This window comes from Streptomyces sp. NPDC088730 (assembly GCF_044751215.1).
In the GTDB taxonomy this organism is placed as follows: domain Bacteria; phylum Actinomycetota; class Actinomycetes; order Streptomycetales; family Streptomycetaceae; genus Streptomyces.
In genome coordinates this window covers 519,045-629,873 of record NZ_JBIVLK010000002.1, presented here as the reverse complement: position 1 = coordinate 629,873, position 110,829 = coordinate 519,045, and the positions used below count along the sequence as shown (strand labels likewise).

The 110,829-nt window shown below is 72.1% G+C and carries 106 protein-coding genes and 2 pseudogenes (2 of these 108 running past the window's edge); 50 read left to right on the top strand and 58 right to left on the bottom strand.

Features of this window, described 5'->3' with window-relative positions; all coding sequences use genetic code 11:
* Both ACIP89_RS09610 and ACIP89_RS09605 read right to left on the bottom strand, forming a co-directional pair.
* Positions 1-410: the 5' portion of a Zn-ribbon domain-containing OB-fold protein gene (locus ACIP89_RS09610; RefSeq protein WP_401928725.1), read on the bottom strand. The gene continues 7 nt to the left of window position 1, outside the view; 410 of the gene's 417 nt are visible here — the first part of the coding sequence; its start codon is at positions 408-410; its stop codon lies off the left edge, out of view.
* On the bottom strand, positions 407-859 hold the full coding sequence (locus ACIP89_RS09605; RefSeq protein WP_401923156.1) for a DoxX family protein: 453 nt from the start codon (positions 857-859) through the stop codon (positions 407-409). Before ACIP89_RS09605 ends, ACIP89_RS09610 begins: the two co-directional genes overlap by 4 nt.
* A 218-nt stretch (positions 860-1,077) precedes the next feature.
* Here ACIP89_RS09605 and ACIP89_RS09600 point away from each other — a divergent pair, with 218 nt between their 5' ends.
* The 4 genes from ACIP89_RS09600 to ACIP89_RS09585 all read left to right on the top strand — a co-directional run bounded on the left by ACIP89_RS09600 (position 1,078) and on the right by ACIP89_RS09585 (position 7,389).
* Positions 1,078-2,265: a flavin-containing monooxygenase gene (locus ACIP89_RS09600; protein WP_402114046.1), complete on the top strand. Its 1,188-nt coding sequence runs from the start codon at positions 1,078-1,080 to the stop codon at positions 2,263-2,265.
* A gap of 842 nt (positions 2,266-3,107) precedes the next feature.
* Positions 3,108-5,336, top strand: a complete 2,229-nt coding sequence (locus ACIP89_RS09595; RefSeq protein ID WP_402114045.1) for an acetate--CoA ligase family protein — start codon at positions 3,108-3,110, stop codon at positions 5,334-5,336.
* A 127-nt stretch (positions 5,337-5,463) separates the two neighbouring features.
* Positions 5,464-6,312 (top strand): enoyl-CoA hydratase/isomerase family protein, encoded by an 849-nt coding sequence (locus ACIP89_RS09590; protein ID WP_401923149.1) that lies wholly within the window; start codon positions 5,464-5,466, stop codon positions 6,310-6,312.
* A gap of 456 nt (positions 6,313-6,768) precedes the next feature.
* On the top strand, positions 6,769-7,389 hold the full coding sequence (locus tag ACIP89_RS09585) for a flavin reductase family protein (protein WP_401923147.1): 621 nt from the start codon (positions 6,769-6,771) through the stop codon (positions 7,387-7,389).
* Here ACIP89_RS09585 and ACIP89_RS09580 read toward each other — a convergent pair.
* Positions 7,379-8,710, bottom strand: coding sequence for an MFS transporter (locus tag ACIP89_RS09580; RefSeq protein WP_402114042.1), 1,332 nt, complete (start codon positions 8,708-8,710; stop codon positions 7,379-7,381). The two genes, ACIP89_RS09585 and ACIP89_RS09580, sit on opposite strands and share 11 nt — an antisense overlap.
* Before the next feature lie 177 nt (positions 8,711-8,887).
* Between ACIP89_RS09580 and ACIP89_RS09575 the strand changes: the two genes are divergently transcribed.
* Positions 8,888-9,262 (top strand): hypothetical protein, encoded by a 375-nt coding sequence (locus tag ACIP89_RS09575; RefSeq protein ID WP_402114040.1) that lies wholly within the window; start codon positions 8,888-8,890, stop codon positions 9,260-9,262.
* On the opposite strand, the gene ACIP89_RS09570 is transcribed toward ACIP89_RS09575, so the two are convergent.
* Positions 9,213-9,635: a DUF2809 domain-containing protein gene (locus tag ACIP89_RS09570; RefSeq protein ID WP_402114038.1), complete on the bottom strand. Its 423-nt coding sequence runs from the start codon at positions 9,633-9,635 to the stop codon at positions 9,213-9,215. The genes ACIP89_RS09575 and ACIP89_RS09570 overlap by 50 nt on opposite strands.
* Positions 9,632-10,882, bottom strand: coding sequence for an MFS transporter (locus ACIP89_RS09565; RefSeq protein ID WP_401923804.1), 1,251 nt, complete (start codon positions 10,880-10,882; stop codon positions 9,632-9,634). The genes ACIP89_RS09570 and ACIP89_RS09565 overlap by 4 nt, the downstream gene beginning before the upstream one ends.
* Before the next feature lie 141 nt (positions 10,883-11,023).
* Between ACIP89_RS09565 and ACIP89_RS09560 the strand changes: the two genes are divergently transcribed.
* On the top strand, positions 11,024-12,016 hold the full coding sequence (locus ACIP89_RS09560; protein ID WP_401928734.1) for a GlxA family transcriptional regulator: 993 nt from the start codon (positions 11,024-11,026) through the stop codon (positions 12,014-12,016).
* 71 nt (positions 12,017-12,087) lie between these two features.
* Here ACIP89_RS09560 and ACIP89_RS09555 read toward each other — a convergent pair whose 3' ends face one another.
* The 3 genes from ACIP89_RS09555 to ACIP89_RS09545 all read right to left on the bottom strand — a co-directional run bounded on the left by ACIP89_RS09555 (position 12,088) and on the right by ACIP89_RS09545 (position 15,532).
* Positions 12,088-13,137, bottom strand: coding sequence for a Zn-dependent alcohol dehydrogenase (locus ACIP89_RS09555; protein WP_402114035.1), 1,050 nt, complete (start codon positions 13,135-13,137; stop codon positions 12,088-12,090).
* Positions 13,134-14,327, bottom strand: coding sequence for an acyl-CoA dehydrogenase family protein (locus ACIP89_RS09550; RefSeq protein WP_402114033.1), 1,194 nt, complete (start codon positions 14,325-14,327; stop codon positions 13,134-13,136). Before ACIP89_RS09550 ends, ACIP89_RS09555 begins: the two co-directional genes overlap by 4 nt.
* Positions 14,328-14,614: 287 nt before the next feature.
* Complete coding sequence (locus ACIP89_RS09545; protein ID WP_401923129.1) at positions 14,615-15,532, bottom strand: SDR family oxidoreductase; 918 nt, start codon at positions 15,530-15,532, stop codon at positions 14,615-14,617.
* Between the two features lie 83 nt (positions 15,533-15,615).
* On the opposite strand from ACIP89_RS09545, the gene ACIP89_RS09540 reads away from it, so the two are divergent.
* On the top strand, positions 15,616-16,542 hold the full coding sequence (locus ACIP89_RS09540; RefSeq protein ID WP_402114030.1) for a cyclase family protein: 927 nt from the start codon (positions 15,616-15,618) through the stop codon (positions 16,540-16,542).
* Between the two features lie 61 nt (positions 16,543-16,603).
* On the opposite strand, the gene ACIP89_RS09535 is transcribed toward ACIP89_RS09540, so the two are convergent.
* The 4 genes from ACIP89_RS09535 to ACIP89_RS09520 form a co-directional block, all read right to left on the bottom strand.
* On the bottom strand, positions 16,604-17,203 hold the full coding sequence (locus ACIP89_RS09535; protein ID WP_402114027.1) for an ATP-binding protein: 600 nt from the start codon (positions 17,201-17,203) through the stop codon (positions 16,604-16,606).
* A 495-nt stretch (positions 17,204-17,698) separates the two neighbouring features.
* Positions 17,699-18,646 carry an acyl-CoA dehydrogenase family protein gene (locus tag ACIP89_RS09530; protein WP_402114024.1) on the bottom strand — a complete coding sequence of 316 codons (948 nt, stop codon included), beginning with the start codon at positions 18,644-18,646 and terminating at the stop codon, positions 17,699-17,701.
* Positions 18,647-18,653: 7 nt separating this feature from the next.
* The gene (locus tag ACIP89_RS09525) at positions 18,654-19,811 is read right to left on the bottom strand and encodes an acyl-CoA dehydrogenase (protein WP_402114022.1); all 1,158 of its coding nucleotides are present in this window, start codon (positions 19,809-19,811) and stop codon (positions 18,654-18,656) included.
* An 11-nt stretch (positions 19,812-19,822) separates the two neighbouring features.
* Complete coding sequence (locus tag ACIP89_RS09520) at positions 19,823-21,016, bottom strand: amidohydrolase family protein (RefSeq protein ID WP_401928746.1); 1,194 nt, start codon at positions 21,014-21,016, stop codon at positions 19,823-19,825.
* A gap of 144 nt (positions 21,017-21,160) precedes the next feature.
* Between ACIP89_RS09520 and ACIP89_RS09515 the strand changes: the two genes are divergently transcribed.
* Entirely contained in the window at positions 21,161-22,696 is a 1,536-nt protein-coding gene (locus ACIP89_RS09515; RefSeq protein ID WP_401923115.1) for a class I adenylate-forming enzyme family protein, read from the top strand.
* A 477-nt stretch (positions 22,697-23,173) separates the two neighbouring features.
* On the opposite strand, the gene ACIP89_RS09510 is transcribed toward ACIP89_RS09515, so the two are convergent.
* Together ACIP89_RS09510 and ACIP89_RS09505 are read right to left on the bottom strand one after the other, a co-directional pair.
* Entirely contained in the window at positions 23,174-23,695 is a 522-nt protein-coding gene (locus ACIP89_RS09510) for an EF-hand domain-containing protein (RefSeq protein WP_371776784.1), read from the bottom strand.
* A 93-nt stretch (positions 23,696-23,788) separates the two neighbouring features.
* Positions 23,789-24,157, bottom strand: coding sequence for an STAS domain-containing protein (locus ACIP89_RS09505; protein WP_401923802.1), 369 nt, complete (start codon positions 24,155-24,157; stop codon positions 23,789-23,791).
* Between the two features lie 387 nt (positions 24,158-24,544).
* Between ACIP89_RS09505 and ACIP89_RS09500 the strand changes: the two genes are divergently transcribed.
* Positions 24,545-25,141 (top strand): RNA polymerase sigma factor, encoded by a 597-nt coding sequence (locus ACIP89_RS09500; protein WP_401923110.1) that lies wholly within the window; start codon positions 24,545-24,547, stop codon positions 25,139-25,141.
* Entirely contained in the window at positions 25,138-26,457 is a 1,320-nt protein-coding gene (locus tag ACIP89_RS09495; RefSeq protein WP_401923107.1) for a zf-HC2 domain-containing protein, read from the top strand. Before ACIP89_RS09500 ends, ACIP89_RS09495 begins: the two co-directional genes overlap by 4 nt.
* 21 nt (positions 26,458-26,478) lie before the next feature.
* Here the strand turns inward: ACIP89_RS09495 and purU are convergent, their stop codons facing one another.
* Both purU and ACIP89_RS09485 read right to left on the bottom strand, forming a co-directional pair.
* Complete coding sequence (gene purU, locus ACIP89_RS09490) at positions 26,479-27,357, bottom strand: formyltetrahydrofolate deformylase (protein WP_401923104.1); 879 nt, start codon at positions 27,355-27,357, stop codon at positions 26,479-26,481.
* A 28-nt stretch (positions 27,358-27,385) separates the two neighbouring features.
* Positions 27,386-27,832, bottom strand: a complete 447-nt coding sequence (locus ACIP89_RS09485) for a hypothetical protein (protein ID WP_024494606.1) — start codon at positions 27,830-27,832, stop codon at positions 27,386-27,388.
* A gap of 174 nt (positions 27,833-28,006) precedes the next feature.
* Between ACIP89_RS09485 and ACIP89_RS09480 the strand changes: the two genes are divergently transcribed.
* Positions 28,007-29,287, top strand: a complete 1,281-nt coding sequence (locus ACIP89_RS09480) for an ABC transporter substrate-binding protein (RefSeq protein WP_402114020.1) — start codon at positions 28,007-28,009, stop codon at positions 29,285-29,287.
* Positions 29,288-29,350: 63 nt separating this feature from the next.
* Here ACIP89_RS09480 and ACIP89_RS09475 read toward each other — a convergent pair whose 3' ends face one another.
* Both ACIP89_RS09475 and ACIP89_RS09470 read right to left on the bottom strand, forming a co-directional pair.
* Complete coding sequence (locus ACIP89_RS09475) at positions 29,351-30,823, bottom strand: hypothetical protein (RefSeq protein ID WP_402114017.1); 1,473 nt, start codon at positions 30,821-30,823, stop codon at positions 29,351-29,353.
* A 201-nt stretch (positions 30,824-31,024) separates the two neighbouring features.
* Entirely contained in the window at positions 31,025-32,407 is a 1,383-nt protein-coding gene (locus tag ACIP89_RS09470) for a transcriptional regulator (RefSeq protein WP_401923096.1), read from the bottom strand.
* Positions 32,408-32,730: 323 nt separating this feature from the next.
* Between ACIP89_RS09470 and ACIP89_RS09465 the strand changes: the two genes are divergently transcribed.
* The 3 genes from ACIP89_RS09465 (at position 32,731) to ACIP89_RS09455 (ending at position 35,945) form a co-directional block, all read left to right on the top strand.
* Positions 32,731-33,387 carry a bifunctional DNA primase/polymerase gene (locus ACIP89_RS09465; RefSeq protein ID WP_402114584.1) on the top strand — a complete coding sequence of 219 codons (657 nt, stop codon included), beginning with the start codon at positions 32,731-32,733 and terminating at the stop codon, positions 33,385-33,387.
* Between the two features lie 63 nt (positions 33,388-33,450).
* Positions 33,451-34,299 (top strand): ABC transporter ATP-binding protein, encoded by an 849-nt coding sequence (locus tag ACIP89_RS09460; RefSeq protein ID WP_401923093.1) that lies wholly within the window; start codon positions 33,451-33,453, stop codon positions 34,297-34,299.
* Positions 34,296-35,945: a transporter gene (locus tag ACIP89_RS09455; protein WP_402114015.1), complete on the top strand. Its 1,650-nt coding sequence runs from the start codon at positions 34,296-34,298 to the stop codon at positions 35,943-35,945. Before ACIP89_RS09460 ends, ACIP89_RS09455 begins: the two co-directional genes overlap by 4 nt.
* Positions 35,946-35,970: 25 nt before the next feature.
* Here the strand turns inward: ACIP89_RS09455 and ACIP89_RS09450 are convergent, their stop codons facing one another.
* A complete protein-coding gene (locus ACIP89_RS09450; RefSeq protein ID WP_401923088.1) occupies positions 35,971-36,882 on the bottom strand; it encodes an alpha/beta fold hydrolase in 912 nt (303 codons plus the stop codon).
* 603 nt (positions 36,883-37,485) lie between these two features.
* Positions 37,486-38,178, bottom strand: coding sequence for a metal-dependent transcriptional regulator (locus ACIP89_RS09445; RefSeq protein WP_073732829.1), 693 nt, complete (start codon positions 38,176-38,178; stop codon positions 37,486-37,488).
* A gap of 207 nt (positions 38,179-38,385) precedes the next feature.
* On the opposite strand from ACIP89_RS09445, the gene ACIP89_RS09440 reads away from it, so the two are divergent.
* Positions 38,386-39,141 carry an SIS domain-containing protein gene (locus ACIP89_RS09440; RefSeq protein WP_401923086.1) on the top strand — a complete coding sequence of 252 codons (756 nt, stop codon included), beginning with the start codon at positions 38,386-38,388 and terminating at the stop codon, positions 39,139-39,141.
* Positions 39,142-39,210: 69 nt separating this feature from the next.
* Here ACIP89_RS09440 and ACIP89_RS09435 read toward each other — a convergent pair whose 3' ends face one another.
* Positions 39,211-40,623, bottom strand: a complete 1,413-nt coding sequence (locus tag ACIP89_RS09435) for a PAS domain-containing protein (protein ID WP_401923084.1) — start codon at positions 40,621-40,623, stop codon at positions 39,211-39,213.
* 359 nt (positions 40,624-40,982) lie between these two features.
* Complete coding sequence (gene pdxH, locus ACIP89_RS09430; protein WP_402114582.1) at positions 40,983-41,669, bottom strand: pyridoxamine 5'-phosphate oxidase; 687 nt, start codon at positions 41,667-41,669, stop codon at positions 40,983-40,985.
* 225 nt (positions 41,670-41,894) lie between these two features.
* Between pdxH and ACIP89_RS09425 the strand changes: the two genes are divergently transcribed.
* Together ACIP89_RS09425 and ACIP89_RS09420 are read left to right on the top strand one after the other, a co-directional pair.
* Positions 41,895-43,004: a citrate synthase 2 gene (locus ACIP89_RS09425; RefSeq protein WP_401923082.1), complete on the top strand. Its 1,110-nt coding sequence runs from the start codon at positions 41,895-41,897 to the stop codon at positions 43,002-43,004.
* A 184-nt stretch (positions 43,005-43,188) separates the two neighbouring features.
* Positions 43,189-43,860: a hypothetical protein gene (locus tag ACIP89_RS09420; RefSeq protein WP_401928760.1), complete on the top strand. Its 672-nt coding sequence runs from the start codon at positions 43,189-43,191 to the stop codon at positions 43,858-43,860.
* Positions 43,861-43,972: 112 nt separating this feature from the next.
* Here the strand turns inward: ACIP89_RS09420 and ACIP89_RS09415 are convergent, their stop codons facing one another.
* The 3 genes and pseudogenes from ACIP89_RS09415 to ACIP89_RS09405 form a co-directional block, all read right to left on the bottom strand.
* Positions 43,973-44,326 (bottom strand): beta/gamma crystallin domain-containing protein, encoded by a 354-nt coding sequence (locus tag ACIP89_RS09415; RefSeq protein ID WP_328695986.1) that lies wholly within the window; start codon positions 44,324-44,326, stop codon positions 43,973-43,975.
* A gap of 247 nt (positions 44,327-44,573) precedes the next feature.
* Positions 44,574-45,005, bottom strand: a complete 432-nt coding sequence (locus tag ACIP89_RS09410) for a VOC family protein (RefSeq protein WP_402114013.1) — start codon at positions 45,003-45,005, stop codon at positions 44,574-44,576.
* A 267-nt stretch (positions 45,006-45,272) separates the two neighbouring features.
* Positions 45,273-45,788: pseudogene (locus ACIP89_RS09405) on the bottom strand (cupin domain-containing protein); the annotation flags it as partial.
* 539 nt (positions 45,789-46,327) lie between these two features.
* On the opposite strand from ACIP89_RS09405, the gene ACIP89_RS09400 reads away from it, so the two are divergent.
* Positions 46,328-47,404 carry a lytic polysaccharide monooxygenase gene (locus ACIP89_RS09400; protein ID WP_402114010.1) on the top strand — a complete coding sequence of 359 codons (1,077 nt, stop codon included), beginning with the start codon at positions 46,328-46,330 and terminating at the stop codon, positions 47,402-47,404.
* 52 nt (positions 47,405-47,456) lie between these two features.
* Here ACIP89_RS09400 and ACIP89_RS09395 read toward each other — a convergent pair whose 3' ends face one another.
* Positions 47,457-48,368 (bottom strand): S41 family peptidase, encoded by a 912-nt coding sequence (locus ACIP89_RS09395; protein WP_402114008.1) that lies wholly within the window; start codon positions 48,366-48,368, stop codon positions 47,457-47,459.
* A gap of 57 nt (positions 48,369-48,425) precedes the next feature.
* On the opposite strand from ACIP89_RS09395, the gene ACIP89_RS09390 reads away from it, so the two are divergent.
* Complete coding sequence (locus tag ACIP89_RS09390; protein ID WP_402114006.1) at positions 48,426-49,034, top strand: ArsR/SmtB family transcription factor; 609 nt, start codon at positions 48,426-48,428, stop codon at positions 49,032-49,034.
* Between the two features lie 326 nt (positions 49,035-49,360).
* Here the strand turns inward: ACIP89_RS09390 and ACIP89_RS09385 are convergent, their stop codons facing one another.
* Complete coding sequence (locus tag ACIP89_RS09385; RefSeq protein ID WP_401923059.1) at positions 49,361-49,870, bottom strand: DinB family protein; 510 nt, start codon at positions 49,868-49,870, stop codon at positions 49,361-49,363.
* 226 nt (positions 49,871-50,096) lie between these two features.
* Here ACIP89_RS09385 and ACIP89_RS09380 point away from each other — a divergent pair, with 226 nt between their 5' ends.
* Together ACIP89_RS09380 and ACIP89_RS09375 are read left to right on the top strand one after the other, a co-directional pair.
* The gene (locus ACIP89_RS09380; RefSeq protein WP_402114003.1) at positions 50,097-50,435 is read left to right on the top strand and encodes a hypothetical protein; all 339 of its coding nucleotides are present in this window, start codon (positions 50,097-50,099) and stop codon (positions 50,433-50,435) included.
* Positions 50,436-50,507: 72 nt separating this feature from the next.
* Entirely contained in the window at positions 50,508-51,185 is a 678-nt protein-coding gene (locus ACIP89_RS09375; protein ID WP_402114001.1) for a class I SAM-dependent methyltransferase, read from the top strand.
* A gap of 449 nt (positions 51,186-51,634) precedes the next feature.
* Here ACIP89_RS09375 and ACIP89_RS09370 read toward each other — a convergent pair.
* A pseudogene (locus tag ACIP89_RS09370) lies at positions 51,635-51,988 on the bottom strand (Scr1 family TA system antitoxin-like transcriptional regulator); the annotation flags it as partial.
* Between the two features lie 466 nt (positions 51,989-52,454).
* Here ACIP89_RS09370 and ACIP89_RS09365 point away from each other — a divergent pair.
* Positions 52,455-53,483, top strand: a complete 1,029-nt coding sequence (locus ACIP89_RS09365) for a MarR family transcriptional regulator (RefSeq protein WP_402113999.1) — start codon at positions 52,455-52,457, stop codon at positions 53,481-53,483.
* A gap of 125 nt (positions 53,484-53,608) precedes the next feature.
* Here the strand turns inward: ACIP89_RS09365 and ACIP89_RS09360 are convergent, their stop codons facing one another.
* The 12 genes from ACIP89_RS09360 to ACIP89_RS09305 form a co-directional block, all read right to left on the bottom strand.
* Entirely contained in the window at positions 53,609-54,151 is a 543-nt protein-coding gene (locus ACIP89_RS09360) for a GNAT family N-acetyltransferase (RefSeq protein ID WP_401923047.1), read from the bottom strand.
* 123 nt (positions 54,152-54,274) lie between these two features.
* Positions 54,275-54,631 (bottom strand): DoxX family protein, encoded by a 357-nt coding sequence (locus ACIP89_RS09355; RefSeq protein ID WP_401923044.1) that lies wholly within the window; start codon positions 54,629-54,631, stop codon positions 54,275-54,277.
* Between the two features lie 125 nt (positions 54,632-54,756).
* A complete protein-coding gene (locus ACIP89_RS09350) occupies positions 54,757-55,350 on the bottom strand; it encodes a TetR/AcrR family transcriptional regulator (protein ID WP_401928783.1) in 594 nt (197 codons plus the stop codon).
* Entirely contained in the window at positions 55,338-56,078 is a 741-nt protein-coding gene (locus ACIP89_RS09345; RefSeq protein WP_402113996.1) for an enoyl-CoA hydratase family protein, read from the bottom strand. The genes ACIP89_RS09350 and ACIP89_RS09345 overlap by 13 nt, the downstream gene beginning before the upstream one ends.
* A gap of 107 nt (positions 56,079-56,185) precedes the next feature.
* Entirely contained in the window at positions 56,186-57,409 is a 1,224-nt protein-coding gene (locus tag ACIP89_RS09340) for a serine hydrolase domain-containing protein (protein WP_402113995.1), read from the bottom strand.
* Entirely contained in the window at positions 57,406-58,965 is a 1,560-nt protein-coding gene (locus ACIP89_RS09335; RefSeq protein ID WP_402113992.1) for an alpha/beta hydrolase, read from the bottom strand. Before ACIP89_RS09335 ends, ACIP89_RS09340 begins: the two co-directional genes overlap by 4 nt.
* A 157-nt stretch (positions 58,966-59,122) precedes the next feature.
* Positions 59,123-60,718 (bottom strand): 4-coumarate--CoA ligase family protein, encoded by a 1,596-nt coding sequence (locus tag ACIP89_RS09330; RefSeq protein WP_402113990.1) that lies wholly within the window; start codon positions 60,716-60,718, stop codon positions 59,123-59,125.
* A 161-nt stretch (positions 60,719-60,879) separates the two neighbouring features.
* Positions 60,880-62,040 carry an acyl-CoA dehydrogenase family protein gene (locus ACIP89_RS09325; protein WP_401923029.1) on the bottom strand — a complete coding sequence of 387 codons (1,161 nt, stop codon included), beginning with the start codon at positions 62,038-62,040 and terminating at the stop codon, positions 60,880-60,882.
* Complete coding sequence (locus ACIP89_RS09320; RefSeq protein ID WP_402113988.1) at positions 62,037-64,025, bottom strand: acetyl/propionyl/methylcrotonyl-CoA carboxylase subunit alpha; 1,989 nt, start codon at positions 64,023-64,025, stop codon at positions 62,037-62,039. Before ACIP89_RS09320 ends, ACIP89_RS09325 begins: the two co-directional genes overlap by 4 nt.
* Positions 64,026-64,133: 108 nt before the next feature.
* Positions 64,134-65,732 carry an acyl-CoA carboxylase subunit beta gene (locus tag ACIP89_RS09315; RefSeq protein WP_402113985.1) on the bottom strand — a complete coding sequence of 533 codons (1,599 nt, stop codon included), beginning with the start codon at positions 65,730-65,732 and terminating at the stop codon, positions 64,134-64,136.
* The gene (locus tag ACIP89_RS09310; RefSeq protein ID WP_402113982.1) at positions 65,729-67,456 is read right to left on the bottom strand and encodes an acyclic terpene utilization AtuA family protein; all 1,728 of its coding nucleotides are present in this window, start codon (positions 67,454-67,456) and stop codon (positions 65,729-65,731) included. Before ACIP89_RS09310 ends, ACIP89_RS09315 begins: the two co-directional genes overlap by 4 nt.
* Positions 67,453-68,328 (bottom strand): TIGR03084 family metal-binding protein, encoded by an 876-nt coding sequence (locus ACIP89_RS09305; protein ID WP_402113979.1) that lies wholly within the window; start codon positions 68,326-68,328, stop codon positions 67,453-67,455. Before ACIP89_RS09305 ends, ACIP89_RS09310 begins: the two co-directional genes overlap by 4 nt.
* A gap of 183 nt (positions 68,329-68,511) precedes the next feature.
* On the opposite strand from ACIP89_RS09305, the gene ACIP89_RS09300 reads away from it, so the two are divergent.
* The 3 genes from ACIP89_RS09300 (at position 68,512) to ACIP89_RS09290 (ending at position 70,969) form a co-directional block, all read left to right on the top strand.
* Positions 68,512-69,057: a hypothetical protein gene (locus ACIP89_RS09300; RefSeq protein WP_401923017.1), complete on the top strand. Its 546-nt coding sequence runs from the start codon at positions 68,512-68,514 to the stop codon at positions 69,055-69,057.
* A gap of 143 nt (positions 69,058-69,200) precedes the next feature.
* The gene (locus tag ACIP89_RS09295) at positions 69,201-70,307 is read left to right on the top strand and encodes a sensor histidine kinase (protein ID WP_401923015.1); all 1,107 of its coding nucleotides are present in this window, start codon (positions 69,201-69,203) and stop codon (positions 70,305-70,307) included.
* On the top strand, positions 70,304-70,969 hold the full coding sequence (locus ACIP89_RS09290; RefSeq protein ID WP_402113977.1) for a response regulator: 666 nt from the start codon (positions 70,304-70,306) through the stop codon (positions 70,967-70,969). The genes ACIP89_RS09295 and ACIP89_RS09290 overlap by 4 nt, the downstream gene beginning before the upstream one ends.
* A 181-nt stretch (positions 70,970-71,150) precedes the next feature.
* On the opposite strand, the gene ACIP89_RS09285 is transcribed toward ACIP89_RS09290, so the two are convergent.
* On the bottom strand, positions 71,151-71,924 hold the full coding sequence (locus tag ACIP89_RS09285; protein WP_402113975.1) for an SDR family oxidoreductase: 774 nt from the start codon (positions 71,922-71,924) through the stop codon (positions 71,151-71,153).
* Between the two features lie 128 nt (positions 71,925-72,052).
* Here ACIP89_RS09285 and ACIP89_RS09280 point away from each other — a divergent pair, with 128 nt between their 5' ends.
* Positions 72,053-72,412, top strand: a complete 360-nt coding sequence (locus tag ACIP89_RS09280; RefSeq protein ID WP_401923009.1) for a winged helix-turn-helix transcriptional regulator — start codon at positions 72,053-72,055, stop codon at positions 72,410-72,412.
* A 39-nt stretch (positions 72,413-72,451) separates the two neighbouring features.
* Here the strand turns inward: ACIP89_RS09280 and ACIP89_RS09275 are convergent, their stop codons facing one another.
* Positions 72,452-73,435: an EamA family transporter gene (locus tag ACIP89_RS09275; protein WP_401923007.1), complete on the bottom strand. Its 984-nt coding sequence runs from the start codon at positions 73,433-73,435 to the stop codon at positions 72,452-72,454.
* A 163-nt stretch (positions 73,436-73,598) separates the two neighbouring features.
* On the opposite strand from ACIP89_RS09275, the gene ACIP89_RS09270 reads away from it, so the two are divergent.
* Positions 73,599-74,579, top strand: coding sequence for a LysR family transcriptional regulator (locus ACIP89_RS09270; protein WP_401923005.1), 981 nt, complete (start codon positions 73,599-73,601; stop codon positions 74,577-74,579).
* Here ACIP89_RS09270 and ACIP89_RS09265 read toward each other — a convergent pair.
* A complete protein-coding gene (locus ACIP89_RS09265; RefSeq protein ID WP_402113972.1) occupies positions 74,559-77,462 on the bottom strand; it encodes an FAD-binding and (Fe-S)-binding domain-containing protein in 2,904 nt (967 codons plus the stop codon). The two genes, ACIP89_RS09270 and ACIP89_RS09265, sit on opposite strands and share 21 nt — an antisense overlap.
* Before the next feature lie 269 nt (positions 77,463-77,731).
* Between ACIP89_RS09265 and ACIP89_RS09260 the strand changes: the two genes are divergently transcribed.
* From ACIP89_RS09260 to ACIP89_RS09225, 8 genes are read left to right on the top strand one after another with little or no spacing between them, the layout of a single operon-like run.
* Positions 77,732-79,327, top strand: a complete 1,596-nt coding sequence (locus ACIP89_RS09260) for a sensor histidine kinase (protein ID WP_402113970.1) — start codon at positions 77,732-77,734, stop codon at positions 79,325-79,327.
* The gene (locus ACIP89_RS09255; RefSeq protein ID WP_401922998.1) at positions 79,324-79,770 is read left to right on the top strand and encodes a roadblock/LC7 domain-containing protein; all 447 of its coding nucleotides are present in this window, start codon (positions 79,324-79,326) and stop codon (positions 79,768-79,770) included. Before ACIP89_RS09260 ends, ACIP89_RS09255 begins: the two co-directional genes overlap by 4 nt.
* Positions 79,767-80,132, top strand: coding sequence for a DUF742 domain-containing protein (locus ACIP89_RS09250; RefSeq protein WP_073732868.1), 366 nt, complete (start codon positions 79,767-79,769; stop codon positions 80,130-80,132). Before ACIP89_RS09255 ends, ACIP89_RS09250 begins: the two co-directional genes overlap by 4 nt.
* Entirely contained in the window at positions 80,113-80,784 is a 672-nt protein-coding gene (locus ACIP89_RS09245; RefSeq protein ID WP_401922996.1) for a GTP-binding protein, read from the top strand. The genes ACIP89_RS09250 and ACIP89_RS09245 overlap by 20 nt, the downstream gene beginning before the upstream one ends.
* Positions 80,781-82,034 carry a cytochrome P450 gene (locus ACIP89_RS09240; protein ID WP_401922994.1) on the top strand — a complete coding sequence of 418 codons (1,254 nt, stop codon included), beginning with the start codon at positions 80,781-80,783 and terminating at the stop codon, positions 82,032-82,034. The genes ACIP89_RS09245 and ACIP89_RS09240 overlap by 4 nt, the downstream gene beginning before the upstream one ends.
* On the top strand, positions 82,031-83,281 hold the full coding sequence (locus ACIP89_RS09235) for a cytochrome P450 (protein ID WP_401922992.1): 1,251 nt from the start codon (positions 82,031-82,033) through the stop codon (positions 83,279-83,281). The genes ACIP89_RS09240 and ACIP89_RS09235 overlap by 4 nt, the downstream gene beginning before the upstream one ends.
* Positions 83,282-83,336: 55 nt before the next feature.
* Complete coding sequence (locus ACIP89_RS09230) at positions 83,337-83,693, top strand: hypothetical protein (protein ID WP_401922991.1); 357 nt, start codon at positions 83,337-83,339, stop codon at positions 83,691-83,693.
* Positions 83,690-85,516, top strand: a complete 1,827-nt coding sequence (locus ACIP89_RS09225; RefSeq protein WP_402113967.1) for a tetratricopeptide repeat protein — start codon at positions 83,690-83,692, stop codon at positions 85,514-85,516. The genes ACIP89_RS09230 and ACIP89_RS09225 overlap by 4 nt, the downstream gene beginning before the upstream one ends.
* 70 nt (positions 85,517-85,586) lie before the next feature.
* Here the strand turns inward: ACIP89_RS09225 and ACIP89_RS09220 are convergent, their stop codons facing one another.
* Positions 85,587-86,165: a TetR/AcrR family transcriptional regulator gene (locus ACIP89_RS09220; protein WP_402113964.1), complete on the bottom strand. Its 579-nt coding sequence runs from the start codon at positions 86,163-86,165 to the stop codon at positions 85,587-85,589.
* A gap of 92 nt (positions 86,166-86,257) precedes the next feature.
* On the opposite strand from ACIP89_RS09220, the gene ACIP89_RS09215 reads away from it, so the two are divergent.
* The 4 genes from ACIP89_RS09215 to ACIP89_RS09200 all read left to right on the top strand — a co-directional run bounded on the left by ACIP89_RS09215 (position 86,258) and on the right by ACIP89_RS09200 (position 89,272).
* The gene (locus tag ACIP89_RS09215) at positions 86,258-86,704 is read left to right on the top strand and encodes an anthrone oxygenase family protein (RefSeq protein WP_401922984.1); all 447 of its coding nucleotides are present in this window, start codon (positions 86,258-86,260) and stop codon (positions 86,702-86,704) included.
* A gap of 125 nt (positions 86,705-86,829) precedes the next feature.
* Positions 86,830-87,948 carry a phosphoserine transaminase gene (gene serC / locus ACIP89_RS09210; protein WP_073732875.1) on the top strand — a complete coding sequence of 373 codons (1,119 nt, stop codon included), beginning with the start codon at positions 86,830-86,832 and terminating at the stop codon, positions 87,946-87,948.
* 157 nt (positions 87,949-88,105) lie between these two features.
* Positions 88,106-88,717, top strand: coding sequence for a Uma2 family endonuclease (locus ACIP89_RS09205; protein WP_402113962.1), 612 nt, complete (start codon positions 88,106-88,108; stop codon positions 88,715-88,717).
* 48 nt (positions 88,718-88,765) lie between these two features.
* The gene (locus ACIP89_RS09200) at positions 88,766-89,272 is read left to right on the top strand and encodes a DinB family protein (RefSeq protein ID WP_401922980.1); all 507 of its coding nucleotides are present in this window, start codon (positions 88,766-88,768) and stop codon (positions 89,270-89,272) included.
* Positions 89,273-89,282: 10 nt separating this feature from the next.
* Here the strand turns inward: ACIP89_RS09200 and ACIP89_RS09195 are convergent, their stop codons facing one another.
* Positions 89,283-89,798 carry a GNAT family N-acetyltransferase gene (locus tag ACIP89_RS09195; protein WP_402113960.1) on the bottom strand — a complete coding sequence of 172 codons (516 nt, stop codon included), beginning with the start codon at positions 89,796-89,798 and terminating at the stop codon, positions 89,283-89,285.
* Between the two features lie 101 nt (positions 89,799-89,899).
* On the opposite strand from ACIP89_RS09195, the gene ACIP89_RS09190 reads away from it, so the two are divergent.
* The gene (locus ACIP89_RS09190) at positions 89,900-90,295 is read left to right on the top strand and encodes a PPOX class F420-dependent oxidoreductase (RefSeq protein ID WP_401922975.1); all 396 of its coding nucleotides are present in this window, start codon (positions 89,900-89,902) and stop codon (positions 90,293-90,295) included.
* Between the two features lie 15 nt (positions 90,296-90,310).
* Here ACIP89_RS09190 and ACIP89_RS09185 read toward each other — a convergent pair whose 3' ends face one another.
* Positions 90,311-91,303 carry a WD40 repeat domain-containing protein gene (locus ACIP89_RS09185; RefSeq protein WP_402113957.1) on the bottom strand — a complete coding sequence of 331 codons (993 nt, stop codon included), beginning with the start codon at positions 91,301-91,303 and terminating at the stop codon, positions 90,311-90,313.
* Here ACIP89_RS09185 and ACIP89_RS09180 point away from each other — a divergent pair.
* Complete coding sequence (locus ACIP89_RS09180) at positions 91,302-92,126, top strand: GDSL-type esterase/lipase family protein (protein ID WP_402113955.1); 825 nt, start codon at positions 91,302-91,304, stop codon at positions 92,124-92,126. The two genes, ACIP89_RS09185 and ACIP89_RS09180, sit on opposite strands and share 2 nt — an antisense overlap.
* 199 nt (positions 92,127-92,325) lie before the next feature.
* A complete protein-coding gene (locus ACIP89_RS09175; protein WP_401922968.1) occupies positions 92,326-93,096 on the top strand; it encodes a hypothetical protein in 771 nt (256 codons plus the stop codon).
* A 48-nt stretch (positions 93,097-93,144) separates the two neighbouring features.
* Here ACIP89_RS09175 and ACIP89_RS09170 read toward each other — a convergent pair whose 3' ends face one another.
* From ACIP89_RS09170 to ACIP89_RS09155, 4 genes are all read right to left on the bottom strand, one after another.
* Positions 93,145-93,795, bottom strand: coding sequence for a helix-turn-helix domain-containing protein (locus ACIP89_RS09170; protein WP_402113953.1), 651 nt, complete (start codon positions 93,793-93,795; stop codon positions 93,145-93,147).
* Positions 93,796-93,863: 68 nt separating this feature from the next.
* Positions 93,864-94,508, bottom strand: a complete 645-nt coding sequence (locus ACIP89_RS09165; RefSeq protein WP_402114579.1) for a TetR/AcrR family transcriptional regulator — start codon at positions 94,506-94,508, stop codon at positions 93,864-93,866.
* Positions 94,509-94,614: 106 nt separating this feature from the next.
* Positions 94,615-95,676: a hypothetical protein gene (locus ACIP89_RS09160; RefSeq protein WP_402113950.1), complete on the bottom strand. Its 1,062-nt coding sequence runs from the start codon at positions 95,674-95,676 to the stop codon at positions 94,615-94,617.
* A 110-nt stretch (positions 95,677-95,786) separates the two neighbouring features.
* The gene (locus ACIP89_RS09155; RefSeq protein WP_402114576.1) at positions 95,787-96,185 is read right to left on the bottom strand and encodes a hypothetical protein; all 399 of its coding nucleotides are present in this window, start codon (positions 96,183-96,185) and stop codon (positions 95,787-95,789) included.
* 150 nt (positions 96,186-96,335) lie between these two features.
* Here ACIP89_RS09155 and ACIP89_RS09150 point away from each other — a divergent pair, with 150 nt between their 5' ends.
* The 4 genes from ACIP89_RS09150 (at position 96,336) to ACIP89_RS09135 (ending at position 98,942) form a co-directional block, all read left to right on the top strand.
* Positions 96,336-97,112 carry a helix-turn-helix domain-containing protein gene (locus ACIP89_RS09150; protein WP_402114574.1) on the top strand — a complete coding sequence of 259 codons (777 nt, stop codon included), beginning with the start codon at positions 96,336-96,338 and terminating at the stop codon, positions 97,110-97,112.
* Positions 97,109-97,288 (top strand): DUF397 domain-containing protein, encoded by a 180-nt coding sequence (locus tag ACIP89_RS09145; protein WP_402113947.1) that lies wholly within the window; start codon positions 97,109-97,111, stop codon positions 97,286-97,288. Before ACIP89_RS09150 ends, ACIP89_RS09145 begins: the two co-directional genes overlap by 4 nt.
* A 4-nt stretch (positions 97,289-97,292) precedes the next feature.
* Positions 97,293-97,910: a hypothetical protein gene (locus ACIP89_RS09140; RefSeq protein WP_402113946.1), complete on the top strand. Its 618-nt coding sequence runs from the start codon at positions 97,293-97,295 to the stop codon at positions 97,908-97,910.
* A 75-nt stretch (positions 97,911-97,985) separates the two neighbouring features.
* Entirely contained in the window at positions 97,986-98,942 is a 957-nt protein-coding gene (locus ACIP89_RS09135; RefSeq protein WP_402113944.1) for an alpha/beta hydrolase family protein, read from the top strand.
* A 106-nt stretch (positions 98,943-99,048) separates the two neighbouring features.
* On the opposite strand, the gene ACIP89_RS09130 is transcribed toward ACIP89_RS09135, so the two are convergent.
* Together ACIP89_RS09130 and ACIP89_RS09125 are read right to left on the bottom strand one after the other, a co-directional pair.
* Positions 99,049-99,954, bottom strand: a complete 906-nt coding sequence (locus ACIP89_RS09130; protein WP_402114572.1) for an endonuclease/exonuclease/phosphatase family protein — start codon at positions 99,952-99,954, stop codon at positions 99,049-99,051.
* Between the two features lie 233 nt (positions 99,955-100,187).
* Entirely contained in the window at positions 100,188-100,838 is a 651-nt protein-coding gene (locus tag ACIP89_RS09125) for an ABATE domain-containing protein (protein WP_402113942.1), read from the bottom strand.
* A gap of 155 nt (positions 100,839-100,993) precedes the next feature.
* Here ACIP89_RS09125 and ACIP89_RS09120 point away from each other — a divergent pair, with 155 nt between their 5' ends.
* On the top strand, positions 100,994-102,064 hold the full coding sequence (locus tag ACIP89_RS09120) for an aldo/keto reductase (protein WP_402113940.1): 1,071 nt from the start codon (positions 100,994-100,996) through the stop codon (positions 102,062-102,064).
* Between the two features lie 15 nt (positions 102,065-102,079).
* On the opposite strand, the gene ACIP89_RS09115 is transcribed toward ACIP89_RS09120, so the two are convergent.
* A complete protein-coding gene (locus ACIP89_RS09115; protein WP_401928844.1) occupies positions 102,080-102,760 on the bottom strand; it encodes a TetR/AcrR family transcriptional regulator in 681 nt (226 codons plus the stop codon).
* A gap of 87 nt (positions 102,761-102,847) precedes the next feature.
* Here ACIP89_RS09115 and ACIP89_RS09110 point away from each other — a divergent pair, with 87 nt between their 5' ends.
* Positions 102,848-103,804, top strand: a complete 957-nt coding sequence (locus ACIP89_RS09110) for an aldo/keto reductase (RefSeq protein WP_401928846.1) — start codon at positions 102,848-102,850, stop codon at positions 103,802-103,804.
* Positions 103,805-103,808: 4 nt separating this feature from the next.
* Here ACIP89_RS09110 and ACIP89_RS09105 read toward each other — a convergent pair whose 3' ends face one another.
* The 3 genes from ACIP89_RS09105 to ACIP89_RS09095 form a co-directional block, all read right to left on the bottom strand.
* On the bottom strand, positions 103,809-104,699 hold the full coding sequence (locus ACIP89_RS09105; protein WP_402113937.1) for an NmrA/HSCARG family protein: 891 nt from the start codon (positions 104,697-104,699) through the stop codon (positions 103,809-103,811).
* 137 nt (positions 104,700-104,836) lie between these two features.
* Positions 104,837-105,007 (bottom strand): hypothetical protein, encoded by a 171-nt coding sequence (locus ACIP89_RS09100; RefSeq protein ID WP_402113935.1) that lies wholly within the window; start codon positions 105,005-105,007, stop codon positions 104,837-104,839.
* 222 nt (positions 105,008-105,229) lie between these two features.
* Positions 105,230-105,721 (bottom strand): hypothetical protein, encoded by a 492-nt coding sequence (locus tag ACIP89_RS09095; RefSeq protein WP_402113933.1) that lies wholly within the window; start codon positions 105,719-105,721, stop codon positions 105,230-105,232.
* A gap of 252 nt (positions 105,722-105,973) precedes the next feature.
* Here ACIP89_RS09095 and pip point away from each other — a divergent pair, with 252 nt between their 5' ends.
* Positions 105,974-106,948, top strand: coding sequence for a prolyl aminopeptidase (gene pip, locus ACIP89_RS09090; protein ID WP_402113930.1), 975 nt, complete (start codon positions 105,974-105,976; stop codon positions 106,946-106,948).
* Between the two features lie 201 nt (positions 106,949-107,149).
* Here the strand turns inward: pip and ACIP89_RS09085 are convergent, their stop codons facing one another.
* The gene (locus tag ACIP89_RS09085) at positions 107,150-108,445 is read right to left on the bottom strand and encodes a right-handed parallel beta-helix repeat-containing protein (RefSeq protein ID WP_402113927.1); all 1,296 of its coding nucleotides are present in this window, start codon (positions 108,443-108,445) and stop codon (positions 107,150-107,152) included.
* Between the two features lie 454 nt (positions 108,446-108,899).
* On the opposite strand from ACIP89_RS09085, the gene ACIP89_RS09080 reads away from it, so the two are divergent.
* On the top strand, positions 108,900-109,895 hold the full coding sequence (locus tag ACIP89_RS09080; protein WP_401922929.1) for an aldo/keto reductase: 996 nt from the start codon (positions 108,900-108,902) through the stop codon (positions 109,893-109,895).
* Between the two features lie 444 nt (positions 109,896-110,339).
* Here ACIP89_RS09080 and ACIP89_RS09075 read toward each other — a convergent pair whose 3' ends face one another.
* Positions 110,340-110,829, bottom strand: partial view of an MFS transporter gene (locus tag ACIP89_RS09075; protein WP_401922926.1) — the final stretch only. Its footprint extends 845 nt past the window's final position; only the last 490 of its 1,335 coding nucleotides appear in the window; its start codon lies beyond the right edge, outside the window; the stop codon is at positions 110,340-110,342.

Here is a 110,829-nt window from a genome sequence, read left to right as displayed (position 1 = left end):
CGGAACACCGCCACCGCCTCGCACCCCTCCTCCTGCCGGAACGTCACCCGCAGCTCCATCCCGACGGCGAGCGCGGACTCCTCGCACTCCACGATCTCCGTCATCATCCTCGGGCCCTCCGCCAGATCGACGACGGCCGCGACGTACGGCACGCGGCCGCCGAACGGCGGCAGGTCGTTGCGGTGCACGACGGACCAGGTGTAGAGCGTGGCCCGGCCACTGGCCCGCTCCCAGCCGACGTCCTCGCTCCAGCAGTGCGGGCAGAACTCGCGCGGGTAGTGGTGCGCCCGGCCGCAGTCCCGGCAGCGGCGCAGCAGCAGGTGGCCCTCGGCGGCGGCGTCCCAGTAGGGGCGGGTGGACGCGTCGGGCTCGGGCAGGTCGTAGCGGGGGGCCGGCGGGGTGGTGGTCACAGAAAGAGTCCGATCGCGTCGTCGAGGGACCAGGTCTGCCAGGACATCGCGAACAGCGCGACGAGCGAGCTGAGCGCCATCATCGCGTTCTGCCCCTGCTCAGCCCAGTCGTGGATCATCAGCACCAGGTAGAGCAGGTTGAGCAGCAGCCCCGCGATCAGCGCGACAGGGGTCAGCAGGCCGGTCACCAGGCCCAGACCCAGCGCGAGTTCCGCGTAGACGACGACGTACGCCATCGCCTTCGGGCGCGGCGCCACGATCTTCTCGAAACCGCTCCGGACCACCGGCCAGCGGTGCTTCCCCGCGACGTCCGAGGCCCAGGCGATGCCGGTGCCGCGCTCGAACCAGCCCTTCTTGTCCTTGTGCCGCCAGCTCTCCAGCCACCACAGGCCGAGGCCTATCCGGAGCACGGCGAGCCACTGGGCTCCGTCGAGCCAGATCGTCCGCATGGGGCCCTCCCGTTCACGTCATCTGACGGTACGTCAGTTCACCTGATGGCGGCGGCCCCGCGCAAGGGGTGTGCGCCGGCGGCCGGTCCACAGGCGCGCGTCTCCGGGCACGCGCGCCCGCCCCGGCCGAGGCCCGCTCGCGGACCCGTGATCAATTCGCAATCGATTCCGGTCTTGACCGAGACCCATCAACAGAGCGCGCGATTACGCTCCAAACCATGCCCGACAGCGCATCTGCCCCCGGTAGCCCCATTCCGGCCTCCGTCACCCTCACCGAGGACCGGCCCGTCTACGTCATCGGCGGCGGTCCGGGCGGTCTCGCCGTCGCGGCGGCCCTGCGCGCACAGGGCCAACGGGCGGTCGTACTGGAGAAGTCCACGGACGTCGGCGCGTCCTGGCGGGGCCACTACGACCGGCTGCACCTGCACACCACCCGGCGCTGGTCGGCCCTCCCCGGGCTGCCCATGCCCCGCCGGTTCGGCCGCTGGGTGTCCCGCGACAACATGGTGCGCTACCTGGAGAAGTACGCCGAGCACCATGAGCTGGAGGTGGTGACCGGCGTCGAGGTCTCCCGCATCGACCCGGCGCCGGACGGCACCGGTTGGCGGCTGACCGCGACCGGCGGCCGCGAGCTGACCGGGCGGGCCGTGGTCGTCGCCACCGGCTTCAACCACACCCCGCGCATCCCCGACTGGGCCGGGCGCGCCACCTTCACCGGCGAACTCGCGCACGCCGCCGACTACCGCAACCCCGCCCCCTACGCCGGCAAGGACGTCCTCGTCGTGGGCGTCGGCAACACCGGGGCCGAGATCGCCGTCGACCTGGTGGAGGGCGGGGCGGGCCGGGTGCGGCTCGCGGTGCGCACCGCACCGCACATCCTGCGCCGTTCCACGGCGGGCTGGCCCGCCCAGGGCACCGGCATCCTGGTGCGCCGGCTGCCGGTCGCGCTCGTCGACCGGGCCGGGGGGCTGCTGACCCGCGTCTCCATGCCCGATCTCGCCGAACACGGGCTGCCCCGCCCGGACACCGGCCTGTACTCGCGGGTCAAGGACGGGGCGATCCCGGTCCAGGACGTCGGGCTGATCAAGGCGGTGAAGGGCGGTCACGTGCTTCCGGTGGCGGCCGTCGAGTCGTTCGACGAGGACGCGGTGGTGCTGGCCGACGGGTCCCGGATCACCCCGGACGCCGTCATCGCCGCTACCGGCTACCTCCGCTCCCTGGAGGGGCTGGTCGGCCACCTCGGAGTGCTGGACGCCCGGGGCCGGCCGGTGGTGCACGGCGGCCGCACACCGAAGCAGGCCCCCGGGCTGTACTTCACCGGCTTCACCAACCCGATCAGCGGCATGCTCCGCGAGCTGGCCCGGGACGCGGAGAAGATCGCCAAGAAGCTCGCCCGCAGGGGCTGAGCCGGGGGTGACCCGGCGGCCCCGGGGCCGGTGACCGGGGCCCCGAGGGCGGCGCCGGAGGGTCCCGGGGCCGAAGGGGTGCCCCGGAGAGGTGGCCCCCGGCCGTGACCCCGCGACGGCCCGCGGGTCTGGGCCCGGCCCGCCCCCGGGTGCGGCTCGCCCGGGGTGCGGGGTTGCCCGGGTGCCGGCCCGCCTGCCCGGGTGCCGGCCCGCCTGCCCGGGTGCCGGCCCGCCTGCCCGGGTGCCGGCCCGCCTGCCCGGGTGCCGGCCTGCCCTCAATCGCCGGGCGGGCTCGACGGGGCACCCGGCCCCGCGTGGGTACCCGTGGTGGTGACCCGGGGCCCCTCCGGGGCGTCTCCTCGGGCGCCGAACGTTCCGCGGGTACGCGGGGAGACACCGGGTATCCGTTCGGCGCCCTGCGGGGACTCCCCTGCACGGCCCCGGGTCGGTCGTCGGTTGTCATGCGGGGAGGAGGCGGGGAGGGGTGGAGGCAGGGGCTCGTCCCCCGGTTCCTCCCCCGCACGGCCCCGGGTCGGTCATCGGTCGTCATGCGGGAGGGGGCGGGGAGGAGTGGAGGTAGGGGCTCGTCCCCCGGTTCCTCCCCCGCACGGCCCCGGGTTGGTCGTCGGCCGTCGTGCGGGAGGGGGCGGGGAGGAGTGGGGCAGGGGGCTCGTCCCCCGTTTCGATGCGGCGTCGGGGCTTGCGGAACCGCCACTCTCAGCCTTTGCCTGCACAACCATTCCTGACGGGCCGTCAGTTCAGTAACCTGACACGGCGTCAGCTTATGGCGCCGGCCGGACCGCGCGAGCGCCGGGGACCTTCGAGCAGGAGTGGGCGGAACGATGCTTGGATCGACTCACGGCACCCTCACCACCGACTTCCGCGCCAGGGTGGTGGCCTGCGGCGAGGAGCCGCACGCCGCCGTCCACAGCATGACGGCCGCCGCCGCGGAAGGCGGTCTCGACGTCAGCGGCCGTCCGCTGCACGCGGCCGTCCCGGACCTGGACCGGTTCTTCCGGCCGGAGTCCGTGGCTGTCATCGGCGCGTCCGACACCGACGGCCGGCCCAACACCGGGATCACCCGGCAGCTGATCGCCTGGGCCGAGCGCGTCGGCGCGCGGCTGTATCCCGTGCACCCCACGCGGGAGTCCGTCTTCGGGCGGGCGTGCTCTCCTTCCGTGTCCGAGCTGCCGGAACAGGTGGACCTGGCGGTGCTGCTGGTCAGCGATCCGCTCCCGGTGATCGAGGAACTCGCGCACGCCAAGGTGAAGTTCGCCGTCGCCTTCGCGTCCGGTTTCGCGGAGACCGGGGCGGAGGGCGCCGCCGCGCAGGCCCGGCTGGCCGCAGCGGTGGAGCGGTCGGGGCTGCGGCTGCTCGGGCCGAACACCAACCTCAACGCCTTCGAGGAGTTCCGGGACGACCTGGAGGGGCCGGCGATCGCACTGATCACCCAGTCCGGCCACCAGGGGCGCCCCGTCTACACCCTTCAGGAGCTGGGCGTACGGCTCTCGCACTGGGCGCCCACGGGCAACGAGGCGGATCTGGAGACCTCCGACTTCATCTCGTACTTCTCGCAGCGCCCCGAGGTCGGGGCCATCGCCTGCTACGTGGAGGGGCTCAAGGACGGGCGCTCCTTCCTGCTCGCCGCCGACCGGGCCGCACGCGCCGGGGTCCCGGTGGTGGCGGTCAAGGTCGGGCGGACGGAGACGGGGGCCAGGATGGCCGCGTCACACACCGGCAAGCTGACCGGCGCCGACCAGGTCGTCGACGCGGCGATGCGGCAGTTCGGCGTGATCCGGGTGAACGGCCTCGACGAACTCCAGGACACCGCGGCCCTCCTGGCGCGGGCCCGTAAGCCCTTGGCCGACGGGGTCGTCGTGTATTCGATCTCGGGCGGCACGGGCGCGCACTTCTCGGACCTGGCGACCGCGGCGGGCCTGGACATCCCGGTCCTGTCCGAGGAGAAGCAGACCGAGCTGCACACCTGGATACCCGACTACCTGAACGTGGCGAACCCGGTCGACAACGGGGGGCACCCGGTCGGTGACTGGCGCGGCCGGAAGATCATCGACGCGATACTCGCGGACCCCTCGGTCGGGGTGCTGATCTGTCCGATCACCGGCCCCTTCCCGCCGATGAGCGACAAACTCGCCCAGGACCTGGTGGACGCGGCCGAGGCCACGGACAAGCTGGTGTGCGTGGTGTGGGGTTCGCCGGTCGGAACCGAGGACGCCTACCGCACGACGCTGCTCGGCTCCTCGCGCGTCGCCACCTTCCGTACCTTCGGCAACTGCATCACCGCGGTGAAGGCCTATCTGGACCACCACCGCTTCGCCGCCTCCTACCGCTCCCCCTTCGACGAGGCACCGCGCACGCCGTCGCCCTCCTTCCGCAAGGCGCAGGCACTGATGCGTCCGGGCCACCAGCTGAGCGAGCACGCGGCGAAGCAGCTGCTGCGGGCGTACGGGATCCGGGTGCCCCGCGAGCAGTTGGTGACCAGCGCCGCGGCGGCGGTCAGGGCGGCCGGGCTGGTCGGCTACCCCGTCGTCATGAAGGCGTCCGGCGCGCAGCTGGCCCACAAGACCGAACTGGGCCTGGTCAAGGTCGGGCTCACCTCCGCCAGCCAGGTGCGGGACGCCTACCGCGAACTCACCGACATCGCGCGCTACGAGGACATCGAGCTGGACGGAATCCTGGTCTGCCAGATGATCGAGCGGGGCGTCGAGATGATGGTCGGCGTCACCCAGGACGCGCTGTTCGGCCCGACCGTGACCGTCGGGCTCGGCGGCGTACTGGTCGAGGTGCTGCACGACGCGGCGGTGCGGGTGCCGCCCTTCGGTGAGGACCAGGCGCGGGCGATGCTCGGTGAACTGCGCGGCCGGGCCCTGCTGGAAGGGGTGCGCGGCGGGGCGCCGGTGGATGTGGACGCGCTCGTCGAAGTGGTGCTGCGGGTGCAGCGGATGGCGCTGGAACTGGGCGACGACCTGTCCGAGCTGGACATCAACCCGCTGATGGTGCTGGGCCGGGGGCAGGGCGCGGTGGCGCTGGACGCCCTCGCGGTCTGCCGCTGACCGGCGCTCCGGCCCATGCTTTGGCCAGCACGCCGGCCCACGCGCCGGCCAAAGCCGCCGCCGCGTCCGCCACCGAACCCGCCCGCCGCCTCGCCGCCCGGCCCGCCACCTGCTCAGGAGCTGCCTCATGCCGTCCTCCCCCGAAGACACCACCGACCACACCGGCCGGAACGACCTGTCCGGATCGCCTGATTCATTGATACTCCACGCCACTGACAACGGCGTCTCGACGATCACCCTCAACCGCCCGGAGGCGATGAACGCCGTCACCTGGGACCAGCGCGAACGCGTCATCGCGCTGCTCGCGGAGGCCTCCGCGGACCCCGGGGTCCGGGCCGTCGTCCTGACCGCCACCGGCCGGGGTTTCTGCGCCGGAGCCGATCTGCGGGGCGCACCGGCGACCGGCGACCGGGTGCCGGGCGATGTCGCCCGGACGATCCGGCTCGGCGCCCAGCGGCTGATCGCCGCCGTCCTGGACTGCGAGAAGCCCGTCATCGCGGCGGTCAACGGAACGGCGGCCGGGATCGGGGCCCATCTCGCGTTCGCCTGTGACCTGGTGCTGGCAGCCGAGTCCGCGAAGTTCATCGAGGTGTTCGTGCGCCGCGGCCTCGTACCGGACGGCGGTGGCGCGTACCTGCTGCCCCGGCTGGTCGGGCCGCAGCGCGCCAAGGAGCTGATGTTCTTCGGGGACTCGCTCCCGGCCCGGGACGCGGAGCGCCTGGGGCTCGTCAACCGGACCGTGCCGGACGAGGAGCTGGCGGCGACCGCGCGGGCCTGGGCCCAGCGGCTGGCCGAGGGGCCCACCCGCTCGATCGCCCTCACCAAGCAGCTGGTCAACGCCTCGCTGGACGCCGACCGCGCCACGGCGTTCGCCGCGGAGGCGATGGCCCAGGAGATCAACATGACCACGCAGGACGCCAACGAGGGCGTGGCGAGCTTCGTTGAGCGGCGGGCACCGAAGTACCGCGGGATCTAGGCGTACTTCCGCGGTCTCCGCTCGTGTCTCACACCGATGCCGGCCCGCTCGTGTCTCACACCGATGCCGGCCCGCTCGTGTCTCACACCGGTGCCGACCCGCTCGTGTCCAGGTCCGGGCCGGACGGGTCCGGCAGCCGCAGAACCGCCCCGAAGGGGTGCGGACCGCCCGCCCGAGAGCACGTTCGGGGTCGATGCCCCGGCCGTAGCCGGGCGCCACCGGTCATCGCACCGCCCTCCCGCCCGACCGACCGCTGGCGACTCAGCGGAGCCGTCGCTGGACCACCTGCCGCCGCGACGGCAGCGGCGCTCCTCGCCGGGCGGGAGCCGGGGGAGGAACGGTCCGACGGTTCTCGCGCTCGTCGCGGTGGCCCCGACGAAGGTCGGGGTACGGTCCGCACCCCTTCCCATCTGACGCCTCGTCAGTTCTAATCGAAGAGTGATGGGACACGCAGGCATGGCCGCAACCGCCGTCCGCTACCTCAGGTCCGTCGGCGCCGCGACGGCCGTCGCTCCGGTGCCGGTCGATCCACTGCCGCGCCCGGCCCTGCGGGCCGTCTCCGACGACGAGCGGCTGCCCGTGGATCCGGGCGAGTTCCGCCGGGTGCTGGGGCACTTCGCGAGCGGGGTCACCATCGTCACCGCGCACGATCCGGACGGCGCCGGCGGCACCGCAGGTCCGGCGGGCTTCGCCTGCCAGTCGTTCGCCTCGCTCTCGCTGGACCCGCCGCTGGTCACGTTCATGGTCGCCCGTACGTCGACGACCTGGCCGCGCATCGCCCGCGCCGGGGCCTTCTGCGTCAACATCCTGGGGGCGGAACAGGGCGTGCTGTGCCGGTCCTTCGCGGTCAGCGGGGCCGACAAGTTCGCCGGGGTGACGTACTCCGCCGCCCCCGCGACCGGATCGCCGCTGCTGGACTCCGTGCCCGCCTGGGTCGACTGCCGCATCCAGGCCGTCCACACCGGCGGCGACCACCTGATCGTGGTCGGCCGGGTGGAGGCCCTGGGGGCGGCGGACGAGGACGGGAACGGGCCGCTGCTCTTCCACCAGGGGGCGTTCGGGCGCTTCAGCCGCTGAGCGGACCCGGTCGCGGGACGGCGGCGGGCGCCGGGCGGCGCCGGATCACCAGCGCCATCAGCGCGGCCGTCGCGCACATCGCCCCGGACGCGTACCAGACCATGTCGTACGAGCCGAAGTGGTCGCGGGCGACCCCGCCGAGGAACGCCACCAGGGCGGCGCCCACCTGGTGGGAGGCCAGGACCCAGCCGAAGACGATCGCGCTGTCCTCGCCGTACTGCTCCCGGCACAGGGCCAGCGTCGGCGGGACCGTGGCGACCCAGTCCAGTCCGTAGAACACGATGAAGAAGACCATCGACGGGTGCACGGTCGGCGCCATCAGCATCGGCAGGAACAGCAGCGAGATCCCGCGCAGCGCGTAGTAGACGGCCAGCAGCCGGCGGGCCTCGAAGCGGTCGGTGAGCCAGCCCGAGAAGATCGTGCCGATGATGTCGAAGATCCCGATGACCGCGAGCAGTGAGGCGGCGGCCGTGATGGGCATGCCGTGGTCGTGCGCCGAGGGCACGAAGTGCGTACGGATCAGGCCGTTGGTCGTGGCGCCGCAGATCGCGAACGTCCCGGCCAGCAGCCAGAACGGCCCGGTGCGGGCGGCGTCGAACAGGACGCGCAGGGTCCGGCTCGCCACGCCCCGGGCGGGTGCGGGCTTGTCCGCGTACTCCCCGCCGTACGGGGCCAGGCCCACGTCGGCCGGGTGGTCGCGCAGCAGGAGCCAGACGAACGGGACGACGGCCAGGGCGGCGAGTGCGACGGTCACCGAGGCCGGGCGCCAGCCGTGCGCGTCGATGATCCAGGCGCAGAGCGGCAGGAACACCAGCTGGCCGGAGGCGCCCGCCGCGGTGAGGATGCCGGTGACCAGGCCCCGGCGGGCGACGAACCAGCGGTTGGTGACCGTCGCGGAGAAGGCCATCGCCATCGAGCCGCTGCCGAGGCCGACGAGCACGCCCCAATAGATCATCAGCTGCCAGGCCGCCGTCATCCAGACGCTGGCCAGTGCCCCGGCCGCGACCGCGCTGAGCGCGACGACCACGACCCGGCGGATGCCGAACCGGTCCATCAGCGCCGCCGCGAACGGCGCGGTGAGCCCGTACAGCGCCATGTCGATCGAGACCGCGAGCCCGATCTCCCCGCGCGACCAGTCGAACTCCGTGTGGAGCGGGTCGATGAGCAGCCCGGGAAGGGAGTTGAAGGCCGCGCCGCCGATGATCGTCACGAAGGTGACGGCGGCGACGATCCACGCGCGGTGGATACGGGGCCGGGGCCGGGGCCCGGAGGCGTTCCGCCGGGACGCGTCCGGGGCGGGGGTTTCGGTTGTCTGGGTCACGTCACTCAGCTTCCGGCCACCGCCCCCTCCCCCACGAGTGGCCGGAGGGACACCGTTCGCAGGAATCGGGCCACGCCGCGCAACCGGAGCGCGTACGCTCTCCGGCTCCGGCGGCCCGTACGGGCGTGCGCGTGTATGCGTGTATGGGTGTATGCGTGTACGAATCCGAGCCGCTTCGTGCACGTCCCCGGGGGCCTCGTGCACTGGGGCGCACGCCAGAGACTCCACCAGCGTTCCGCGCTGATGCAGGGGTGCGGCGTCGCACTGCTGCCGGCCGCCTCCGCGTTGCGGGTGTGGCCGGCGTTGTGGGTGTGGCCGGCGTTCCTGCTGGTGGACCAGCGTGACGCGCTCCGCTACCGCACGGTGTCCGACTGCGAGTTGATCACCGCCTGGCCCCACCAGCTCGCCACCCTGGCCGTGTCCGCGCCGCTGTCCGTGCCCGGGGCGGCGCTGCTCGTCGGCGGGAGCGTGCACCGGCGGACCAGCGCACACAGCCTCCGGGTCATCGAGATGCGGAAGTCCGAGGACCGGTCCCGCTCCGGCGGGAAGTAGCCGCCGCCGTCAGCACACCCCACACTCCCGCCGCGCCCACCGCGTACCAGAGCAGATCCGGCGCGTTGAACGTCGAACCCAGCACCAGCCGCGCCACCGCGCTCCGCCGGGACAGCTCCGCCGGGGCCCCGGTCAGCTGGAGCAGCTCGACCGCCCAGCTGACCGCCAGCCCCGCGCCCGCCACCACGACCGGCCGGGCGCGGGGGGCGCACAGCGCGACGAGGGCGCAGATCAGGACTGTGTAGAGCGCGTCCCCGGCGTACTTGGCGAGATCCCCGTCCGCGACGGTACGGACGCCGAGCCCGGCCGCGACCGTGACCGCCCCCGCCGCCAGGGCCCGCGCCCGGCGCGCGCTCGGGCCGTGCCCCCTCATCTGATCCGCTCCAGCCGCCTGATCGGCCGGGCCCCCAGCAGCACGCCCACCACCAGCACGTTGATCACCGCCCCGGCCAGCAGCACCTCCGGTGCGCCCACCCGGTCCGCGACCGGCCCGGCCAGCGCCCGGCCCGCCGCCAGCATCAGCAGAGATCCGGCCACGTCGTACGCGTGCAGCCGGTTCAGCGCCTCCGGCGGCACCTGCGTCTGGACGGTCGTCGACCACATCACCAGCCAGAACGCGAACGCCGCGCCCGCGATGAACTGACCGGCCCCCAGCGCGGACACGGGCAGCCCGAGCCCCAGCACCAGCAGGTTCACGCACACCCCGGTCAGCGCCACGGCCCCCGCCGCCAGTGGGCGGCGCGGCCGCAGCCGCAGGGCGAGCAGTCCGCCGACGACACTGCCCGCGCCGTTCACCGCCATCATCGCGCCGTACGTCCCCGAGCCGTGCGCCTCCGTCACCTCGACGGCGGTCAGCGGGAGCATCGGGCCGAGCACGGCGAAGCCGTACACCGTCCAGATCGCGATCACTCCCCACAGCCAGCTGCGCGCCCTGAACTCGCGCCAGCCGTCGACCAGTTCGGCGACGAAGGTGCCGCGCCGCGCGTCGTCGGACGGGGCCGGGGCCAGCCGCAGCAGGAAGAGGCAGACACCGGAGACCAGGAACGTCGACGCGTTCGCCGCGTAGACCGCTCCGGCGCTCGCGAGACCGACGAGAACGCCCGCGAACGCCGGGCCCGCCATGGTCATCAGCGCCTCCGAGACCCGGAGCACGGCGTTGGCGCGCTGCACGTCGGAGGAGACCCGGGGCACGGTCGAGGCGACTCCCGGCTGGAAGAGCGCCGCCCCCACACCGGCCACCGCGCTCAGCGAGTACACCGCCCACAGCGGCGGGTTGCCGACCGCGAAGGAGACCGCGAGCGCGGAGGCGCCGATCAGCCGCAGCGTGTCAGCGATGATCATCATCCGGCGCGGCGTGAACCGGTCCGCCAGTACGCCGCCGAAGAGCACGAAGAGCGCCAGCGGCCCCATCCAGGCCGCCAGCGCGTACCCCACGGAGGAGTGCGGTCGCCCGGCCCCCAGCAGGCCCGCGGTCAGCGCCACCGGGATCATTCCGTCCCCGAAGAGCGCCGCGGTCCGGGCGACGAAGAAGAGCCGGAAGTTGCGGTTCCACAGCCGGTCGGGCCCCGTGGCCAGGGACGGAAGAGGGGGCGCCAGGGGCAGCGAGGACAGCGGAGCCAATGGGGACACGGGGGATGAATCACGCAAAACGCTCTCGCTGTCCACGGCGGGAATGCATGCGTGGTCTGCTGACTTTTCCTTCACACCGATGACATGTATCAGCTTATGGTCTATACCAGCTAGTGGTGAAGGGAGACCTCCGTGCCGCACCGAGTCGTCGTTCTCGCCCTCGATGGCGTGCTTCCGTTCGAACTGGGCATCGCGCAAAGGATATTCGGCCGTTCACTCGGAATCGAGCCGCGCGACCGGGGCGCGAAACTCTATGAGGTCATCACCTGCTCGGTCCGCCCGCCGGGCCCGGTGGCCACCGACGCGGACTTCACCATCACGGTCGAGCACGGCCCGAAGGCCCTCGCCGGCGCCGACACGGTGGTGATCCCCGCCAGCTACGAACTGGGCCCCGTCTACTCCGAGGGCCGGCTCACCGACGAACTCGCGGCCGCGTTCGCGCACATCAGGCCCGGCACCCGGATGGTCTCGATCTGCACCGGCGGCTACGTCCTCGCCGCCGCCGGTTACCTCGACGGGCGTCCCGCCACCACCCACTGGTCCTCCGCCGACCACTTCCAGGCGCTGTTCCCGGCGGTCCGGGTCGACCCCGACGTCCTGTTCATCGACGACGGCGACGTCCTGACGTCCGCCGGGGTCGCCGCCGGAATCGACCTCTGCCTGCACATCGTGCGCCGCGACCACGGCACCGCCGTCGCCAACGACGTCGCCCGGCGCACCGTCGTACCGCCGCACCGCGACGGCGGCCAGGCGCAGTACATCCAGCGCCCGGTCCCCGACGCCCAGCTCGCCGGCACGACCACCGCACGAGCCTGGGCGCTCGGACGGCTGGAACGCCCGATCCTGCTGCGCGAGCTGGCGCAGCAGGAGTCGATGAGCGTACGGACGTTCACCCGGCGGTTCCGGGAGGAGGTCGGGATCAGCCCGGTCCAGTGGCTGACCCAGCAGCGGGTGGAGCGCGCCCGTCAACTGCTGGAGTCCACCGACCTGTCGATCGACCAGGTCGCCCGGGACGCCGGTTTCGGCACGCCCACCTCGCTGCGGCAGCACCTCCAGGCGGCGCTGGGGGTATCACCGACGGGGTACCGCCGGACGTTCCGGGCGACGGCGGGAAACCGCTGCTGAGGCGGTGGGGCCACGGCGGGGAATCCGCTGCTGAGCGGCCTCCCCGCCCTCAGCACGGGCTGGGAACACCCTCAGAACACCAGCACCCCCCGTGCCACCCGCCCGTGGTGCGCGTCGTCCGCCGCCTTGGCGAAGTCCTCCACCGGGTAGGTCTCGGTGACGAGTTCGTCCAGCAGCAGCCGGCCCTCCCGGTACAGCTCCGCGTACAGGGCGATGTCGCGCTGCGGGCGCGAGGAGCCGTAGCGGCAGCCCAGGATCGACTTGTCCAGGTACATCGAGGAGACGAGGAACGACGCCTCGGCCGTCGCCGCCGGCACGCCCAGCAGGATCGCCTGGCCGTGCCGGTCCAGCAGGTCGATCGCGGTACGGATCAGCTCGGTACGGCCCACGCACTCGAAGGCGTGGTCGGCGCCGTGCGGCAGGATCTCCTTGACGCCCTCGGCCGACGTCAGGAAGTGGGTGGCGCCGAACTGCCGGGCCACCGCCTCCTTCGCCGGGTTGGAGTCGACGGCGACGATGGTCAGCGCTCCGGCGATCCTGGCGCCCTGGATCACGTTGAGCCCGATGCCGCCGGTGCCGATCACGACGACGCTCTCGCCCCGGTCGACCTTGGCCCGGTTCAGTACGGCTCCGACTCCCGTCAGCACTCCGCAGCCGATCAGGGCCGCCGAGGTGAGGGGCAGGTCCGCCGGGATCTTCACCGCCTGCACGGCCTTGACCAGGGTCCGTTCGGCGAACGCCGAGTTGGACGCGAACTGGTACAGCGGCTTCCCGCCCCGCGAGAACGGCTTGCCCGGCATCCCGATCGCCTTGCGGCACATCGTGGGGCGGCCCCGGTCGCACTGGGCGCAGGCGCCGCAGCTGGCGAGCGTGGACAGGGACACATGGTCGCCGGGCGCCACATGACTCACTCCGGCCCCGACCGCCTCGACCACGCCCGCGCCCTCGTGCCCGAGCACCACCGGCAGCGGGAACGGGATCGTCCCGTCGATCACCGACAGGTCGCTGTGGCAGAGCCCTGCCGCGGCCACCGCGACCAGCACCTCGCCCGGCCCCGGATCACGTATCTCCAGATCGCCGACGACCTCGGTCCGCTTGCCGTCGAAGACGACGCCTCTCATCTCGGCTCCCTCGGTAGGCCGAGCACGCGCTCGGCGATGATGTTCCGCTGGATCTCGTCCGAGCCGCCGTAAATGGTGTCGGACCGGGTGAACAGGAACAGGCGCTGTGCCTCGTCGATCTCGTACGGTGCGCCGGGCGACCAGTCGCGCGGGCCGACCGCTCCGGCCGCGCCCCTGATCTGTACGGCGAGTTCGCCCAGGCGCTTGTGCCAGCCGCCCCAGAGCAGCTTCGCGACGCTGGGGGCGCCGGGGTCGCCGGTGGTGCCGAGGGTGCGCAGCGCGTTCCAGCGCATCGTCCGCAGCTCGGCCCACTGGCGGACGAGCCGTTCGCGCAGGACCGGGTCATCGGTGGCGCCGCTCTCGACGGCCGCCCGGACCACCCGGTCCAGCTCCGCGGCGAACCCGATCTGCTGGACGAGCGTGGAGACGCCGCGCTCCAGGGCCAGCAGGCCCATGGCGACCGCCCAGCCGTTGCCCTCGCCGCCCACCACCTCCTCGGCGTGCGCCCCGTCGAGGAAGACCTCGTTGAACTCACTGGTCCCCGACATCTGCCGGATCGGCCGCACCTCGATCCGGCCCGGCTGGTCCATCGGCACCAGCAGGAACGAGAGCCCGTGGTGCCGCCGCGAGCCGGGCTCGGTACGGGCCAGGACGAAGCACCAGTCGGCGTCCCGGGCGAGCGAGGTCCAGACCTTCTGCCCGGTCACGCGGTATCCGCCGCGCTCCGGATCGCGCACGGCGGCCGTCCGCACCCCCGCCAGGTCCGAACCGGCGCCCGGCTCGCTGTACCCCTGGCACCACAGGGTCTCGCCGTGCGCGATGGGCGGCAGGAAGCGGCGGCGCTGCTCCGGGCTGCCGTGGGCGATGAGGGTCGGGGCGAGCAGGTTCTCCCCGATGTGGCCGACGCGGGCGGGCGCCCGGAGCCGGGCGTACTCCTCGGCCCAGACGACCTGCTGGGTGAGGGTGGCGGTGCGGTTGCCGTACGTCCCGTCGCCCTCCCAGCCGAGGCCGATCCAGCCGCCCCGGCCGAGTTCGCGCTCCCAGGCACGGCGGACCGCGATGCCCTCGTGCTCGCTCCCCGGGCCGCCGGTGCCGACGGCCGCCGCGTACGCGTCGACGAGGTGGGCCTCCAGCCAGCCGCGGGCCTCCTCGCGGAACGCGGCGTCGTCGGAGCCGAAGGTGAAGTCCACGGTGCCTCCTTTCGATACGGGGCGCGGGCATGGGGCCGTACGCCCATTTCGAACCGTGCGGTTGTCCGGGACCGACGCCCCCTCGTGCCCGCTCGGTGTACGGGGGCGGCGCCCATTTCAAGCCCGTCCGGCGATTGAGGACCGGGGTCCGGGGCAGCGCCCCGGCGACGAACCCGAACGGGTGCCCGGCAACCAGGGGCCCCGCACCCGCACCCCGCTCCTCAATCGCCGGAGAGGCTTGAGGAGCGGCACCGCCCCAACCAGAGGCCCGAGAAGAACGCACCGGCCTACGAATTCGGCCGCTTCGCGGCCCTCGCCGCCTCCGCCATCGCCTCCAGCTGCGCCAGCATCGGCATCGGGTCCGTGCCCACCGTGCCCGGGAGGAAGTCCGCGATGCGTTCCGGGGTCCAGGCCGCCCCCTCCGCGTACCCCGCGCGCAGCTCCCTCGGCTGGGCCCAGACCGCGATCTTCGGGCCCGCGATCGTGTACACCTGCCCGGTGATGCTCTCCGCGCGGGCCCGGTCGCTGAGGAGGTAGACGACGAGCGCGGCCACGTCCTCCGGCTCACCGATCTCCTTCAGCTCCATGGGCACGTTGGCGGACATCCGGGTCCGCGCCACCGGGGCGACCGCGTTGGCCGTGACGCCGTACTTGTGCAGGCCCAGCGCCGCGCTGCGGACCAGCGAGATGATCCCGCCCTTCGCCGCGCTGTAGTTCGCCTGGGCCACGCTGCCCTGGTGGTTGCCGCTGGTGAAGCCGATCAGGGTGCCCGCGCCCTCCTGCTTGCGCATCACCGCGGACGCGGCCCGGAAGACGGTGAAGGTGCCCTTGAGGTGGGTGGCGACCACGGGGTCCCACTCCTCCTCCGACATGTTGAACAGCATCCGTTCGCGCAGGATGCCGGCCACGCAGACCACCCCGTCGATGCGCCCGAACCGGTCCAGCGCGGTGTCCACGACCCGCTGGCCGCCGGCCATGGTGGAGATGTCGTCGGCCACCGCGACCGCCTCGCCGCCCGCCGCCACGATCTCCTTGACGACGGACTCGGCTATCTCGCTGGCGGGTTCGCCGCCCTCGATGGAGACGCCGTAGTCGTTGACCACGACTCTCGCCCCCTCCGCCGCCGCGGCGATCGCGACGGCCCGCCCTATGCCTCGTCCGGCACCCGTGACGGCCACCACTTTGCCTGCCAAGAAGTTCCCCATGCCCGGCCCCTTCCCGCGGTTTCTGACGGACCGTTAGATTCTATGGGTCATCAGGTCCACCGGCACAAGCCCCAGGAGGCTCCATGTCACTGCCGGACGAGTTCCACGACATCGCCAAGCGCGTGAACAACTGGGGCCGCTGGGGCGCGGACGACGAGATCGGGACGCTCAACCTGATCACCGACGAGGTGGTCCGGGAGGCGGCGGCCACCGTCCGCACCGGGCGACGGGTGCCGCTCGCGCTGCCGCTCAAGCAGGACGGCGTGCAGAGCGGACTGATCCAGGGACGGATCAACCCGCTGCACACCATGGTCCAGATCAACCAGGAGCTGTTCGGTCCCGGCACCGTCGCGACCAGCGACGACACCGCGGTCCTGAGCCTCCAGACCGCCACCCACTGGGACGCCCTCACCCACGTCTCGCACTCCGGGAAGATCTACAACGGCCGCCCGGCCGACAGCATCACCCCGCACGAGGGGGCCAGGTTCAGCGGCATCGAGAAGGCCCCGCACATCGTCTCGCGCGGGGTGCTGCTCGACGTGGCCCGCGCCCACGGGGTGGACAGGCTGCCGGGCGACCACGCCGTCACCCCGGAGGACCTGGACGCGGCGGAGGAACTGGCCGGGGTGCGGGTGCGGTCCGGGGACATCGTGCTCGTACGCACCGGGCAGGTGCAGGTCTATCTCACCGGGGACAAGCACGCGTACGGCTATCCGTCACCGGGGCTCTCGATCCGGACGCCCGAGTGGTTCCGGGCCAGGGATGTGGCCGCGGTCGCCAACGACACGCTGACCTTCGAGATCTTCCCGCCGGAGATCGACGATCTGTGGCTGGGGGTGCACGCGCTGGATCTGGTCGAGATGGGCATGCTCCAGGGCCAGAACTGGAACCTGGAGCAGTTGTCCACAGCCTGTGCGGAGTCGAAGCGCTACGGCTTCCTGCTCTCCGCGATGCCGGAACCCTTCGTCGGCGCCACCGGCACTCCGGTGGCCCCGGTCGCGGTCTTCTGAGCGGCGGCCGGGCCGGGCGCGGGGCGACACCCCGCGCCGGCAGGACCGGTCGGCGGCGAACCTATGCGCGATGGGTGACCACGTGCGTCGGCTCGTACGCTCCACCCGGCTCGCGCCCGACGACATCCCGCCCGGCTACGTCGCGCCCGGCGACGTCCCGCCCCATGGTGTCGCAGCCGCCCGATCCGCACACCCCGGCGCCGTGCGCGCCCGCTCCATGGGCGCAGGGCTGCATCTGTACCTGGATCACCGGAATGCCCCGGTCCACCTCGCACCAGATCCGCTTGCCGGCGCCCTCCGGCTGCCAGCCCCAGCGGTCGGCCAGGCCGTCGACCAGCTCCAGGCCCCGGCCGCCGGTGTCCTCGCCCTCCGCGTGCCGCTGCTGCGGCGGGCGGCAGCTGGTGTCGGCCACCTCGACCCGTACGGTCCCGGCGTTACCCGGTGCCCCCGTCGAGCCGAACAGCATGCGCAGCACGGCCGGACAGCCGGTGTGCACGACCGCGTTGGTGACCAGTTCCGAGATCAGCAGGATGAGCGTCTCGGCCAGTGGCTCGTCGTCCCGTATCCCGGACCCGATCAGCCTCGAACGCGCCCATCTGCGGGCCCGCCCGACCTCCGCGGGGTCGGCCCCGACCTCCAGCTGAACCTGAAGCACCTGCACCGCTCACACCATCCGAACCGGCGGACACATCGCCTCGCGCCTCCTCAGGGTCACGGAACGTGATTCCCCTACGAGACAGCATGGTTGACGTACAGTCACCGCAACAAGCGCTTCGGGCATATTCCAGCGCGAAGGAGTACGCGTGGTGCATACTGTGCGACGCACGCTGCGGAGAGTCGAACAGAGGCGCCCGGCGGCCACGAAAACCCCGGGAAACGTTTCCCCGGCAGGCCCGGCCCCTCTGCGTGGACCACGAGCAGGGCACCTCTCGCGGACCGGAGCAGCCGCACAGGCCACATCCGGATCGCCAGGTTCCAGAACCACTCGCATCCAACGGAGCGTACCCGAGCCCGGCGCCGACTCCACCCCGTGACGAATCACGCAAAGGACACAAGCCGGTATCGGTGCCTACCGACTGCACTGTGTCACTGCGCACCGTGAACCTCAGGGGTCCATCGCGTCACCCGCACGCAGCGGGCGCCCGGCCGCCCCGGATCAGGCCAGATCGGCGGCCAGCGCCTCCTCCGCCTCCGCCGCCGTCAGCCACTGCCCGGCCCGCAGCCAGGCCCGCTTGAGGTGCAGGTGGACATCCGCCTCCCAGGTGAAGCCCATACCGCCGTGCACCTGGAGGCAGTCGCGGGCGTTGCCGACGGCCGCCTCGTCGGCCAGCAGCTTGGCCCCGGCGATCTCCGCCGGGTCCGCCGTCACGGCGGCCGCGTAGACGGCGGCACGGGCCGTCTCCGCGCGCACCAGCATTCCGGCACACAGATGCTTGACCGCCTGGAAGGATCCGATGGGCGCCCCGAACTGCTCACGCGCACCGGCGTGTTGGACCGCCGCCTCCAGGCTGCGGGCGGCGCTGCCGAGCTGCTCCGCGGCGGCCAGCAGGGCGCCCTCACGGCGCAGCCGCGCCCCGTCGGCCAGCGGCTCGCCCTCGTACCCGGCCAAGCCTGGCACCCGCCACAGGGGGGTGCCCGGGTCGAGCGACCGTACCGGCTCGGCCTCGCCCACGAGCCGCCGCAGCGCCCCGCCGCTCAGCACCCGGGCCGAGTCCCCGTCGAGGACCAGCAGCGCGTCGGCCGCCGCCAGATGCCCCACCGGCCGCCCGGCCTCCGCCAGGGCCACCACCGCCTCACCCGCCGCCGCCCCCTGCACCGCTCCCGCGGCCAGCTGGGTGGCGATCAGCGGGCCGGGCAGCAGGCGCCGCCCCACCTCATCGAACACGAGTACGGATTCGGGCAGCCCGAGCCCGACGCCGCCCGCCGTCTCCGGCAGCCGCAGCGCGAAGAGCCCGGCCGCACCCAGCTCCCGCCACAAGGCACCGCCGACTCCCCCGCCACCGTCCAGCACGGCCCGCATCCGGTCCCTGTCGAACCGCCCGGCGAGCAGTTCCCGCATCCCCGCCCGCAGGGCCCGCTGGTCGTCCGAGAGCTGGAAGTCCACTGTCCGCTCACCGCCCCTTCGGCAGGCCGAGAATCCGCTCGGCGACGATGTTCCGCTGGATCTGCGAGGTACCGGCGGCGATCGTGTACGAGAGCGAGGAGAGCCGGTCCAGCACCCACTCCCGGTCCAGATCCAGCCCGTCGCCCGCACCCAGCACCTCGGCGGCCGCCTCGTACAGCTCCTGGCGGGCGTGCGAGTACCGCAGCTTGAAGACCGAGCCGCCCACCCCGGGGACTCCGCCACTGGCCTGCGCCTCGCTGACGTTCCACTGGGTGAGCCGCCACAGCGCCCGGAACTCGGCGTTCAGCCTGCCCAGCCGCCGCCGCAGCACCGCGTCGTCCCAGCGCCCGTTCCCGCGCGCCTCCGCCGCCAGCGCGTCCAGGGTCCGGCGGCAGGCGACGACCTCCCCGACGAACGCCGTGCCGCGCTCGAAGGAGAGGGTGACCATGGTGACCCGCCAGCCGTCGTTCTCCGCCCCCACGCGGTGCGAGACGGGCACCCTGACCTCGTCGAGGAACATCTCGGCGAACTCCGTCGACCCGGCCAGCGTGCGCAGCGGCCGCACGGTGACACCGGGGGCGTCCATCCGCATGGCGAGCCAGCTGATCCCCCGGTGCTTGGGCGCCGCCGGGTCCGTCCGCACGAGCAGCTCGCACCAGTCGGCGACCTCCGCGTGCGAGGTCCAGATCTTCTGCCCGCTCACCACGTAGTCGTCGCCGTCGCGCACCGCGCGGGTCCGCAGCGAGGCCAGGTCGGAGCCCGCCTCCGGCTCGCTGAACCCCTGGCACCAGATCTCGTCGCCGCGCAGCACCGGGGGCAGCCAGCGGGCCCTCTGTTCCGCGGTGCCCTCGGCGGCGATGGTGGGCCCGGCGTGCAGCAGCCCGACGAAGTTGGCGCCGACGTAGGGCGCTCCGGCCCGCTCCGTCTCCTCCAGGAAGATCAGGTGCTGCGTCGGTGTGGCTCCCCGGCCGCCCGCGTCGGCGGGCCAGTGCAGGCCCGCGTACCCGGCGTCGTACAGCAGCCGCTGCCAGCCGGCGTCGTACGCCCTGCGCCCCGGCCAGTCACCGGGATCCGGCTTCCCGGGCAGCCCCGGGAGCACCGAGCCCAGCCACTTCCTCAACCGGGCCCGGAAGGCTTCCTCTTCCTCCGTGTACGAGAGGTCCATGACGCACGCGCCTACTTGTCGAGGTCGAGGCCGAGCATCCGGATCGCGTTACCGCGCATCAGTTTGTAGACGGTCTCGTCGTCCAGTCCCTTGACGTGGTCGAGCGCGACCTCCTTGGTGTGCGGGAAGGTGGAGTCGACGTGCGGGTAGTCCGTCTCGAACGTCGCGTTGTCCCGCCCCACCACATCGAGCGAGGCGACACCGTGCTTGTCGCGGAAGAAGCAGCAGAACATCTGCCGGTAGTAGTACGTGGACGGCGGTTCGGGGATCAGGTCGCGCACCCCGCCCCAGGCGCGGTGCTCCTCCCAGACGTCGTCGGCCCGCTCCAGGGCGTACGGGATCCAGCCCATCTGCCCTTCGCTGTAGGCGAGCTTGAGCTGCGGGAACTTCACCAGCACCCCGCTGAAGAGGAAGTCCATCATCGAGGCCATCGCGTTGTTGAACGAGAGCGAGGCCTGGACGGCGGGCGGTGCGTCGGGCGAGGCAGCGGGCATCTGCGAGCTGGACCCGATGTGCATGTTCACGACCGTGCCGGTCTCCTGGCAGGCGGCGAAGAACGGGTCCCAGTAACCGGTGTGGATCGACGGCAGCCCCAGATACGTCGGGATCTCGGAGAAGGTGACCGCCCGCACCCCGCGCTCCGCGTTCCGCCTGATCTCCGCGACGGCGAGATCGATGTCCCAGAGCGGGATGATGCACAGCGGGATCAGCCGGCCGCCGCTGTCCCCGCACCACTCCTCGACCATCCAGTCGTTGTAGGCGCGCACGCACGCCAGCGCGACCTCCTTGTCGTGCGCCTCCGCGAAGGTCTGCCCGCAGAACCGCGGGAAGGTGGGGAAGCAGAGGCTCGCCTCGACGTGGTTGAGGTCCATGTCCTTCAGCCGCTCGACGGGGTCCCAGCACCCACGCCGCATCTCGGCCCGGGTGATCCCCTCCAGCGTCATGTCGTCGCGGTCGAACCCGACGGCGGCGATGTTGCGCTTGTACGGGAACTTGAGGTCCTCGTAGATCCACCAGTCGGTGGGCGGGCCGTCCGGGTCCATCGTGATGACGTACTTGCCGCCGGTGTACGCCAGCTCCCCGATGCCCGCCGTGAGCGGCTGCGGACCGCGCTCGCGGTACTTGGCCGGCAGCCAGGTCGAGAACAGGTGCGGCGGCTCGATCACATGGTCGTCGACGCTGACGATCCGAGGCAGTTCCGTCATGGTGTCCCCTTCGGCGCACACGTTTCTGATGACCCGTCAGATTGACGTCGCCCTCAGGCTAGCCCCGCACCCCTGGACCGACAAGGCGCAGCGCTCTACGCTCTCCGCACGATCTGACTACCCGTCAGCTGTGAGGGGTTCGCCGTGACCGAGACCGCACACGCCCTGGGAGCATCGGGCACCTTCTGGGAGCTCATCGACCGCCGGGCCGCCCTGACGCCGGAGAGGCCCTTCCTGATCCAGGACGACCGCACGCTCACCTTCGGCGAGCTGCGCACCCGCGCGGAGCGGGTGGCAGCGGGCCTGTACGACATGGGAGTACGCCCAGGAACCGTCGTCGCCTGGCAGCTGCCGACCCGGCTGGAGACGGTCCTGCTGTCCTTCGCGCTGGCCCGGATCGGAGCGGTGCAGACCCCGCTCATCCCCTTCTACCGCGACCGCGAGACCGGCTACGCGCTGCGCGAGTCGAAGGCCGGGTTCTTCGCGGTGCCCGGCACCTGGCGAGGCTTCGACCACGCGGCGATGGCCGCCCGCCTCGCGGCGGACCTCACGCACCCGCCCCGGGTCTTCGAGGCGTACGACACGCTCCCGGACGGCGACCCGGCGGTCCTTCCGCCGCCCCCCGCCGACGGCACGTCGGTGCGCTGGATCTACTGGACCTCGGGCACCACCTCCGACCCGAAGGGCGTCCTGCACACCGACCGCAGCCTGATAGCGGCCGGCTCCTGCCTGGCCCACGCGCTGCGCCTGTCGGCGGACGACGTCGGCTCGATGGCGTTCCCCTTCGCCCATGTAGCGGGCCCGGACTACTCGGTGATGCTGCTCCTGTACGGCTTCCCCGCGGTGCTGTTCGAGCACTTCGCGATGCCCGACGCCCTTGCGGGCTACCGGCGGCACGGGGTGACGGTCGCGGGCGGCTCGACGGCCTTCTACTCCATGTTCCTGACCGAACAGCGCAAGGCCCCGGCCACCCCGCTCATCCCCAGCCTCCGCCTCCTCGCGGGCGGCGGCGCCCCGAAACCCCCGGAGATCTACCACGCGGTGGTCCGCGAGATGGGCATCCAGCTCACCCACGGCTACGGCATGACCGAGGTCCCCATGATCACGATGGGCGCCCCGGACGACACGGTGGAACACCTGGCCGGGACGGAGGGCCGCCCGCCCGAGGGCATGGAGATCCGGATCACCGACGAGGACGGCAAGCCGCTGCCGTACGGCACGGACGGCGAGGTACGGCTACGAGGCGAGGCCGTCTGCAAGGGCTACCTGGCCGCCGCGGACCCGTTCGACGCGGACGGTTTCCTGATCACGGGCGACGTCGGCCACCTCCGGCCGAGCGGCCACCTCGTCCTCACCGGCCGGCTGAAGGACATCATCATCCGCAAGGGCGAGAACATCTCGGCCAAGGAGATAGAGGACCTCCTCGCCCGCCACCCCGGCGTGGGCGACGCGGCGGTGATCGGCCTGCCGGACGAATCGCGCGGCGAACGCGTCTGTGCGGTGCTCGAACAGCCGCCGGGCGCCGCGCCCCTCACCCTCTCCGACGTGACGGCCTACCTCCGCGGCGAGGGCCTGTCGGTCCACAAGCTCCCTGAGCAGCTGGAGGTACTGGACGCCCTCCCCCGCAACGAGACGCTCCGCAAGGTCCTGAAGTACCAGCTCCGGGAGCGGTTCGCGTAACTCTCCCCGGTCCGGGGCGCGGGGTTCCGTCCTCAATCGCCGGACGGGCTGGGGTGCGGGGTGCTCCGCCGCTGCGGGGTGCGCCTGCCCCCGGTGGGTGGGGGGTGGTGCCCCTCCGGGGTGTCTCCTCGGAAATGGCGTGTTCACCCCGGACCGCGAGGGACCCGGGTCGTACGCCATTCCCTGCGGGGACCCCCCTGCACGGCCCCACCCCAGCCTCGTGCGCGTCTGCACACCGGCCCGACGACTGCCGCAGACGCACGGCGGGCGGGTTCGGGGGCGTGCAGGGGAGTCCCCGCAGGACGACGAACAGATACCCGGGTGCTCATTGCGGACCCGCCGCACGTTCGTCGTCCGAGGAGACGCCCCGGAGGGACCCCGAACCCCCACCCACCGCACAGGGCGCACCCCGCACCCAGCGGAGCACCCGCACCAACGGAAACGGCGCACAAATCCCGCGCGCCCCCCGGCCGAGGGCTACGCGTCGGGGGCGATCACCGTGAAGTACGCGGAGAACGCCGCCACCGCGTCCGCCTCCGCGACCCGCCCGTCGTGGTCCGCGTCCAGGCTCTGCGCGCCGAACGCCGCCGCGTCCGGGCTCGCGCCGAGCACCCGTAGGGCCCGCTCCACGGCCGGCACCGCGGCTCCGCCGTCCTCGCCCTGGGCGGCCACGGCGAGCGCCGCACGCAGGAAGGGGCGGGCGATCTCCGCGAACCGCTCGGGGTTGTCGCGGAGCCGTTTCACCGCGCCGCCGACGAACTCCGCACGGCTGACCCGCTGGTCCCCGTCCACGTCCGCGATGCCCGCCATGCCCTGCCAGAAGGCCTCGGCCCCGCTGTAGAGCGCCTGGCCCTTGTCGCAGCGGGCCGTCGTACCGAACTCGGTGAGCAGACGGGCCGCGGCGGCGTCGAAATCCGCGCGATCGATGTATCCGTTCCCGTCCTGGTCGAAGGCGGCGAAGCGGAATGCGATCTTGCGCTCATACTCTGCGCTGTCCATGCGGGGAGCGTACGACGCCCACGGGCTTCACGTGTCATTGACCGGCGTCAGCGGTGTGACAGGACGGGCGGCGGCAGCGTCGGAGGGACTGTTTCAGGCCGAGAGCGGCTGGGCCGCGTCGTCCACGGCGGAGTCCCAGTCGGGGTAGACCTCGAACAGCCGGCGTACTCCGAGCGCGGCGAGCACCCGGTTGACGTGGGAGCCGTCCTCCGCGCCCCGGGCGGGCAGGATCAGCCGCAGCCGGCCTCCGCAGGAACGCATCAGGCGGCGGGAGGCGATCAGCACGCCGACGCCGCTGGAGTCGCAGAAGAGGACCTCGGAGAGGTCGAGCACGACGTCGTGGCGGCCGACGGCCACCGCGTCGTGGACGGACTGGCGGACGGCCGGCGAGGTGACCAGGTCCAGCTCACCGCGTATGTGCAGCACGGTCCAGCCGCTCTGCTCACTCTCGGCCACGCTCAGTGGCTTGCGGGAACGTTCCGGGGCGAGCCAGGCCGCGTGGTTCGTGGCAGCCGGAAGGCCGTGTCCAGGAGGGGATGGCTTTGTCACGCGACTGGGCCTCTCGTTCCGGGGATTCCGGGGAATTCGCGATCCGGAAGTTTGCGTTCCTCCTCGCGGCTGCCCCGGGGCACACTCCATGAAACACCGCCTCCCCCATGAAGGCCCAGCAGGGTTTCAGGCAGAAATGATCACTTCAGGTCTGATTCCGTCGCTACGGGGGCCGCATTCCCTACCATCCAGGGCGTTCGCGCGGGCGGAGTTGCCGCAAAGAGCATGCATGATCAAGGCGGCCGACTACATTCGGTGTGACGAGGGGTACAGGGCTACGGGCACAGGGCTGGGGGTCTCATGGCTAATAACGCACCACCCCGCTGGGACCGCAAGATGCAGCAGCGGCTGGCACGCGGAGAGGCCGCCGCCCTCGGGGAGCTCTACGACCGGTTCGCCGCGCTCGTGCACAGCCAGGCCCACCGGATGCTCGACGACGAGAGCGCCGCGGACCTGGTGACCAGGGAGGTCTTCGGGTACGTGTGGGAGAACCCCGACGCGTACGACCCCAAGCAGGGCTCGATGCGGTCCTGGGTCGCCCGGCTCACCCACCGCCAGTCCGTGCGGAGGCTCCGGAGCACCGCCGACGCGGCGGCCCGCGAGGACGCGGAGGACGGCGAGGCCCGCGCGGATCCGGCCGAGCTGGAGGAGCGGGTGCGCCGGGCCACCGCGGCGGCCCGTGCCGACTACATCGTCGCGTCCATGCCCGCCCCGCTGCGGGCGGCGCTGGAGCTCGCGTACATACAGCGCCGGGACTACCGGCAGACCGCGTCCGACCTCGGCGTCACGGAGGACGAGGCCCGGCGCCGGCTGCGACTCGGGCTCCAGCTGCTCTCCACCGCCCACACCCGGCCCCTTGAGGACACCTCACCGCCCGGATACGGGCGGCAGCTGTGACCGACGACGGAGAAGGGCCCGACGGTGACGGCCACGAGCACGACGGACGGGACGACGAGGTGCGCGGCGCCCGTCGCATACCGGGCCCGCGGGCCGCGGCGGACGACTTCGACTTGGATCACGTGACGCCACCGACACCCGTACCCCCGCCGGAATCCGTACCGCCACAGCCGAACCCGCCGGCCCTGGTGCTCCCGCACCGCGTGCTGAAGGCGCTCCTCGGCGCGTGGGCGCTGTCCGCCTGCTCCACCGAGGAGACCGAGGCCGTCGAGGAGCACCTCACGGAGTGCGCGCCCTGCGCGGACGAGGCGCTGCGGCTGCGGGACGCGGTCGGGCTGCTGCACACCGACGGCAGCCTGGACCTCGATCCGCTGCTCCGTACCCGGGTGCTGGACAACTGCCTGAGCCGCCGGCCGGCCCAGATCCCGGTGCCCGACTGGGCGGCACCGTACGACGCGGAGACCGCCCGCCTCGACGCGCTGCTGCGCGACATCGGCGCCTCCGAGTGGCACGCCCCGGTGCGGCTGAAGTGGTTCGAGGGCGAGCGCGCGGCCCACCGCAAGACGACGGTGGCCGGGGTGATCGGCCACCTCCTGACCGTCGACGGGCTGGTCAGCACCGCTCTCGGTCTCGACGACCCGCTCGCCGACAGCGTCCCGGGCGTTCCGCGCCGGGGTCCGGGACCGGTTCTCGCGCCCACCGCCCGCACGGAGACGTACTGGTCGGCGGCGCGACTGCCACCGACCCGTGCCGTCCGTGAGCCGTGGCGCGAGCAGAGCCACACCCTCATCCGCACCGTGTCGTTCGCGGGCCGCGGCGTCTCGGATCTCTCGGTCTCCTACGGCGACTTCGCGCTGCCCTTGCAGGACGCCCTGGTGGACCGCGCGTTCGAGTGCTGGGTGCACGGCGGCGATATCGCGAGAGCGGTGGACTATCCGTACGAGACGCCCTCCGCGGCCCATCTCAACCGGATGATCGACCTGGCGGCCCGGATGCTGCCCGCGGCTCTGGCGGGGCGGCGACGGGCCGGTCTCGCGGGTCCGGCCCGCGATCTGGTGATGGCCGGTTCCCCGGGCCGCTCGCTCCATCTGGAGGTCGAGGGCCTGGGTGGCGGCGACTGGTACATCGCGCTGGACTCACCGGCGGCGGTCGGCTCCCCCGACCACACGGTGGCACAGGTCGCGCTGGACGGCACCGAGTTCTGCGAGCTGCTCGCGGGCCACGTACCGCCCGTGGAGACGGCGGCCGGTCAGAGCGGTGACCGCGAGGCGATCGAGGACGTGCTCTACGCGGCGGCCTCGCTCAGCAGGCTGTGAGCCCGGCCGGAGCCGCGGACCCTACGGGAAGACCACCGTGCGGCGGCCGTTGAGCAGGATGCGCCGCTCCGCGTGCCACTTCACCGCGCGTGCCAGGGCCCGGCACTCCACATCGCGTCCGACGGCGACGAGCTGGTCCGGCGTGACGCCGTGGCTCACCCGCTCGACCTCCTGCTCGATGATCGGCCCCTCGTCGAGGTCGGCCGTCACGTAGTGCGCGGTGGCTCCGATCAGCTTCACGCCGCGGGCGTGCGCCTGGTGGTACGGCTTGGCGCCCTTGAAGCTCGGCAGGAAGGAGTGGTGGATGTTGATGATCCGGCCGCTCAGCTGCTTGCAGAGATCGTCGGACAGGACCTGCATGTAGCGGGCCAGTACGACCAGCTCCACGTCCTCCTCGCGGACCAGCTCCAGCAGCCGCGCCTCCGCCTCCGCCTTGTTGTCCCTGGTCACCGAGATGTGCCGGAAGGGGATGCCGTACGAGGCGACGAGCTCGGCGAAGTCCGTGTGGTTGGAGACGACCGCCGCGATCTCGACCGGCAGTGCCCCGGTCCGGGAGCGGAACAGCAGGTCGTTCAGGCAGTGGCCGAACTTGCTGACCATGAGCACGATCCGCATCCGGTCGGAGGACCGGTGGATCTGCCACTCCATCCGGAAGGAGTCACCGATCGCGGCGAAGCTCGCCCGCAGCTTCTCGGCGGTCACCGGGCTGTCCGCGGAGAAGTGGACCCGCATGAAGAACAGACCCGTGTCGTGGTCCCCGAACTGCTGGCTGTCCTCGATATTGCAGCCGGTCATGAAGAGATAGCTCGACACGGCGTGCACGATGCCCTTTTTGTCGGGGCACGAGAGCGTGAGGACGTACTGCTCGGGGGCGGTGTCAGCAGGCTGCGGCGCGGTCATCCCCGTAGGGTGCCACACCGCCCGGATCTCAGGCCGTTCTGGTCATGATGCGGAGCACGTCCAGCGAGCGCGGCGGTACGTCCGGGTCCTCGCCGTCGTTCGAGGCGAGCAGCACATGGGCCTCGCGGGCGGCCCGGACGGCCTCCGGCCAGCCGTGGTGCTCCAGGTAGGCGGAGACCGGGGCGTCGGCGCCGACCTGGTGCATGATGCGCAGCACCCGCAGCACGGCGACGTCCACGAGGGCGGCCTCGCCGGAGTCCCGGAAGACCGTGCCGACGTATTTCTCGGCGGACCAGTTGTCGAGCCAGGTGTCCTCGACCAGGCGGTACACGGCGTCGGTGACGTCGCCGTATCCCTCCCGGCCGGCCAGCCAGCACTCGTGGTGGAAGACGGGGTCGGAGAGCATGTGCAGCGCCGAGCGCACGTTGCTGCGCCAGCGCCACCACGGAATGTCGTTGAGCGGCATGCCGCCCATGGTGGAGGAGCGGCGGCCGCGACGGGAAGTGTTCTCGGAACCTTGCTGCACAACTATCGATCGTACGTTCCCTTTCCGGCCCCCCGTGCGGCCCCCTGTAATTCACCCGGATGTCACCGTGCGTTGAACGGACCACACTGCGGCGTTACCCGGGGCCGGGAAGGGTCAGGGCCCATGACCGGACGGCAGCGCCCCCTCCTTCCCCGCCCCTCCAGGCCGCTCATCGGCACAGTGGCGGCAGGGGCCCTGCTGATGACCGGCTGCGGTGTGCTCCCTGGGGCCTCGGGGGACTCCAGGGAGCCCGTCACCGTCGTCACCTGGGCGCCGAGCGGCGCCTCGGGTCCGGACAGCGCCGACATGGCGGGCATGACCGCCATGGCGCAGACGTACGCGCGCTGGATCAACGGCAGTGGCGGGATCGACGGCCACAAGCTGCGCGTCGTCACCTGCGACGAGCAGGACACCTCGGTCGGCGCGGGCCGCTGCGCCCGCCGGGCCGTCGAGGAGAAGGCCGTCGCGGTCGTCGGCTCGTACAGCCGGTACGGGCGGGCGTTCATGGCGCCGCTGGAGGTGGCCGGGATTCCGTACATCGGCGGATACGGCGCCTCCGAGGAGGAGTTCCGCAGCTATGTCTCGTACCCGGTGACCGGCGGCCAGTTCGCGCTGCTGGCGGGCAACGCCAAGCAGCTGGCCCGCGGTTGCGAGCGGGTCTCGCTGGTGCGGCCGGACACGCTGGGCGGGGACGGGCAGTCGTGGCTCCTCAGGACCGGCCTCACCGAGGCCCGCCGGCCCGCGCCGGCCGACATACGGGCGTCCGAGACGGCCACCTCGTACGACAGCGCGGCCGGGCAGGCGCTCACCGGGGCGGGCGCGGCCGGCGGGTGCGTCACGGCCGTACTGGGCGACCGCACGGAGACCTTCTTCGACTCCTTCCGGCGGCTGGCGCCGGCCACCGCGGCGGTCAGCATCTCCTCGGTGCTCGGCAGTGTGGGCCAGCCGCTCATCGACCGCACGGGCGGCCGGGACAGCCCGTTCGAGGGCGCGTACGTCACCGGCTGGTACCCGGACGCGGGTGACGCCCGCTGGAACCGGATGCGGCAGGTGATCCGCGAGCACGCCTTCGGTGACAACCGGATCGACCCGGGCGACACGGGTGTGCAGACCACCTGGATCGCCTACACCGCCCTGAAGTCGATCGTCGAGTCGCTGGACGAGCCGGGGATCACCGCGGGGAAGATCACCAAGGCCCTCAACAAGGGCATCCGGGTCGACACCGGCGGGCTCACCCCCGAACTGCGCTGGCGCTACGAGGACATGATCGGCTCGGACTCGTATCCGCGCATCGTCAACAGCAAGGTGACGTTCCAGGTCGTGCGCGACGGCAAGCTGGTCGCCGACAAGAAGGGGTTCGTGGACGTGACGAAGACCCTGTCGGACGCGAGCGCGACCGGCTGAGACGGGCGGACAGGCGCGCGGGCCGGGGGGCTCCCGTCCGCCTGTCCGTCTCCGCCGCCGGGCTCAGAGTGCGGTGGCCTCGCGCTCGGTCAGGCCGTACTTCTTCGCGATGGTGTTCCACAGCTTGGACGCCTCGCGCTTGGCCTTGCTTGCCTCGCCGCTCTGCACGCTGGCCGCCTGCATCTGCGAGGTCGTACGGGCCTTGCCGTGCTTGCAGACCTTCTTGCTCTTGGCCTGCGCGGCCCAGGCGGCGTAGTGGTCGTCGGCGGACGCGGAGGCCTGCCAGGCCCTGGTGAGCGAGGCGGTCAGCTCGGCGTTGTCCGGCAGCTTGTCGACCGACAGGCCCTTGAGCCGGGTGACCAGGTCGCGGCGCTGCTGGGCGGCGCCCTTCAGGTCCGACACGGCCTTGTCGAGGTTGGTGCAGGTCTTGGTCTTCTCGACCGCGCTGATGACGGCGGCCCGGCTGTTGTTGCTGTCCGCGAGCAGCTTGTCGAGCTCCTCCGCCTGCGGCTTCGCCGGGTCGACCGCGGCCTCGCTGGAGGGCTGGGCGGCGGGTGAACTCGCCGAGGCCACCGGCTCCTTGCTGTCCTTGTCGTCGTCGCCGCCGCTCAGCAGCGCACCGGCGCCGAGCCCGATCACCGCACAGCCGACGACGACCGCGGCGATCAGCGGGACGTGCGCGGGCCGCTTGCGCCGCTCCTCGCGCCCGTCCCCCGCCGGCCCGTCCCCGGGCCCGTTGTACGGGGGCGGCTGCTGGTAGGACTGCTGGGGCTGCGGGGGGCCCTGGTACGGCGGGGGCTGCTGCCCGGGGTCGAACCGGGGCATCTGCTGCGTGGCGCCCGCGGGCTCGTCGCTGCGGAAGAGGTTGTCGAACTCCGCGGGCGGCGGGCGCTCGCCGGGCGTGCCGGGTCTGATGCCGTACGGGGCTCCGCCGGGCACCGGGGGTATGTACTGGGTCGCGTCGGCGTCCTGGCCGCCCTGCGCGGGCTGCTGGTACCCCTGCGGCCGGCCCTGGCCGAGGTACTGGGTCGACTCCGCGGGGTTCTCCGGCGGCAGCCCGCCGGGGCCCGGGGGCACCGGCGCGATGTACTGCGTGGCGTCCGCGTCCCCGCCCATGCCCATGCCGGGCGCGGCCTCGGGAGGCAGCGGCTGCGCGTACGGGCCCTGCGGCTGCGCGGGCGGCAGCGGCTGCTGCTGGCCGTAGGACGGTCCCTGGTGGCCCTGGCCCTGCCCGTACTGGTCCTGGCCGTACCCCGGGGCCTGCTGCTGCCCCTGGCCGTACTGCCCGTGCGGCTGCCCGTAGGCGGGCGCCTGGCCGCCCTGCTGCCCGTACTGGCCCTGCTGCGGCGCGGCGTCCTGGTGCGGCGCCTGCGGCCCCCAGGGCTGGCCCCACGGCCGGCCCTCCGCCGGGGCCGGCTGGTCCGCCGGCGCCCCCGGCGTCCAGGGCTCGCCGCCACCCGAGGGCAGCACGACACCCTCGTGCGCGGGTCGTACAGCAGGGAGCTGCTGCTCGTCGCCCTGTCCGCTCTGTGTCACCGGGACTCCTACGTGTGAACCTATGGAATCGTCGGCTCACGCTACCGGGTGACGGCCGCCGTTCGCCAAGCGCGTGAGCTCACTCACCACCCCTTCACACCGGCTGTAACACTCAGCGGCCTTGAGACGCAGTTAGAGGGCCGGTAATCGAGGGGTGGGGTGGGCCGGGCTGCCGCAGCGGGCCCCGGCCGCACCCTCCGCCTACGCCGCCTGGAGTTCCAGACGGGCCCCGAACTCCCTTACCGCGGGCTCGTCCCCGTACGGCACCAGGCGCTGTTGCAGATCCTCCAGATACTCCGCGCCCCGGCTGGAGCGCACCGAGCCGAGCAGCTCCATCGCCCGCGTCCCGGTGTGGCAGGCCTGCTCCACCTCGCGCAGCTGCACCTGCGCCGTGGCCAGCAGCGCCAGGCCGATGCCCCGGCGGCGGGCCCGGGACTCCGGGTGGCCGTCCAGGGACTCCTTCGCCCGCCGGGCGGCCGACTCCGCCTGGCCGAGATCGCGGTGACAGTGCGCCAGTTCGTCGGCCAGGTAGGCGTGGTCGAAGTGGGCGATCCAGTCGGGATCGTCACCGCTGTCCGGGTCGGCGCGGTCCAGGGCCGCCTGAGCCAGGCTCGCCACGGAGCGGCAGGTGCCGGCGTCCCCGAGGAGGGCGTGGCCGCGCGCCTCCGCGGCGTAGAACATCGCCTCCGCCCTCGGCGTGACCCGTCCGCGCGCACCCTCCTGCGCCGCCCTGGCCAGCTGGGCGATCTCGCGCGGATTGCCGAGCTGGGCCGCGAGATGGCTCATCGACGCGGCCAGCACATAGCCGCCGTAGGCGCGGTCACCGGCCGCCTGCGCGAGGCGCAGCGCCTGGATGTAGTAGCGCTGGGCGAGGCCCGGCTGACCCGTGTCGATCGCCATGTACCCGGCGAGTTCGGTGAGTCGCGCGACCGCCCCGAACAGCTGCCGCCCGGTCGATTCGCGGTACGCGCCCGAAAGCAGCCCGGAGACCACGCTGTTGAGGTAGTGCACCAGGACGGGCCGTACATGGCCGCTGCCGAACCGGTGGTCGAGGTCGACCAGCGCGGCCGTCATCGCCCGCACCGCCTCCACGTCCGGCATCCCGACCCGGGCCCCGGCCGCCCGTGCGACCTGCGGGTCCGCGCCGCTGATCAGCCAGTCCCGGCTGGGCTCTACCAGCGCGGAAGAGGCCACCGCGGAGCCGGTGAGGAAGTCGCGGCGGCCGACGTCGCTGCGCCACAGCTCGCAGACCTGCTCGATCGCCCCGATCACCGTCGGGGCGAACTGCAGGCCCACACCGGAGGCGAGGTTCTTGCCGTTGGCCATCCCGATCTCGTCGATCGTGACGGTACGGCCCAGCTTGCGGCCGAGCGCTTCCGCGATGATCCCCGGCGCCCTGCCGCGCGGCTGCTGTCCGCGCAGCCAGCGGGCGACCGAGGTCTTGTCGTAACGGAGGTCGAGCCCGCGTTCGGCCCCGACCATGTTGACGCGGCGGGCCAGGCCCGCGTTGGAGCATCCGGCTTCCTGAATGAGCGCCTGCAGCCGTTCGTTCGGCTGGCGTGCGACGAGAGGCCTGGCTGCCATGTTTGTCCCCCTGAGGCCGCGGTGATCGTTGCGGGATCACTGCCCGACATATGCCTAAGAAATGCACCGATTCATCGTGTTGGTCACTTTCACGACGTCTTGCATCTTTCGTCACAGCAAGCGCTCTAAGATGCGAGACGAACTGTGCCGGAATTCCCGTATCTGGTTACCCGTCCTTCGCCGTGACGCCTACCGCGCGCCCCCGCCCATGCATCGATGCGCCCCGTATGCGGGGGCGGAGCGAGCCCCAACCGCGCGTGCCGCGCCCGTAACCCCAGGTGGCGGCGGGAGTTGTGCTGGGCGTGGAAGAGCCCATCGGAGTCATGGAAGCCGCGCAGGTCCCCCAGCAGCGTGCCGAGCCGCTGCTCGACGCCGCCGTGCGGTACGCGGAGGAGCGGCACTGGGACGTGTGCCCCGGCACCTGGCTGGAGCCGGCCGACGGGATGGAGCGGTGCTCGTGCGGCGAGGACCGGTGCGCGGTTCCCGGCGCGCACCCCACCCGGACCGACTGGGCGGGCCTGGCCACCGGCAGCGGTGCGGCGGCCCGCCGGATGTGGGAGCGCCGGCCGCGGGCGTCCATCCTGCTGCCGACCGGCCTCACCTTCGACGCGATCGACGTACCGGAGTCGGCCGGATTCCTGGCACTCGCCCGGATGGAGCGGCTGAGCCTGCCGCTGGGCCCGGTCACCCGCGCCCCCGACCGCCGGATGCAGTTCTTCGTACTGCCGGGCGCCGCCGCCAAGGCCGACGCACTGGTGCGGCGGCTGGGCTGGAGCGCCCCCGCGATCGGGCTGCGCGGCTGCGGCGAGGGCCAGTACGTGACGGCACCGCCGACCAGGGTCGGCGGGAGCGGCTCGGTGCAGTGGGTCCGGCGCCCCACCACCGCGAACCGCTGGCTGCCCGAGGTGGAGGAGCTGATCAGCCCGCTCGCCTACGCCTGCGGCCGGGAAGCCGCCGACGCACGGACCCGCCTTTCCTAGAGCCTTTCCCAGGCCCTTTCGTAGGGTGGCCCCCACACACGGGGACTTCGAAGGGCGTGCACGATGCCGGACCGGCGCGACACCGACAGGACAGACAGGACAGACGGGACGGAGCGGACGGCCGAAGCGGAAGCTGCGCGGCCGGCACCGCCCGCGGTGCGGGTGGAGGGGCTCTGGAAACGGTTCGGGGACCAGACGGCGGTGGCCGGAATCGATCTGGAGCTGCCCGCGGGCAAGTTCATCGGTCTGGTGGGGCCGAACGGCGCGGGCAAGACCACCACTCTGTCCATGGTCACCGGGCTGCTCCGCCCCGACATGGGCCGGATCGAGGTCGGCGGTCGGGACGTCTGGCGCGATCCGGTCGAGGTGAAGTCCCGGATCGGTGTGCTGCCCGAGGGACTGCGGCTCTTCGAGCGCCTCTCCGGGCGTGAACTCCTCGGCTACACCGGCCGGTTGCGCGGACTGCCGGGGCCCGAGACGGACAGCCGGGCGACCCAGCTGCTGGACGTACTGGATCTGGCGGGCGCCCAGCACAAGCTGGTGGTCGACTACTCGACCGGCATGCGGAAGAAGATCGGGCTCGCGGCGGCACTGCTGCACAACCCCGAAGTGCTCTTCCTGGACGAGCCGTTCGAGGGCGTCGACCCGGTGTCGGCGCAGACCATCCGCAAGGTGCTGGAGCGCTACACCCGCTCCGGGGCGACCGTCATCTTCTCCAGCCATGTGATGGAGCTCGTCGAGTCGCTGTGCGACTGGGTGGCTGTCATGGCGGCGGGCAGTATCAGGGCCCAGGGCACCCTGGCGCAGGTGCGCGGGGAGGCGCCCACGCTCCAGGACGCGTTCCTGGAGCTCGTCGGCGCGGGCGGCCGCGACGACGGCGACGCCCTGGACTGGCTGGGCGGTGCCCGATGAGCGTGCTCGACACCCCGGCGGGGTCCGGGCCCCGGACGGGCGCCGCGGGCGGTACGGCTCTGGTTCCCGTCTTCGTCCGGCTGAAGCTGTCACTGCTGCGCAACGGGCTGCGTCAGTCGTCGGGGCGGCGGGCCGCGTACATCGCGTCCGTCGTCGTCACCCTGCTGATCGCCGCGGGCCAGCTGATCGCGCTGATCGCGCTGCGCGGCAACGCCCACGTGGAATCGCTCGTGGTGCTGCTGGCCGAGGTGCTGGCGCTCGGCTGGGCCGTGATGCCGCTGTTCTTCTCCGACGGCGACGAGACCCTCGACCCGAGCCGTCTGGTGATGCTGCCGCTGCGGCCGAGGCCCCTGATCACCGCGCTGCTGACGTCCTCGCTGGTCGGCATCGGCCCGCTGTTCACCCTCTGCCTGACCGCGGGTTCGGTGATCGCGCTGGCCCACGGCGCGGGCGCGACCGTCTTCGCGGTGCTCGCCGCCCCGCTCACCCTGCTGGTCTGCGTGGCGCTGGCGCGGGCCGTCGCCACGGCCAACAGCAGGCTGCTGACCTCCCGCAAGGGCCGCGATCTGGCGGTGCTCAGCGGGCTGGTGATCGCCGTGGGCATCCAGGCCGTCAACTTCGGGGCGCAGCGGCTCGGCCAGGCCGGCGGCCTCTCCGCGCTGGACCCGGCGGCGGAGGTGGTGCGCTGGCTGCCGCCCGCTTCGGCCATCGGCTCCGTGTACTCCGCGTCCCAGGGCTCGTACGGCCGGGCCGCCGCTCAGCTGCTGCTCTCCGTGGCGGCGCTGGCCCTGCTGGTGTGGCTGTGGCAGCGCAGCCTGGTGAAGCTGATGACGGCGCCGGACGGCTCGACGCTCGCCGCGGCGGAGCCGAACCGGGCGAAGTCCGGCTCGCGCGGTGCCGGCATCTGGGCGCTGTTCCCCGAGGGGCGCACCGGCACGGTGATGCAGCGCAGCCTGCGCTACGTCGCCCGGGACCCGAAGACCAAGGCGGCGTGGGTGACGGCGCTGGCGATCGGGCTGATCGTGCCGCTGCTCAACGCGTTGCAGGGCACCGGCTCCGTCTACTTCGCCTGCTTCGCCGCCGGGATGCTCGGCATCCAGATGTACAACCAGTTCGGGCAGGACACGTCCGCGTTCTGGATGGTGGCCATGACGATCTCCTCGACCCGGGACGCGTACCTGGAGGTGCGGGCGCGGGCACTGGCCCTGCTGCTGATCACCCTTCCCTACACGGTCCTGGTGACGGTGCTGACCTGTGCACTGCTCGGGGACTGGCAGCAGCTGCCGGGGGTCATGGGGCTGTCGTTCGCGCTGCTGGGCGCGATGCTGGCGACGGGAGCGGTGGCCTCCGCGAATCTGCCGTACTCGATCCCGCAGGACGGCGCGTTCAAGAACGTGGCGCCGGGGCAGGCCGGGCTCGCCTGGATGTCGATCTTCGGCGGCATGGTCTCGGCGGCGCTGCTGTGCGCGCCGGTGATCGCCGCGACGATCTGGCTGCGGGTCGCCGGCGCGCAGGAGTGGCTGTGGGTGCTGCTGCCGGCGGGTGCGTTGTACGGGGCGCTGATCGCCTGGGCCGGGCTGCGGGTGGCCGCGCCCCGGACCGCGGACCGGCTGCCGGAGATCCTGGCGGCGGTCAGCAAGGGGTGACGGGGCGCAGGGGCGGGCGGAGGCGTTACGGAGCCACCGGCTCGCGTTCGCCCCGGTCGTCCCGGTCGTCCCGGTCCTCCTCGGCGAGCTGCTCAAGGAAGGGTTCGACCGCGGCCCGCCAGCCCTCCGGCTGGTCGTAGTGGACGAGGTGTCCGGCGTCGGCCACCTCCGCGTACTGGCCGCGGGGCAGCACCCGGACCATCTCCTGGGCCTCCGCCCGGCCCAGCTCGCCGTCCAGCCCGCGGAGCACCAGGGTCGGGCAGCCGACCTGGGCCAACTCCTCCCAGTGCGCCTCGAACACCCAGGTGGCGCGGGACTGGAGCATCTGGCGGCGGGAGAAGACGGGCCGCCAGCCGTCGGCGCGCTCGGCCATCACCTCGGCGAAGAACTCACCGCGCGAGGGGCTGGGCCGCTCCACCCAGGGGTCGTCCTCACCGAACCACTTCCGCACGTCGGACAGCGTCGCGAACGGCACCGGCCAGGAGCTGAACCAGTCCTCCCACTCCCGTTGCGAGGCCGCGCCGAGTGCGGAGGCCCGCATGTCGCAGATGACCAGGGCCCGGACGAGATCGGGGCGTTTAGCGGCGAGCTGCCAGGCGGTGAGCGCTCCCATGGCGTGTCCGACGAGGGTCACGGGGCCGAGGTCGAGCTGTTCGATCGCGGCCTCCGCGTCGGCGACGTACGCGTCGCGCGTGTACGGGCCCTCCGCGGGCTTCTCGCTGCGGCCGTGGCCTCGCTGGTCGAGGCCGACCGCGCGGTGCCGCTCGGCGAGCCAGCGGGTGGTGGACGCCCAGTGCGAGGCCCGGCCCATCAGCCCGTGCAGCAGTAAGACGCCGGGGGCGCGTTCGCTCTCCGCGCGCTCCTTGGGCGGATCCGCGAACTCCCAGGCCGCGAGGCGTACGCCGTCGGTTCCGGTCACATCGATGCGCCGCACCATAGTTCTGGCACCCCCTTCTGGTCCCTCGATCACCGTGTGGTCGCGTACCAGCAGACTATCGAACTCTTATTCGAAAACCGGGTCCGGGTACACAACACCGCTCGTTCGAGTGACCGCTTCCAAGGATTGACGTCGGCCGCGGAGGGGAGATCTTCTCCGGGAGGCGGGCCACTCGGGGATGAGGGCCCGCAGGGACCGACCTGAAGAGCTCGGGGCTCCAGGTCGGGAAACAGGGGAGGACAGGCCCCGGTGCCGTGAGGCGCCGGGGCCATCCGCTGTTCACGGGGCCCCGGACCGGGGCCGGAAGGAACCGGGGCCGGAAGCGGTCGTGGGCGCGTGGGCGCGCGTCCCGTCCGGTGCGCGTCCCGTGGGTGCGCAGGCCGGACACGCACGGGCCGGACGCGCACGGACGACGGGCGCATACCCTGCTCCCCTCCCCGACCGTGCGGCCGGGCGGCCGACACTCTCAGGTATCCCACCGGCACAGCCTGGCACGCGATCCCTCCGGCCGCTGCGATTCCGTACGGAAAAACGGAAAAGCGGACGCGGGTCCGGGGGCCGGTACACCGGGCCCCCGGCTACTCCGCGCGTCGGCGCGAGGAGTCAGCGCTTGGCGACGAAGACGTGCGACGCCACCTCTGAGTCCAGCTCCGCCGCCTCGCCGCTGCTGCCGACCAGCACCCCGCCGGGCGACTCCGTCACGCTGACCACGGAACCGGGCTGCACGCCCGCCCGCCGCAGCGTGTACATCAGCTGGGCGTCCGTCTGGATCGGCTCACCGATCCGGCGGACCACCACGGTCTTGCCCTCGGCGCCCGGGTCGAGATCCGAGAGGCTCACCATGCCCTCGTCGAGGAACGGATCGGCCTCGGCCTTCTCGCCCAGCTCCTCCAGACCGGGGATCGGATTCCCGTACGGGGACTCCGTCGGGTGGCGCAGCAGCTCCAGCACCCGCCGCTCCACGGCCTCGCTCATCACGTGCTCCCAGCGACAGGCCTCGGCGTGGACCTGTTCCCACTCCAGGCCGATCACGTCGACCAGCAGGCACTCCGCGAGCCGGTGCTTGCGCATCACCCGGGTCGCCAGCCGGCGCCCTTCGTCCGTCAGCTCAAGATGGCGGTCGCCCGCGACCTGAACCAGGCCGTCGCGCTCCATGCGGGCCACGGTCTGGCTCACCGTCGGACCGCTCTGGTCCAGCCGTTCCGCAATCCGGGCGCGCATGGGGACCACGCCTTCCTCTTCGAGTTCGAGGATGGTGCGGAGATACATCTCCGTTGTGTCGATCAGTCCGGACATTCGTGCCCCTCGATGCAATCGTGCGCTGGCCCTCACCCAATTCTGACGCATACCGCTGACAACCGTGCCTCGTCGGTCCGAGGAAGCCCGTCGGGAGGGGCCGCGCGGGCCCTGTGCGGTATTGACATGTCACTGGTCCAGACCGCAACGTGATCGGCGGTACGGACGCCCCTGGTCACCCCACCCCGCCGGAAAGGCCCTCCTCAGATGAGCGAAAGCAAGCTGGCCGGTCAGTTCTTCGACGCAGCGATCGGCCTGCTGGAGCGGGTGCGCGACGAGGAGTCCGGCAACATCGCGGCGGCCGGTGCGGCCATCGCGGACACCGTGGAGGCCGGCGGCCGGCTCTTCGCCTTCGGCGCCGGGCACTCCTCGCTCGCCGCCCAGGACGTCGTGTACCGCGCGGGCGGGCTCGCCCTGATGAACCTCATGGCCGTCCCCGGCGCCCTCGGGGTCGACGTCATGCCGGCCACCCTGGGTTCCGCGCTGGAGCGGGTCGACGGCCTCGCGGGCGCGGTCCTCGACTCCAGCCCCGCGAAGCCGGGCGACGTACTGGTGATCATCTCGCTGTCCGGGCGCAACGCGCTGCCGGTGGAGATGGCGATGAACGCGCGTGCGCTGGGCCTGAAGGTCATCGGCGTCACCTCGGTCGCGTACGCGGACGGCACCCGGTCCCGGCACAGCTCGGGCGGCTTCCTGCGCGACCACTGCGACATCGTGCTGGACAGCAAGATCTCGATCGGTGACGCGGAGCTGAACGTGGACGGCATCGAGGCGCCGTTCGCGCCCGCCTCCACGGTGGTCACCAGCGCGGTGATGCAGGCGATGATGGCGGCGGCGGCGGAACGGCTGCTGGAGCGGGGCGTGGAGCCGCCGTTGCTGCGGTCCGGGAACGTCGACGGTGGTCATGAGTGGAACGGTCGCGTGATGGCGCAGTACGCGGACCGGATCTTCTACCGGCACTGAACCGACCGCTCGGCGGCGGCTGAGCGGGGCCCGCGGAGGTGGGCGGACGACCCGGCGGCGGTCCCGTCCTCACACGCCGGACGGGCTGGAGCCGGCCCGTAGCGCCTGGTGCAGGTCCACCGAGGCCGCGACGCGGTCCGCCACGCTTTCCGCGTACACCGCGTCCGGGCGTTCGAAGGCGGCACGGTGGGCCGAGCGCAGGAACGTCACCACGCCCAGCGTCCGGCCCCGGCTCCGCAGCACCGCGCACAGGGCGTGCACCGAGTCGGCCGGCCACTGCCGCCCCGTCGCCCACTCCCCCGGCGCCCCGGCCCCCGCCGTGGCCCGTACCGAGCCCGTGCGGTCCACCGCCTGGAGGGCGGGGTGGCCGTGGGCGTACCGCAGCGGGATGCCGCCGCCGGCCACCGGCAGGCACGGCCCCGGCGCGTCCGACGGCGTCGCGGCCGCGCGGACCAGCCGCTCCCCCGCCACCAGGTCGATCAGCGCGTGGTCCGCGAAGCCCGCGAGCGCGTAGTCGAGCGAGGTGGTCGCCGCCTCCATCGGGTCCTCGCACTCGGCCGCGGAGTGCGAGGCGCGGTGCAGCTGGTTCGACCGGAAGCGGGCCCGGTCCGCGTCCTGCGCGGCCAGCTTCGCCTCCGTGATGTCCTGGAACAGCCAGCCGACGCCCAGCGGCACCGGCTCCTCCGCGAGCGGCGAGGCCAGCCGCATGAAGCCGCTGCGCCAGCAGCGCCGCCTGCTGCCCTCCGCCGTCCGCAGCGTCACCCACAGCTCGACGGGGGCGGGCGGCTCCCCGGCGGCCAGTACGTGCTGGAGCGCGCCCTCCAGGTCCTCCACGCCCTGCACGATCAGCTCGCCCAGCGGCCGCCCCAGCAGCGCCGTGCGGCCGCTGCCCAGCGCGCGGGCCGCGTGGGCGTTGACGACGGTCGGCCGCAGGTCCACATCGACGAGGACCACCCCCCACGACGCGTCCTCGAACAGCGCCTCGCTCAGCGCGATGGCCCGCTCCAGATCGATCTGCGCGTGGACCTCGCTGAACGCGCAGTACACCCCGGCCGGCTTCCCGTCCGCGCCGCGCACCCCGGCCGACTGGGTCCGCACCAGCACCCGGCCGCCGTCCTTGCGCAGCAGCGCGAACTCGTGCACCTGCCGCCCCGGCCCGGCCATGACGGCCATCAGCCGCCCCTGGACCTCGTCCGCGTCCGCCCGCCGCACGGCCCATCCGGCGAATCCCGGCCGCCCGACGGCCTCCGCCGCGGACCAGCCGAGAATCCGCTCGGCCTCGCGGTTCCAGTGGGTGACGGTGCCGCCCGCGTCGAAGGCGCAGAGCGCGGCGTCCATTCCGTCGAGCAGGGCCGCCAGCAGCTCGGACCCGGGAATCACCGCAGGTCCGTCCGCCTGCGCCTCCGGGGGCTCCGGCCGTCCCTCCGGGCCTTCCTCCGGCCCGAGAGCGTCGGTGGTTCCGCTGCTCCTGGAAGCACTCATCCCCGTACCCCCTGCAGGACGTGTCCGGCATTACTGCACGTCAGACCATTGAACTCGAACGTGACCCAGCACACAGCGACTTCACCGAAATCAATGACGCGGATAATTCGGTTGTGCGGCCCGCGGGGCGGTTCCTAGGCTGTGGGTACACATGAAGGGAGGTGCTCCGGAAGTGATTTCTTTTCGGACTCGTGAGGTGACTGCGGGCTGACGCCCGTCGTCGCACTCTTTGCAGTGCAGGGCCGGTCGCCGGCCAATCCCAAGCAGTCACCGACCCGCAGGCTCGCCGGTAAGTCCGGCCGGCCCCTCCGCAAGGAGGGTCCAGAGCCTGCGGGTTTCTGCGTGCCCGGGGCAGCGTCCTAGGGGCACAGCCGCTCGACGCGCCACCCGGCCCCGCTGCCCGCGTCCCCGTCCGCGCCGCCTGCGCCGTCCGCACCGTCTGCGCCATCGATGGTTTCGCGCACGTAGCGCAGCCGGTCGTGCAGCCGGTTCTCGTGGCCCTGCCAGAACTCGATCGTGGCCGGGACGACCCGGAAACCGCCCCAGTGCGGGGGTGCCGGGATCTGTTCGCCCTCCGGGTAGCGGGCCGACAGCTCCTCGTAGCGGCGCACCAGCTCCTCGCGGGAGCCGATCACCGAGGACTGGGCGCTCGCCCAGGCGCCGAGCTGGGAGCCGTGCGGGCGGGTGCGGAAGTAGGCGGCCGTCTCCTGGCGGCCGACGCGGGCCGCGCTGCCGGTGACGATGACCTGGCGGGCCAGCGGGTGCCAGGGGAAGAGCAGCGACACGCGCGGGTTGGCGGCCAGCTCACGGGCCTTGCGGGACTCGTAGTTGGTGAAGAAGACGAAGCCGCGCTCGTCGTACATCTTCAGCAGCACCGTCCGGGAGGACGGCACGCCGTCGGGCGTCGCCGTGGACACCACCATGGCGTTCGGCTCGTGCAGCGTCCCGCCTGCGGCGATCTGCCGGAACCAGCGGGCGAACTGCTGCATGGGGTCTGCGGCCAGGCTGTCCTCGGAGAAGCTCTCGGAACGGTACTGCTCGCGCATCGCGGCCGGATCGGTGGTGGAATCGAAGGAGGAATCTGCGGTGGACACACGCTCATCCTGCCGCAGCCGCCGAGTCTGCCCGGCGAGGAGGGCCGTCAACCGTTCCGGGAGAGAACGGGGAGCTGTGCCGGATGTCACGCTTCCCGGTCACGTCGGAACCCGCCAATATCGTGGTGCGGGCCGTTCGCGGCCCGCCCGCAGCCGCCGATCCGAGGGAGCCGCCTGATGTCCGACTTCGTACCCGGACTCGAAGGAGTCGTCGCGTTCGAAACGGAGATCGCCGAACCCGACAAGGAAGGCGGTTCGCTCCGCTACCGAGGGGTCGACATCGAGGATCTCGTCGGCCACGTGTCGTTCGGCAACGTCTGGGGGCTGCTGGTCGACGGGGCGTTCAACCCCGGTCTGCCGCCCGCGGAGCCGTTCCCGATCCCGGTCCACTCCGGTGACATCCGGGTGGACGTACAGTCCGCGCTGGCGATGCTCGCCCCCGTGTGGGGCCTGAAACCGCTCCTGGACATCGACGAGGAGACCGCACGCAACAACCTGGCGCGGGCCGCCGTCATGGCGCTCTCGTACGTCGCCCAGTCGGCGCGCGGGCAGGGGGTGCCGATGGTCCCGCAGAGCGAGATCGACAAGGCCGGTTCCGTCGTCGAACGGTTCATGATCCGCTGGCGCGGCGAGCCGGACCCCCGCCATGTGAAGGCCGTGGACGCGTACTGGACGTCCGCCGCCGAGCACGGCATGAACGCCTCCACGTTCACCGCCCGCGTCATCGCCTCCACCGGCGCCGACGTGGCCGCCGCGCTGTCCGGCGCGGTGGGGGCCATGTCGGGCCCGCTGCACGGCGGCGCCCCGTCCCGCGTCCTCGGCATGATCGAGGAGATCGAGCGGACCGGGGACGCCACCGCGTACGTGAAGAAGGCCCTGGACAGGGGCGAGCGGCTGATGGGCTTCGGGCACCGCGTCTACCGCGCGGAGGACCCCCGCGCCCGCGTGCTGCGGCGCACGGCCGAGGAGCTGGGCGCGCCGCGCTTCGAGGTGGCGCAGGCGCTGGAGAAGGCCGCGCTGGAGGAGCTGCACGCGCGCCGCCCCGACCGGGTGCTCGCGACGAACGTGGAGTTCTGGGCGGCGATCATGCTGGACTTCGCGGAGGTGCCGGCGCACATGTTCACGTCGATGTTCACGTGTGCCCGCACCGCGGGCTGGTCGGCGCACATCCTGGAGCAGAAGCGGACGGGCCGCCTGGTGCGGCCCTCGGCCACGTACACCGGTCCGGGGACGCGCAGCCCGCGGGAGATCCCGGGGTTCGACCAGCTGGCGGACCTGGGCAACTGAGGGACGGCCGAGGGGCGGCCGCGGACGGCCCGGTGACGGCCGGGCCGCCCGTCGCCGCGCCGAGCCGTGCCGCGCCCGTCGCTTTCCTGTGGCATTCCTGTGTCATTCCCGACCCATTCTGAGAAGCGTCCACCGAACGCACCGGCTGCCCCATGGGGCTGCTCTCACTGCCAGTTAGGTCAAAATGACACACAAGGGACGCATCTTCTTCGCGGCCGCGCTCGCCACCATGGGGCTCGGTCTCACGGCCTGCAACGACGGCGACGACTCGTCATCGGCACAGGACTCGCCATCGGCGTCCGCCCCGGCGTCGCCCGACCCGGCGGCGTCCGACTCGGCGTCGGCGGACCCGGGCAGCAGCCCCTCCGCGGGTACCGGCGACGACGGTGCCGCTCCGGCCGGGGGTGACGTCACGGCGCCGGGCACCAAGCTCAAGGTCGGCGAGAAGGCGGTGCTGCCGTTCACGTACGGGACGGAGAAGAAGGGCACCATCGCGGTGACCGTCACGGCGATCGAGAAGGGCGCCGAGGCCGACATGGCCGGATTCGGCGCGAAGGCGAAGGGCATGACGCCGTACTACATACGGATGAAGGTGGAGAACGTCGGCGGCACCGACCTGTCGTACGCGTCGCTGAGGCTGCGCGGCGAGCTGGCGGACGGCGGCCCCACGGGCATCGTCCTGATCGGTGACCTCCCGGGCAAGTGCGACAGCGAGACGGCGCCGCGCGACTTCACCACCAAGGGCGCGTCGTACGAGACCTGCTCGCTCAGCGCCACGAAGACCACGCCCATCGCGGGCGCCTCGTTCGACGAGGGCGACGCGTACAGCGACAGCCCGGTCCTCTGGACCAGCTGATCCCGGTTCCCACGTCCGCGCGCCGGGCATCTCGTCCCCGACGACATGCCCGGCCGGCGGCTGCCCGCCTCGGCGCCGGCACGCGGGCCCAAAGGGGCGGCTGTGGCGGATGTCAGAGGATTTCGATGTCCTTGACCCGCGGCGGGTTGTTCGGGAACGTGATGTCGGTCCACCGGTTGATGCGGACCGAGTCGCCGTTCGCGTCGTAGTAGATGAGGTCGTTGTTGCCCGTCGAGATGCGGTCGACCCACCAACTGCCGAAGCCCGTACGGCCCTTGTTGGCGTAGCAGTCCACGCTGGTACGGCCGTCCAGGTGGGACCAGACCTTCAGGAAGTTCTCCCCGCCGCGGCACTCGACGTGGTCGATGGCGAAGGCGTTGCTCGTGGGCATGACCATCGTGACCGCCGCGGTGGCGGCGATTGCCACACCCAGGGAACGGGCGGCCCTCTTCGTCTTTGAAATCACAGGAACTCCTTCTCATCGGGCATTCGATATTCGATATTCGGCGCTCGACACTCGGCGCTCGAACGGGAGAGCTGCACCAGGACCGGGCGAACGAAGAGACGTCGAAAACCCATTCGCCTGACCCGAATTACCGTCATTCCCGCTCTCCCCTTCTCGCTTGACGAAGATCGCTCAGGATGACTGCACATAGCAATCACCCACGACTCCCCGGTCCGGAAATGGACCCTTAAATGTCCAGATCAGGACGTTAGAGCGCTTTGCCGTCTTTCCGGGAGTTGGACCAGTTCCTGGTGGAGAGCACCAGGAGGTATCCGTCCGGGTCCTGGACCGTCACACCCCAGGTGTCCCAGTACGGATTGTGCGCGGGCACCCGCTTGCCGCCGTGCTGTTCGAGCCGCTCCACGAGGGAGTCCGGCACCGGTCCGCCGAGGTAGACGACGAGCAGGTCCTCCGGGGTGGGGCGCGGGTCCGTGGGGGCGGCGGGGTCGTGGACGAGTTCGAGGTGCCAGGCCGCGTCGGGCCACCCGGCCATCAGCAGCGAGTGCCGGCCCGGTGTGCCGTCGGCCTCGTGCCGGTACAGGACGTCGAGCCGGAGCCCGGAGACCCAGAAGCGTTCCGCCGCCCGGAGGTCGCGGGAGGGGCGGGCGATGCGCAGGTGCGCCGTGGCGTCGAGGGGCATGGGCCGGTCTCCTGGGGTTGTTCGCGTCGGCCGCTCGACCTGGTCCGACTCCCGGAGGGGCCGGCCGGCGTGCCCTGCGTGACGGATCGGAAGCTGCGCCCACCGGGCGCGGAGCCGTCATCGCCGTGACGGCCGCGGGAACGCGAAGGGGCCTGCCGCGTAAGGCTATTCCGGCCGCCCGTTCCCGCTCCCGTTCTCGCTCCCGTTCTCGCTCCCGTTTTCGCGTCCCTTTTCGCTCCCGCCTTCCTTCCCGTCCCCGTTCCCGTTCTCATTCCCGTCCCCGAAGTCCTCCACGAAGTAGCTGTCGTGCCGGATACGGAACTCCTTCAGGTCCTCCGGGCCGCGCCGTGACATCTGCGCGACCTGCTCGAAGTACTCCTCACGCGGGGCGCCCGGGGAGAAGAGCATGAGCATGGACACGGGGGCGTCGGTCACGTTCTTGAAGGCATGCAGACCACCGACCGGCACGTAGAGGAAGTCGCCCTCACGGCCGGTGACCCACTTCTCGCCGTTGAAGAGCTCCAGTTCTCCGGAGAGAACATAGAAGGACTCCGACATCGCCCGGTGGAAGTGCGTCTTCGCACCTGCTGATTTCGGCCCCAACACGCCTTTGTACAGACCGAATTCGCCGCCGGTCGATTCCTGTGTGGCGAGGTAGCTGGTCGAACCGCCCGGCGAGGAGACCTCCGGCGGGGTGCCGGCCGGCCGGAAGGACGCGCTCACCTCACCCTCGGCACCGTGATAGCGGGGCTCCGGGTACCGCATGTTCTCGATGTACGACATCACGCACTCCTTCTTGGCGGGTCCGCCGCAAGGGTGTCCGCCCACTCCGGGGTGCCGCATCGGGCCCGCGAACGATCCCCGCGGGCCGGGGGGCGGAGGTCCGGCGGCCTACGACCTGTAGCGAGGTGGTGCCCGGCTCGCCCGGCCCGACCCGCGAACTCGGCTCTCGACGACGCACCGGAGGCCACTTCAGTACGACATCGACACGTGGATCAAGACGGACACACCTGCGCCCGGCAGACACTTCGAAAGAGACCGGACAATGTGCGTCCGCCGGGGTTGCCAGAGGGTGGGAGCGCTCCTACAGTCCCGTCCCAACACTTCATTTGGGAGCGCTCCCACAGAGTATGCGGAAGCTCGCTCACCTTCCGTGCGCGAGTCACGGTTGCCTCTTCGAAGGGGGCGCCATGCGACCGTCACCGCGCCGCACGGTCCCGCGCCCGTACGCCGGGGCCGTACGCGCAACCGGCCGGGCGGCGTTCCACCCCGACCAGGCACGACCCCTCACAAGAGAGCGCAGGAGAATCATGGTTCAAAGCATGATCGGAAGCAGAAAACGACTGGTTTCCTTAGTGGCCGTGCTGGCGGCTCTGCTGGGTGGCCTCGGCCTGGCCCTGGTCGGCCAGGGCCAAGCGGAAGCGCACGGCGTGGCGATGATGCCCGGTTCGCGCACCTACCTCTGCTACGTGGACGGCCACACCAGCACGGGCGGGATGGACCCGTCGAACCCGGCGTGCCGGGCCGCGCTCGCCGAGAGCGGCGCCTCGGCGCTGTACAACTGGTTCGCGGTGCTCGACTCGAACGCGGGCGGACGCGGCGAGGGTTACGTGCCGGACGGAAAGCTGTGCAGCGCCGGCGACCGCTCCCCGTACAACTTCACCGGCTACAACGCCGCCCGGGACGACTGGCCGCGCACGCACCTCACCTCCGGCTCGACCATGACGGTCCGGTACAGCAACTGGGCGGCCCACCCAGGAGACTTCAGGGTGTACTTGTCCAAGCCGGGCTATTCACCCACCACCGCGCTGGGCTGGGACGACCTGGACCTGATCCAGACGGTCACCAACCCGTCGCAGACGGGTTCCCCGGGCACTGACGGCGGTTCGTACAACTGGGACCTGCAGCTGCCATCGGGCCGCTCGGGCAACGCGCTGCTGTTCATCCAGTGGGTACGGTCGGACAGCCAGGAGAACTTCTTCTCCTGCTCCGACATCGCCTTCGACGGTGGCAACGGCGAAGTGACCGGGATCGGGGGGTCCGGCACCACTCCCACGCCGACCCCCACACCTACTCCGACGGACCCGCACACCGGGGAGTGCATGGCGGTCTACACCGTGACCTCCGCCTGGAACGGCGGCTTCCAGGGCAGCGTGGAGGTCATGAACCACGGCACGGCTCCGCTCAGCGGCTGGGCCGCGGCGTGGAAACCGGGCGTCGGCACAGAGCTGAGCAGCGTCTGGAACGGTGCGCTGAGCACCGCCTCCGATGGCACGGTCACGGTCAAGAACCTTGACTACAACCGGACCATCGCCCCCGACGACAGCGTCAGCTTCGGCTTCACCGCCACCTCGACCGGAAACAACTTCCCGGCCGGCACGATCAGTTGCGTCGGCTGACATCTCCCGTAACACGGTGCCGTCGCCCGCAGTGCGCGCAGTCGGCACCGTGCTACGGCCGGCCCGCCAGTCGGTCGAGGGCCAGCGTGTGTGCCTGGCCGAGGGAGTCGGCAGCGGCGCAGGGGACGTCCGGCCGCACACCGACGCCCTCCCAGTTCGTACCGGAGACGGGGTTGATGGCGCGGCCGAAAGGAACGGTGGCCTCCAGGTGCGGGTGCACGGTCCAGCCCTGGCACGGGTGCGCGCCGCCCCGGGTGCTCTCGCCGACGACCACGGCGCGGCCGAGCTGCTGGAGGTCGTACGCCAGCTCCTCGGCCGCCGAGAAGGTGCTCTCGCCGGTCAGCACGTACAGCGGCTTCGTGCCGCCGAAGCGGGCGCCGGGAACGTGCGGAGGGCTCCAGGACTGCTCGCTGCGCTCGCCGCCGCGCCAGTACATGGTGTTGAGGTGCGTGCGCTCGTCCAGCAGGTAGCCGCAGACGAAGGCGACCGTGTCCGGGTCGCCGCCCCGGTTGCCGCGCAGGTCCACGATCAGCGCCTCGGCGCGGGAGACCAGGGTGAGGGCGGCGCTCAGCGGCTCCGCGGCCCACTCCAGCGGGAACAGCATCGGCGCCAGCTCCACCACGGCGACCCCTCCGTCGAGCAGCTGCACCCGGGGCGCGCCGCCCAGCGAGGTGTCGAAGTCCCGGCGGATGGACTCCAGGGTGGCCGCCCCCTCCTTCGGCGGCACCGGCTCCGCGTGGTGCTTCAGCCTCAGATGCCGGTCGCCGTTGACGGACTGGAGGTCCGCGGTGACCAGCCGGGCCAGCTCCTCGGCCTCCTCGACGTCGTAGGAGCCCTCGGACAGGCGCTGTTGGAGCAGTCCGGATATCTGTTCGGCCGCGTCGGGGAAGACGTAGCGCTCGGTCAGGAGCCGGACCGTCTGGTCGATGACGGGGGCGGGCTGGAGCTTCGTCGGTGTCGTCATGGCAGGGAGTACAGCATCCCACTTGCGAAAGCGTCAAAGACTTTAGACACTTTCGGTATGCGCGATCAGCCTTCCCACTCCCAGCCCCCCGAGGACGTCCTGGAGATCGGCGCGCCCGAGCAGTTCGCGGCGCTGGCCCACCCGTTGCGGCAGCGCCTGCTCTTCGCCCTGGGCCACCGGCCCGCCACCGTCAGCCGGCTCGCGGCGCAGCTCGACGCGAAGAAGGGCAACGTCGCCCACCACCTCAAGGTGCTCCGCGAAGCCGGGCTGATCCACGTCGCGCAGACCCGCCAGGTCCGCGGCGGCACCGAGCAGTACTACCAGCGCACGGCTCGCCACATGGTCGTCGCCGAACCGCAGGCCGCCGGCACCGCCGCGATGCTCGCCGCCGTCGCCCAGGAGCTGGACCGCGCCCCCGTCGAACCCCACCTGACCCTGCGCCACCTGCGCCTCAGCCCCGCGAGGGCGAAGCGACTCGGAGAGGCCCTCGCCGCGTTGGTCGACGACGCCGAGGAGGACGGGGAGCAGGACGGGGCGGAGAACGGGGCGGACAGCGGGGAGGTCAGGGAGGGCGGCGAGTTCAGGGAGGAACAGCCCGTGCACGGTGCGTTGGTGGTGCTCTACCAGCAGGCTCCGCCGACCGGGACCACCCGCACGTCCGCCTAGATGATCACGACGTGGGAGATCACGCCGCCTGCTGTCCCGTTCGGCCAACCGGTGCTCCAAGGCGCGGCCGAAGTAGTCCTTGTCGCCGATCAGCGTCCGCCCGGTCCGGGCGTCGGCCAGTTCCGGTTCGACGGCGAGCAGGTCGAGCAGGCCGAGCAGGCCGAGCAGGCCGAGCAGGCCGAGCAGGCCGAGCAGGCCGAGCAGGCCGAGCAGGCCGAGCAGGCCGAACAGGGGCGTCACACAAGGATGTCGAACTGCCCCCTGCCAGCCCCGCAGGCGATGATCCGGAACGGATCAGTATGCGGAGACCGATGGCTCGCGCGGACTCAGGCACCCACGGACCCGTCGACGCCTTCACGCAGAAAGTCCGCGTGCCCGTTGTGGCGGCCGTACTCCAGAAGCACGTGCACCATCACCATCCGCAGCGACACCTCCTCGCCCCATCGCGGCTGATACCCGGCCCGGTCCAGGGACTCGGCCTCCCGCTCGACACGCCGCGAGTTCTGCACCTCGGCGTCCCAGGCCAGGAACGCCTCGTCCCTGGTCGACGCGCTCGCGTCGTACGCCGCCTGAAAGTCGATCTTGTCGGACCAGACCATGGGCGCGTCGTTGTCCTCGAACACCCGCCGGAACCAAGCCCGCTCCACCTCCGCCATGTGCCGCACCAGACCGAGCAGCGAAAGCGTGGACGGCGGCATCGACTGCTGCCGCAGCTGCTCGTCGGTGAGCCCTTCGCACTTCATGGCGAGGGTTGCGCGGTGGTAGTCGAGAAAAGCCCGCAGCATGTCGCGTTCGCTGCCGAAACTGGGCGGTCCTATACGGCTGTCGCTGGTCATTGGCCGTGCTCCTCATCCGTGCCTGCGTTGAGGGCCAGTATCTGATCCCGTCGACTGCACCGTACGAAGGATCAAGGCCGAGGGTGCGCGGCGTCGGCTCTCAGCCGAGACTCACGGTGGGCTATTCCGTTCGGCAGCAAGCTGATTCGACGGCGACTTCCAGCGACCTTCCCATGACGTACGCAAGACCTGGCCCGACCTCACCGACGACCTCGGCGAGCGCGGTGTGAACCAGACGGTGGCCTTCCTGACCATCAGCACCCGGAGCGAGGAGCCGCTCACCCCGTCCCTTCGGGTGGACCTGTTCTGGCACGCCTTCGTGCAGCGCACCGTGCCCTACGTCGCCTTCTCCAGGTCCCTCGGCGTGGACTACATCCACCACGTCCCCGACGAGGACGAGAGCGGATCGGACCCCGAGGCCGGCCGCTCCGCCATGGCCCTGACCACGTCTGCCATCCGTGCGGCCGGGTTCACCGTCGACTCCGAGTTCTGGCCCAACGAGGGCGCGGCGGACTGCTCGCAGTGCCACGCTGGTTGCACCGACAGCCCCGTCGGCGGGAAATAGCTCCACCCAATCGGCCAGCCGCCCGGTTCCCCTCACCGGGCGGCTGCGCCCGCGAACGAGAACGGAAGCGAAGTGTCTGACACCCGTAGCGCCGCCTGGGATGAGTACGCGCAGACCAAGCCCCAGAGGCGCCCCACCAACGCCCTTGGTGAGTCCACGTGGTTCAACTGGACTCAGTACGCCGACCACGGCCCCGGGGCCGAGGTACTTGCCCTGGAGCCGGGTGGGACCGCGCTTGACCTCGGCTGTGGCGCAGGCGGGAACGCGGCGCACCTCGCCGGCCTCGGCATGCGGGCGGTGGGAATCGACCTCTCCTCCAAGCAGCTCGCGAAGGCGCGGGACCGATGGCCGGAAGTGGACGGGCTGGAGCTGCACCAGGGCGACGCGCTCACTTATCTGGGAGAGACCTATACGGTCTTCGATGCGATCTACAGCGTCTTCGGCGCGGGCTGGTTCTCGGATCCTGGCCTACTGCTGCCGATCATCCATGCGAACCTCAAGCCCGGCGGCGTGTTCGCCATGTCCCAGCGCCCCCCGATCGAGGGGTGCTACGGCTGCCAGGCGTCGTACATCCCTCGCGGGCCCGACGAAGACCCCGCTGTCGTCAAACGGTGGGACTACGAACCGGATCTCTGGGTGCTGATCCTCAAGGAGTACGGATACGTGGACGTATCGGCCTCCGTCATCGCTCCACCCCCGGGAACCCGACGCACGGGCACGCTGCTCGTGCGGGGGGCCCGAGGAGACTAGGAAGCCGGTTGCATCAGCCGGAAACCGAGGGAGTCCCCAGCGGCCACCCGGTCGGGGAAGCCGCCGGGAGCGGTGGTCGGAAGCGTTCCGGGCAACCGCAGACGATCCCCAGGGCGGCCGGGTCGGGATCGCTGCGCGCCTCAGCACGGAACAGCTCCATGAAGAGCGGTCACAACGGATGCGCACCGGCCTTCCAACCCTCTTCGTCGGCCAACACATACTCCTTCAGTGAGTTCATCGCTCACGGGCGGAAGCCTGTCGGCCCATCGACGTTGGCCGTCATACAGGGTCTCAGGCACGGCGGGACTCCTCCACGGCAGTGCGGGCGGCTGCCCTCATAGCAGCAAGCGGGTCAGCGTCTCCGGCGTCAGTTGCCCGCTCATGGCCGACAGGGCCGCGTCGAGCTGGGACCGGGGTCGCCAGAGGGCGCAGCCGGGAGCTTTCAACGCGGGCACCCTGTTGCGGAACACGGCCCGTGCGTAGGCCTCGGTCTGGAGGAGTCCGGGCAGTACCTGGTTGTCGTACCAGGAGAGGGCCAGCGCCGTCCGTTCCAGGTCCATGTACTGCTCGGCCCAGGCGGGTACGAGATCGACCTCCGGCATGTACTCCACCGCCGTGGCCAGCGCGCCCTTCGTCTCCAGCAGCTCGTCCGGCCGCTCCGCCAGGTCCGGGAGGAGCGAGCGGCGGCCCTGCTCAATGGAGGCGACCGTCTCCACCTGCACCCGCGCCGAATCCGCGAGTTGAGTTTGCGTCAGTCCGGTCGCGATGCGGAAACGTGCGAGCAGTTTGCCCACGAGCTTCATGGCCGACGCGTTCTTGCGCTGTCGATTCCTGAGGTGCATACGGCCCTCAATCCCACCCATGTCCGTGATCCACGCCACGCCGCACCCGTACAGAGAATCTGTACGGGTGCGGCCAGGCTCCTGGCTCGAAACTCGCAGCTCGGGAGTCGAGCTCCGGGCTCCAGGAGGGGTGGTTCACTCGTTCGAGCGTACGAAGGGGCGGGGCGGGCCCGGAGCTCGATGCTCGGGATTCGAACTCCGAGCCACGAGCCACGAGGTTCGAGCGCCTTCTTATAACCGGTGGGGAAAGAAGGGTGGTTGGGAAAACCTCCCGACCTCCCTGACCCGTCACGGACCGCAAGTATGACTAATGGTGACAGCTTGCGACGCTGTGTCGCGACTGTCTACGGTGCGAGAACGAAGTGACCCCGACGCGGTGTTCCAACACCGGCCGGGGTCTGACCTCAAGATCGAAAGCACCGATCCCGTGGCTGATCAGAATTTTAGTCCCGCCCTGTCCGCGTCCGCAGTGTCGCCCCCGTACCCGATGGCCCATCCCGGTTACGGCAAGCGAACCGCGCCGGACCAACGCCCGCCCCAAGCCGATGACTTCGCGCTGCTGCCCTTTCGCGAGCGGTATGTCGCCGGGTTCATCGAGCGGCTGCCCGAGGGCGCCGCGATGAGCGTGAAGTGCCTCGCCAAGCAGCTCCCGCTCTACGGCCAGCAGGCCGTCAGCTCCGCGCTGACCGCGCTGTCGGTCGCCGGGCACCTGCGGCGGGTGCGGTGCGCGGTCGGTGACGGCGACGAGGTGCGGTGGGTGTTCAGGACCTACTGGTCGCGGACCGCCCACGACAGCGAGTGGTGGGCGGCCCACCTCGCCCCCGCGCCGGTGCGGAAGCCCGATCCCGCCCCCGTACCCGATCCGGTGCGGGAGCCCGTACCCGTACCCGAGCCGGTGCGGAAGCCCGCCCCCGTACCCGAGCCGGTGCGGAAGCCCGTACCCGTTCCGGTGCGGGAAGCGCCGCCCGCGCCGGTACCGGAACCGCAGCCGGAGAGTCCCGCCTCCTCCCCCGCCTACCTCGCGCTGGCCGGCCTCGGGCTGGTCGACGCGCGCATCGCGCTCTCCGCCGCCGACTGCGCGGCCCTGGAAGCCCTGGCCGCGCGGTGGTTCGCACGCGGCGTGGACGCCGACTACCTGACCGGCGCGCTCACCGCGGGACTCCCCGCCCGGGTCGATTCACCGGTCGGGCTCGTCCGTCACCGCCTCACCGACAAGATCCCGCCCGCGCTCCCCACCGCCCCCACACCGCGACCCGCCGGGACCCCGGTCCAGCGCGTGATGATGGAGTGCACCGAGTGCGGCACCCCCGGCCGCCCCGAAGCCCTCCCGGACGGCCTCTGCCGACCCTGCCGTCAGGCCGTAACAGCTTCCGCCGCTCCGGCGTCCGCCCCGCCCGCCGACCGCGACGTCACCCAACTCGTCGCCGGTCTCCGCGACCTCCTCAAGGCGCCCTGAGTCCGTGCGGGCTGAGCCCGAAAATGAGGTCAACGGCCCTGCGGGCCGCCCCCGGCCGAGAGAGGAAGCGCGACCTCGAACGCTTTCTACGACGCCTGGCCGGCCCGTCGCGCGATGGGGAGTTCTCAGGGCCGGTCCAGGCCCCACGTCTGGAGGACGTAGGGCCTGCCCTTCTCCTCGCCCTCGATCAGCGGGACGTCGAGCAGGCTGAAGCCCGCCCGGGTGGCCACCCCGACGCTGGCGGCGTTCTCGGCCTCCAGCTCCAGGATCACCTGGTCCGCGCCCAGCTCCTCGAAGGCGTACCCGGCCATCAGGCGTACCGCCCGTGCGGCCAGGCCGTGGCCGCGGTGGGCGGGGCCGACGGCGTAGCCCAGCTCCGTGCCCTCGGGAGCGCGGCGCAGCATCACCTCGCCGAGCGGGGCGCCGCCGTCCACGGTGATCGCGAGCAGGATGGTCGAGCCCTCCTTCCGCAGGTGCCGGGCCTTGTCCAGGCGGGACCGGGCGGCCTTCTCGTCGAAGGGCGAGACGATCGGGGTCCAGTGCGCGACGTCGGCGTGGTCGAACAGATCCGGCATCGCGGCCAGGTCGGCCTCCGTCCAGTCGCGCAGGACGAGGCCCTCCCCCGTGAGCTCGATCCGGTCGGGGAAGGGTGACGTGGTGCTGCTCATGACGCGGGGCCTCCCTGGCCTGTCGGGACCGAGCAGGATATCCGGGCCCGTCCCTACCAGGCACCGTGACCGAGCATCCCGGCCCCCGCTACCAGGCACCGTGACCGAGCACCCCGCCCCCCGCTACCAGGCGCCGTGGTCGAGCATTCCCAGCACCAGGACGGCCGCCGCCGTGGCGAGGAACACGATGCCGCCCACGATGTTGCGGGAGCCCACCCGCAGGTGGGCGATGATCGCGCCGATGAAGTAGAGGATGAGGCCGACGGCGGCCAGGGTGCCCAGGACCGGGACGGCGAGTCCGGCCAGCAGCCCCACCGTGCCCGCCGCGAGCAGCGACCCCAGCACCGGCACCCACTTGCGGTCGATGCCCTTCATGTCCGCCTGGGTCTTGGGGTAGTCGTGTCCGATCAGATAGGTGACGGCGGCGGCACCGTTGAAGACCACGCCGAGGATGGTGAGGGTGAGGTATGCAGCGGACACGATTTCTCCGATTCAAGGGGTAGCGCGTTGCCCGGCGCTCCCTCGCGGGAGGCCGTTTCCCTGAACGACGAAACGGGTGGCCCCAGTTGTGACATCGCCGCCGGACGGGCGGTGCCGCGCCCCGATCAGCCCAGCGCGTCCTCGATCATCGCCGCCCACTGCGTCACCACTCGGCGGCGGCGGGCCGTGTCGTCGGTGAGGACGTTGGCCAGGCCCAGACCGCGTGCCATGTCCAGGAGCCCCTGGACCGTTTCGCGTACGCCGGGGCGGTGCTCGTCGGCGTGCAGGAGGCCGACGGCGATCCGGTGGGTCTCGCGGCCGACGCGGGCTTCCAGCTCGGTGACGCGCGGGCGGAGCTGCTCCTCGTTGGAGGCGGCGACCCAGAGCTGGAGGGCGGCGCGGAAGAGCGGCCCGGTGTAGAGGTCCACGAGGGCGGCGACGACTGCCGCGCGGTCCTGGTCGGGCAGGGCCCGCAGGGCGGCGGAGCGTTCCTCCGCCACGTACTCGACGGCCGCGGTGAACAGGTCCTCGCGGGTGGGGAAGTGGTGCTGGGCGGCGCCGCGCGAGACCCCGGCGCGTTCCGCGACGACCGAGACGGTGGAGCCCGCCCAACCGTGCTCGGCCAGGCAGGACACCGCGGCTTCCAGGAGCCGCATGCGGGTGGCCCGGCTGCGGTCCTGCTTGGGGCCGGGGCTCCTGCCCTGCGTCACCACACCCATGCGGGATCCCGTCGTTCGAGGAAGGCCGTCATCCCCTCGCGGGCCTCCTCGGAGGCGAAGAGGGCCGCGGAGCGGGCGATGAGGTCTTCCGCGTGCTGGTCGAAACTCTCCAGCACACTAGCCGCGACCAGCTCCTTCGATGCCCGCAGCCCCTGCGGTGCGGCCCGGCGCAGTCCGTCGAGTACGGGGGCCAGCGCCTCGTCCACGTCCTCGTCGGCGGCCAGCGTGATGAGGGAGATCCGGGCGGCCTCCGTGGCGTCGAAGCGTTCGCCGGTGAGGTAGTAACGGGCGGCGGCGCGCGGGTCGATGCGCGGCAGCAGGGGCATCGAGATGACGGCCGGGGCGAGGCCGAGACGGGATTCGGTGAGCGCGAAGGAGGCGGCGGGACCGGCCGCCGAGATGTCGCAGGCGCCGAGCAGCCCGAGCCCGCCCGCCCGGACGTGGCCGGTGACCCGGGCCACCACCGGTTTGGGCAGCGCGACGATCTGCCGCATCAGCGCGACGAAGGCCGCCGGGTCCGCGGGGGCGGTCAGGTCGGCGCCCGCGCAGAAGGTGTTGCCGGTGTGGGTGAGGACGACGGCCCGCACGGTGTCGTCGTCGGCACAGGCTCCCAGCGCCTCCGCCAGCTCCCCGACCAGCCCCGCGCTCAGAGCGTTGCGGTTGGCCGGGGAGTCCAGGGTGAGGGTGGCGATCCCCCGCTCGTGGGCGGGGGCGGCGAGCTGGCTCATCGGGTTGCCCTCCTTCTGCCGGGCCGCGGCGGACCGTCGGGTCGAGCGTGGCAGCAGGACGAAGAACAATCAAGCACGCTTGCATGATTTGGGTGGGAGGGGAGGGATCACCGACCCGTCAGCGCCCTCTCGACGAGCCGCCGCCCGGCGGCATCCTGCGCGTCCTGTGCCGGGTCGCCCATCCGCAGGGTGAAGGTCGCGCTGGTCGCGGCCCGTGCGCCGTCCGGTGTCACCCCGCTCTCGGAGACGATCCCGAGATGGGTACCGCCGTGGAACCAGATCCCGTCGCGGTTCCCGGCCACCGGCCGCCAGGCGATCCCCAGGCCGTAGCGGACGCCCGGTGCCGTGATCCAGTCGTCGGCCGCCACCGTCTCCTTCATCGCGGCGAGCTGGGCCGGACGCAGCAGCCGGCCGCTCATGAGCGCACGCAGGAAGACGCCGTGGTCGTGGGTGGTGCTGATGAGCGAGCCGTCCGCCCAGGCGACGGAGGCAATCGTCGTGTCGGTCGGCCGGTCCACGTCGGGGAACCAGGTGTACGCGGTGGCCGTGGGTGCCGGGACGTAGGGCGAGGTGCCCGGGGTGAACGTGTGGCCCAGGCCCAGTGGTCCGATGAGCCGGTCGTGGATCTCCTGTTCCCAGGAGTGGCCCGTCACCCGTTCGACGATCAGGCCGGCCAGCACGTAGTTGGTGTTGGAGTAGCCCCAGCGGGTCTCGCGTTCGGGGTGTCCGGCATCCGGCAGCCAGAGCGGGGGCCGGGTCAGGGCGGCCTTCAGCTGGTCCTCGGGGGCCGTGCTGCGGAAGCGCGAGCGGCGGTACCCGGCCGGGGTGAACGCGTCGGCCGAGTCGGGGGATACGGCGAGGTAGTCGTTCAGTCCACTGGTCTGGCGCAGCAGATTGGCGACCGTGATCCTGCGACCGTCGTTCCCGTTGCCCCGCACCGCGCCGGGCAGCCAGCGCTCGACCGTGTCGGTGAGCGAGAGCCGCCCTTCGCCGGCCAGTTGGAGGACGAGCACGGCCGTGAAGGTCTTGGTGTCGCTGCCGATCCGGTAGTAGGCGTCCCAGGGGACGGGGTGGAGCGGGCCGGACCCGTCGGCGCGGCCCGCACGGGCCGTCGTCCGGCCGCCGGCGGTCTGCACCTCGGCCAGCACACCGGTGGCGCCGGTGGCCAGGACCGCGTCCGCATCGCGCTGGAGGCGGGCGCGTGACCGGGTGGACCCGTGCGGTCCGGTGGACCCGTGCGGTACGGCGGCGGGGTGGGTGCGCGGGGCGGCGGCCGCGGCGGTGAGCAGGGTCGCGGCCGCGGTCGCCAGTCCTGTGCGTCGGCTGATCACCGGGCCTCCTCCGTACCCCGGCAGTTCAGGTCGGCGGCGGGGAGCGTGCCGTCCCGCAGGTAGCCGACGACGGCCCGGTCGGCGCAGGGCACCGGGGTGAGGCCGTCCAGCCCGAGCCCGAACACCCCGTGCGACCGGATGTCCGCCGTCACCAGGCGTGAGCCGGTCAGGCGGCTGTGCAGGGCCAGCGCCCCCTCGTACGGGACGTTGTTGTCGCGTCGCGCCTGGAGCATCAGCAGCGGGACATGGTTGCCGATCACCGTCGCGGGCTCGCGGGACGTGCTCGGCCAGAACGCGCAGGGCGCCACCATCCCGTTGACGAACGGGCCGAAGACGGGCTGGCTCACGCGGCTGCGTTCCATGTTCCGCCAGTACGTCTCCGGGTTCCCCGGCCAGCCCCCGGCGGGCCAGCCGCTGTCTCCGCACATGAAGAGCGCCCCGCCCACCATGCTGTCCGCCAGTTCGGGGGAGGTCAGCAGTTCCAGCATCGAGGCCAGTTCGGGTCCGGGCTCGACCGGCCGGCCCGCGGCGGCATCGACCAGGTCGTGCACGGTGGAGGCGAGCGCCGGGTCGAACTCCGTGTGCTGGATGAACTGCCGCAGCACGAGCCGCAGAGTCCCCGCGTCCAGGCGGACGCCGGAGACGGTGACCGGGCGCCGCTCGGCCCCGTCGAGCAGCGTCTGGACGCTCTCCCGGACGCGGGCGGGCGTCCGGCCGAGGTGGTAGGCCGCATCGTGCCCGGCGGCCCATCCGGCCCACTCGTCCAGTGACTCTTCGAGGGGCCGGCCCGCCCGCTGGAACAGCTCGTACTGGGAGGCGGTGGGGTCCGTGGACGAATCGAGGACGATCCGGCCGGCCCGGCGGGGGAACATCTGGGTGTAGACGGCGCCCAGGTCGGCGCCGTACGAGACGCCGTAGTACGAGAGCCTGGGCGCGCCCAGGGCCGCGCGGATCGCGTCCATGTCGCGGGCGACGTTCCGGGACGTGGCGTGCGGCAGGAGCCGGGCGTTGTCGCCGTGCTCCTGGCAGCGGCGTGCGGTGTCGCGGGCGTCGCGCACCGACCGTTCGAAGTCCGCACGGCGGGTCGTGGTGGGGCCGGGAGCGGGCGCCGGGGCCGCGGGATCGCAGGTGACGGGAGTGGACTCGCCCAGGAAGCGCGGGTCGAAGCCGATCAGGTCGTACCGGTCTGCCGCGTCCTTCAACGCGGGCCGCAGCCGCAATGTGTTGGCCAGGCCCGTGCCGCCGGGGCCGCCCGGATTGGACAGCAGGATGCCCCGGCGCTGCCCGCGCTTTCCCTTCGCGGCGATCCGTGAGACGGCGATCTCGATCGTCGGGCCTCCGGGGTCCGCGTAGTCGAGTGGCACGGTCACCCGGGTACAACGCGCGCCCGCGGCCCGCAGCTCCTCCTGCTGCGGTGAACAGGAGCCCCAGACGAGCGGGTGACGGGACGACCCGGCGGAGGCGGGTGGCGGACCGGGGGACGCCGACGCGGGCACCCCGCCCGCGAGTACGAGGGCCAGGGCGAGACCAGCGGTGACCGGACGGACGACGCGCATCGTGCTCCTCGGATCGGAGATGAGGTACGCGCACGACGCTAGGGGCCCGGGTGGCCCCGGAACACCGGGTCACCCGGTGGACCGAACCTGGGGAAAACCCCCTGACAGGGCTGTGGGAGCGGCGAGTTGCGGGGGAAGGCGGCCGTCCGGCGGCACCTCACCGCCGCTTCTCCCGGTCGCGCAGTTCGCGGCGCAGGATCTTGCCGGACACGGCGCGCGGTACGGCGTCGATGAACTCGACCTGCCGGATCTTCTTGTACGGGGCGACGCGCTCGGTGACGTACGCCATGACGTCATCCGCCGTGAGGTCGGCGGGGGCGACGGCCGGCCGGCGGACCACGAAGGCCTTGGGCACCTCGTTGCCGTCGGCGTCGTACACGCCGATGACGGCGGCGTCGGCTATGGATGCGTGGCCGAGCAGCAGCGCTTCGAGCTCGGCGGGGGCGACCTGGTAGCCCTTGTACTTGATGAGTTCCTTGACCCGGTCGACGACGAACAGCCAGCCGTCCTCGTCCACCCGGCCGATGTCCCCGGTGTGCAGCCAGCCGTCGGCGTCGATCATCGCGGCGGTGGCGTCCGGGCGGCCGAGGTAGCCCTTCATCACCTGCGGGCCGCGGATCAGGATCTCGCCGTCGGTGCCGGTTCCGGCGTCCTCGCCGGGGGCGTCGATGGAGACGATGCGCATCTCGGTGTTGGGCAGCAGGGTGCCGACGGCCCCGGGCGGCGGGTTCTGCGCCGCCAGCGGGACGACGTGGGTGCCGGGCGACAGCTCCGTCATCCCGTACGCCTGGCGCAGGGGCGGCAGGCCCAGCCGGCGGGAGCAGGCGGCGGCGAGTTCGGCGTCGAGCGGGGCGGCGGAGCTGACGATGTACTCGATCGAGGACAGGTCGTACCGGTCGACGACCGGGTGCTTCGCGAGGGCCAGCACGATCGGCGGGGCCACGTAGAGGCCGGTGATGCGGTGTGTCTCGATCGCGGTGAGGAACTGGGGGAGGTCGAAGCGCGGCAGGACGACGACGGTGGCACCGGTCCGCAGCGGTGCGTTCATCAGGGCGGTGAGCCCGTAGATGTGGAAGAAGGGGAGCACGGCCAGGATGCGGGCCTCTGTGCCCATCGGGACGAAGGGGCGCAGCTGTTCCAGGTTGGTCGCCATGGAGCGGTGGGTGAGCATGACGCCCTTGGGCACGCCGGTGGTGCCGGAGGAGTACGGCAGCGCGGCGATGTCCTCGGCCGGGTCGATGGTGACCATCGGTTCGGGGGCGGTGGTGGTGAGCATGTCGAGGACGGAGGTGTGTCCTTCGGCCCGGTCGCAGACGAAGATCTCCTCGATGCCGCCGACGAGTTCGGCCGCGCGGCGGGCGGTGTTCAGGAGCGGGGAGACGGTGACGATCCAGCGCGCCGAGGAGTCGCGGAGCTGCCCCGCGAACTCCTCCGCCGTGGCGAGCGGGTGGGCGGTGGTGACGGTGGCGCCGGCCCGGGTGGCGCCGAAGAAGACGGCCGGGTAGGCGATGGTGTTCGGGCTGTGCAGGGCGAGCACGTCGCCCTTGACGAGTCCGGCGGCGGCCAGCCCGGCGGCGATCTTCCGGTGGAAGGAGTCGAGCTGCCGGTAGGTGAGCCGGCTGCTGTCGTCCGTGCCGTCGATCAGGGCGACCCGGTCGCCGAACTCCGCGGCGGCCTGGCCCAGCACCGCGTCGTGGATGGCCGTGTCGAGTGGCTGGACGTCGGGGTAGTCGCTCCGGAACACGTGCGCCATGACGGAAGTCCCTTCGATGCGGATGGCGGGGCGCCCGCGTCGGCGGGCCGCCCCGTACGACGCGTGGCGAGGTGACGTGCGACGCCGGGACCGGGACCCGCACCCTCCGGGGAGGGGGTGCGGCGGGTCCCGTACGGCGTGGAGGGACAGAATGGCGGCTCTCAGTACGACTTGGGGAGACCCAGGGACTGATGGGATACGTAGTTCAGGATCATTTCCCGGCTGACGGGCGCGATCCGGGCCACCCGGGACGCGGTGATCAGGGAGCCGAGGCCGTACTCGCGGGTGAGTCCGTTGCCGCCGAGGGTGTGCACGGCCTGGTCGACGGCTTTCACGCACGCCTCGCCTGCCGCGTACTTCGCCATGTTCGCTGCTTCGCCCGCCCCGGCGTCGTCCCCGTCGTCGTAGAGCCGGGCGGCCTTCTGCATCATCAGCCGGGCCAGTTCGAGTTCGATGTGGGCCTGGGCGAGGGGGTGCGCGATGGCCTGGTGGGCGCCGATGGGCTCCTTCCACACCTGGCGGGTCTTCGCGTACTCGACGGCCCGGCCCAGTGCGTAGCGGCCCATTCCGATGCCGAAGGCGGCGGTCATGATGCGTTCCGGGTTGAGTCCGGCGAAGAGCTGGAGGAGGCCCGCGTCCTCGTCCCCGACGAGCGCGTCGGCGGGCAGCCGCACGTCGTCCAGGACGAGTTCGAACTGCTTCTCCGGGGCCTGGAGTTCCATGTCGATCTGTGAGCGCTGGAAGCCGGGGGCCTCGCGCGGGACGATGAAGAGGCAGGGTTTGAGCCTGCCCGACCTGGCGTCCTCGGTGCGGCCGACGATGAGCGTGGCGTCGGCTATGTCGACGCCGGAGACGAAGACCTTGCGGCCGGTGAGCACCCACTCCTCGCCGTCGCGGCGGGCGGTGGTGGTGATCCGGTGCGAGTTGGAACCGGCGTCCGGCTCTGTGATGCCGAAGGCCATGGTGAGGCTGCCGTCCGCGAGGCCGGGCAGCCACTGGCGCTTCTGCTCACCGGTCCCGAAGCGGGCGATGACGGTGCCGCAGATGGCGGGCGAGACGACCATCATCAGGAGCGGCGAGCCGGCCGCCCCCAACTCCTCCAGCACGATGGAGAGTTCGGCCATTCCGCTGCCTCCGCCGCCGTACTCCTCGGGGAGGTTCACCCCGAGGTAGCCGAGCTTGGCGGCCTCCGCCCACAGCTCGCGGGGATGGGCCCCTTCGCGGACGACGGACGTCATGTAGTCACGCCCGTACCGCTTCCCGAGGGCGGCGACGGCTGCGCGCAGGGCCTGGTGCTCTTCGGTTTCGAGGACGGTGCTCATGCGGTCTCCTCAGCGGGTGCGGATGCGTCTTCGGCAGCGGGTGCGGATGCGTCTTCCGTGACGACGGCGAGCAGGGCGCCGACCTCCACCTGGAGGCCGGGCGCGGCGTGCAGGGCGGTGAGGGTGCCGGTGGCGGGGGCGAGGATGCGGTGCTCCATCTTCATCGCCTCCAGCCAGATCAGCGGCTGCCCGGCCTCGACGGCGGACCCGGCCGCGAGTCCGTCGGCGAGGCGGACGACGGTGCCGGGCATCGGGGCGAGCAGGGAGCCGGGTTCGGTGCGTTCGGCGGGGTCGGTGAAGCGGGGCAGGGCGGTGAAGGTGTACGAGCCGGTGGCGGTGTCCACGTAGACCCGATCGTGGTGGGTGGTGACGGTGAAGTGCCGGGTGACACCGCCGGTTTCGAGGGTGACGCGGTCGGGACGGACGTCGAGGACCCGGAGGTCCGGGCCGGTGGTGAGCCCCTCGCGGGTGGTGCGGTAGGTGATCTCGTGCTCGCGGCCGTCGGGTTCGCCGCGGTAGCGCCGGACCTGGGGCTGGGAGGGGACGTTGCGCCAGGCGCCGAGGCGGGCGGCGACGCCGCCGGTCGCGGTGCGGCGCGCGGCTGCGGCGAGGGCGGCCGCGGTGGCGGCGAGGCTCCGGCCGGCGTCGTCGGCGCCCTCGGTCAGGGCCGCCAGGTGCCGGTCGTAGAAGCCGGTGTCCAGGCGGGCGGCGGCGAAGTCCGGGTGGCGCAGGGAGCGGACGAGCAGTTCGCGGTTGGTGACCGGGCCGTGCACGCGGGCGCGCTCCAGGGCGCGGGCCAGCAGGCGTACGGCTTCGGTGCGGGTGGGGGCGTGCGCGATCACCTTGGCGATCATCGGGTCGTAGTGCACGCCGATGGTGTCGCCGTGGGTGTACCCGGTGTCCAGGCGCACACCGGGCTCGTCCGGCACCTCGAACGAGAGCAGTGCTCCGGTCTGCGGCTGCCAGTCGCGCGCCGGGTCCTCCGCGTAGAGCCGGGCCTCGACGGCGTGCCCGGCGGGCTGCGGGGGTTCGGCGGAGGGCAGCGGCTCGCCCTCCGCGGTACGCAGCTGGAGGGCGACCAGGTCGAGGCCGAACACGGCCTCGGTCACCGGGTGTTCGACCTGGAGTCGGGTGTTCATCTCCAGGAAGTACGGCCGCCCGTCCTCGGTGACCAGGAATTCGACGGTGCCCGCGCCCCGGTAGCCGACGGCCCGTGCGGCGGCCACGGCGGCGGCGTGCAGCCGGTCGCGCAGCTCGTCGGCCAGACCGGGTGCGGGGGCCTCCTCGATGACCTTCTGGTGACGCCGCTGGAGCGAGCAGTCCCGGGTGCCGAGCGCCCAGACCCCGTCGTGCTCGTCGGCCATGATCTGGACCTCGACGTGCCGGCCGCGCTCCACGTACGGCTCCGCGAAGACCTCCCCGTCCCCGAAGGCGGACAGCGCCTCCGCGGCGGCGGCGGTCAGCTCGCCTTCCAGGTCGGCCAGTTCGCGCACGATCCGCATCCCGCGGCCGCCGCCGCCGGAGGCCGCCTTGAGCAGCAGCGGCAGGTCCTCCGCGCGGGCCGCCGCCGGGTCGACGGGGTCGAGGAGCGGCACCCCGGCGGCGGCCATCAGCTCCTTGGCGCGGGTCTTGGACGCCATCAGCTCGATGGCTCCGACCGGCGGGCCGACCCAGACCAGCCCCGCGTCCCGCACAGCGGCGGCGAACCCGGCGTTCTCGGACAGGAAGCCGTACCCGGGGTGGACCGCGTCCGCGCCCGCCGCGAGGGCGGCGGCCACGACGAGATCGCCGCGCAGATACGTATCGGAGGCGGCGGCCCCGGGGAGCCGTACGGCGGTGTCGGCCTCCCGCACGTGCAGCGCGCCGGCGTCCGCGTCGGAGTACACGGCGACGGTGGCGATGCCGAGCGCACGGCAGGTGCGGAAGATCCGGCAGGCGATCTCGCCCCGGTTGGCGACGATGAGTGAGTGAACAGTGGCTGTCACGGACAGGACTCTTTCCGTTAGAAAACCGCGACCATCAATTGAGGAACCCCGACGGCGAGCAGCCACCTCCGCGAGAGCGGCGGCGGTCCGGCCGCGGTAGGGGGGTACTCACATCCGGAAGATGCCGAAGCCGCCGCGGGCGCCCTCGACCGGTGCGGTGTGGATGGCTGACAGGCACATCCCGAGGACGGTCCTGGTGTCGCGCGGGTCGATGACACCGTCGTCGTACAGCCGCCCGGACAGGAACATCGGCAGCGACTCGGACTCGATCTGCTGCTCGACCATGGCCCGCAGTCCGGCGTCGGCCTCGTCGTCGTAGGGGCGCCCCTTCGCGGCCGCCGAGGCGCGGGCGACGATGGAGAGCACCCCGGCCAGTTGCTGCGGGCCCATGACGGCGGACTTGCTGCCGGGCCAGGCGAACAGGAAGCGCGGGTCGTAGGCCCGGCCGCACATGCCGTAGTGCCCGGCGCCGTAGGAGGCGCCCATCAGGACGGACAGGTGCGGGACCCTGGAGTTGGACACCGCGTTGATCATCATCGCGCCGTGCTTGATGATGCCGCCCTGCTCGTACTCCTTGCCGACCATGTAGCCGGTGGTGTTGTGCAGGAAGAGGAGCGGGATGTCGCGCTGGTTGGCGAGCTGGATGAACTGCGCGGCCTTCTGCGACTCCTCGCTGAACAGCACGCCCTGCGCGTTGGCGAGGATGCCGACGGGGTAGCCGTGCAGCCGGGCCCAGCCGGTGACCAGGCTGGTCCCGTAGAGCGGTTTGAACGCGTCGAAGTCCGAGCCGTCGACCAGCCGGGCGATGACCTCGCGCGGGTCGAAGGGCACCTTCAGGTCGCCGGGGACGATGCCGAGCAGCTCGTCCTGGTCGTACGTGGGCGGCTCGGCCGGTCCCGGATCGGGGTGCGCCTTGCGCCAGTTGAGCCGGGCGACGATCCGGCGGGCCTGGCGGAGCGCGTCCTGCTCGTCCACGGCGAAGTGGTCCGCGAGGCCGGAGGTGCGGGCGTGCATCTCGGCGCCGCCGAGCGATTCGTCGTCGCTCTCCTCGCCGGTCGCCATCTTCACCAGGGGCGGGCCGCCGAGGAAGACCTTGGACCGCTCCTTGATCATCACGGTGTGGTCGGACATGCCGGGGACGTACGCCCCGCCCGCCGTTGAGTTCCCGAAGACGACCGCCACGGTCGGGATACCGGCGGCGGAGAGGCGGGTGAGGTCGCGGAAGAGCGCCCCGCCGGGGATGAAGATCTCCTTCTGGGAGGGCAGGTCGGCGCCCCCCGACTCCACCAGGCTGATGGTGGGCAGCCGGTTGGCGAAGGCGATCTCGTTGGCGCGCAGGGCCTTCTTCAGCGTCCAGGGGTTGGAGGCGCCGCCGCGTACCGTCGGGTCGTTGGCGGTGATCAGGCACTCCACGCCCTCGACCACCCCGATCCCGGTGACGAGTGAGGCGCCGACCGCGTAGTCGCTGCCCCAGGCGGCCAGCGGCGACAGCTCCAGGAACGGGGTGTCCTGGTCGATCAGCAGCTCGATGCGCTCGCGGGCCAGCAGCTTGCCGCGCGACCGGTGCCGTTCGACGTACTTCTCGCCGCCGCCCTCCAGCGCCTTGGCGTGCGCGGCGTCGAGGCCGGTGAGCTTGTCGAGCATCGCCGCGCGGTTCGCGGCGTATTCGGGGCTCGCGGTGTCGAGCCCGGTGGGCAGGACGGTCATGCGTGCACCTCCGGTGAGCCGGCCAGCAAGGCCTCGGGTATCTCCAGTCGGCGCGAGCGGAGCCACTCGCCCAGCGCCTTGCCCTGCGGGTCGAAGCGGTGCTGGGCGGCGACGCCCTCACCGAGCAGCCCGTGGACGGTGAAGTTCAGGGCGCGCAGGTTCGGCAGGACATGGCGTACGACGGTGAGCGGCGCGGTCTCCGGGAGGAGTTCCCGGAAGCGGTCCACGGTCAGCTCGTGGGCCAGCCACCGCCACGCGGCGTCGGTCCGTACCCACACCCCCACGTTCGCGTCCCCGCCCTTGTCGCCGCTGCGGGCGCCCGCGAGGAGCCCGAGCGGAGCGTTGCGGGTGGGGCCCGCGTCCAACGGCTGCGGCAGGGGCGGCTGTTCGGTGTCCGTCAGAAGCCGCGTCCGTACGGGGGGATCGAGGGCCTGGCGCGTTCCGTCGGGCAGTACGGCGACGTGCCCGGCCTCCTCAGCCGGTACGTACCGGGCCTCGAACACCCCGTAGGGCGCGCCCTTTCCGGGCGGGGCGGTGACGTGGAAGCCGGGGTAGCTGCCGAGGGCCAGTTCGATCGCGGCGCCGGACAGGGCCCGCCCGACGGCATCCGGGTCCTGGTCGCGGACGACGAGCCTGAGCAGGGCGCTCGCGGTCTCCTCGGTCGCGGCGTCGGCCCGGTCCGTGCGGGCCAGCTCCCACCGCACCTCGGCCGGCTGCCGTCCGGCGCGGGCGAACGCGTCCGCGATCTGGTCCCGGACCAGCCGCTCCTTGGCCTCGATGTCGAGACCGGTGAGGACGAAGACGACCTCGTTGCGCCAGCCGCCGAGCCGGGTGAGCCCGGCCTTGAGGGTGGGCGGCGGGGCCTCGCCCCGCACCCCGGAGATCCTGACCCGGTCGGGGCCGTCGGAGGCCAGCCGTACGGTGTCGAGCCGGGCGGTGACGTCGGGTCCCGCGTACCGGGCGCCGCCGGTCTCGTACAGCAGTTGCGCGGTGACGGTCCCGAGGTCGACGACTCCGCCGGTGCCGTCGTGCTTGGTGATGACGGACGTGCCGTCGGCGTGGATCTCCGCGACGGGGAAGCCGGGGCGGCGGATGTCGTGGTCGCGGAAGAAGGAGTAGTTCCCGCCGGTCGCCTGGGTGCCGCACTCCAGCACGTGCCCGGCGACGACGGCTCCGGCGAGCGCGTCGTGGTCCTCCGGCCCCCAGCCGAAGTGGGCGGCGGCCGGGCCGGTGACGAGGGCCGCGTCGGTGACCCGCCCGGTGACGACGACGTCGGCACCGGCCCGCAGACAGGCGGCGATGCCCGCGCCGCCGAGGTAGGCGTTGGCGGTGAGGTATCCGTCGGGCACGGGGAGGCCGTCACCCTCGACATGGGCGACGCGCACCGGGACGCCCACCCTTTCGGCCAACTCGCGTACGGCGTCCGCCAGTCCGGCCGGGTTGAGGCCGCCTGCGTTGGCGACGATCCGCACCCCGCGCTCGTGGGCGAGCCCGAGACCCTCCTCCAGCTGGCGCAGGAAGGTGGTGGCATAGCCGCGCGAGGGGTCCTTGAGGCGGCCGCGGCCGAGGATGAGCATGGTCAGCTCGGCCAGGTAGTCGCCGGTCAGGACGTCGAGGGGGCCGCCGGTGAGCATCTCGCGCACGGCGTCGAAGCGGTCGCCGTAGAAACCGGAGGCGTTGCCGATCCGCAGCGGCCGGGGCTGCGCGTCCGCCCCCGGGCTCATGTGCCGCTCCCCCGCCGCGGGGCGCGCCCCGGACCGGCGGAACCGTCCCCCGGGGCGCGTTCGGAACCGGCGGAACCGGCGGAACCGTCCTTCGGGGCGCGCCCCGGACCGGCGGGCCCGGCGAAGGCCTGCGCGATGCCCAGCCACACCTCGGCGTCGGGCCCCTCGGCCCGTACGGCGAGGTCGTCGCGGTGGGCGCGCTGGGTGACGAGCAGACAGAAGTCGTGCAGCGGCCCGGTGACCCGCTGGGCGGCCCCCTCGGGACCGTACGCGATCAACTCGCCGCCGGAGCCGGTCAGTTCCACCCGGAACTCCTCGCCGGGTGCCGGGATGCCCCGTACCAGGAAGGCGTAGTCCCGTGCCCGTACGCCGATCCGCGCCACGTGCCGCAGCCGGGCGGTGGGGGTGCGGGTGACACCGACCGCGTCGGCCACGTCCTGGCCGTGCGCCCAGGTCTCCATGAGGCGGCCGGTCGCCATGGAGGCGACGCCCATCGGCGGCCCGTACCAGGGGAAGCGGGTCCCGGCGGGGGCCGAGCGCAGGGCTTCCTGGAGCCGCTGGCGCCCGTCGCGCCAGTGGGTCAGCAGGGCAGGCGGTGCGTACGCCGCCACGACCTCGGCGGCGGCCTCGTCGACGAAGCCCTCGGGGTCCCGCATCGCCTTCGCGACCTCGTCACCGAAGCGCCCGGGGTCCGTGACGGAGAGCAGCGCCACCTCGTCGGTCCAGCTCAGATGGGCCACCTGGTGGGCGACGGTCCACCCTGCGGCGGGCGTCGCGCCCGCCCACTGCGCGGCGCTCAACCCGGCTACCAGCAGGTCGAGTTCCTCGCTCTCGCTGCGCAGATCGTCGAGCACGGCTGAGGCATCGGACACGGTGCGCTCCCCTCGGGGCGTGGCGGTGTGTCCCGGAGCCTGCCAGCGGGACGGAAAACAATCAAGCGTGCTTGCATTGTTTCTCCGGATTAGGTCGTCGCCCGGTTCCGGCCGCCGATCTCCACCTCGGGTTCCACCCATGGGTCCAGGCGCGGGAGACCGTACGACAGCAGTCTTGAGGGCATGACAACCACCGACTGGATCACCGACATCGCCCTCGTCCTGGTCGTCTTCCGGCAGCTGCGGGAAGGCCGACTGGACCTCAAGACCTTCCTGATCCCGCTGGGGATCGTGGCCTTCGTGGCGCACTCGTACCTCCACAGCGTGCCCACCGCGGGCAACGACCTGGTGCTGATCGGGGCGCTGATGGCCGTCGGCGCGGCCCTCGGTATCGCCGGCGGCGTCTACACCCGGGTCCGGGCCGTGGGCGAACACCTGTTGATCAAGGCCGGCGCGATCTCCGCGATCCTGTGGGTGGTCGGCATGGGTGCCCGCATGGGCTTCCAGATCTGGGTCTCGCACGGCGGGGGCGCGGACGACGTGGCGCGGTTCAGCCTCGCCCACCACATCACCACGGATCAGGCCTGGGTCGCCGCCTTCGTCCTGATGGCGCTCACCGAGGTCATCACGCGGCTCGCCACGATCTTCGTCCGGAGCCGGATGGCCGACCGGCACGGCGTGGGCGGTACGGCGACGCAGCCCGCACCCGTCTTCGACCGTACGGCCTGACCGTGGGTTATCGTCACGCCGTGCCCGAAGCACCGAGCGCCCCGGAAGAGCAGAGCGGGCCCACAGCACGGAACGCCCCCGGGCCGGGACCGTCCCCTCAGGGGCGGCCCGGCCCCCGGGGCGTTCCCGGCCAGGACCCCCGTGTGCAGTGGGTCCTGACCCTGTTCGTCATCGCCTCCGCCTTCGCGACGGTCCGCCCGCTGGGCCTGAGCGGCCGGGGTCTCGCGGTCGCCGCGCTCCTCGTGGTCAACTCCCTCGCGCTGGCGGCCCGGCACCTGCCGGAGGAGAAGGTCCCGCCCCGCGCGTCCCTGATCTGGCTGACCTTCGGCCTCCTCGCCGCGGCCGCCCTGATCGGCGTCAGCCGCAGCGGTTCGAGCTATCTCTTCGCGTACTTCCTCGTGGGCCACGCCGGATTCCGGCTGCCGGTCAGGCAGGCCCTCGGCCTCGCGGCGCTGAGCAGCCTGCTGTGCGGCGGTGTCCTGTACTTCCACCTCGGCCCCGGCCACCACCTGCTGCCCTGGGCCCTCGGACTGACCACCGGCACCCCGGTCGTGATGGGCATCGTCAACCGCAGCCGCCAGCACGCCGTGTGGGCGGCGATCGACGCCGCCGAGTCGGCCGAACGGGCGGCCCGCGCCGAGGCCCAGGCCGCCGTACTGACCGAGCGCGGACGGATCGCCCGCGATGTGCACGACGTCCTCGCCCACTCCCTGGCCGGCATCAACATGCAGCTGGAACTGGCGGACGCCCTGATCGACACCGGAGACCTGGAGAAGGTCCGCGAGGCGAACCGGAAGGCGCACAGCCTGGTCAGGCAGAGCCTGGAGCAGGCCCAGTGGACCGTGCACGCGCTCCGCGAGGACGCCCTGCCCCTGATCGGGAGCCTGACCGCGCTGATCGACTCCTCCGGCCACCGCGACGCCCTCACCGTCACCGGGACCGTCCGCGACGTGCCGTCCCGGGTCACCCAGAACCTGCTGCGGATCGCCCAGGAGTCGCTGACCAACGCCGCGCGGCACGCACCCGGCAGCGAGGTCCGCGTGGAGCTGGCGTTCGACGCCGCGTCGACGACACTGAGGGTCCGCAACAGCCGGGCGACCCGTGCGGCCCGCGCGGGCGTCGGCAGCGGGATGGGACTGATCGGCATGCGGGAGAGGGTCGCCCTGCTGGGCGGCACGATCACCGCGGGCCCGGTCACCGAAGGACCGGCCGAGGGCGGCTGGCAGGTGGAGGCAGTGATCCCGGAATGAGCGAATCGACACGGAGCACCCAGAGGCTGCGGGTGGTCGTCGCCGACGACCAGGCCGCCGTGCGCGAACCCTTGGCCGCCGTCCTCGGCCTGGCCGATGACATCGACGTCGTCGCGGCCGCCGCAGACGGTACCGAGGTGCTCGCCGCGGTCGCCGCGGGGCCGGTGGACGTGGTCCTCATGGACCTGCGGATGCCGGTCATGGACGGCACCGAGACGACCCGGCGGCTCACCGATGAGTACCCGGACGTGGCCGTGGTCGTCCTGACCACCTTCGCCGACGACGACTCGATCCTGGCCGCGCTGAGCGCGGGGGCCCGCGGCTACCTCACCAAGAACGCGGGGCGCCAGGACATCACCCGCGCCATCCGCGCCGCCGCGGCGGGGCAGTCCGTGCTGGACCGCGAGGTCCAGGACCGCCTCCTCGCCACGGTCCGCACCAGGCCCCCGGCCCCCGGGCAGGCGCTGCCCGCCGAGCTCACGCCCCGCGAGCGCGAGGTCCTCACGCTCATCGGCCGGGGCCTGCCGAACCGGGCCATCGCGGAGAAGCTCTTCATCAGCGAGGCCACGGTGAAGACGCACATCAACAACCTCTTCGCCAAGGCGGACATCAAGGACCGCGCCGACGCGGTCCGCCGCGCGATCGGAGCGGGCCTGGCCTGACGGTCGCGGTCCGCCGGGCGATCGGAACGGGCCTGGCCTGACGGTCCGGTCTGACGGACTCGGCCGACGGCGGAGCCCCGGCGAGCTCGCCGTTCAGCTCGCCGGTGTGGCGGCCATGCCCTCGATGCCCTGGCCCGAACCGGCCAGCAGCGAACAGCGAGCAGCGCGGAGATGATCAGGTTCAGGCAGGTCTCCCGGCCGGGCCGCCGACCAGGACCGACCAGCCGCCGTCGACCCGCAGAGTCGTCCCGGTGGCCACGCCGAGTGCGGGGTCGGCGGCCAGTGCCACCGCGGCCGCGACATCGTCGGGCTCCAGCATCCGGCCCAGCACGGATTCGCGGGCCAGCAGGGCGCCGCGCTCGCCGGTCAGGACCTTCGCGGTGGCGGGCGTCCGGACGGCCCCGGGCGCGACGACGAGCACGCTGACGCCGTCGCGCGCGTGCTCCGCGGCGATGTGCCGGGCGAAGGTGGCCAGCGCGGATTTCGCCGTCCCGTGCGCGAGCCGGCCCTCGCCGGCGTAGTCCGCGGCGGTGCTGCCGATGTAGATGATCCGGCCCGCGCCCTGCGCCCGCATCGGCACGAGGGCGCGCTTGGTGATGTGGAAGGCACCGGCCAGCTCGCCGGTGACCTTGGCCGCGAAGTCCGCCCAGGACAGGTCCGTCAGCGCGGCGAAGGGCGGCGGAGCGGTGTTGGCGGCCGCGACGACGGTGTCGATCCGCCCGTGGGTGGCGAGGATCCCGCCGATCAGCTCGTCGACGGCAGCCGGGTCGGTGACGTCGGCCCCGGCGCTCGTCGCGCTGCCGCCGGCGGCCTCGATGGCACGCACGGTCTCGGCCGCTTCGGCTTCACCGGTGCGGTAGTTGACGATCACGTGGTGGCCGCGTGTGCCGAGTCGCCGCGCGATGGCCGCCCCCAGGCCGCGGGCGGCGCCGGTGACGAGTGTGGTCGGTTTCATGCTTCCTCCCCAGGTCGTGAGCAGGTCGCTAACCTAAGGAGAGCGCAGATGCGGCGGAAGGCGCTCACCACGTGGTGCGGTGCTCACCCGACGGTGAGCGCGCAGTCCAGGAGCCCGGGAGAGACGTGATGGGTGACGTGTTCCACAAGGACTGCCCGGCGCGCGAGGTGCTGGGGCACCTCGCCGGCCGGTGGACGATGCTGATCCTCACGGCGCTGCTGTCCGAGCCGCTGCGCTACCACGAGCTGCGCACGGTGGTCGCGGGCATCAGCGACAAGAGCCTCGCGGCGACGCTCCGCTCGCTCCAGCAGGACGGCCTGGTGCACCGCCGGGTCGGCACGGGACAGCCGCCGTCCGTGACGTACTCGGTCACGGAGCTGGGCCGTGGCGCGGCGGCGGCGCTGGAGCCGCTGCTGCGCTGGATCCGGGCCAACGCGGCGGACATCACGGCACACCGTGGGACGCGCACGGACGGGGCCGGTCAGTAGGCCGGCCGGACCGGCGGCCGTGCCCGGAGGGCCGGGTCCTCAGAGCTCCGGACCGCCGGGCCGTTCGCCCCGCGACTTGCGGCGGCCCCCCACCTGGCTGCGCACCGCCCCCATGCTCGCCCCGATGACCAGGGCGATGGCCAGGGCGTCCGTGGTGGAGAGCGCCTGGTCGAGGATGAGGAAGCCGGCCGTGGCCGCGATGGCGGGCTCCAGGCTCATCAGGATCGCGAAGGTGGGGGCGGGCAGTCTGCGCAGCGCCATGAGTTCGAGGGTGTACGGGAGGACGGAGCTGAGCACCGCGACGGCCGCGCCCAGTCCGAGCGTGCTGGGCACCAGGAGCTTCGAGCCGGACTCCATGATGCCGAGCGGGAGCGAGAGCAGGGCGGCCACCACCATGGCCATGGCCAGTCCGTCGGCCTGCGGGAAGCGGCGGCCGGTGCGGGCGCTGAAGATGATGTACGCCGCCCACATGGCTCCCGCGCCCAGCGCGTACGCGGCGCCCACCGGATCGAGCCGGTCGAAGCCGCCGCCGCTGAGCAGCAGCACCCCGCCCAGGGCGAGGGCCGCCCAGACCACGTTGACCAGGCGACGGGAGGCGAAGACCGAGAGGGCGAGCGGGCCCAGGACCTCCAGGGTGACGGCCGCGCCGAGCGGGATGCGGTCGGCGGCCTGGTAGAAGAGCGTGTTCATGGCGCCCATCGCGACGCCGAAGGCGAGCACCGTGCCCCAGTCGGCGCGCGAGTGGCCGCGCAGCTTGGGGCGGCACACGACGAGCAGGACGAGCGCGGCGGCCGCGAGGCGCAGCGTGACGACTCCGAGGGCGCCGGCCTTCGGCATCAGCAGGACCGCGACCGCCGCGCCGAACTGCACGGAGAGGCCGCCCGCGACCACCAGCGCGACCGGGGCGAGCGCGGCTCTGCGCCCTCCGGCGGGGGCCGGACCGCCCGGCTCGCCGAGGGCGGTGACCGCCTCCGGTACGGCGTATGCGGCGGCCGGTTCTGCGGCGGTGCCCTGGTCGTTCACCTGTGGCCTGACTTCCTTGGATCACGGTACGCGAGGCAAGTGCAATATGCTGCACTGCCCAATTGAAGATACTGCACTCACTTCGTGCAGCCCATCCCCTTACCGTAGGCACCTCCGCGTGGCGCGTGAAATGCCGACTGGGCTCCCGTTATGCTCCCGGCGCATGAGTACAGGACAGGGCGTGGGCCGGAGTGCCGGACGTGGTGTCGAGGTCCGCCATCTGCGCGCGTTCCTCGCCGTGGCCGACGAGTCCAGCGTGACCCGGGCCGCCGCCAGGCTCCGGCTCACCCAGCCCGCCGTCTCGCGCACCCTCGCCGCCCTGGAGCGGCACCTCGGCATCCGGCTCGTCGACCGCTCCACCCACCACCTGGCCCTCACCCCCGAAGGCGTCGCCTTCCGCGACAAGGCCGCCGCCGCCGTGGCCGCGTTCGACGAGGCACTCGACCCGGACGGGCTGCGCAGCTGGCCGCTCCGGCTCGGGCACGCCTGGTCAGCGTTCGGCCGGTACACCACACCGCTGCTCCGCGGCTGGCAGGAGCGGTATCCGCGGACCCCGCTCGAACTCCTGCGGATCGACGACCGCACGGCCGGGCTGACCCGGGGCGAGGTCGACGCCGCGGTGCTGCGCGGGCCGGTCGAGGCGCCCGGCCTCCTCACCGAGGTGCTCTTCGAGGAGGAGCGGGTCGCCGCCGTCGCGGCCGACGGCCCGCTGGCCGCCCGCCCCGCGCTCCGGCTCGCGGACCTGGCGAGCGGCACCGTCGTCCTCAACACCGTCTCCGGCACCACGACCCCCGGCCTGTGGCCGCCGTCTGCGCGCCCCGCCGCCACCCTCACCGTCGCCAACACCGACGACTGGCTGACCGCCATCGCGGCGGGCCGGGGCACCGGCGTCTCCACCGCCTCGACCGCCGCGATGCACCCGCACGCCGGTGTCGTCTACCGCCCGCTCACCGACGCGCCGACCGTGCCGGTGCTGCTCGCCCGCCGCGACGCGCCGGGCCATCCGGCGCTGGGCGATCTCGCGGCGCTGGCCCGGGAGATCGTGGGGCGGGACGGTAACCGGGGCTCCGCCCCGGACCCCGCGCCTCGAACACCGGCGAGGCCGGTTGGGCGGGCGGCGGAATCAAGCCCCTCCGGCGATTGAGGAGCGGGGGTCTGGGGGCAGCGCTCCCGGGTCCAGCCCCTCCGCCAGCACCTCCGCCAGGTGCCGCGCCCGGACCCCGCCCAGCTGGGCCAGCTGGGTCCGGCAGGAGAACCCGTCCGCCAGCACCTCCGCGCCCGCCGGCGCCTCCCGTACCGCCGGCAGCAGCGCGTCCCGCGCGCACGCCACGGACACCTCCCAGTGCCCGCGTTCGAAGCCGAAGTTGCCGGCCAGTCCGCAGCAGCCGCCGGTCAGCTCACCGCTCAGCCCCGCCCGTTCGCGCAGCCGGCGGTCCGCCGCGTCGCCCAGGACCGCGTGCTGGTGGCAGTGGGTCTGGCCGGTGACCGGGCGGTCCAGGCGCGGGGGCTGCCAGTCGGGGGCGTACTCCTCCAGGTACTCGGCCAGGGTGTGCACGGAGGCGGCCAGCCGGGCGGCGCGCGGGTCGTCCGGCAGCAGCTCCGGGAGGTCCGTGCGCAGGGTGGCCGCACAGCTCGGTTCGAGGACGATCACCGGGGAGTCACGGGCGCCGGCCAGCAGGCCCAGGGTCCGGCGCATCACCTTGCGGGCCTTGTGCAGCTGGCCCGTGGAGACGTACGTGAGGCCGCAGCACACCCCCGGGCCCGGTGACAGCACCCGGCGGCCCGTCGCCGCCTCGACGACCTCCACCGCCGCCCGGCCCACCTCGGGCGAGAGGTACTCGGTGAAGGTGTCGGGCCAGACGGTGGCCACCTCGTCGTCGGAGAAGAGGAACGTCCCCCCGCCCCGGCGCCGGTCCAGCCAGCGGGTGTACGTCTCCCGCGCCAGCACCGGGATGGCGCGCTCCGGTGCGATCCCGGCCAGCCGCCTGGCGAGCGCGGCGAGCGGCCGCACCCGGGCCAGCGCGTTCAGCACGCCCGCGAACGGGGCCGCCAGGCGCAGCCACTGCGGGAGCCGCCCCAGCGCGTAGTGGGAGGCGGGGCGCAGCCGGTGCCGGTAGTGGTGGTGCAGGAACTCCGCCTTGTACGTGGCCATGTCCACGCCGACCGGGCAGTCGCTGCGGCAGCCCTTGCAGGACAGGCACAGGTCGAGCGCGTCCCGTACCTCCGTCGAGCGCCAGCCGTCGGTGATCACTCCGCCCGCCGGGCCGGCCAGCATCTCGTGCAGCAGCCGGGCCCGGCCCCTGGTCGAGTGGGCCTCCTCGCCGGTCGCGCGGAAGGACGGGCACATCACGGCCGGGCCGTAGGCCTCCTTCGTACGGCACTTGGCGACGCCGACGCACCTGCGCACCGCTGCCGAGAAGTCGCCGCCGTCGTGCGGGTAGCCGAAGGCGACATCGACCGGGCCGCGCGGCAGCACCTCGAAGCGGAGGTTCTCGTCGAAGCGGGCCGGGCGGGCGAGGATGCCCGGGTTCATGCCGCCGTCCGGGTCCCAGAGGTCCTTGAACCGGGCGAAGAGGCCGACCAGTTCGTCCCCGTACATCTTCGGCAGGAGTTCGGCGCGGGCCTGGCCGTCGCCGTGTTCGCCGGAGAGCGATCCGCCGTGTGCGACGACGAGTGAGGCGAGCTCCTCGGAGAAGCGGCGGAAGCGGGCCACGCCGTCGGCGCTCAGCAGGTCGAAGTCGATCCGCACGTGGATGCAGCCGTCACCGAAATGTCCGTACGGGGTGCCGCGCAGGCCGTGTCCGGCGAGCAGCGCGCGGAAGTCGCGCAGGTAGGGGCCGAGCCGGGCGGGCGGCACCGCGCAGTCCTCCCACCCCGGCCACGCCTCGCTGCCGTCAGGCATCCGGGTCGCGGTGCCGGACGCGTCCTCCCTGATCCGCCACAGCGCCCGCTGCCCCGCCGGGTCCGTGACGACGGCGGTGTCCACCGCCTCCGCCGACGCGGCCCGCGCGATCCGTTCCGCGTGGGCCCGTGCCTCTGCCGCGGTGGCGCCGCCCGTCTCGACGAAGAGCCAGGCCGCGCCGCGCGGCAGCCCGGCCGGTTCGCGTACGAGGTCGGCGGCCATGCCCTCGACGGTCAGCGGGTGGTACGGGAGGAGGCCGGGGGCGGCCTCCGCGGCGGCGGACTCGTCGGCGTAGCCGAGTACGGCGAGCGCGCGGACCGCCGGGGCCTCGACGAGCCGCACGGTCGCCTCCGTCACCACGCCGAGCGTCCCCTCGCTGCCGCAGAACGCGCGGGCGGGGTCCGGTCCGCGCTCGGGCAGCAGGGCGTCCAGCGCGTATCCGGAGATACGGCGCGGGAGTTCGGGGAATCCGGTGCGCAGCAGGGCGAGGTGGGCGGCGACCAGTTCCGGGACCCCGGCGGGTCCGGGCGCGCCGGGCTCCAGGCGCAGGGTGTCGCCGCCGTAGCGGGCGACGGTGAGCGCGCGGACGTTGTCGGCCGTGGTGCCCCAGGCGACCGAGTGCGCGCCGCAGGAGTTGTTGCCGATCATGCCGCCGATGGTGCAGCGGCTGTGTGTGGAGGGGTCCGGGCCGAAGGTGAGCCCGTGCGGGGCGGCGGCGGCCCGCAGCTCGTCCAGGACGACGCCCGGCTGGACCACCGCCGTCCGGGAGCCGGGGTCCAGCTCGACGACCGAGCGCAGGTGGCGGGTGAGGTCGAGGACGACGCCGGTGCCGGTGGCCTGCCCGGCGATGGACGTGCCGCCGCCGCGCGGCACGACGGGCACCCCGTGCGCGCGGCAGACGGCGAGCGCGGCGGCGATGTCGTCGGCGTCGCGCGGGGCGACGACACCGAGCGGCACCCGGCGGTAGTTGGAGGCGTCCATCGTCGTCAGGGCCCGTGCGGTCGCGTCGAACGCGACCTCGCCGCGCACCGCCGAGCGCAGCGCTCCGGCGAGTGCGGCGCGGTCGGGTCCGGTGCGGTCGGTTCCGTTGCGGTCGGGGCCGGTTGTTGCCTCGCGAGGTGCCATCCGGACAGGATGCCGCCGGTCCGGGCCGGTGGGCGCCCGCCTGCTCGCGTTTCCGCCGAATGCGCCAATACCTAGGAATTTGACGGGTAACCGAACACATACGCAACAGAGAGCACCACAAGTTCTTCCCAAACAGATCGTCAATTCTCATATAGTGACTGAGACTTGTCTGGGAATCTTCTGTTCCAGTTGTCCCACTTACCTGCCGCCTCACCGACTTGCCCGAACCGTCCCGTCCCGTCCGTCACCGTCCTCCCCAAGGACTCCGCTTGCGCCCCTCAACCAGGCCGACCGCACTTGCCCTGCTGGCCACGGTCGTCATCACCGGGTCCCTGTGTCTCTGGGCGGTCCTCGCCGCTCCCGACTCGGCCAGGACCGCCGTGGCGTGGGGGGCGGGCGCCGCGGCCGTGCTGCTGTCCGCCGCCGTCGCCACCGCCGTCCACGCCCGTGCCACGGTGCGGCGGCTGCGGGAGGCGCACGCGGCCGAGACCAGCCGGTTCAGCGCGGAGACCTCCCGGCTGGTCTCCGCCTCCGCCTTCGAGGCCCAGCGGTTCACCGCCGAGACGGCGAAGGCGAAGTCGGCCGCCGCCGCGGAGGCCGCCCGGATCACCGAACAGGCCGCGGCCGACGTCGAGCGCCTCACCGCGCAGAACGCCGCGCTCAAGGCCCGCGCCTCCCGCAGCGAGACCGAGCGCGCCGCCGCCGTCGCCGCCTGCGCCAACGCCGCGGGCCGGATGCAGGCACTCGCCACGAGCATGCTCGCCGACCTCCGCGAGATGGAGCACCGGCACGCCTCGGAAGAGGTACTGGGCGATCTGCTGCACCTGGACCACCGCACCGCCCAGGCGGGCCGGCTGGCCGACTCCATCGCCGTGCTGACCGGTGCGCGCTCCGGACGCCGCTGGGCCAAGCCCATCGTCATGGAGTCGATCCTGCGCGGAGCGATGGGCCGGATCAGCGGCTACCAGCGGATACGCCTGCACTCCACCAGCGACGTCGCCGTCGCCGGGCACGCGGCGGAGGGCATCATGCACGCGCTGGCCGAACTCCTCGACAACGCCGCGAACTTCTCGCCCCCCACGGCCGAGGTCCATGTGTACGTGGAGGAGGTGCCGGCCGGCATCGTGCTGACCGTCGAGGACAGCGGGCTGGTCATGAGCGATGTGCAGCTGCGCCGCGCCCAGCACGCCGTCTCCGCGGAGAGCCAGGACCTGACCGGTCTCTCCGGCACCCGGCTCGGCCTCGCCGTCGTCGGGCGGCTGGCCCGCAAGCACGGGCTGACCGTCTCCTTCCGGCCGTCGGCGCGCGGCGGCACGGGCGCGCTGATGATGCTCCCGCAGGAGGTCATCACCAGGACCCCGGCACCGGCCGCCGCACCCGCCCCCGCAGCCACACCGGCACCGGAGGCCGCCTCCCCGGGCGAACCCGAGCCCGTCCACGCCCCGGTGGCCGACGAGCCGGCGGAAGCGGGCCGTGCCGGGGCGCCGGCCGGGACCGCCCGTACCGCGGAGGCCGCGGAGGCCGGCGCCCCGGACAGCTCCAGCACCCTGGAGTTCCTGCGCTCCGACTCGCTGCCGAACTCCGCCTCCGACACCACGTCGGACACCACCGGCGGCCTCCCCCGGTTCGGGGAGAGCGGCCTGCCCAAGCGCTCCCGGGGCCGCACCCTGGCCGCCGCCGAGTCCCGTGCCAGAGCCTCGGCCGACACCGGCACCGGCACCGGCACCGATGGCAACGGCGACGCGGCCGGCGGGGCGGACTCCCGGCCCCGTACGTCCGACCCCAAGACCCAGGCAGCGCGCTTCAGCAGCTTCCGCCGGGCCGTACGGCCCAACTCCCCGCACCCGGAAGGCAACACCCGATGACCGCGACCACGGACGAGAAGCTCAACTGGCTGCTGGAGGGGCTCCTTGAGCGCACCCCCGGCACCCGCCACGCTCTCGTGCTGTCCAGGGACGGCCTCAAGCTGTGCCGCACCCCCGAGCTCTCCGTCGACCAGGCCGACCAGCTGGCCGCGATCTCGGCCGGCATCCAGAGCCTGTCGCACGGCGCGTCCGTCGAGTTCGGCGACGGAACCGGCGGCGTACGGTCCGCGATGGCCGAGTTCTACGGCGGCGTGCTGTTCATCGTGGAGGCGGGCGCGGGCGCCCACCTCGCCGTCGTCGCCTCGGAGCACGCCGACGTCGGCCTCGTCGGGCACAACATGAGCGAGCTCGTCGAGCAGCTCGGCGAGCACCTCGTCGCCCCGCCGCGCGAACCCTCCGGGCCCCCGGGTGCCTCCGGGGCTCCAGGGAACGCGGCCGTATGACGCCCCGCCCGCGTCCGGGCCGGGACGACGACCCGGACCGGCTGTACACCCTCACCGGTGGCCGCAGCCGCTCCGACTCGGACGTCTTCGACCTGGTGACACTCGTCGTCTCGGAATGCGAACCGGCCCCCGGTATGCAGTCGGAGCACGTCGCGATCCTGCGCATGTGCGAACGGCCCACCGCGGTCGTCGAGATCGCCGCGAGCCTCGACCTGCCCGTCAGCATCGTGCGCATCCTGCTGTGCGATCTGCTCGACACCGGCCGGATCAGCGCCCGCCACCCTCGTACCGCACGCGTCGCGGACCGGCTCCCCGACCCCGACATCCTGGAACAGGTGCTCGTTGGACTCCGCAACCTCTGACCGTGCCGCCCTTCGGGCCACGGCCGACAACGGACTGAAAATAGTCGTCGTCGGCGGCTTCGGCGTCGGCAAGACCACCATGGTCCGATCCGTGAGCGAGATCCGTCCGCTCAACACGGAAGAGACGATGACCCGCGCGGGCGAGGCCGTCGACCACCTCGACGGCGTTCACTCCAAGACGTCCACCACCGTCGCCTTCGACTTCGGCCGGATCACGCTCGACGAACGCTCGGTGCTCTACCTGTTCGGCGCGCCCGGCCAGGAGCGCTTCTGGTTCCTGTGGGACCGGCTGTTCTCCGGGACGCTCGGTGCCGTCGTACTCGTCGACACCCGTCGCCTCGCCGACTCCTGGTACGCCATCGACCGGCTGGAGCACCACGGCACACCGTTCATCGTGGCGTGCAACGACTTCGGCGGCCCGCTCCACACCGAGCAGCAGATCCGCGAGGCGCTCGACCTCTCGGAGGACGTACCGCTCGTGGAGTGCGACGCCCGGGACCGGTCCTCCAGCAAGTACGTACTGATCACGCTGGTGGAGCACCTGCACGCGATGTCGAGCGCCCGCGCCGCGGACAGCGCGCCGTCCACCGCCGCCGCCGCCGCGGACGGCGGCCAGGCCCTCGCCGCCCTGACCCCGGAGTCCGCCCCGTGACCCAGTGCCCCCACGCGGCCGCCACCGGCACCGGGCCCGAAGCCGTGCATCTGTACGGTGGCCGGTTCCAGGACGAACCCGCCCGGCTCTACCGGGAGATGCGGCGCGATCACGGACCGGTCGCCCCGATCGTGCTGCCCGGCGACATCCCCGCCTGGCTCGTCCTCGGCTACCGCGAGCTGCACCAGCTCACCGGCGACCCCGTGCTCTTCAGCCGCGACTCGAAGCTGTGGAACCAGTGGGAGGCCCTTCCCGACGGCTGGCCCCTGATGCCGATGATCAGCCGGGACCAGCCGTCCATCCTCTACACGGTCGGTGAACGCCACAGCCGCCGCTCCGCCGTCATCAGTGACGCGCTGGAGGCGGTGAACCCGTTCGAACTCAAGGACAGCACCGCGGACTTCGCGGACGAGCTGATCGACTCCTTCTGCTCGGCCGGCACCGCGGACCTCATCGCGGACTACGCGATGCTGATGCCCGTACGGGTGCTGGCGAAGCTCTTCGGCTTCTCCGACGAGAAGGGCCCCGCCCTCGTCACCGCGATGAACGACATGATCAACGGCGGGCCGACCGCGCTGGCGGGCCAGCGGCACATCGCCACGTCGGTGTACGCGCTGGTGGCAGAGCGGAAGGCCGCCCCCGGCGACGACGTCGTCTCCCGGATGCTCGCCAACACCGGCGGCTTCACCGACGAGGACGTCTCCCGCGACCTCATGGTCATGATGGCGGCCGGGCACCAGCCCACCGCCGACTGGATCGGCAACTCGCTGCGCCTGATGCTCACCGACGACCGCTTCGCCGCCTCGCTCTCCGGCGGCCGGCACAGCGTGGGCGAGGCGATGAACGAGGTGCTCTGGGAGGACACCCCCAGCCAGAACATCGCCGGCCGCTGGGCCAGCCGCGACACCCACCTCGGCGGCCGCCACATCAAGGCCGGCGACCTGCTGGTGCTCAGCCTGGCCGGTGCCAACGCCGACCCCCAGGTCCGCACCGACGGATCGACGCTCACCGGCGGCAACAACGCCTTCTTCTCCTTCAGCCACGGCGACCACCGCTGCCCGTTCCCCGCCCAGGAGACCGCCGAGGTCATCGCCCGTACGGCGATCGAGGTCATCCTGGACCGGCTCCCCGACATCGACCTCGCGGTCCCCGCCGAGCAGCTGACCCGGCGCCCCTCCCCGTGGCTGCGCGGGCTGACGGACCTGCCGGCACGCTTCACGCCCACCCCCGCCCTTGGAGGCCAGAGATGACCGCGACGACGACCGAAGCGCCGGGCAGCAGCGACGAGCAGCAACCCATCGTCCTGGACCCGTTCGTCACCGACCTGGACGGCGAGAGCGCCCGGCTGCACGCGGCGGGCCCGCTCGCCCGGGTGGAGCTGCCCGGCGGGGTCCGCGTCTACACGGTCACCCACCACGCAGAGGCGAAGTCGCTGCTCACCGACAGCCGCCTGGTCAAGGACATCAACGTCTGGGGCGCCTGGCAGCGCGGCGAGATCCCGCTGGACTGGCCGCTGATCGGCCTGGTCAACCCGGGCCGCACCATGCTGACGGCGGACGGCGCCGAGCACCGCAGGCTCCGCGGACTGGTCGCCCAGGCGCTCACCGTACGGCGGGTGGAGCGGCTGCGGGACGGCATCGAGGCGCGCACGAAGGTGCTGCTGGACCGGCTGGAGGAGCGCCCCGCGGGCGAGACGGTCGACCTGAAGGCCGAGTTCGCCTACCCGCTGCCGATGAACGTCATCAGCGAGCTGATGGGCGTGGACTCCGCCGACCTGCCCCGGATGAAGGAACTGTTCGACAAGTTCTTCTCCAACATGACGCCGCCCGCGGAGGTGCCGCGGATGATGGCGGACATCCACACGCTGTTCTCCCGCATCCTCGACGAGAAGAAGGCGTCCCCGGCCGACGACCTGACCGGCGCGCTGCTCGTGGCGTCCGAGGACGGCGACCACCTCACCGACGAGGAGATCCTCAACACCCTGAAGGTGATCATCGCCGCCGGGCACGAGACGACGATCAGCCTCATCGTGAACGCCGTCGTCGCCCTCCAGAGCCACCCCGAGCAGCGCCGCGCGGTGCTCGCGGGCGAAGTGGGCTGGGACGGGGTGATCGAGGAGACGCTGCGCTGGTCGGCGCCCACCTCACACGTCCTGATCCGGTTCGCCACCGAGGACATCGAGGTCGGTGACCGGGTCCTGCCGAAGGGCGAGGGCATCATGATCTCGTTCGCCGCCCTCAGCCGTGACGAGAAGCAGTGGGGGCCGACGGCGACGGAGTTCGACGTCACGCGCTCCCCCAACCGCCACATCTCCTTCGGCCACGGCCCGCACGTGTGCCCCGGCGCCGCGCTCTCCCGCCTGGAGGCGGCCGTCGCCCTGCCCGCGCTGTACGAGCGGTTCCCGGAGCTGGCCCTCGCCGTCCCGGCGGACGAGCTGCGCAACAAGCCGATCGTCACCCAGAATGATCTGGTCTCGCTCCCGGTCACCCTGCGGTGACCCAGGGGTTGAGGTACGTCGGTCGACACCGGTCACATGTGGGGGGAGCACAGCAGTGGAGCTGCGTCTGTGGGTCGAGGGAGCCGATCCGGTCGAGGAACTGGAGGATCTGGACGACTGGCTGAGCCAGGAATCCGATCTCCGGGGGCGGGTCAAACCGGCTCCGGCGATCCCGGCGGCGGGTGAGCTGGGCGGGCTCCCCGAGGTCCTCATCGCGACACTGGGCGCGGGCGGGGTGGCGAGCGCGCTGGCCACCTCCCTGGGCGCGTACCTGTCGCAGCCGAGGCGCCGGGCCGTACGCATCAAGGTGAAGGGGCCGCGGGGCCAGGAAGTGGAGCTGGACGCGCAGTCCGCCGACGACGCCGAGCGCCTCCTGAGGATCGCCCTGGGGCAGGCGGAGGAACGCCGGTGAGCGGTCGCGGTATCGATCCGGCGCGCTGCCGCATCGTCCTTCTCGGCTCAGCCGCGTACGAGGACGAGCAGCTGGCGGACGTACCGCAGATCGCGGCCAATCTGCGTGACCTGGCGGCCGTCCTCACCGATCCGGGCCTCGGCGGGTTTCCCGCCGAGGCCTGCGTCACCGTCCCGCCCGGGGCGACCGGCCGGGCGATCGGCCAGGTGCTGCACCGGGCGGCCGATGAGGCCGAGGACCTGCTGCTGTTCTACTTCGCCGGGCACGGGATTCCGCTCGGCCGCTCCCACGAGCTCTATCTCGCCCTCCACGACACCGCCATGGACGCCGTGGAGTACAGCGCGCTGCGGTTCGACACCGTGCGCGGGACGTTCCTCGGCAGCAGGGCCAGGAACCGCGTGATCATCCTCGACAGCTGCTTCAGCGGGCGCGCCATCGGCACCACCCTGAGCGCCGGTCAGCAGGAGGTCCTCGGGCAGCTCGACATCCGGGGGACCTACACCCTCACCTCGGCCCCGCCCAACAGCACGGCGCTGGTCCTCCCCGGCGAGGCGCACACCGCGTTCACCGGGCGGCTCCTCACCCTCCTGCGTGAAGGCGCCCCGCACACCGGTCCGCTGATCACCATGCAGGACATCTACCGGACCTTGTGGAGCCGGTTCACGGCGGAACGGCTGCCGCTGCCGCAGCAGCGGGGCACCGAGAACGCCGACCAGCTCGGACTCGTCCTCAACCGCGCGTCGGCCACCGGCGAGCCCCCCACCGGCCGGGACCTCCCTCCGCTCCCGCCCCTCCCCCCTCACCCGCCGGACCCCAGCGCCGAATCCCTGGCCCGCCGGCACGAACAGGCCGCCGAGCTCCACGCGGACGGCCGCACCGACGAAGCGACCGCCGTGTACGAAGAGGTGGCCGAGGCGCGCGCCCGGGTGCTGGGGCCCGACCATCCCGACACCCTCGTCGCCCTCGACGACCTCGCCGCCGCCTACGGTGACACGGGGCGTGCCCAGGAGGCGCTGCGCCTGGGGGAACGGGTGGCCGAGGCGCGCACCCGCGTCCTGGGACCGGAGCATCCGGACACCCTCGACACCCTCGACAACCTCGCCGCCTCCTACGATGACGTGGGACGCACCCAGGAGGCGCTGCGCCTGAGGGAGTGGGTGGCCGGGGCGCGTACCCGGGTGCTGGGGCCCGACCATCCCGACACCCTCGAAATCCTCGACGCCATCACCGCCTCCTACGTTGCGACGGGGCGGCTGTTCGACGCGGCGGAGCTGGAGGAACGGGGGATCCAGGCACGTACCCGCGTCCTGGGAGCCGGCCATCCCGACACCCTCGCCAGCGTCCACGACCACGCCATCACCTACAGCCTCTTGGGACTGCACAAGGAGGCGGCCGCCATGCGGGAGCGGGTGGCCCAGGCACGTACCGGCGTCCTGGGGCCCGAGCATCCCGACACCCTCGAAACGCTCCACCACCTCGCCTCTTCCTACAGCTCCTTGGGACGTGACCGGAAGGCGGTCGATCTGGAGGAGTGGGTGGCGGCGGCGCGCACCCGTGTGCTGGGGCCGGAGGACCCCGACACCCTCGAAACCCTGCACGATCTGGCCGACTTCTACAGCCGTGCGGGCCGTCATCAGGACGCGGTGGCGCTGGGCGAGCGGGTGGCCGAGGCGCGCACCCGTCTGCTGGGGCCGGAGGACCCCGACACCCTCGAAGCCCTCGACCTGCTGGCCGACTTCTACAGCGCCCTGGGACGCGAACGGGAGGCGCGGGCTACGGAGAAACGGGCGGCGGACGCCCGCGCACGCATCGGGACGAGCTGACTGACGGAGGCGTGCGCGGGCACGGGTGAGGCCCAGGGCCTGTCCGTGGCCTGGACGGCAGGACGCCGGGTCACACCACGGCGAGCCGCTCCACCAGCAGCTCCACCCGCTGCTCGGTCTCCTCCGGCAGCAGCCGCCGCGACCGGGTCAGGGTCGCCACCCCGTGCAGGGACGCCCAGAACACCTCGGTGAACAGGCCCGGGTGGACGCCGTCCCCGGCGACCGGGCCGAGGCACTCCAGCAGCGCGGCGAAGGCGTCCTTGAGGGGTTCCGGGGTGTCCTCCCGCGCGTACGGGAGACCGCCGTCGAGCTGGAAGATGGCGTCGTAGACCGCCGGGTTGCGGGCGGCGAAGTCGAGGTAGGCGCGGGCGAGGGCGTACGCCCGCTCACGCGGACCCTCCGCGGCGGCGGTCGCGGCGCGCACCGCCGCCGCCATCTCGGCGGCACCCTCAAGGGCGACGGCTCCGATGATCTCCCGTTTGCCGCGGAAGTGGCTGTAGAGGACGGGCTGGCTGTACTCGATGCGCTCGGAGAGCCGACGGGTGGTGACCGCGTCCCAGCCCTGCTTCTCGGCGAGTTCGCGGGCCGTCGCCACGATGAGGCGCTCGCGTTCCGCCCGTTCGCGCTGCTTGCGTTCCTTTACCGACATGACTCGATCCTAGCACCGCTAGACATTCAAGCGAAGGTAGCGCTAGCGTTCAACTCATCGCCTAGCGCTGCTAGAAAACGAGAAGGGTCGTCATGATCAACGCACTTGAGGTCGTCACCACCGTGTCCGTCGGACTGATGGTGGGGGTGGAGTTCTCCGTCGCCTTCGTCATGAACCGGATCTTCGACGCGCTCCCCGAGGACAGCGGCCAGCTGGCCCGCGCCCACGGGGGCCGGATGCTCGGCGCCGTGATGCCGGTCTGGTACATCAGCTCGGTCGTCCTCGTCGCGATCCGGGCCGCCACCGGATGGGGCCACCCCGGCACCGGCCTCGCCGTCACCGCCGGCGGGCTGCTGATCGTGAGCGTGCTCATGTCGATCCTGCTGCTCGTCCCGATCAACAACCGGAGCAAGACGTGGACCCCGGAGAACCGGCCCGCCGACTGGAAGGAGCAGAGCGACCGCTGGGACCGCTACCACTACGTCCGCGTCGCCGTCCTCATCGCCGCCCTCGCCCTGCTCGTCACCTCCCTGGTCTGAGCCCGCCGGGGGCGGGGAGCCCCGGCCCCCGCCCCACCTGGCGATACCGTCCACCGGCCGGATCGGGTGTCTCACCGGACGGACGCATTGGGTAGCCGCCGTGCGGAGCCGCTACCCTCCGTGTCGTGGCCGATATCGAGATTCCCGCTGACATCAAGCCCGCAGACGGACGCTTCGGCGCCGGTCCTTCAAAGGTGCGTACGGAGGCGCTCGACGCGCTGGCCGCCACCGGAACATCGCTCCTCGGCACGTCCCACCGCCAGGCCCCGGTGAAGAACCTGGTCGGCGCGGTACGGGACGGAGTGCGCGACCTCTTCTCCCTCCCCGAGGGGTACGAGGTGATCCTCGGCAACGGCGGCTCCACCGCCTTCTGGGACATCGCGACGCACGGTCTGATCGAGTCGAAGTCCCAGCACCTCAACTTCGGTGAGTTCTCCTCGAAGTTCGCGAAGGCCGCCAAGCTCGCCCCGTGGCTGGCCGACCCGACCGTCATCGCCTCGGACCCGGGCACCCACCCGGACCCGAAGGCCGAGGCGGGCGTCGACGTGTACGCCCTCACCCACAACGAGACCTCGACCGGTGTCGCCGCGCCCATCAAGCGCGTCACGGGCGCCGACGCGGGCTCCCTGGTCCTGGTGGACGCCACCTCCGGCGCGGGCGGCCTGCCGGTCGACGTGACCGAGACGGACGTCTACTACTTCGCCCCGCAGAAGTCCTTCGCCTCCGACGGCGGCCTCTGGATCGGGATCTTCTCCCCGGCGGCCCTGGAGCGCGCGGCCCGTATCCACGCGTCCGGCCGGCACGTCCCGGAGTTCTTCTCGCTGCCGACCGCGATCGACAACTCCCTGAAGAACCAGACGTACAACACCCCGGCCCTCGCCACGCTGTTCCTCCTGAACGAGCAGCTGACCTGGATGAACACCCAGGGCGGCCTGGACTTCACGACCGGCCGCACGGCCGCCTCCTCCGGCCACCTGTACGGCTGGGCCGAGGAGTCCAAGTACGCCACCCCGTTCGTCACGGACCCGGCCAAGCGCTCGCAGGTCATCGGCACGATCGACTTCGCGGACGAGATCGACGCCACCGCCGTCGCCAAGGCCCTGCGCGCCAACGGCATCGTCGACACGGAGCCGTACCGCAAGCTGGGCCGCAACCAGCTGCGCGTGGCGATGTTCCCGGCGATCGACCCGTCGGACGTCCAGGCACTGACGGCGTGCATCGACTACGTCATCGAGAAGCTGTAGCCCCACCGCTGACGCGCCGGAACGGCCCTGCACACGTGACCACGTGCGCAGGGCCGTTTCTGCTTCACTCGACCGAGTGGCGCGGTGCGCGCAGGCCGCAAAGAGCGCACATTCCTACGACGCTGTTCTCGACATCAGCCCTTTCAGGAGGCCCTCAATGTCTTCAGCAGCAGTCGAGGGCCCCTGTGCAGGTGGCCCTGAACCGTTGCTCGCAACCGCCAACAGGCTCGCGGAGCAGCATCCGGGCTATCGCGTCGAGATCATCGGAGGCGTCATCACCGTGGCCCCGGTCCGGGACGGTCGGCACGCCGGTGTTCTGACCACGCTCATGCGAGCGTTCATCGCGGCCGGACTCGACGACGAGGACTCGGAGGTCCTCCAGGGCATCGGCCTCTGGCTGCCGGGCGGCCCCGAGGACTATGCCATCCCCGACCTGGCGATCGTCGGCGCCGATCACGACGAGCACCTGATCGAGAACAACTGCTACGACCCGGCCGTCTTCCGTCTCGTCCTGGAAGTCACCTCCGGCAACTACAACAGCGACCTGCGGCACAAGGTCGTCGCCTACGCAGACGCCAGGATCCCGGTCTACGTGATCGTCGACCGCAAGCACGGCCGGGTCCACGTGCTGACGGAGCCCTTCGGCAGCACGTACGACCGCCACGAGGTCTACGCCCCCGGCCAGGAGGCACCGCTTCCGGAGTCGATCGGCGCGGAAGTGACCCTCGACGTTGCCGGGCTGATCAACACGGGCCGGACCCGGAGCTGACATCCGCGGAACCGAGCCCTGTCAGTGCCTGCTGCTATTTTCCGGCCCATGACAAAGGTCGTGCCGTACACCGGCAGCGAGAAGGAATCCCTGCACACCGCCCTCGACCGGCACCGTGACGTGGTGCTGTGGAAGCTCGAAGGGCTGGACGACGAGCAGTTGCGCCGTCCGATGACGCCGACGGGGACGAACCTGCTGGGGCTGGTGAAGCATCTGGCGACCGTGGAGTACGGCTGGTTCTGCGCATCGTTCGGGTACGAGGTCGAGAAGCTCTGGTTCGACCCCACCGAGGACATGACGATCGCCCCGGACGAGACGACCGCCGGCATCCTGGCGTTCTACGACCGCGCCCGCACCGCCGCGGACCGGGCCATCGAGAAGACGGACCTGGAGACGACCGGCACGTCGTGGAACGGGCGGACGGTGTCGATGCGATGGGTGCTCATCCACATGCTGGAGGACGTCGTACGGCACGCCGGGCACATGGACATCGTCCGCGAACTCATCGACGGATCAACGGGCGACCACGCGCGCCCGGCCCCGACCGGAGCCTGAGGACGGCTCCTCACCACGCGTCCGGCCGCCACCGCGCCTCGCCGTCCTGCCACTCCCCGGTCCGCGCCAGCCCCGCCGAGGCGGCCACCGCCTCGGACGCCGCGTGGTCCGGGTGGATGTGGGCGACGACCGTGCGCACCGCTCCCGTGTCCAGCAGGTGCGCCACCAGTCCGGCCGCCGCCTCCTTGGCGTAGCCCCGGCCCTGCCGGCCGGACCCGATCACCCAGGCGATCTCCGCCCGCGCACCGGTCACGTCCACCGTCGCCTGCACATAGCCCGCCAGGCAGTCGTCGTCCCGCACGCGCAGCACCCAGTTCCACCACCGCTCGGCCGGGTCCGGTGAGCCCGCCGTCTGCCGGGCGTAGCGGGACCGCAGCGCTTCCGCGTCCTGCGGGGCGCCGCCCGTGAAGGTGTGCAGGGCGGGGTCGGCGAGTACGGCCGCCATCTCGTCCGCGTGGTCCACCCGCAGCGGCAGGGCGTCCAGGCGGGGCGTGGAGAAGGGCGTCGGCCCACGGTTCGTGGTCATCGGCGGATGATCATATAGCGGGCCCGGCGACGGCCTCGAAAAGCCCGTACGCCGGTCCGCCCGGGGATGACACGGCGCCGGGCCCGCGGACCATGGAGGGTATGGACACGATTGCCGAGCTCAAGCCGTTCGTGAAGCAGTACGCCGTCCTGCTCAGCACCCGTCGGCAGGACGGTACGCACGTCGACACCCCCGTCAACATCGCCGTCGAGGGCGACCACGCGTACATCCGTACGTTCTCCTCCGCCTGGAAGGTGGAGCGGATGCGCAACCACCCCACGGTGCTCGTCGGCCCGTGCACGGTACGCGGCAGCCCGACGGGGCCGCAGATCACCGCCCACGCGCGGCTCCTCCAGGCCGGCTCGAAGGAGAACACGCACGCCGCCCGGATGCTGTCGCGCAAGCACCCGGTCGTGCAGGGCGTGCTCGTGCCGCTCGCGCACCGGATCAAGCGCGACCGGACCCTGCACTACGAGATCCGCCCGCTGGAGGCGTAGGGCGTTCCGTACGGATCAGCCCTTCCGGCGCCGCCTGCTGAGGAGCAGCAGCATACCGAGCAAGGCGAGTACGGTGACCCCGGTCAGCGTGGTGTTCTTCACCGGCACGCCGTCACCACTCCCGTCACCGCCCGCACCGGCGGACGAGGGGGACTTCACCCCGGTACGGCCCGACTCGCCGCCGTTCTTCAGGTCCACCCGCACCACATCGCTCTGCTCACCCTCGGAGCCGTACATCAGCGCCGAGCCGTCGGCCGTGTACGTGACCGACTCGGCCTGCCCCAGCAGCGGCGACTCGACCGGATAGTCCTTGCCGAGCCTGCCGTTCGCGAACACGTAACCGCGTGCGCTGAAGTACGAGCGCAGCACCAGCTCCTTCCCGTCCGGCGAGAACGCCCCGTCCGTCACCCACGGCACCTCGCCGACCCGCCGGAAGATGTTGTCCGAACCGGCCGTGAGCTTCGCGGGGCCCTCGTAGAGCCCGCCGCCGCCCTCCTTCTTCGAGGCGATGTAGACCCGCCCGGTCTTCGGGTGGACCATCAGCGCCTCCGCGTTGCGCGGCCCGTCCGCGTACTTCACGTCGAACTGCGTCGCGCGGACCGTCGCGTCCCGCAGCACCTTCGGCTCGGGGAAGCGGTAGATCCAGACGTGGTCCCAGCTGCCGTTGAGGTTGTCCCCGATGTCACCGACGTACAGGTTCCCGTCCGGTCCGAGCGAGATCGCCTCCACGTCGCGCGGCTCACCGACGCCCTTCATGGTGATCGTCGCGACGGTCTTCCCGGTCCGGGAGTCGACGGCGTAGACGTACGGCCCGTCGTCGCTGTCGTTGTGCGTCCAGTAGATCCCCGGATGGGCGCGGCTGGCGGCCAGTCCGCTGGACTCGGTGATCCTCGGGTCCTTGATCGTGAAGCTGCGGTCGGCACCGCCCTCGTCGGCCACGGCGGGCACCGCCGCCGCGAGGGAGAGGAGCGCGGCGGCGCCGAAGGCAGTCAGTCGATACGAGCGCATGGCACAAGTGTCCATCGTCACGTCGCAGGCCGAAGCCATGATCGGCCATGATGACGCCATGCGTTTCATGTTCGTCGGCGATTCCATGACCATCGGGCGCGCCGGCGACTTCACCTGGCGCTACCGCATGTGGCAGCACCTCGAAGCTTCCTTCGACGCCCCGTACGCGATCGTCGGCCCCCGCACCGGGCTGTACGACACCGTCACGGACACCCCGGTCTCCCACGCGTACGGCGCTCCGGCCTTCCCCGCCGGGGCCCGCGCGCACCTGGCCGGCTGGGGCGAGGGCTGGCTGCACATGGCCCCGGTGATCGCGGACGCGGTCGCCGCGCACCGCGCGGACATCCTGCTCGTCTCGCTCGGCCTGATAGACCTCGGCTTCTACACGGACAGCGAGCAGACCGCCCGCAACGCCCGCGCCTTCCTCGCGGCGGCCCGCACCGCCAACCCGCACCTCAGGTGCGTGCTGCTCCCCGTCATACCGAACATCCGGGCCGAGTCCGACGCCCCCTTCGCCGCCGAGTGCGCCCGCTTCAACGAACTCCTCGCCAAGGCCGTGGCCGACCTGGACGAACCGACGTCCCCACTCCTGCTGGCCTCCCGGCCACCGGGGTACGACATCCACACGGACACCTACGACGGCACGCATCCCGGCCCGTCCGGCGAGCACCGGCTCGCGGCCGCCTACGCCGACGCGATGCACCAGGCGTGGGGGCTGGGCGGGCCCTACCGGGGGACCGCCGCGGCGCCCGAGCCCTCGCGGACGTCCGGCGCCACCCCGCCCCGCCGGGCCAGGACGGCCGTTCAGGCCGCTCGTCCGTAGAGACCGCATAACGGCATCGCACGAGCTCATCGCCCGGCGATTCCGCTTTCCCCTTTCCGCCCATGCCGTGGGGTAGCCGCCGTGCCGCGCGGAAGCCGCCCATCCGGTTCATCTCCGTCCGTCTCAGGGTTTCTCCGGTTTTTCGGGGCAGGCGGGTCTCTGTGAATCCTCACGGATCCTTTAGGGAAAGGGCCAGTTGATGAAGGCGCAGAAGGCTTTAGTCGCGGCGGTCTCCGTATGCCTGGGTGTCACGGTGCTCGCGGGGTGCGGAAATGACTCGGACAAGGGCGACAAGGGCTCGGACAAGAATGCGGGCAAGGGTTCGGAGAAGGCGTTCGACGGGAAGAGCGCGGACGAGATCGCGGCGGACGCGGTGAAGGCGACGCGCGACGCGCCGTCGGTCCGGGTCAAGGGCAACGTCCGGCAGCCGGGTGGCAACGTGATCCGCGTCGACTTCCAGGTGGACGATCAGGACCGCTGCACGGGCACGATGACCGGCCAGGGTGCCAAGGCCGACGTGATCCAGGTGGGCCAGGCCGCGTATGTGCGGGGCGACGAGAAGTTCTGGCAGAACGCGCTGAAGGGGCAGCCCGGCGCGGAGAAGGCGATCCCCAAGGTCCAGGGCAAGTGGGTGAAGTCCCAGCCCGGACAGGCCGGCATCGAGGGAATGTGCGACAAGCAGGCATTCCTCGCCTCGATGGACAGCGACAAGTCCGAACGGAAAGGCATGACCAAGGGTGACACCGGCGAAGTCGGAGGAATGAAGGCCGTGGCCCTGGAGAAGAAGCAGCCGGGGGGCGAGAAGATCACCACATACGTCGCCGCCGAGGGAAAGCCTTACATCCTGAAGTCGGTCACCGAGGGCGGAAAACAGCCGGGAGAGGTCACTCTCACCGACTACGGAAAGAAGGTCGACGCCAAGACGCCGCCCGCCGACCAGACGGTCGACCCCAAGGTCTCGAAGTCCTAGACGTGGCGCGCCCGTGCGCCGGGCGCCGTCCACCTCGGCCTCACGTGCTCAGGCGCGCGCCCCGTCGCCACCGCTCCCCTTGGGCTTCGCCCGTACGTGCATCCGCTCCCCCTGGGGTCCGAACAGGCTGAGGAACTCCACCGGTTCCGGTCCGACGTTGCCCCACCAGTGCGGGGTACGCGTGTCGAACTCAGCCACCTCGCCCGCCTTCAGCACCAGGTCGTGCTCGCCCAGCACCAGCCTCAGCCGCCCCGAGAGCACGTACAGCCACTCGTATCCCTCGTGCACCCGCTGCTCGACCGGCCCCGGCGGGCCCGTCAGTCCGGGCATGACCTGCTTGTACGCGTTCACCCCGCCGATGTGCCGGGTCAGCGGCACAAACGTCATGCCGTGCCGGTTGAACGGGCGGAACGTGACCCTCGGATCACCGGTGTCCGGCGCGCCGACGAGCTCGTCCAGCTGCACCCCGTACGCCTTCGCCAGCGGGAGCAGCAGTTCCAGGGTCGGCTTGCGGCCGCCCGACTCCAGCCGGGACAGCGTGCTGAGCGAGATCCCGGTGGTCTCGCTCAGCTGGGCCAGCGTCGTACCGCGCTCCGTCCGCAGGGCGCGCAGCCGGGGCCCCACGCCCGTCAGGACGGACGAGAAGTCGTCGTCCGCCGTGCCGCCTTCTTCCGAACCGTGGTGCTCGTGTGCTGCCATTCCTCCATGATGCCTCCGCTTGCCGGTCCGGCAAGCGGCCTTGTCACGCGGGGCGGTCAGGCGCGCGGTCAAGCAGAGGCGCCGGGAGTGGCCCCGGGGCCGATCATCGCCAGCGACATCCGGGTCAGCTCACTGGTCAGCCAGTCGCTGGGCACCTGGCGCGGCCGGCGTCCGTGGTGGGCGAGCAGCTCGTCGACGGAGTGCGTCAGCACCTGCACGACGACCGTGAGGTCGCCGTCCGTCCCATGGCCCCGCTGCGCGGCCCGTTCGGCCTCGCTGGTCAGGAACTCGACCCAGACGGAGCGCCACATCGCGAGGTGCTCGTCCATCGCCCGGCTCACCCCGAGCACCTCGACGAACGCCACCCTCGCCGCCTGCGGGTCCCGGGTGACGACCCGCACATAGGCGTCGAAGAGCCGGTGGATCCGCTCCTCCGTCGGACAGGTCTCGATGCCCTCGGCCGAGAGCTCCAGCTCGGTCGCGCGCATCCCGCCGATCGCCACCTCGTCGTACAGGTCGACGAGCAACGCCTCCCGCGATTCGAACTCACGGTAAAAATCGCGCAGTTGTACGTGCGCCGCGACACAGAGATCCTCGACGGAGGTACGGGCGTACCCGTACACGGCGAACAAGGTCCGTCCGGCCGCCATCAGTTGCTCACGGCACCGCACCGGGTCCCTCGTCGCCCGAACTCCGTCCCATTGGTCAACCATGGCGTCCACCACCGGTCCTCCTCAGTCCGTCCAGGCCCCTGGGCCCACTCTCCCCGTTCCACCACGCCAGCGGTGGAACCGCCACACCAGCAAACGGCCGTACGACTCAGCCGGCACCACCGGACGCGTCCTGCGCGAGGACGGCCGCGACCCGCTCCCGCCAGGGCAACGGTTCGGGCGCCTCGAAATCCTCGGCCTGACCGGACTCGTAGACCGGCCACTTGGCCACGTGCGCCCGCCAGGCCGCGTCCTGGGCACACGGCGGGCAGACCGTCTCGTCGCCTCTGGGCCGGAACATGTGCTCGCTCCTCGATCCCTCGCAGGGGACGGGCGGCCGGGCCGAGGACGGTACGGAGGCGGGCGCGGCGGCCTGCGCGCACACCGGCTCCGGAAGCTTCTGCACCAGCCGGTACCGCAGGAACCCCACGGCCGACCGCACCCCGCCCGCGGGCAACTCACTGACCAGCGCCAGCCGCAGTTCCGCCGCCTTCACCCCGCGCCGCAGCCAGTCGGCCGCGGCCTCGGCCAGCCCCCGGGCCTCACGGACCCCGAGGTGGAGCTGGGGATTCGTGTGCCGCAGGGAGAGCAGTACGCCTTCGGCCTCTACGACCTCGGCGTCGCGCGCCGGGACGGCCGCTCCGGTCTCGGGTTCGGTCTCGGATTCGCTCACCGGTTCGTCTTCCACGGACACGAGCGAATCCCGAACCGCCTTGGAGGGTGGGTGGGTTGAGTTCTTCTCACGTTCTTCATCCACCGGTAGGTAACCACCGGCCGACCGAGTACCCGGATAACCGGCCGTCGGATAGTGACCACTCGGTCCCACCTGCGATGATTCCGTTCTCGCGTCCCGGAACCTGCGGGCCTCCTCGTCGGAGAGCGACACGTTGCTGACGAGTTGATCGGTCACCCACAGCCCTCCGTCGTTCTGCCGCCGCCACTCGTGCACGAACCCGTCTTCCTTGAGCTGCGCCTTGGCCTTCTGGTACGCACGCCCCTTGATCCCGATCCACTTGGCGTGATCGCTCAACGCCCGCTCGGCCCGCCCCGGAGGCAGCCCCTGCACGTAGGTGATCAAGACCTTCGCGTCGCTGCCGAGGCGCGGATGCCGGATGACGTCATGGGACGCCTTCACATAGCCGTAGGACGGCGGGATAACATGGAAAAGCATTCTCGGTGGACCTCGACTATCCATCGCGGGGTGAAGGCCCTCGGCACGGTGTTCGCAGCACCACCGGGGGCCGCCCCATGCGCGGATGCGCACGGAGCGTAATGACGCGGTCACGTTACCTCACAATTCTCCGCCTCCACCACACCGTTGAGCAGCTCGAACAGCAGTTCCGCATCCACGAACGGGACTTCGGCGGTGGGCAGCGAACGCCAGTCCAGCGGATACGTCAGCCCCTCCAGCGCGGGCACCCCGACGAACGCCGCCCCCTCCCGCACCAACGCCTCGGACCCGGCGGGCCACCGGCGGCCGCGAGCGGTGCCGGGCGGCAGCAGGAAGTACATGCTCCGATCCCCGATCCGGGACCTGATGATGGGCCCCGCCTGAAAATCGGTGAACTGCATGATCTCGTAGGCCACTTGCTCACCCAGATAACCGATGATCCGCACGGCGTCGAAGTAGATCCCGGCATGCCGCAGGGCGTGCCCGCTCGCGGGAATCCAGGCGGCCATCAGGTCAGGTGAAGTTTTCGGTTCCATACGTAAAGCGTCGGCGCCCACACGTACGGTGACCAGGGACACAAGGCGTCTGTGCACTGCTGTGCACTTGGAGGTTGGGCTGTGCACTCCGGCATGACGGGTACCGGTGGCGGGAACGCCGACATGTTCGGTGCGTTGTTGCGGCACTACCGCGAACGGGCCGGACTCTCCCAGGAGGGGCTAGGGAGCAGGATCGGCTTCTCAAAGTCGCAGGTGGCGATGGTGGAGCGCGGACAACGCCCACCGAAGGGGGACTTCGTCCCGCAGGCCGATGCGGCGGTCGGCGCCAACGGTGCGCTGATCGCTGCGGCGGTTAAGTTGACCTTCAGCCACCTGGCTTCCTGGTTCGAGCCGTTCGCCGAAGAAGAGGCCCAGGCCAGGTTGAGGTACGAGTACGAGTCCCACGTCGTGCCCGGCCTGCTTCAGACGGAGGCCCACGCACGGTCGATGTTCCAAACAGCTTGTCCGCCCGTCGAGGACGACGTCATCGAAGGAAGAGTCACCGCACGTCTCGCAAGGCAGGCCGTGCTCACCCGAACGCCGAGGCCGGACATCAGCTTCGTCCTGGAGGTCAGTGCACTCATCCGTCCCATCGGAGGACGGGATGTACACCGAGCACAGCTCCAACACATTCTTGAGGTCAGCGAACTGCGCCACGTGCACCTGCAGGTGATGCCACCCCGCCGGGAGACCCACGCAGGCCTCAGCGGTCCCTTCGTTCTGCTGGAGACAGACGATCGGCGTCGGCTCGCGTACCTGGAAGCCCAGAGCAAGACGCACCTCATTGACGAACCGGCCTTCGTGAACGACCTGTTCGCCAAATATGGCATTGTGCGGATGCAGGCTCTCGGCCCGGAAGAGTCAAGGAAGTTGATCGAACAGGTAATAAAGGAACTATGAGTACAGATCTCAAGTGGACCAAGTCCAGCTACAGCAGCGACGACAGCGGCAACTGCGTAGAGGTCGCCACCTGCCCCCACACCATCCACGTCCGCGACTCCAAGGACCTCGCCGTCCCCGCCCTCTCCCTGTCCCCCGCCGCTTGGTCGGCCTTCATCCAACACACGGTGATCTGACTCAATGTCCTGGTTCGACGAGCTGCCCGAGGTCATCACGCGGGCCGACTTCGGCGCCCTGGTGCGGCGGCCGCCGCGCAATATCGAGCTCATGGCGTCCAGGGGGCTGGCCGCTGACCCGGTGGCCCGCAACCGCAACAAGTTCGTCTGGGACGAGGCAGCCGCGCTCGGCTGGTTCCGCTCCCTCCAGGAGCACGCGGTGATCGTGCCCGGGAGCAAGCAGGCCATGGACGATCTCGCCGCGCACAAGGCGTACGTATGCCCGCTGGACAGCAAGCACGTGGGGCTGGCGCGTCCCAAGATGCTCGTGATGTACCGGCCGGGCGGCACGGGGCTGGTCTTCGGTGTCGATGCGGTGGAGACCCTGAATCAGGAGATCGACGGCACGCGGGCCGCGTCCGCGCAGACGCGTGGGATCACGCGCGACGGCGAGCCCCTGGACCGCAGTCCCTTCCCCCGTCCGTGGACCGTCTTCCGCCTCAAGGAAGCCGGCACGATCGGCAAGGTCACACCGGCAGTCCATCAGGGCCGCTATCTGCGCATCGACGACGTCCTGGACGCGTTGACGTCCGACCACCTCTCGCTGCCCACGCTCGACGAGGCGTTCCCCGCCCGCAAGTAGGCGGCTGTCGCTGGCGCGGGGCCCGGAGGCCGAGCGGGAGGACCACGCACCGCCCGGAACCGTGAGACTGAGTTCATGAAAAGCGTGCGAGTGCGAGACGTCACGTTCGTCAACGAAGAGGTCGAACTGGCCGGTTCACTGCGAATGCCGGTCGACGCCGGCCTGCCCGTTTCCGGCGTGGTGCTGGTCGGGGGGTCCGGGCCGACCGACAGGGACAACGGCACGTACTTCCCGCCGATCCAGCAGCACCTGGCAGAGGCCGGCTTTGCCGTGCTCTCGTATGACAAGCGTGGTGTTGGCCAGTCATCCGGTGACTGGCGCGCAGCGACCATGGATGATCTGGCGGCTGACGCAGTCGCCGCGCTGGGCGTTCTCCGTGCTCAGCCTGAGGTTCATCCTCAGTCGGCGGGCCTTTTCGGGCACAGCGAGGGTGGCTGGGTTGCGCTGCGCGCTTCTGCGGGGCGGGGTGACGTGCCGTGGGTGGTCACCAACAGTTGCCCGGGAGTGAGCCCTGTCGAGCAGGAACGCTACGCCCTCGGCAACCACCTGAAGAGTCTGCATGGTGCGGGGCACCCTGAGGTCCGCAGGACCCTGGACCTGTACGACCAGCTGGCAGAAGCAGGCCGACGCGACGCCGACTTCTGCACGGCGCGACAGCTCGTCGATGACGCGGGAGCGCCGCCCGGACTCGCCTACTACTGGGGCGACGTGGACGAACGCCTCTGGTCGTTCCTGAAGCGAAAGCAGGACCACGACCCGACTCCGGACCTGCTCCGGCTGCGCTGCCCGCATCTGGCGCTGTTCGGTGGTGCGGACACAACGGTGCCGGTCGCCGACAGCATCCGTATCTTCGCCACAGCCGCCTGCCACTCCGCCCGCCCTCACCGCGCCGCCCTGACTGTGGAGGTGTTCCCGGGCGGTGACCATCGGCTGCGGGCAGCGGACTCAGCGGCCCTCGTTCCCGGGTACCTCGACAAGGTGAGCCAATGGCTCGCAGACCGTGTCGGGCCGTCAACCGGCGGCAGCGGATGAGGGTGCATGGCGGCCCGCTTCTTCGCCCGGCACCTCGGCCGACCGGTCGCCTGCCGGGCTGACGCGCACTGACCGCGGCGTCCGGCGTTCCGGCCGGGCGCCGTAGTCAGTGCAGGCTGATCCGGGCGGTCACCGGCAGATGGTCGCTGCCGGTGGCGGACAGCGTGCGGATGGCGTCGACCGTTGCCGAGCGGGCCATGACCTGATCGATCCGGGCCATGGGCAGGGAGGCCGGGAAGCTGAAGGCGAACCCGTGCTCGGCCACGTTCAGCCGCGAGGTGAGCGGGGACAGGCCCCGGTCCTCGACCGTGCCGTTGAGGTCGCCCATCAGGACCACCTTCTCGGTCTTCTCGGCGGCCAGGTCCCGGCCCAGCAGCTCGGCGCTCTCGTCCCGCAGGGAGGAGGCGAGTCCGCTCGTCCGGATGCGGACCGAGGGCAGGTGCGCGACATACGCCGCGACGTCACCGTGCGGGGTGCGGGCGACCGTGCGCAGCCCTCGGTTCCAGCCCGCCTCGATCCCGTCGGGCCTGATGTCCACCAGCCGGGTGCCGGAGAGCGGGTACTTGGACCAGAGCCCTACGGTGCCCCGGACCGCGTGGAACGGGTAGTCCGGGGCGAGGGTCTTCTCGTACTCCTGCAGCGCGGCCGGGACCAGCTCCTCCAGCGCGATGAGATCGGGTCCGGCGGCGGCCAGGGCCCTTGCCGTGCCCGCCGGGTCGGCGTTCTCGTCGCTGACGTTGTGCTGCACCACCACCAGACCCCGCGCACCGGCCGGCGCCCCGGGCCCGAGCAGCCCGCCGAAGAGGTACGTCCAGACGGCGACCGGCAGGAGCAGCGCCAGCAGGGCGGTGGCGGAGCGGCGGAGCAGCGCCAGTACGAGCAGGAGGACGACGACCACGCCGAGCCAGGGCAGGAACGCCTCCAGCAGACTCCCCAGGTGTCCGGGGGAGTTGGGCACCGTCCGGTGGAACGCCAGCAGCCCGCCCGTCAGCACCGCGAGGACGGCGAGCACCCGTCCCCGCGCCGGAGGAGGTGGCAACAGGGAGGCCGCCCCCTCCCCCGTCACCGTCGGCGTCCTGCCGCTGTCCACCCGCTCAACCATGTGTGCCCGTCCGCTCGGTCCTGCCCTTCAGGACGAGTGGACCGCCTCATCAGTTTCAGCGCGGCCGTCCGGTGCGGGCGGGACGCCGTCCCGGACTCCTGGTCCGTCCGGGCGGCCGCCGGACGGCGGCCGGTACCAGGCCGTCATGACGCCTGTGCGCAGGACGCGTCCTTTATGCGGTTGCGGTACGCGCGCTGCGCCGCCTGCGAGCCGCAGGCGGTGCCGCAGTACAGACCGGAGGTGTTGCGGGTCCGGTCGAAGAAGCCCGAGTAGCAGGTGGGGTTCTTGCAGATCTTCATCCGCAGCCAGGCGCCGCGAGCGGCCAGGTCCGCCGCGGCGGCCAGGAGTCCGGCGAGCGCGCCGAGCAGCCCGGCCTGGGCGGGCACCGGGCGGCAGCCCTCCGCGGTGACCCTGAGGGTGAGGGGATAGCGCTCCGCGATGCGCGCCAGGTACTGCTCGGCCTCCGGCAGCCGGTCCGCGCTGCCCTCGCAGCCCGAGCGGGAGAGGAAGACCGTGCAGAGCGCGGCCCGCAGCTCGTGCGCGGCCACGACGTCGGCCCGGGTCACCACCGCGTCTGCCGTCATCAGGCCTGCCTCCGTCAGCCAGGCGGTGAGGCTCGTGCTGTCGCCCAGCAGTTCCACCGGGCCGCTGCCGTGGGGCGTCGTGTTCACGAATCCGAGGAGCACGGCGGAGCTCCCGCACGGCTCCGACGGGGCCGGGGGCGCGCCGGTCGTCCCGGCGCTGGTGCTCGTACCCCTGCGCGTGCTCGCACTCGTACCCGTACTCGTGTCCATGTCGGAAACCTATCCCACGGCGGCGGGGTACGTCACAGCGGGCAATATTCGTTAACTCGCTTTGCCTATAACTCTTGACCGATCAGACTCGCATCACGTTAGGTTCATTCCCGTTACGGCCATCACTCGTGCGGCCGCTTCAGAAACGGGGACACATGACGCTCGACGCCTACTACACGCTCGGCCGGTCCGGACTGCGGGTCAGCCCGCTCGCGCTCGGCACCATGACCTTCGGCCAGCCCGAGTGGGGTTCCGACGCCCGGACCTCGGGGGAGATCCTGGACGCCTACCTCGACGCGGGCGGCAACTTCGTCGACACGGCCGACATCTACGGCCGGGGCGCCGGTGAGGAGCTCGTCGGCAGGCTCCTCGCCGAGCGCGGCGTCCGCGACCGCACCGTACTGTCCACCAAGTTCACCCTCGGGGCACGCGCGGGCGACCCCAACGCGGGCGGCAACGGGCGCAAGGCGATGCTGCGTTCACTGGAGGGCTCGCTGCGCAGGCTCGGTACCGAGTACGTGGACCTGTACATCGTGCACGCGTGGGACGCGCTCACTCCGGCCGAGGAGGTCATGCGGGGACTGGACGACCTGGTCTCGTCCGGGAAGGTGCGGTACGTCGCGCTCTCCGACGTACCGGCCTGGTACGCGGCGCGCGCCCAGACGCTGGCCGAGTGGCGCGGCTACGAACCGCTGGTCGCGCTCCAGCTGGAGTACTCACTCGCCGAGCGCGGTCTTGAGTACGAATTCCCTTCCCTGGCAAAGGAGTTGGGCATGGGGCTGATGACTTGGGGGCCGCTCGCCAAGGGCCTGCTCTCCGGCAAGTACTCCGCCGACGCCTCGACCGCCGCAGAGCTGCCGGAAGGTCGCGTCAAGGTCGCCGCCACCACCGGGGCCCTGGCGGACAACCGCAGCGAACGGAACTGGCGCATCGTCACCGAACTGGGCAAGGTGGCGCGGGAGATCGGCCGGACCCCCGCCCAGGTCGCGCTGAACTGGGTGGCCGACCGGCCCGCCGTGGGCTCGGTGATCCTCGGGGCCAGCAAGACCGGGCAGATCCGGTCCAACCTGGACGCGCTCGACTTCACTCTGCCCGACGAGCTCCGCGCCCGGCTGGACGAGGTCAGCGCCCCGCCGCGCGCCGTGCCGTACGCCTTCATGGACTCGCTCCAGTCCCGGCTGAACGCCGAGGTGCGGAACAAGCGCCCGGGGTATTACGCGGGCTGAAGGAGTCCTCACCGGTCAGCGCGGCGCCGGGGGCCGCAGGGCGTCCATGACGAGATCGATCAGCCGTCCGGTCTGCTCGGAGGTGTGGGCGGCGGCGCCCGCGAGGAAGATCCCCAGCAGCATCACGGTCACGTCGTCCGGCTCGACGTCGGCGCGGAGCGCGCCGGATTCCGCTCCCGCCCCCGTCCCGGCCCCCGCCTCGGCTCCGGCGGCGAGGATCGTGGCGATGGCGGCGGTGATGCGCTCCCGGGTGGCGGGCGTGGCGATCCGGCCCGAGGCCCAGCCCGCGCGGAGCGTGTCCGCCATGCCGCGCTTCGTCGCGATGAACGCGGCGTACCGCTCGATCCAGGCCCGGAGCGCCGCGTCCGGCGGGAGCTCCCCGAGCAGGGCGGGGGCGCTGGCGGCGACGTCGTCGAGCTCGGCCGCGTACACGGCCTCGACCAGCGCCTCACGGGTCGGGAAGTGCCGGTACAGCGTGCCGATGCCGACACCGGCGTCGCGGGCGATGCCTTCGAGCGACACCGTGCCGTCGGCTGCGGCGAAGGCCGCCGCGGCGACCTGCACGAGCTTGTCCCGGTTGCGCAGCGCGTCGGCGCGGGGGGTGCGGGGCTTCCTCCCGGAGCCGGGACCGGGTCCGGGGCCGGAGCCAGAGCCGGGAGGTGCCGGGCTTGGGGATGCCGGGTCGGTGGACGTCAAAACGGAGGCACCTCCGATAAGAGTGCTACAGTCGATTAGGCGGAGGGTCCTCCGCTTCTCCATCGTCTCATGAGGACGGAATCTCCCATGACTGCGAACAACTCCCCCTCCTCCCCCTCCCCCCAGCTCACGGTCACCGGTGCCCCGCGCGCCGGAGGCGCCGGGACGATCGGGGACCTCACCGTCTCCCGCATCGGGTTCGGCGCGATGCAGTTGGAGCGGCTGCGTGACGACCGTGACGCGGCGATCGCACTCCTGCGCCGCGTGGTCGAGCTGGGCGTCGATCACGTCGACACCGCCCAGTTCTACGGAAACGGATTCGTCAACGGGCTCATCCGCGACGCGTTCCGCCCCGAGGACGGCATCGTGGTCGTGAGCAAGGTCGGCGCGGACCCCGACCCGGACGGCCCCTTCCCGATGCGTCCCGCCCAGCGGCCCGAGCAGCTGCGGGCCAGCGTCGAGGACAACCTCAGCTCCCTCGGCCTCGACCGCATCCCGGTGGTGAACCTGCGCCGGCTGGACACCCAACCCGGGCTGCGGGCCGAGGGCGACCAGGTGGTCGACCTCGACGACCAGCTCGCCACGATGACCGCGCTGCGGGACGAGGGCAAGATCGGCGCGATCGGCCTCAGCGCCGTCACGCTCGACGGGGTGCGCCGGGCCCTGCCCGCCGGGATCGTCTGCGTCCAGAACCTGTACAGCCTGGTGACGCGCGACGACGAGGAGATGCTGCGGCTCTGCGCGGAGGAGCAGATCGCCTGGGTGCCGTTCTTCCCGCTCGGCGGCGCCTTCCCCCAGCTGCCGAAGGTGACCGATGAGCCGGCCGTGACCGCCCTCGCGAAGACCCTCGGCCGCACCCCCGCGCAGGTCGGCCTCGCCTGGCTGCTCCACCACGCGCCGAACACGCTGCTCATCCCGGGCACGGCGGACACCGGTCACCTGGAGGCGAACGTCGCCACCGGAACGGTCGGGCTCGACGACGCCGCCATGGCCGCGCTGGACGCCGTGGAGTCACGGTCCCTTGCCGAGATCTCGTTCGGCTGACCGGTCACTCACCCGCCGCCGGTGCCGCGGGCTCCTCCGGCACCGGCCAGTGGTCGCGCACCCAGCCCTCCAGGGTCGTCAGATAGGGGTGGCGGTCGCGCAGGGTGGCGAGGTCGGCCACGAAGCCCACCGTGTTGAACCAGTCGAACATCGCGGCCATCTCCTCGCTGAACGCGCGGACCTGCTCGATCGGCTGGGAGTCGAAGCGCACCGGTCGGCCCGCGGCACGGGAGAAGACCTCGGCCATCTGCGGGCCGGTCAGCTCGTCCCCGGCGATCTCGATGACGCGCCCCAGGTAGTCGGCGGGGGCGCCGAACGCCTCGGCCGCGATGTTCCCGATGTCGGCGGGGGTGATCATCTGGAGCCGCGTCCGCTCCAGGACAGCCAGCGTGAGTACGAGCGAGCCCTCGGACCATTGCGGGCCCAGGCCCTCGAAGTTGGTGATGAAGAACGTGGGCCGCAGGATGGTGGCGGGCAGGCCGAGCGTCTCGATGTGCCGTTCCACCTCGCCCTTCGTCGCGAAGTGCCTTACCTCGCCGGGGCGGTCCGCGCCGCCGACGGAGCTGTAGACGAAGTGCGCGACACCGGCACGGGCCGCCGCCTCCGCGACCGCCTTGCCCTGGCGCACCTCGCCGACCAGCCCGTCCGGCCCGGTGAACGTCTGGACGCTGAACACGCCGTACGCCCCCGCCAACGCGGCGTCCAGCGAGGCCTCGTCGTCGAGATCGCCCCGGAACAGGATCGCACCGGCCTCCTTCAGCGCCAGCGCCTCCGCCTTGTCCGGGTCACGGACCAGGGCGCGCACCGCCCAGCCCCGCGACAGCAGCGCACGGGCGGCGGCACCGCCCTGCCGGCCGGTCCCACCGGTGACCACGACAACACGGTTCTCGGACATCACGAGCTCCTCGACTGTACGGATTCCGGGCCGGCCCCTCGGGCCGTCCCGCGATGCGCACAAGCCTGCCTCCTCAACTGCGGTTGAGGTCCAGGGCATATGGCCCACGCCACAGGCCCGCCCCGTGATCTTCCGTTCTAGTGGTCGTCGCGCGCCGCCTTCTCCAGCAGCGTGAACGACTTGGGCGCACCGCCCGGCCGCGGCTTTCCCGCTGTCCGCCCCACGATCCGGCAACCCTCGCCCAGGTAGCAGGAGTTCAGGCGCGCGTTGTCGGCCAGGCAGCCGAGGCAGACGAACTCCCGGCCCACGTGCGCGATCCGGCGTTCGCGGCGTGCAGCAGCAGCCGGCCGGTCCCGGGCGGGGCAATCTCGCGGTCGGCCGTCAGCCGGTGCACGTAGTCGGTGCACGTAGTCGGTGCACGTAGCCGCCGCGCCTCACGGTCAGCCGGAGGTGATCCTCGGTCAGCTCCCCCGGCCGCCACCGACCGGTGTTGCCCTGCCCGCGCATCCCACCGGACCCCGGAGGCCCGTTCAGCGCTCCGGGAACCGCTCCCCGCACTCGCCGCAGTACTTCGGCGCCGGCTCCTGGGACATCCGGCCGCACTCCGGGCACACCCGGTCCAGCGAGCACGGCGCCTCGCCGCCCTCGTGCACGGACACCGTCGGCCTGATGGCCAGGCCGGGACGGCGACGGTGGACCGTCAGATAGGCGAGACCGGCCGGGCCCGCAGCCAGCGCGCGCCGAGAGGTGCGCGGGAGCCAGCTGACCGTCGTCGGGGTCAGCTCCAACGGCGCGCCGCCCCCGCCCGGAATGAGGCGGCCGCTGCCCGCGAGGACCACCAGGAGGACGTCGAGCACGTCCTCCTGGTGCTCGCCCACCTCGGCGCCCGGCGGGAGGCGCACCAGGTTGGCGTCCAACTCGCGCCCCTGCTGCGCCAGTTGCCAGAGCGCTCCCCGGTCGTCCGGGGCCGCGTCGGCGAGCAGGTCATCGAGTACGGCCAGCACCTCGGGAGTCGCGTTCACGCTTCTACGCTACGCCGCGGACGCAACGACGGCGCGGCCCCGCGCGGGCCCGCGCAGAGGAGCCGGTACGGGCCGCGCGGAGGACCGGTACGGGCCCGCTTCGCCGTGGTGCTGCGGGCGCCCGCCTGCAACGCGATCACGTGAAGCCGTCCGGCAAGAAGAGCAAGCAGGCCGAGGCCACGTCCGTGTGAGAATTCCGGACTCGACGCGCGGTCCCCCTTCGCGCGCCGCCGAACCGAGGGAGACACCGCCATGCACCGCCGCCCGGACGAGAAGTACCCGCCGATCGAGCCGTACGAGCGGGGAATGCTCGATGTCGGGGACGGCAACCTCGTCTACTGGGAGGCGTGCGGCAACCCGGCGGGCAAACCCGCCGTCGTCGTGCACGGCGGACCGGGCTCGGGGTGCACGGAGCGGCCCCGGCAGTACTTCGACCCCGACCGCTACCGGGTGATCCTCTTCGACCAGCGGGGGTGCGGCCGCTCCACCCCGCACGCGAGCGACCCGGCCACAGAGCTGCGGTTCAACACGACGCACCGGCTGATCGCGGACATGGAACGGCTGCGCGTCCGGCTGGGCATCGACACCTGGCTGCTGTACGGGGGTTCCTGGGGCTCGACGCTGATCCTCGCCTACGCGGAGCAGCATCCGGAGCGGGTCAGCGAGATCGTGATCCCGGCCGTCACCACGACCCGCCGCTCGGAGATCGACTGGCTCTACCGGGGCGTGGGGCGGATCTTCCCCGAGGCATGGGACGCCTTCCGGGCCGGGGTCCCGGAGGCCGCGAGCGACGCGACCCCCGACGTGCTCGCCGCGTACGCCCGGCGCACCGAGAGCCCGGACCCGGAGGTACGGGCGCGGGCGACCGCCGACTGGTGCGCCTGGGAGGACGCGGTGCTCTCCCAGGAGGCGTACACCGGACCGGCGCCGTACAGCGGGCGGCCCGGACGTGCGCAGCGGGCGCTCGTCCGGATCTGCGCGCACTACTTCTCGCACAGCGCCTGGCTGGAGGAGGGCCGGCTGATCCGGGACGCCGGGCGGCTGGCCGGAATCCCGGGCGTGCTGGTGCACGGCCGGTTCGACCTGGGCGGCCCACTGATCACCGCGTGGGAGCTGGCGAAGGCGTGGCCGGACGCGGAACTGACCGTGATCGACGACGCGGGGCACCTCGGCGGGGCGGCGACGAGCCGGGCGGTACTGGCGGCGCTGGACCGGTTCGCGGGGTAGGGGCCCGTCCCACCGGACAGGGGACCGGCAGCCGGCGCTTGAGCCGTCATGGGTCGGGTATCGCTCGTGTCGGAGTTCCCGTCCTGGCCGAGAACCGTCCCGGCGACCCGGCACCCGCGCCGACCGTCCGCCGGCAGTCCGCTCGCGCCCGGTGAAGGGCGGGGCCGGGCCCGCCCCGCCCTTCACCGGCCGTCGGTCGGTTTACGGCGTCACGACGGTGCCGCCGAAGGTCACGACGAGGCGGCCGTCCGCAGCGAACGACCAGTCCATGGCTCCGTCGTACGAGGAGCACCGGGAGCCGTTCGAGCCGGTCCAGAATTGGTTCGAACCGTCGGCGTCGCCGACCGTCTTGTCGTTCGAGCCGCTGCCACTGCGGCAGGAGGTGTTGTCGCGGTAGACGGAAGTGCCCTTGTCGAACGAGAAGTTGCGTTCCTCGTTGTCTATCGCGACGTTGTCCGAGACCGTCATCGAGCCGGGGTTGCTGTTGTACGTGAATCCGTGATGGCCGTTGTCGTAGGCGATGTTCCGGCGTACGACGTGGTCGACCTTGATGCCGTCACCGCCGAGCTTGAAGCCGTTGCGGTCACCGTCCGCGTTCACGGTCCCGTCCGAGAGGGTGCCATTGCCGTAGGAGAGGGAGTCCTCGATGGTCACCGGGCCGATGGGACCGGTCTCGTTCTTGGTGTAGAGGTCCCAGCCGTCGTCGATGTTGTTGTGGGACACCGTGTAGCGGAAGACGTTCCCGGGGCCGGAAGTGAGCTTGGCGGCGAAGCCGTCGGCGTCCTCGCCGTCGGAGTCGGCGTTGTCGTGCGACTCCGAGCTCAGGATGAGGTTGTTGGCGGGCCACTGGTCGTCCGGAGTGGTCGAGGCGATCCGGGAGATCTGCAGCCCCGAGTCGTGGTTGAAGCGCGTCACGACGTGTTCGACGATGTTGTCGCTGCCGCCGACGAAGATCCCGTTGTCACCGGCGTGCTCGACGACGATGCCGTTGATGTGCCAGAAGTCCCCGTTGACGGCGAGTCCGCGGTTGGCCGGGTCCTCGCTCATCTCCGCGAAGTCCAGCACCGGGCTCTCGCCCGGGTAGGCGGACAGGGTCGTGCGGGCACTCGGCGAACCGTCGTTGCCCGGCGGGATGGTGACCGTCTGCGCGTAGTGGTACGTTCCGCCGCGCAGGTAGACCGTGCCGCCGGAGCCGACGCGGCTGATGGCCGAGGCCAGTGTCGTCGGGTCGGCCTCCGTCCCGGCTGCGCCGTCGGTGCCGTCCGGTGCCACGTAGAGAGCGGTGGCGTCCAGCGCGCCGGTGGCGGCCGGGGCTCCGCCGCCGAGGGCCTTGAGGCCGGACAGGCAGGACCTGCCGCCCGCACCGGCGCTCGCGCACGTGGCGGGCGACTCTCCGGCCCGGTTCAGGGCGGGTGCGGCCTGAGCGGTCGTGCCGGTCACGACGGCAAGTGCGCCGGCCAGCAGGCTCACGCATGCGATGACGGGTCTGATCTGCATCGTTCGACTCCAGGTGGGGTTGGTTCGTTCGACGAGTTGGTATGGCGGGTTCGTACGGTGACCCGGCCCGCCTCTGGGGGCGGCGGCTCGGGCGACTGCGCTGCGGCATGGCGATCCCGGCACGGGCGCGGCCTCGGCCGCGTCAGGAAAGAACGTGAGCACCCCTTCTGCCGAGGCTTCAGTCGTGGCACCGTGTTTGTTCGAATCCGTGAACAGATTCCACAGAGAGGAACCGTCTTCGCGTGGCGCAAGCGCTTTCCATGGACGATAGATGTACCTCATGTTCACGTCAATGGACATGTATCTGAAACATAATCATGATTGTGAACAGCGGAGTCGTCCGCCGCGCGGCTCGGCGCGCAGCCGCTCCAGGGTCCGTACGACGGAGCGGTCCCGGCGTGCCACGGAAGTCCGCCCTTGCTTCGAGCGGACTCCAAGGCGTTGGCTTGGCTCCATGAAGTACACGCAGCTCGGACGCACCGGACTCAAAGTCAGCCGCCTCGTCCTGGGGACGATGAACTTCGGCCCCCAGACCAACGAGAGCGACAGCCACGCACTCATGGACGCCGCCCTGGACGCGGGTGTCAATTTCTTCGACACCGCGAACGTCTACGGCTGGGGCGAGAACAAGGGCCGTACCGAGGAGATCCTCGGCACCTGGTTCGCCCAGGGCGGCGCCCGCCGCGACAAGGTCGTCCTCGCCACCAAGGTCTACGGCAACATGGCCGCGGACGGCGAGGCCTGGCCCAACCACGACAAGCTCTCGGCGCTCAACATCCGCCGGGCCGTGGACGCCAGCCTGAAGCGGCTGCAGACCGACCACATCGACCTGTACCAGTTCCACCACGTCGACCGGTCCACCCCCGTCGAGGAGATCTGGCAGGCCATCGACGTACTGATCCAGCAGGGCAAGATCCTCTACGCGGGATCGTCCAACTTCGCCGGTTACAAGATCGCGCAGGCCAACGAGGTCGCCAAGCAGCGCGGCAGCTACGGGCTGGTCAGCGAGCAGTGCATCTACAACCTGATGGAGCGGGGGGCCGAGATGGAGGTCATCCCGGCCGCCCAGGAGTACGGCCTCGGCGTCATCCCGTGGTCGCCGCTGCACGGCGGACTGCTCGGCGGCGCCATCCGCAAGGAGCGCGACGGCGGCGGCGCCCGGTCCACCTCCGGCCGCTCCGGCGAGGCGCTCGCGGACCCGAAGGTGCGGGCGCAGGTCCAGGCGTACGAGGACCTGCTGGAGAAGCACGGACTGGAGCCCGGCGAGGCCGGTCTGGCCTGGCTGCTGACCCGGCCCGGCGTCACCGGCCCGATCTCGGGTCCGCGCACCCGCGAGCAGCTCGACTCCGCGCTGCGCGCGGTGGAGCTGGAGCTGTCGGACGAGGTGCTGACGGCCCTGGACGAGATCTTCCCGGGTCCGGGCCCGTCCCCGGAGAACTTCGCCTGGTAGGCACCGGCGCAGGCGCGGCCGTCCTCACCGGCTCATCAGCCGAGGGCGGCCGCCGCCGCGACGACGACGAACATGAGCACGAGCACGGCCGCCATGATGCGGTTTCGGGTCTTGGGGTCCACCCGACGAGCGTAACCGCCCCGCTCACCGCCCCGGCGGCCAGGCCCGCACGACCGCATACGGTCACCGGCGTGTCCCGGTCTCCGTGCGTATCGCCGTACGACGCGGCTGCCCGCGCCCGCACCTGTGCGGCAGCGGGGAGGAGCGGGCACGACGACCGCCGTGGACACCGGCAGGACCGAGATGGCCGGACCGGCGACGCACGCACCCCGGACATGATGTCCGAGCGGCCCGGGCCCACCCCCTGACGCCCGCCCCTACGCGATACGGCCCCGGTACCGGGTCTCCCCGGTACCGGGGCCGTAATCGTGTGTGTACGGGGACTCAGGCCGCCGTGGCCAGCTGCTCGCGCGGCACGAACCGTACGTGCGGGCGGCCGGGCCGCAGGTCGACCTTGAGCCGCAGGCCGCCGACGCGGGCCAGCATGAAGCCGACACCGAGCGCGGCCACCAGCGAGAACGCGCCTCCGACCGCCATCCCGGTCCGGACGCCGTACGTATCGCTGATCCAGCCGACGATCGGGGCGCCCACCGGCGTACCGCCGGCGAAGACCATCATGTACAGGCTCATCACCCGGCCGCGCATGGCCGGGTCCGCGGCCATCTGGACGCTGGTGTTCGCGCTGATGTTGGTCGTCAGACCGATCATGCCGATCGGGACCAGCAGGATCGAGAACATCCAGACGGACGGCGACATGGAGGCGATGACCTCCAGCAGGCCGAACAACGTACCCGCCGCCACCAGCATCCGCAGCCGCGAGGAGCGGCGTCGGGCGGCGAGGAGGGCGCCGGCGAGGGAGCCGGCCGCCATCAGG

Coding starts and splice junctions, on each gene's coding strand:
- ACIP89_RS09165 (WP_402114579.1), bottom strand. CDS start 94,508: ATGGTTGACCAATGGGACGGAGTTCGGGCGACGAGGGACCCGGTGCGG.
- ACIP89_RS09270 (WP_401923005.1), top strand. CDS start 73,599: ATGAGTACAGGACAGGGCGTGGGCCGGAGTGCCGGACGTGGTGTCGAG.
- ACIP89_RS09420 (WP_401928760.1), top strand. CDS start 43,189: ATGACACACAAGGGACGCATCTTCTTCGCGGCCGCGCTCGCCACCATG.
- ACIP89_RS09385 (WP_401923059.1), bottom strand. CDS start 49,870: ATGACCAGCGACAGCCGTATAGGACCGCCCAGTTTCGGCAGCGAACGC.
- ACIP89_RS09585 (WP_401923147.1), top strand. CDS start 6,769: ATGGCCGCAACCGCCGTCCGCTACCTCAGGTCCGTCGGCGCCGCGACG.
- ACIP89_RS09445 (WP_073732829.1), bottom strand. CDS start 38,178: ATGTCCGGACTGATCGACACAACGGAGATGTATCTCCGCACCATCCTC.
- ACIP89_RS09135 (WP_402113944.1), top strand. CDS start 97,986: ATGAAAAGCGTGCGAGTGCGAGACGTCACGTTCGTCAACGAAGAGGTC.
- ACIP89_RS09545 (WP_401923129.1), bottom strand. CDS start 15,532: ATGGGGAACTTCTTGGCAGGCAAAGTGGTGGCCGTCACGGGTGCCGGA.
- ACIP89_RS09455 (WP_402114015.1), top strand. CDS start 34,296: ATGAGCGTGCTCGACACCCCGGCGGGGTCCGGGCCCCGGACGGGCGCC.
- ACIP89_RS09555 (WP_402114035.1), bottom strand. CDS start 13,137: ATGAGAGGCGTCGTCTTCGACGGCAAGCGGACCGAGGTCGTCGGCGAT.
- ACIP89_RS09120 (WP_402113940.1), top strand. CDS start 100,994: ATGACGCTCGACGCCTACTACACGCTCGGCCGGTCCGGACTGCGGGTC.
- ACIP89_RS09310 (WP_402113982.1), bottom strand. CDS start 67,456: ATGAGCCCGGGGGCGGACGCGCAGCCCCGGCCGCTGCGGATCGGCAAC.
- ACIP89_RS09345 (WP_402113996.1), bottom strand. CDS start 56,078: ATGAGCCAGCTCGCCGCCCCCGCCCACGAGCGGGGGATCGCCACCCTC.
- ACIP89_RS09595 (WP_402114045.1), top strand. CDS start 3,108: ATGCTTGGATCGACTCACGGCACCCTCACCACCGACTTCCGCGCCAGG.
- ACIP89_RS09315 (WP_402113985.1), bottom strand. CDS start 65,732: ATGACCGTCCTGCCCACCGGGCTCGACACCGCGAGCCCCGAATACGCC.
- ACIP89_RS09460 (WP_401923093.1), top strand. CDS start 33,451: ATGCCGGACCGGCGCGACACCGACAGGACAGACAGGACAGACGGGACG.
- ACIP89_RS09390 (WP_402114006.1), top strand. CDS start 48,426: ATGCGCGATCAGCCTTCCCACTCCCAGCCCCCCGAGGACGTCCTGGAG.
- purU (WP_401923104.1), bottom strand. CDS start 27,357: ATGACCGCGCCGCAGCCTGCTGACACCGCCCCCGAGCAGTACGTCCTC.
- ACIP89_RS09235 (WP_401922992.1), top strand. CDS start 82,031: ATGACCGCGACGACGACCGAAGCGCCGGGCAGCAGCGACGAGCAGCAA.
- ACIP89_RS09425 (WP_401923082.1), top strand. CDS start 41,895: ATGTCCGACTTCGTACCCGGACTCGAAGGAGTCGTCGCGTTCGAAACG.
- ACIP89_RS09525 (WP_402114022.1), bottom strand. CDS start 19,811: ATGGACCTCTCGTACACGGAGGAAGAGGAAGCCTTCCGGGCCCGGTTG.
- ACIP89_RS09500 (WP_401923110.1), top strand. CDS start 24,545: ATGGCTAATAACGCACCACCCCGCTGGGACCGCAAGATGCAGCAGCGG.
- ACIP89_RS09605 (WP_401923156.1), bottom strand. CDS start 859: ATGCGGACGATCTGGCTCGACGGAGCCCAGTGGCTCGCCGTGCTCCGG.
- ACIP89_RS09215 (WP_401922984.1), top strand. CDS start 86,258: ATGATCAACGCACTTGAGGTCGTCACCACCGTGTCCGTCGGACTGATG.
- ACIP89_RS09600 (WP_402114046.1), top strand. CDS start 1,078: ATGCCCGACAGCGCATCTGCCCCCGGTAGCCCCATTCCGGCCTCCGTC.
- ACIP89_RS09080 (WP_401922929.1), top strand. CDS start 108,900: ATGAAGTACACGCAGCTCGGACGCACCGGACTCAAAGTCAGCCGCCTC.
- ACIP89_RS09395 (WP_402114008.1), bottom strand. CDS start 48,368: ATGACGACACCGACGAAGCTCCAGCCCGCCCCCGTCATCGACCAGACG.
- ACIP89_RS09160 (WP_402113950.1), bottom strand. CDS start 95,676: ATGCTTTTCCATGTTATCCCGCCGTCCTACGGCTATGTGAAGGCGTCC.
- ACIP89_RS09520 (WP_401928746.1), bottom strand. CDS start 21,016: ATGACGGAACTGCCTCGGATCGTCAGCGTCGACGACCATGTGATCGAG.
- ACIP89_RS09570 (WP_402114038.1), bottom strand. CDS start 9,635: ATGAGGGGGCACGGCCCGAGCGCGCGCCGGGCGCGGGCCCTGGCGGCG.
- ACIP89_RS09155 (WP_402114576.1), bottom strand. CDS start 96,185: ATGGCCGCCTGGATTCCCGCGAGCGGGCACGCCCTGCGGCATGCCGGG.
- ACIP89_RS09360 (WP_401923047.1), bottom strand. CDS start 54,151: ATGAGCAGCACCACGTCACCCTTCCCCGACCGGATCGAGCTCACGGGG.
- ACIP89_RS09440 (WP_401923086.1), top strand. CDS start 38,386: ATGAGCGAAAGCAAGCTGGCCGGTCAGTTCTTCGACGCAGCGATCGGC.
- ACIP89_RS09110 (WP_401928846.1), top strand. CDS start 102,848: ATGACTGCGAACAACTCCCCCTCCTCCCCCTCCCCCCAGCTCACGGTC.
- ACIP89_RS09170 (WP_402113953.1), bottom strand. CDS start 93,795: ATGGCAGCACACGAGCACCACGGTTCGGAAGAAGGCGGCACGGCGGAC.
- ACIP89_RS09510 (WP_371776784.1), bottom strand. CDS start 23,695: ATGGACAGCGCAGAGTATGAGCGCAAGATCGCATTCCGCTTCGCCGCC.
- ACIP89_RS09180 (WP_402113955.1), top strand. CDS start 91,302: ATGGCACAAGTGTCCATCGTCACGTCGCAGGCCGAAGCCATGATCGGC.
- ACIP89_RS09480 (WP_402114020.1), top strand. CDS start 28,007: ATGACCGGACGGCAGCGCCCCCTCCTTCCCCGCCCCTCCAGGCCGCTC.
- pdxH (WP_402114582.1), bottom strand. CDS start 41,669: ATGCGCGAGCAGTACCGTTCCGAGAGCTTCTCCGAGGACAGCCTGGCC.
- ACIP89_RS09485 (WP_024494606.1), bottom strand. CDS start 27,832: ATGGGCGGCATGCCGCTCAACGACATTCCGTGGTGGCGCTGGCGCAGC.
- ACIP89_RS09105 (WP_402113937.1), bottom strand. CDS start 104,699: ATGTCCGAGAACCGTGTTGTCGTGGTCACCGGTGGGACCGGCCGGCAG.
- ACIP89_RS09085 (WP_402113927.1), bottom strand. CDS start 108,445: ATGCAGATCAGACCCGTCATCGCATGCGTGAGCCTGCTGGCCGGCGCA.
- ACIP89_RS09450 (WP_401923088.1), bottom strand. CDS start 36,882: ATGGTGCGGCGCATCGATGTGACCGGAACCGACGGCGTACGCCTCGCG.
- ACIP89_RS09400 (WP_402114010.1), top strand. CDS start 46,328: ATGATCGGAAGCAGAAAACGACTGGTTTCCTTAGTGGCCGTGCTGGCG.
- ACIP89_RS09325 (WP_401923029.1), bottom strand. CDS start 62,040: ATGAGCACCGTCCTCGAAACCGAAGAGCACCAGGCCCTGCGCGCAGCC.
- ACIP89_RS09350 (WP_401928783.1), bottom strand. CDS start 55,350: ATGGGTGTGGTGACGCAGGGCAGGAGCCCCGGCCCCAAGCAGGACCGC.
- ACIP89_RS09300 (WP_401923017.1), top strand. CDS start 68,512: ATGACAACCACCGACTGGATCACCGACATCGCCCTCGTCCTGGTCGTC.
- ACIP89_RS09145 (WP_402113947.1), top strand. CDS start 97,109: ATGAGTACAGATCTCAAGTGGACCAAGTCCAGCTACAGCAGCGACGAC.
- ACIP89_RS09195 (WP_402113960.1), bottom strand. CDS start 89,798: ATGACCACGAACCGTGGGCCGACGCCCTTCTCCACGCCCCGCCTGGAC.
- ACIP89_RS09410 (WP_402114013.1), bottom strand. CDS start 45,005: ATGCCCCTCGACGCCACGGCGCACCTGCGCATCGCCCGCCCCTCCCGC.
- ACIP89_RS09470 (WP_401923096.1), bottom strand. CDS start 32,407: ATGGCAGCCAGGCCTCTCGTCGCACGCCAGCCGAACGAACGGCTGCAG.
- ACIP89_RS09185 (WP_402113957.1), bottom strand. CDS start 91,303: ATGCGCTCGTATCGACTGACTGCCTTCGGCGCCGCCGCGCTCCTCTCC.
- ACIP89_RS09150 (WP_402114574.1), top strand. CDS start 96,336: ATGTTCGGTGCGTTGTTGCGGCACTACCGCGAACGGGCCGGACTCTCC.
- ACIP89_RS09280 (WP_401923009.1), top strand. CDS start 72,053: ATGGGTGACGTGTTCCACAAGGACTGCCCGGCGCGCGAGGTGCTGGGG.
- ACIP89_RS09290 (WP_402113977.1), top strand. CDS start 70,304: ATGAGCGAATCGACACGGAGCACCCAGAGGCTGCGGGTGGTCGTCGCC.
- ACIP89_RS09190 (WP_401922975.1), top strand. CDS start 89,900: ATGGACACGATTGCCGAGCTCAAGCCGTTCGTGAAGCAGTACGCCGTC.
- ACIP89_RS09220 (WP_402113964.1), bottom strand. CDS start 86,165: ATGTCGGTAAAGGAACGCAAGCAGCGCGAACGGGCGGAACGCGAGCGC.
- ACIP89_RS09540 (WP_402114030.1), top strand. CDS start 15,616: ATGTCACTGCCGGACGAGTTCCACGACATCGCCAAGCGCGTGAACAAC.
- ACIP89_RS09335 (WP_402113992.1), bottom strand. CDS start 58,965: ATGCGCGTCGTCCGTCCGGTCACCGCTGGTCTCGCCCTGGCCCTCGTA.
- ACIP89_RS09140 (WP_402113946.1), top strand. CDS start 97,293: ATGTCCTGGTTCGACGAGCTGCCCGAGGTCATCACGCGGGCCGACTTC.
- pip (WP_402113930.1), top strand. CDS start 105,974: ATGCACCGCCGCCCGGACGAGAAGTACCCGCCGATCGAGCCGTACGAG.
- ACIP89_RS09465 (WP_402114584.1), top strand. CDS start 32,731: ATGGAAGCCGCGCAGGTCCCCCAGCAGCGTGCCGAGCCGCTGCTCGAC.
- ACIP89_RS09205 (WP_402113962.1), top strand. CDS start 88,106: ATGTCTTCAGCAGCAGTCGAGGGCCCCTGTGCAGGTGGCCCTGAACCG.
- ACIP89_RS09250 (WP_073732868.1), top strand. CDS start 79,767: ATGACGCCCCGCCCGCGTCCGGGCCGGGACGACGACCCGGACCGGCTG.
- ACIP89_RS09330 (WP_402113990.1), bottom strand. CDS start 60,718: ATGGCGCACGTGTTCCGGAGCGACTACCCCGACGTCCAGCCACTCGAC.
- ACIP89_RS09175 (WP_401922968.1), top strand. CDS start 92,326: ATGAAGGCGCAGAAGGCTTTAGTCGCGGCGGTCTCCGTATGCCTGGGT.
- ACIP89_RS09200 (WP_401922980.1), top strand. CDS start 88,766: ATGACAAAGGTCGTGCCGTACACCGGCAGCGAGAAGGAATCCCTGCAC.
- ACIP89_RS09590 (WP_401923149.1), top strand. CDS start 5,464: ATGCCGTCCTCCCCCGAAGACACCACCGACCACACCGGCCGGAACGAC.
- ACIP89_RS09125 (WP_402113942.1), bottom strand. CDS start 100,838: ATGGACACGAGTACGGGTACGAGTGCGAGCACGCGCAGGGGTACGAGC.
- ACIP89_RS09265 (WP_402113972.1), bottom strand. CDS start 77,462: ATGGCACCTCGCGAGGCAACAACCGGCCCCGACCGCAACGGAACCGAC.
- ACIP89_RS09285 (WP_402113975.1), bottom strand. CDS start 71,924: ATGAAACCGACCACACTCGTCACCGGCGCCGCCCGCGGCCTGGGGGCG.
- ACIP89_RS09255 (WP_401922998.1), top strand. CDS start 79,324: ATGACCGCGACCACGGACGAGAAGCTCAACTGGCTGCTGGAGGGGCTC.
- ACIP89_RS09435 (WP_401923084.1), bottom strand. CDS start 40,623: ATGAGTGCTTCCAGGAGCAGCGGAACCACCGACGCTCTCGGGCCGGAG.